Genomic DNA, 112294 nt, shown 5'->3' with positions numbered 1-112294 from the left:
ATGGTCGCCCATCGCGCTTCCGCATTAAAATGACATAGATCAATTCGCGGTCAAACTACAACGCTGCGCCCCAGCTCCGTGCGGTCTGCAAGATCCAGTCGCGATAGAGCGTGAGCGGAGTGGCGCCGGTCAAGCCGCCGCAGCCGGCGGCGCCATTCGGTCCTGTGGACCAGCTGATAAGACCGACAAGCACGGGACCACTCGGCTTGTCCTCGAACACGGGACCGCCGGAATCGCCGGTACAGGCGCCGATTCCGTCGCGAACACCGTTGGTTACGGGATCGACCAGGCGAATTTGAAGCGTGCCGGGCTGCCCTGTCGCAACGAGACCGGCAACGCGCGTGGTGCCGCCGCTCTTGCCGTCGCCGCGCACGGTGACGCCGATACCGGCGATGACGAAGCGGCCGCCGACCTGGATCGGAATATTCGGCGCGCCGACCACGACCGTCGATTTTCCCTTGAGTGGAATATCGAGCTGCAGCAGCGCTACGTCGGCAGTGGCGCGATGCGCCTGCATCGCCTGAATGTTGAAATTTGGGTGGATCGCGACGGAGCGCACATTCAGCAGTTGCGGCGCACCGTCGGTGCCGCGATCGACGATCTTGTAGTCCGCGCCGGGCTGCACGCAATGCGCAACCGTCAGCACGATTTTCGGCGCGATCAGGCTGCCGGTACAGAAATTGCCGCGCGAGCCGACAATGGTGACGACCGCGCGTGCAACGCCATCGGCCTGCGGCGTGCCGCCGCCGACGATGGCGTGAGCGGGGGTGGCGAGCAGAGCGGCAATGATGAGGGCTGCGAGCTTCTTCATGGGAACACGTATTGGAGCGGAGTCGATGCGGGCGCGGATTGCTTCGGACTGGTCCTTGCCGATAACGCATGCTAGCGCTCTTGGAAAGGAATTGACGAGGGCAGGACAGTGGCGATCGAGGCAGTGATCTTTGATTTTGGCGGCGTTTTGACCAGTTCGCCGTTCGAGGCATTCACACGGTTCGAGACGGAGCGCGGATTGCCCGCCGACATCATCCGCCGCACCAACGCTGCCAATCACCTGGAAAACGCCTGGGCCAAGTTCGAGCGGGCCGAGGTCGACATCGACACGTTCGATGCCTTGTTCGCGGAGGAGTCACGCGCACTCGGTGCCGAAGTGCGCGGCCGCGACGTGCTGCCGCTGCTCCAGGGCGACCTGCGCCCCGAGATGGTCGAGGCGCTCAAGCGCATCAAGGCGCAATTCAAGACCGGCTGCATCACCAACAATCTCCCCGCCAACGCCATCGGCAGCATGACCGGACGCTCGCTTTACATTGCCGAAGTGATGGTGCTGTTCGACCACGTCATCGAGTCCGCCAAGATCGGCCTGCGCAAGCCCGATCCGCGAATCTACGGGATGATGGTGGAGACGCTGAAGGTCGATCCGAAGAAGTGCATTTATCTCGACGATCTCGGCGTCAACCTGAAGCCGGCGCGGGAGATGGGCATGACCACGATCAAGGTCACGAGCGGCTCGCAAGCGATCGCGGAGCTCGAGGCGGCGACGGGGTTGAAGCTGAGCTAGCTCGCAAAGACCGTAGGGTGGGCAAAGCGGAAGCGTGCCCACCACAAGCAGATGGTGGGCACGGCGCTTTCGCGCCTTTGCCCACCCTACGAGACCTATTCCGCCGCAGCAGCAATCCGCTCGGGGAACGCAGCAGCCAGCGAAGCTCGATCCGCCTTCAGCACGCCGCGCTCAGTGATCAACCCCGTCACCAGCCGCGCGGGCGTCACGTCGAAGGCATAGTTCGCCACCGGTGATCCCTCCGGCACGATGCGAACCGTTTCCAGCCTTCCATCCGCGGTGCGGCCGGTCATGTCGGTGACTTCCGTGCCGCTGCGCTGCTCGATCGGGATGTCTCGGATGCCGTCATCGACGGCGAAATCGATGGTCGGCGACGGCAGCGCGACGTAGAACGGCACGCCGTTGTCGTGCGCGGCGAGCGCCTTCAAGTATGTGCCGATCTTGTTGCAGACGTCGCCATTGGCGGCGACGCGGTCGGTGCCGACGATGGCGAGATCGACCATGCCGTGCTGCATCAGGTGTCCCCCGGTGTTGTCGGGGATGACCGTGTGCGGCACGCCGTGATGGCCGAGCTCCCACGCCGTGAGCGAGGCGCCCTGGTTGCGCGGGCGGGTCTCGTCGACCCAGACATGGACCTTGATGCCGCGCTCATGCGCGAGATAGATCGGCGCCGTTGCCGTGCCCCAGTCGACGGTCGCGAGCCAGCCGGCATTGCAATGGGTCAGCACGTTGACCACTTCGCCCGGTTTCTTCGCCGCGATCGCCTCGATCAGCTTCAGGCCGTTGCCGGCGATGCCGCGGTTGATCTCGACGTCCTGCTCGACGATCTCGTCGGCGCGCGCATAGGCGGCTTCCGCCCGCTCGGCCGGATCGATTGGCGCGAGCGTCGCACGCATCTCGTCGAGCGCCCATTTCAGATTGATCGCGGTCGGCCGCGCCACGACCAGCGTCTCATAGGCGCGCTTCAGGCCGGCGTCGGAGGCGTTCTCGCGCATCGCGAGCGCCATGCCGTAGGCCGCGGTGGCGCCGATCAGCGGCGCACCGCGCACCAGCATGTCGCGGATGGCGACGGCCGCATCCTCGCACGAGGTCAGCTTCGCAACGACGAACTCATGCGGCAACCGGCGCTGATCGATCGCACCGACCGACCAGCCATCGCGCTCGCGCCAGATGCTGCGGAAATGCTTGCCGTCGACCTTCATGGCATTCTGCCTTTTCGTTCTTCTTGCGTCTCACCCGCGCAGGATGCGCCCGGCCACCGCATCGAGCTTCTTCAGGAGTTCGGGATCGCGCGCCTCGGGTGCGGTGATCAGCGCGGTGTCGAGCGCACGGTCCGAACCGATCGGGCACGGCTCGTGCTCGCGCGGAAAATCCTTTGCGAGCCGCGCCACCAGCGCCTTGGCCTTGTCGGCGTTCGAGTTCAGCACGCGGATGATGTCCTGCACGGTGACGGCGTCGTGATCGGGATGCCAGCAGTCGAAATCCGTCACCATCGCGACGGTGGCATAGCAGATCTCCGCCTCACGGGCGAGTTTCGCTTCCGGCATGTTGGTCATGCCGATCACGGAGTAACCGTGTGTCTTGTAGGTCATGCTCTCCGCATAGGTGGAGAATTGCGGGCCCTCCATGCAGACATAGGTGCCGCCGCGCGCGATCGCGATGCCCTCGGCTTCGGCCGCCGCTGCAAGATGGATGCGCAAGCGCGGCGAGACCGGATGCGCCATCGACACGTGCGCGACACAGCCGCGGCCGAAGAACGAGCTCTCGCGCTTGTAGGTGCGGTCGACGAACTGATCGACGAGAACGAACGTGCCGGGCGGCAGTTCCTCCCTGAAGGAACCGCAGGCCGACAGCGAGATCAGGTCAGTGACGCCGGCGCGCTTCAGCACGTCGATGTTGGCGCGATAGTTGATGTCGGAGGGCGACAACCGGTGGCCCTTGTCGTGCCGCGGCAGGAACACGATCGGCAGGCCCGCGATGGTGCCGCGCCGGAGCGGCGCCGACGGCTCGCCCCAGGGGCTCTTGATCACCTCCTCGTGCGCGCCTTCGAGGCCCGGCAAATCGTAGATGCCGGAGCCGCCGATGATGCCCAATACCGCCTGCGCCATGCCTGCTCCACCCTGTCCGCTACATACGACATGGTTAAGCTATGCCAGTTTTGCGGGGGTTTTGGAACGGGGGTGGTGGGTCGGATGCCGGTGACGTGAGGAGCGGTGGCGCGGGCCTCACACTCGATGTCGTCCCCGCGAAAGCGGGGACCCATAACCACAGGCCGTTGTTTGGCGAAGACTCGCAGTTCGGTACCGCGACCTTCAACGATCGATAGATTCCGCGGTATGGGTCCCTGCGTTCGCAGGGACGACACCGGGAGAGAGTTACGACCTATTAAGCCGCGGCCGCCAGCTTCAGCTGGGTCGCAACCATCCGCTCCAGCGTCTCGACCGACTGGAAATTCTCCGGCGTGATCTCGGCTTGCGGGATGGTGAAGTCGAACTCGGCTTCGACACCCAGCATCAGATTGACCATGTCCATCGAGGTCAGGCCGACGTCGACGAGCTTCGCCTGTGGCGCGACTTCGGCGCTGAGCGAATTCTGCGCGAGAATGCCCCTCACCAGCTTGATGATGCGATTGCGCAATTCGGTGTCGAAGGCCTGCATCGGTAAATTCCCATCTGTCATCAAAGTCGGACCGGTCGCCGGCTACGATGGGCACGGCCAGCCGATCTCGCAATGGGCGTCACCATTACTTCGGGTTTCTTAGTAAACGATGACTCAGATTGTCTGGAATTCGCCCTTCTTCCAGAACCCTAACGCGAGCTTCGAATTTCCGGCGATGCAAACAACCGGACCTTAACTGTCCATTCGGAATTGGGCTTCGTTTACCCTCTATTTCATCGACGAATTTGAATTAAATCCGTAGCCTCGTCTCACAAGCAAAGATGGTCGGGGGATCGCTCTACACGGCGTCGCGAATGATGCCGGCGATCCTGAACGGCAAACCGGAGGCGGACGAGTATGAACGTGCGTGAAGCGGTCCTCACTGTCGACGATACACAAACGAGTTTTCTCGAACAGGGTCCCTCCCTGATCGAGCGCGCTGCCCGGACCGCCGCTGCGGCGGCTGCCGACGCAGACGGCGTCGATCGCGACGCCCGCTTTCCCCATAAAGCGTTCGACGTCGCACGGGAGCAAAAACTGCTCGGCGTCATGATCCCGGTCGAGTTCGGCGGCTTCGGTGCCTCGATCCACGACGTCACCGACATCTGCTACACGCTCGGGCGCGCCTGCGCCTCGACCGCGATGATCTACGCGATGCACACGACAAAGGTCGCTTGCGTGACCAGGCACGGCCACGGCATTCCCTGGATGGAAACCATGATGCGCCGGGTCGCGCGCGACCAGTGGCTGCTCGCCTCCTCCACCACGGAAGGCCAGAACGGCGGCAACGTTCGTTCCAGCGCGGCGGCGGTGGATCACGCCGACGACACCATCTCGCTGGTGCGCGACGCCACAGTGATCTCCTACGGTGCCGAGGCCGACGGTCTCGTCACCATCGCCCGCCGCGCCACCAATGCTGCCGCTTCCGACCAGGTGCTGCTGGCGCTCGCCAAGGACGACTATTCGCTGAAGCAGACCAGGCCTGGGAAACGCTCGGCATGCGCGGCACCTGCTCCACCGGTTTCGAGCTGAAGGTCGATTGCCCCGCCGACCGCGTCTTCCCCGAGGCCTATGACAAGATCCACGCCCAGACCATGACGCCGTTCGCCCATCTGTGCTGGTCGTCGGCCTGGGCCGGCATTGCCGCCGCCGCCGTCACGCGCGCGCAGGCCTTCATCCGCAAGGCGGCCCGTTCGTCCGGCGGGCAGATGCCGCCAGCCGCCGCCCATTTCACCGCTGCGAAGATGTCGCTCGCAAAACTGCGCGCGCTGATCGCGGCCAATATCGATGCCTTTGCCCGCGCCGAGCATGACGAGCGCGCGCTCGGCTCGCTCGACTTCCAATCCTCGATCACGCTGCTCAAGGTGCAGGCCTCCGAGCTCGCGGTCGAGACCGTGATGCACGCGATGCGCACCGCCGGCCTCTCCGGCTACCGTAATGACGGCGAATTCACCATGGGCCGTCACCTGCGCGACGTGCTGTCGTCGCCGATCATGATCAACAACGACCGCATTCTGGCCAACGCCGCGACCTCGACGCTGATGAGCGGCGTGCCGGCAAGCCTTCATGACTGAAACAACAAGAACAATTTTCAGATAGCAGGACACCATCCCATGAACATTGCCGTCCTCCCCAACTCGCCCGAGACCGCGCCTGAAATTGCCGATCCGCTCGATCATCTCGCCGACAAGCTGTTCCACCGCATGGGCTCGGACGGCGTCTATGCGCGCACCGCGCTCTATGAGGGCGTCGTCGAGAAGCTCGCCGCGCTGATCACTCGGCATCGCGAGGCCGGCACCGAAGCGCTGCGCTTCCCGCCGGTGATGAGCCGGGCCCAGCTGGAGAAATCAGGCTATCTCAAGAGCTTTCCGAACCTGCTCGGCTGCGTCTGCGGCCTGCACGGCACCGAACGCGAGATCAACGCCGCGGTGAGCCGCTTCGATGCCGGCGGCGACTGGACCACCTCGCTCTCGCCGGCCGACCTCGTGCTCTCGCCCGCCGCCTGCTATCCGGTCTATCCGATCGCGGCGAGCCGCGGCCAATTGCCAAAGGGCGGCCTGCGCTTCGACGTCGCCGCCGACTGCTTCCGCCGCGAGCCGTCGAAGCATCTCGACCGGCTGCAATCGTTCCGGATGCGCGAATATGTCTGCATCGGCACGCCCGATGACGTCGCCGATTTCCGCGACCGCTGGATGGTGCGCGCGCAGAAGATCGCGACCGACCTCGGCCTGACCTTCCGTGTCGACTATGCCAGCGACCCCTTCTTCGGCCGCGTCGGCCAGATGAAGGCGGTGAGTCAGAAGCAGCAGCAGCTCAAGTTCGAGCTCTTGATCCCGCTGCGCTCGGAAGAGCAGCCGACCGCCTGCATGAGCTTCAACTATCACCGCGAACATTTCGGCACGACCTGGGGCATCCAGGACGCCAATGGCGAGCCCGCTCACACCGGCTGCGTCGCCTTCGGCATGGATCGCCTCGCCGTCGCCATGTTCCACACCCACGGCACCGACCTTTCCGCCTGGCCCGCCAAGGTGCGGGAGATCATGGGCATGCAGTCGCAGATCGCGACTGAAGCCCATGGCGAAGGCTGGCGCTAACTCAACTCACGAGGCCTCCCATTTCCACGGGCAAGACGAGCGTGATCCACACCAAGGTCCGATGCCGCGAGATCACCGAAGCCGACGTCGAGAAGGTCGCAGACCTGTTGACGCGCGGCTTTGTCGGCCGCTCGTACAATTACTGGATCCAGGGCCTGCGCCGGCAGGCCTTCCGGCCTGTGCCGGAGGGCTACCCGCGCTTCGGCTACATGCTCGACAATGACGGTACGCCGGTCGGCGTGCTGCTGCTGATCTACACGACGCGCAAGGTCGGCGAGGAGACCGCCATCCAGTGCAATTTGTCGAGCTGGTATGTCGATCCGGCCTACCGCAACTATGCGCCGCTGCTGACCAAGATCGCGCAGCGGCACAAGGACGTCACCTATCTCAACATCTCGCCGGCGCCGTGGACCTGGCCGATCATCGAGACCCAGGGTTTTCGCGCCTATTGCCGCGGCATCTTCTTTTCCGTGCCGGCGCTGACGCGCGCCCCGCGCTGGAGCAAGATCGAGGTCATCCCGCAGCACGCCAAGGCCATCGAGGGACTTTCCGCCGAGGAGACTGAGCTGTTGACGCGGCATGCGCGCTACAATTGCCTCAGCCTGGTCGTCCGCACGCCGAAGGGAACGTTCCCGTTCATCCTGCAACCAGTGCGCATCCGCCGCGGCTTCATCGCGCCGCCCGCGATGAAGCTGATCTATTGCCGCAGCGCCGCCGAATACGCCGCCTGCGCCGGCCGCATCGGCCGGCTCTTGCTGCGGCTCGGCAAGATCTCGGTCGCGGTCGATGCCAACGGCCCGATCCCCGGCCTCGCCGGCATTTATACCGAGCGGCGCGGCCGCAAATATTTCAAGGGCCCGCACCGCCCGCAGCTCGGCGACCTCACCGACACCGAGCTCGTGCTGTACGGACCGTAGGCCTCTTGTCGTCCCTGCGAACGCAGGGACCCATACCGCGGAATCTATCGGTAAACGCAAGGTCCCAGTAACGCGGCAAAGCCTCTTCACGGCCAGTCTTCGCCAAACGTCTTCCTGTGGTTATGGGTCCCTGCGTTCGCAGGGACGACAGCGGAGTTTGCTGCGCGCTCTCGGGCCAACTCTGGCTTGCAGGCACTTCCGCATTCGCGTGCCGGCACAGACCTTTCCCCATCGCCAGTCACCCTCCGTAAACTACTGCGCTTAAGGGAATTTTCCCGCCTGTTCGCTACCCTCGGCGCCCGAATTACGTTGCGTTAAGTCTATTGCCCGCCGAGACCCGCCGATCCCATGACGTCGACCCGCGACAATGAGCTTGGTGCACGCCGCGAGCAGGGCCCGGAGGCCCTGGTCGGGCTGAGCCAGCTTGCGCTCGATCACATGGAGCAGGGCGTCTGCGTCTACGATGCCGACAACCGGATCGTGCTGGTCAATCAGCGCTACCTCAGCCTGTTCGACATGTCGGCCGACATCGTGCGGGTGGGCGCGAGCTACCGCGAGGTGCTTGCGCACAGCGCGAGGCGCGGCAACTTTCCCGAGGACGAGCTCGACACGCTGTATTCGGCGCGGATCGCGCAGATCGCAGCGGGCAAGCCGTTCCGGACCGAGCAGCGGCTTGCGACCGGCCTCGTCATGTCGCTCGAGCTGAAGCCGCTTCCCGGCGGCGGCTGGATGACGATCTGCGACGACGTCAGCCGCCTTGCCCGGCTCGAAGCGGAATTGCGTGTGCAGACCGAGCGCAGCCAGCACGCGCTCGCCAACATGTCGCACGGCCTCATCATGTATGATGCCGACAGCCGCGTCGTGGTCTGCAACGAACGCTTCCTGAACCTCTACGATCTCGACCCCGAGGTCGTGAAACCGGGCGTCACGCACAGCACGGCGATCGACCATTGGCTGTCGCGCGGCAACCTGCCGGGCATGTCGGCCGGCGAATTCCATGACACCAGGCTGGAGGACGTACGCAGCAGGAAGGCGAAAACCCTGCTGGTGATGCGCTACGACGGGCGGATGGTGCAGGCGGTCTCGCGCTTCCTGCCCGACGGCGGCTGGGTGACCGTGCACGAGGACGTCACCGAGCGGCTGCAATACGAGGAGACGCTGCGGCAGCAGAATTTCATCCTTGATGCCGCGCTTGAGAACATGGCGCACGGGCTCGCCTTCTACGACAGCGACATGCGTCTGCGCGTCTGCAACACCACCTACCGCACCATCTACCGGCTGTCGCCGGAGGAGACCAGACCCGGCACGCATCTCGGCGAACTGATCGAGCGCTCGATAACGAACGGCGCGTTCTCCTCGGAATACAGCCCGCAGCAGATCCTCGAAGCCGCCCGCGCCCGGATCGCCAGCCGCGACTCCTCGCCGATGCGCCGGAGCATGTCGAACGACACCGTGATCTCGGTGCGCTATTGCGCGCTGGCCGAGGGCGGCTTCGTCGCCACCTACGAGGACATCACCGAGCGCGAGCGCGCGGTCGAGGAGCTGAGCGAGCAATACCGCCGCTTCGATGCGGCGCTGAACAACATGAGCCAGGGCCTGTGCATGCTCGATGCCAGCCTGCGCGTCATCGTGTGCAACCGCCGCTACATCGAGATGTACGGCCTCTCCCCGGACGTGGTGAAGCCCGGCGTCTCGATGCGCGAGATCATGGAGCACAGCTGCGACCTCGGCATCCATCCGAATACGACCGGGGCCACGCTCTATGCCGATTATGTCGAGCGGCTGCGGGAAGGCGAGCACACGCTGCACCGTCATTTGAGCGATGGCCGTATCATCAAGCTCAACCACAAGCGGATGGAGCATGGCGGCTGGGTCGTCACCTATGAGGACGTCACCGAGCGCCACAAGGCGCAGGCGCGCGTGGCGCACATGGCGCGGCACGATTCCCTGACTGACCTGCCCAACCGCACGCTGTTCCGCGAGAAGATGGGCGAGGGGCTGAACCAGGTCGCGATCGCCGGCGGCGCGATGGCGGTGCTCTGCTTCGACCTCGACAATTTCAAGACCGTCAACGACCGCCTCGGCCATGCCGCCGGCGATCGGCTGCTGCGCTGGGTCGCAGCGCGACTGAAGGAGAATGTCGGCGAGCACGACACCGTCGCGCGCCTCGGCGGCGACGAATTCGCCGTGCTCCAGCGCGGGCCGCAGCCGGAATCGGCCGAGAAGCTCGCCCGCCACCTGGTCGAGATCATCGGCCATCCGCCGGCGCTGGAAAGCCAGTCGATCCATGTCGGCGTCTCCGTCGGCATCGCGATCGCGCCCGATCACGGCCTGGATGCCGACGAGCTGATGAAATGCGCCGACCTCGCGCTGTACCAGGCCAAGGCCAGAGGCCGCGGCGCCTATCAGCTGTTCGAGCCCGAGATGGAGGAAGAGGCGCGCAGCCGCCACGCGCTGGAGCACGACCTGCGCGGCGCGCTGGAAGGCAACCAATTCCATTTGGTGTTCCAGCCGCAGGTGCGGCTCGACACCACCGAGCTCACCGGCTTCGAGGCGCTGCTGCGCTGGAAACATCCCTCGCGCGGCTTCGTCTCGCCCGCCGAGTTCATTCCGATCGCGGAAGAGAATGGGCTGATCGTCCCGATCGGCGAATGGGTGCTGCGCACGGCCTGCGCCACCGCCGCCTCATGGCCTGATGTCACCGTCGCGGTCAACCTGTCGCCGGTGCAGTTCCGCTCGCGCGGGCTGGTCGCGATGGTCACGAGCGCGCTGGCGGAGGCCGGCCTGCCGCCGCAGCGGCTCGAGCTCGAGGTCACCGAGACCGCCCTGCTCGACGACAGCGAGGCGACCATCGAGATCCTGCATCAGCTCCGTGCGCTGGGCGTCCGCGTCAGCCTCGACGATTTCGGCGTCGGCTATTCCTCGCTGAGTTACCTGCGCAAGTTTCCGTTCGACCGCATCAAGATCGACCGCTCCTTCGTCGGCACGCTCGGCGAAAGCCCGGAGAGCGTCGCCATCGTCCGCACCATCGCCAGCCTCGGCTCCGTGCTCGGCGTCGAGACCACGGCGGAGGGCGTCGAGACCATCGAGCAGCTCGACTTCGTCCGCGAATGCGGCTGTACCGCCGTGCAGGGATATTATTTCGGCAAGCCGTGCCCGGCAGCCGAGGTCGGACGTACCATCGAGACGCTGAACGCAGTTCGCCGCGTGGCGTAACGGCTCCGGCTCCCTCAAATTCCGCCTCTCGGCACACCTCCAAACGACGAATTGTCGCACGCCCCGTTTCCGCCGGGATAGCGGCCTCGACCGCGTGCCCGGTCCGCGCAACGCGCTTTTCTTCTCGCGTGATTTCAGGAACAATCGCCTCACAAGAACGAGAAACGGCGGTCCAGCGAGGCCGCTGCGCGGGAGGAATTTCGATGTCGCGATACGGGCTGAAGACGTTCGCCTTTGCCGCCATGCATGTTGTCGGCGCCTTGCTTGCAACTGCCGCCGGTGCGCAGGACTATCCCAGCAAACCCATCACGCTGATCGTGCCATGGCCGGCCGGCGGCTCCACCGACATCTCGATGCGCGCGATCGCCGACAGCGCCTCGAAAGTGCTGGGGCAGCCGATCGTGATCGACAACAAGGCCGGCGGCGGTGGCACGGTGGGCCCTGCGACCATGGCCGCGGCCGCCAAGCCCGACGGCTACACCATTGCGCAGATTCCGATCACCGTGTTCCGCCTGCCGCTGATGCAGGAGGTGTCGTGGGATCCGGCCAAGGACTTCACCTACATCATCCACCTCACCGGCTATACGTTCGGCGTGACCACGAACGCGGAATCGCAGTTCAAGTCCTGGAAGGACGTCGTCGACTTCGCCAAGGCCAATCCGGGCAAGGTGACCTATGCGACGCCGGGCACCGGCACCTCGCTGCATATCGGCATGGAGCAGATCGCGGCGATGTCCGGCATCAAGCTCACGCAGGTGCCGTTCAAGGGCGGCGCGGAGACCAATGCCGCCGTGCTCGGCCAGCACACCATGCTGCAGGCCGACTCCACCGGTTGGCGGCCGCTGGTCGACGCCGGCAAGCTAAAGCTGCTGATGGTGTGGACCGGCGCACGGTCGCCGAACTATCCCGATGTGCCGACGCTGAAGGAGCTCGGCTATCCCATGGTCTATGATTCCCCGTTCGGCGTTGCCGGACCGAAGGGCATGGATCCCAAGATCGTCGCCAAGCTGCACGATGCCTTCAAGAAGGCGGTCGAGGATCCCGCGGTGATCGCGACGCTCGCGAAATACGACATGGTGCCGAACTACAAGAACACCGAGGACTACAAGAAATTCGTCGTCGAGGTCACGGAGTCCGAGCGCAAGGTGATCGACAGCCTCGGGCTTGCGAAGAAGTAGGACTGAATTGCCACACATGCCGGCGTCATCCTGAGGTGCGAGCCGCGGTTGCGGCTCGCCTCGAAGGATGGATCGTGGCACCGTCGCCCTTCGAGGGCCGTTGAAGAAGCGGCCACCTCAGCGACAACGGCTTCGCCGTTGCGCAGGGGTGACGGTGATCTAGAGGTGCTTCGAATGAGCAACCAAACCAACGTCAAACTCCGCCTCAACAACTCCGAGCTCTGGGGCGGGCTGATCGGGCTTGCGCTCGGCGGCTTCGTGATCTGGCAGGGATTGAAGCTGAAGCTCGGCACCATCAACGATCCCGGCTCCGGCTATGTGCTGTTCTACACGGGCATCCTGATGTGCGTGTTCGCGGGCAGCATCATCATCGCAGCGATCACCGAGGGTGGCCCGACGCTGGCCTCGCGCTGGGAGAATGCGCGCTGGAGCAAGCCGCTGCTCGTCATCGCCTGCCTCACCGCGTTCTCCTTCGCGCTGGAGCCGCTGGGATTTCTGCTATCGTCGATCCCGCTGATGCTGCTGCTACTCCGACTGATCGATCCCGTGCGCTGGACGCTGGCGATCCCGATCGCTGTGCTGGTGCCATCAGGCATGTGGTGGGTGCTCAAGCGGCTGCTGTTGATCCAGCTGCCCTCGGGCCTGTTCGGGATCGGCTGACCCATGGATACGCTTGCCAATGTCGCGCATGGGTTCGGCGTCGCCCTGCTCCCGATCAACCTGCTCTACTGCTTCATCGGCGTCTTCATCGGTACGCTGGTCGGCGTGCTGCCCGGCATCGGGCCGATCTCGGCGATGTCGCTGCTGCTGCCGGTGACGCTGTCGGGCACGCCGGAATCCGGCATCATCATGATGGCCGGCATCTATTACGGCTCGATGTATGGGGGATCGACCACCTCGATCCTGGTCAACATCCCCGGCGAGGCCGCTTCCGTCGTCACCTGCATCGACGGTCACCAGATGGCAAAGCAGGGCCGTGCCGGTCCCGCGCTCGGCATCTCCGCTTTCGGCTCCTTCATTGCAGGCACCTTTGCGCTGATCGCCTTGATGCTCGTGGCACCAAAGCTTGCCAGCATCGCCATCGCGTTCGGCCCGGCCGAGTATTTCAGCCTGATGGTACTCGGCCTCGTGGTGCTCACCTTCCTCACCCAAGGCTCGATGCCGAAGGCACTGCTGATGGCGTGCATCGGCGTCGTGCTCGGACTGATCGGTCTCGACAGCATCACGGCGCAGCCGCGCCTCACCTTCGGCCGCATGGAGCTGATCGACGGCATCGGCCTCGTGCCCGTGGTGATGGGCCTGTTCGGCGTCGCCGAGGTGCTGCTCAACACCGAGCAGGCGATCAAGCGCGACATCATCAACGCCAAGATCACGCAGCTGTTGCCCAACAAGGCCGATTGGCAGGCGAGCACCGGCCCCGTCGCGCGCGGCACGCTGCTCGGCTTCCTGCTCGGCATTCTCCCGGGCGGCGGCGCGGTGGTCGCTTCGTTTGCCTCCTACGCGCTGGAGAAACGGCTGTCGAAAACGCCTGAGCGGTTCGGCCACGGCGCGATCGAGGGCGTCGCGGGTCCGGAATCGGCCAACAACGCGGCGGCCGGCGGCGCGTTCATTCCGCTGATGACGCTCGGCATCCCGCCGAACGTGGTGATGGCGCTGCTGCTCGGGGCCTTCGTCATCCACGGCCTGCAGCCGGGGCCGCTGCTGATCACGCAAAACCCCGGCCTGTTCTGGGGCATCGTGGCCAGCATGTATATCGGCAACGTCATGCTGCTGATCCTGAACCTGCCGATGATCGGCATGTGGGTGCAGCTCCTGAAGCTGCCCTACAACATCCTGTTCCCGCTGATCATCCTGTTCACGATCCTCGGCGTCTACTGCTCCAGCAACAACGTGTTCGACGTCTATGTGATGATCGCGTTCGGCATCATCGGCTATTTCATGCGCAAGCTCGGCTACGAGCCGGCGCCGCTGGTGCTCGCCTTCGTGCTCGGGCCGATGCTGGAGAACAATCTGCGCAAGTCGCTGATCCTGTCGCAGGGCGATCTCTTGACCTTCGTGCAGCGGCCGATCTCGGCGGCCTGCCTCGTGCTGGCGCTGATCCTGTTGATCGCGCCATTGCTGCCATCGCTGCGCAAGAAGCGCGAGCTGGTGGCGCTGGATGAAGGGGTATAAAGGTTTCGTAGGGTGGGCAAGGGCGCGCACGCGCCGTGCCCACCATCTCTCTATGGTGGGCACGCTACGCTTTGCCCACCCTACGGCGCCTGCGCAAGGAGCGCGGTACGGCGCGATCACCCCTCGCCGCTTCCCTCCAGCCGGTCGCGCAGGGCGCCGATCACGCGATGGGCCGTCTCGATCTCCTTCACCGACAATCCATCCGACAGGCCATTGACCCACGGGACCTGCAAGCGGCCGGCGGCATCGTAGATCTGCCTGCCCTTGTCGGTGAGCACCACGAGCTGCGCCCGGCGATGATGCGGGTTGTCTCGAATACGACGAGACCGTCCCGCTCCAGATCGTTGACGATGCGCTGCACGTTCTGGCGATTGGCGCCGAGATTGCGCGCCAGCCAGGCGACCGGCTCAGGCCGCTCGGCATCGACGATCGCCCCGAGAATCTGCCAGCGCGCGCTGGTGAGGCCGAGCGAGGCGACCAGCCGGTCACCTGCGGTCAGGAGCAGGCCGTTGGCCCGGAACAGGTCGAGGATCAGGCCGGTCAGGGCATCGCCTGCCGGGCTCCGCTTGGTCCTGGTCATTTGTAATGATTGCTCCGTATTGACATCATCATGTCAAACTCATATGTCATATCTTGTCGAATTGACATGATAGTACCAAGCTAGACGGAGTGATGCCATGCCCCAGATGCGCCCTCTCGACCCCGCCTTCCCGATCGACCGCCAGATCGCGCTCGATGCCGGCCCCGTGGTGCTGGTCAATCTGTTCACGCTCGATGCCGCGGATGAGCAGAGCTTCCTGACGAGCTGGCAGGACGATGCCGCCTTCATGAAGCGCCAGCCGGGTTTCATCTCGACCCAGCTCCACCGCGCCGTCGGCGACAATCCGACCTATCTCAATTACGCAGTGTGGGAATCCAACGCGCATTTCCGCGCGGCGTTCACCCACCCGGAATTCCGCGCCAAGATCGCGGACTACCCGGCGTCGGCCGTGGCCAGCCCGCATCTGTTCCAGAAGGTCGCGGTAGCGGGGATTTGCGTGGCGTAGCCTGCCACGTCGTCATTGCTACGCTCGCAACGACGTAGGCGAGAGCGGCCCAAAGGCGCAATCGTAGGGTGGGCAAAGGCGCGCTTGCGCCGTGCCCACCATCTCGCCACGAATGCAACAGAAGTCGTGGGCACGCTTCCGCCTTCGCTCTTCGAGCTACGGCGGACAAGTCGCTTTGCCTACCCTACGGCATCTCAACTACGGCATCTCAGCTTGCCGCAGGCAGCGCGCTGTCCGGCGGTGCACCCCATGGGCGGTCGGCTGAGGCGAGGCCGATCAGGCGGCCCTGGATGTAGTCGCAGCCCCAATCGCCCAGCATGTTGGCGGCTTCCTCGTCCTGCACCCATTCGGCGACGGTCTTGATGTCGAGACGGCGGGCGAGGTCGATCAGGGTCTGCACGAAGGCGCGGTCGTCGGCGGAATGGGTGATGTTCTGCACGAAGGCGCCGTCGATTTTCACGATATCGACGCCGAGCTTGCGCAGGTTGCGGAACGAGGTGTAGCCGGCGCCGAAATCGTCGATGGCGATTCGGCTGCCGAAATGCTTGAGCCGGCCGACGAAAGCGCGGACGTCGTCGATGTCCTGGATCGCGACCGTCTCGGTGATCTCGACGATCAGCCGCTCGGCGACGCCGGGATGGGCACGCATCAACGATTCGATTCCGGCCCACCAGTCCGGATCCATCGTGGTATCGGGCGAGATGTTGAGGCTGAGCCGAATATCCGGCGCAGCCGCGAGCTCGGCGACCACGAGCTCGAGCACGCGGTGATCGACCAGGCGGATCAGGCCGAGCCGTTCCGCCACCGGCACGATATCAGGCGCGAGCAGCACCTGGCCGTCGCCCTGATCCATCCGCACCAGGCATTCGTGGAACGCGCGCTCGCGCGAGGTCGCCGCAACCACCGGCTCATAGGCGAGCCTGATCCGACGCTCGTTCAGCGCGGTCACGATCTCGTCGGTGACGCGGATGTTGACGCGGCGCTGCGCGTCGCGCGCGGCATCCGGACGCCACGCCGCGAATGAGCCGGCGCGGCGGCGCTTGGCGGCATCCAGCGTCTCATGGGCGCGGTTGACCGCCTCGTCGGTGTTGCGGGCATAACGCGGCAGGCTGACCGCGCCGATCGAGGCCGTGATCGAGACCGGACCGGATTTGGTCGGCACCACCTCGTCGCGAATGCCGGCAAGGAAACGCTCGGCGGCGACGTTCATGTCGTCGACGGTGCAGTTCTTCAGGATCAGGCCGAACTTGTTGCCGGAGAAGCGCCCGAGCACATCGCCGCCGCGCAGCCGCGCGCGGATGCGCTTGGCGACATCGAGGATCACGGCGTCGGCGACGTCGAAGCCGAAGGCGTCGTTGACGCGGGCGAGATGATCGATGCCCACCAGCATGAAGGCGGCGGTCGAGCGGAAGCGGGTCGTCTCCTCGATCGACTCGGCCAGCGCCGCGATCAGATGCGAGCGGTTCAACTCGCCGGTCAGCGGATCGAGCCGAGCGAGCCTCGTCAGCTCCTCGTCGCGGGCGTGACGCTCATTGTTGATGCGGACGGAGCCGATCGCGCGCGTGGGGCGGCCATCGGGGCCGGCGAACCAGCGGCCGGTCTCCTCGATCCAGACCACGGGATCGGCGGCGCTCATGCGCACACCATACTCGACCCGGTAGGGCGTGCCGTCGGCGCCATGCACCGCGGAGGTCTGGGTCAGCGAGGCGGTCCGCAGCGACTGCGAAGGCTCGATCAACTTGGCGAATTCAGCGCCGGTGGCGAGCCGCTCAGTGGGGATACCGGGGAAGACCGCGCCGACTTGGTCGCCCCAGGCAATGGCGTCACTGGCGATGTCCCAGGCGAACACGGCTTGGCCAAGCGCGGCCAGGATGTCGGAGGCTTGCGGCAATGCGGGGATCAAAATCGCCTCATTTCGGGACAACAGGGGAGTCCGGAGCCAGCACAGGATAGAGCCAGATTCGCCCCCGACCCTAGGCAAAGTTGATAAACAATTTGGAAACCACGTTTCTGCGCGCGGCGGAACCAAATCGGCCCGCGCGGCATAGGCCTTGCGAGTACTGACTCGCACCCGGCGCCAGCGTCCCGAAACGCGACATCTTCGCCGGATCAACGGTGATTGCGATGTTGGGTACTGATCGATCGAACGTGGTGGAAGCCGGCACGGGCACGGCCCTGGTGACGGTTGTGCCCACGCTTGCGTGGGTCCACAAGGCGCCGCTGCCGCGCCCCGATCCGAGCTTCGTCACTCAGCTGATCGCCAATGCCGAGCACCTGCCCCAGACCACACGGCTGCGCCGCGGCTCCTCTGAAGACGCGCGGATGGCTTACGGCAGCAAGCACCCGCTCGGAAGCGTCGCCGCACGCACGCGGCAGGTGGCTTGAGATTCATTTGAAGTGAGACGGCGCTTCTTACCTCTCCCCGCTTGCGGGGAGAGGTCGGATCGCTCTTGCGATCCGGGTGAGGGGCTACAGGTCCCCACGGCTATCTCATCCTTGGAGAGAGGCCCCTCACCCCAACCCTCTCCCCGTAAGAACGGGGCGAGGGAGCACACTGTCGCCGCGGTGCGATGCGAGCAAATCCAGAGAAATCAGCGCGGCGCGTCGGGGGACGACGGCGTGCCGTTGCCCGGCTGCAGATGCGGCGAGGGGATTTCCGGCGAGGGCGGGGTCACCGGCTTCGGCGCGGGATGATCCATCAGCACGGACTCGGCGACCGACTGCGCCGAGGGGCGGGGGGCGGCACGACAGGCGCGGGCTTCGTGGCGCGGGCGCCGGCTCCGAACTTGGGCTCGGACAATTTGGGCTCGGACGGGGGTTCGTCCGCCGGCGCTTCAGCCTGACGCTTGGCCTTACGCGGCGCCGGCACCGTCTCGGCGACATAGGCGACGCGGCGGCGCGTGCGCTGGGCGATGCCGCCGAAGAAATCGGCCATCGCGAGCAGCACCAGCAGGAAAAAAGTGGAGTTGCCGAACTTGGGCCACATCACGAATTCGGCCGCGGCCGCGCCGAACACGATCAGCGACAGCAGATGATCCATCACGAATTTCGAGCCGGGCCGCGCGCCTTTGACCACCTCGAGCAGCAGCAGCACCACGCCGAGCGCGAGCAGGAGATCGGCCAGCGTCACCGGCCAGGTCTCGCCCGTGATCATCGGCACCTTGAACAGCACGTCCGTGAAGGACACGCTCGGCATCAGGAAGGCGATGATGTTGTAGACCGCGAGCGGAATCAGGAGCAGCGGGAAACCGACCATCGGCGAAATGCCTTCTCGATCAAGATATCCAGACAGGACAATGCGGCGGCGAAGCATTGGCTCCGCCGCCGTCACTGTCATATCTCATGGGTTGGCCGAAATCAGGCAGGTCAAATCGTCCTGCCCCAAGAAAGGTCCTGAAACTCAGGACTCTTTCTTCTTCAGGACCTGACGGCCCTTGTACATGCCGGTCTTGAGGTCGAGATGGTGCGGACGACGGAGCTCGCCGGAGTCCTTGTCTTCCACATAGGTCGGCTTCTTGATGGCGTCTGCCGAGCGGCGCATGCCACGGCGCGACGGCGAGGTTTTTCTTCTCGGAACGGCCATTTCAATATCCTCTAGGGATTGGTGTCATCAGGGCATCGTCCGCGAGGGGACGGCTCAGCACCCGCAATACGAGGCGAGCTGAATGCCGATCAAGGCCGCGCTTATAGAGGAAGGCTGGCCGTAAAGCTAGGCTCTTGGGCCGGAAAATATGCCCCAAATGGGCCCGAAATCAGCGATTTTCCCGCCAGCAGGTCACAAGCGAGGTCGCCTGCCCCCTCGCCATATAGGTCGCCGCCAGCCGCCGGACACCCGGGCCGGGGGTCCGGGCGCTGCGTTTGACCGGGTTCGGCAGGATCGAGGCCAGAAGCGCGGCCTCCCGAGGGGAGAGGTTCTCGGCCGATTTGCCGAAGGCATAGGCGCTGGCCGCCTCCACCCCGAACTGGCCCTGGGGGCCGAGTTCGGCGATGTTGAGGTAAATTTCCAGGATCCGCGCCTTGGGCAGGACGAGGTCGATCCACAGCGCCAGCGGGAATTCCAGCGCCTTGCGGACGAAATCCCGGCCCTGCCAGAGGAACAGGTTCTTCGCCACCTGCTGGGTGATGGTGGAGGCGCCCCGGAAAGCGGTGCCGTCCTCCCTGGCGTCGTCGATGGCCTCGCGCAGCGCGCCCCAATCGATGCCGTGATGCTTGCAGAAATGGGCGTCCTCGGCCGCCACCACTGCGCGCGGCAGATAGGGCGACATATCAGCCAGATCGATCCACTCCCGCTGCATCGGCGCGCCGCGCAAGCTGCGCCAGGCCATCAGCGTCGAAACCGGATGGCCAATGCGGTAGAACGGCGTGATCACATAGGGCATGAGAACCACGATCGCGAGCAGCGCCAGCAGGATTTTAACGATGCGCAAATCGACCTTTCCGGCGGAAAACGAAACGCGGCCACGAGCCCGGCATTAAGTCTGTGATAATTCGGGCCTTTTCCAGCACTTTTTACGCCTTCCAAACGATTGACTGGGGCTGGCGCATAAAGGATTGTCCGGCCGAATTTTAGTTCTGGAGCCCTTCTTGATGACCGGCACGTCCCCGTCCGATTTCGCCAAACGTCTGGACAAGACCGCTGATGATACCGAGGCCCTGCTCGGGCGCCTGCTGTCGGACGACATCCTGCACGATGAGATCGCCCGGCCCAAGCGACTGATGGACGCAATGCGCTATTCGAGCCTCAACGGCGGCAAGCGCCTGCGGCCGTTCCTGGTGGTCGAGAGCGCGGCCGTGTTCGGCGTGCCCCGCGAAGCGGCGCTGCTCGCCGGCGCCGCGCTCGAATGCATCCATTGCTATTCGCTGATCCATGACGACCTGCCGGCGATGGACAATTCGGACCTGCGCCGCGGCCGCCCCACCCTGCACAAGAAGACCGATGACGCCACCGCGATCCTCGCTGGCGACGGGCTCCTGACGCTCGCCTTCGACATCATCACCCGCGACGAGATCCATCGCGACGCCAATGTGCGCCTGCTGCTAACGCGCGCGCTGGCGCGCTGCGCCGGCATCGGCGGCATGGTCGGCGGCCAGATCCTCGATCTCGCCGGCGAAGGCCGCTTTGGCGGCAACGAGCCGATCGATGTCGCCCGCATTCAGCAGATGAAGACCGGCGCGCTGCTGCGTTACGGCTGCATCGCCGGCGCGATCCTCGGCCAGGCCTCGCAGAAGGAATATCAGGCGCTCGACGATTACGGCCGCGCGCTCGGCGAAGCCTTCCAGATCGCCGACGACCTGCTCGACGTCGAAGGCGATGCGGCTGCGCTCGGCAAGCCGGCCGGTGCCGATGCCGCGCTCGGCAAGACCACCTTCGTCACCCAGCTCGGCATCGAAGGCGCCAAGCAGCGCGTGCGCGACCTGCTCGCGCGCGCCGACAGCGCGGTGTCGATCTTCGGCGATCGCGCCGCCGTGCTGCAGGCCGCCGCGCGGTTTGTGGCCGAACGGAAGAGCTAAGGTTGGGTTTTCACCTCTCCCGCTTGCGGGAGAGGTCGGATCGCGACAGCCGGATCCGGGCGAGCTCTCTCCTCTTGGGGGGTCTCGCTTGTGGAGACACCCTCTCCCCACCCCTCCCTCGCAAGCGGGAGAGGAAGCGCACCGGCGATGCGGCGACAAGGCGAGTTGATCGAGACGGTCGAAGTCGAAATGGCCACTGACAAGGAAGATCCCGTCCTCGTTCACTTCCGCCAGATGTCGCGGCCGGTGCGGCTGATCTATGCGCGGCCGCGGACCTTCATCTCGCTTGGCGTCGGCATTCTCGTCTGCCTGCTATTGCCGGGTTCGCACCGGCTGGTGACGCGGCTGTTGTTCGGCTGGGATGCCCTGATCGCGGTCTATCTCGTGCTGGTTTACACGATGATGCTCTGCAACGATCACCTGCACATCCGCCGCGCGGCTGCGATGCAGGACGACGGTCGCTTCGTGATCCTGCTGGTGACGGCGATCGGCGCCTTCGCCAGCATTGCCGCAATCGTCTCAGAACTCGGCACGCCGCAGCGCGGCGCCGCCGAGCTGACCGTCGCGATCAGCACCATCGCGCTGTCATGGGCCGCCGTGCACACGACCTTCGCGCTGCATTACGCCCATGATTACTATCGGAACGCCAAGCCGGGCGGTCTGCAGTTTCCGAGCGGCGACAAGGACGTCCACGCCGACTATTGGGACTTCGTCTATTTTTCCTTCGTCATCGGCATGACCGCGCAGGTCTCCGACGTCGGCATCACCGACAAGACCATCCGCCGCACCGCCACCGCGCATGGCATCGTGTCATTCATCTACAACACGGCCTTGCTGGCGCTGACGGTGAACATCGCGGCGAGCGCGATCTCGAACTGATCTGTCATCCCGACGTTCGCCGGGACGACCCAGAGCAGTGTCAGTAGCACACCTCGGCATTGGCATCGTTGCCGGGGCCGCCGCCGCCGCGATATTCGAGGTGGCAGCCGCGGTTGACCGGACGGCATCCGCCGCTGTTGCAGAAGACTTGCCCGCCACCCGAGCGACGGCCGGCGCGGCGCGGCAGCGACTGCCGGCAGCATCCGCACCGCCGGCCTGGCGACGCTGCCGGGCTGGACGCTCATCGCCGTCGTCGCGCTTGGCCGTTGCAGGCTTGGCCGGCTTGGCGGCACGCTGCTTCTCGCATTCGTTGTCGTCGTTGACCGCATAGCCCTCGCGGCAGACGATCTTGGTGCATTTGTCGCCGTCGGCCTTGAAGCCGTGCTCGCAAACCAGCGGGCAGACGCGCGACTGCTTGGCCTTGACGGTACCGAGCGCATCGGTGCTCGCCACCTTCACGTCGAGCTTGGTGCCGGCGTAACGGTTGAACTGCGACAGCGACCGCTGCGAGGACGTATTCCAGTTGCCATCGGCCTGTCCGGAGAAGCAGCCGACGCGGCCGAGTTCGGTCTGCACCGAGCGGGTGAGATCGGCTGGCGTCGCCGCCGGCGTCAGCGAGGCGACATTGGTGCCGGTCGGGCTCGCCGTGCTGGCCGGCGCAGTGTTAGGTGCCGCGACGGCGAGATTGACGCGCTGCTGCTCGGCGGCAGCCGCCTGTTGCTGTGCCTGCTCCTTGGCCTTCTGCGCAGCGAACTGCGCCTGCTCGGCGGCCTTGGCGTCAGCCGCGGCCTTGGCCTGCGCCTCCTTCTGCGCGCCAAGCGCGGCGAGACGATCGCGCTCGGCCTCGGCCTGCTTCGCCTTCTCGGTCGCCGCGGCATGCGCCTGCTCGGCGCCGATTTTCTCGAGCTGCAGCTTGGCAAGGTTCGCATAGAAGCCATCGGGATGCTGGGCGAGAAACGCTTCCCATGCCGCCCTGTTGCCGACCTGGAGTGAGAGCTCATAGTCGCGGCGGATATCGGCTTGCGGATTCGCCACGGGCGCCGTGGGCGCCGCGGCCACCGCCTTGACCGGCACCAGCGGCACGTCCTCGCCGCCGAGCGAGCCGTACACGAACGGCTCCTGCTTGTTGCCGGTCGATTTGAGCACGTCGTCGCGCACGAAGCCGAAGGCGCGGCGGACGTCGAGGCCCGGCGTCGTCAGATGCTTCGACAGCGCCACCGTGAACGGGCTGTTGGCGCCATCGCCGTCCTGCGCGGTGAAACCGGCCTTGGCCGAATAGGCGATCAGCGTGTTGGGGCTGGTCGGCTCGACCTGGGCGAGGCCACGGCCGATGCCGCGCGTCGCGATCGTGCGCTTCATGGTCTTGCCGAACGGATTGTCGCGGCAGGCATCCAGGATCACCAGGCGCAGCTGCTTGGCGGGCTCGACCGCGACCAGGACACGGTCGAGCGACAGCGCCTCGTCGTACACGTCGGTGTCGCGCTCGAGCTTGGCGTCGACAGGGATCAGATAATTCGAGCCTTCGACCTCGATGCCGTGGCCGGCATAATAGACCACGGCGATGTCGGCATCGCGGGTCGCATCCGCAAAGTCGCGCAGCACGCGGCGCGTGTCGAGCGCCGAGAGATCGTGCCTGGACTCGACAACGTCGAATCCGGCTTCCTTCAGCGTCTTCGCCATCACCGAACCGTCACTGACGGGGTTCGCCAGCGAGGGCGCGTGCTGATAGGCCGAGTTGGCGAGCACCAGCGCGACGCGCTTTCCGGCAAAAGCGGGCCCGGCGCCGAACAGTAGCGCGGCGGCGAGCAGAAGCGGGCAAAGTCTGAGCAGATTGCGCATGACACGACTTCCGAAGTTCAGAGGCAGTTCGAGCCCCTTTGGGACCGCTTTAGCAGGACCCGCTGCGGCCGCTTGTGATCGAGGTCACGAAGGCGGCGCCGGCAGTGGGCCGAAAGACCCTTTATGTTTGTCGCGCCAGCGCGGTCGGGGTTCGCCGACAAAGGCCCGCTGGCCCGGTTCCCCTAGGTATCCCCGACGTGCCCCCGATACTGCGGCAGATTGTCCGTAATCTCGTGCCAGGGCGCCTTCGACCCCACGAAGATGTGGGCGGTCGGCCTGATCGAGGGAGCATCGACCAGGGTTCCCATGGCGACATGAACCCATTTCCCCTCGCGCACCCGGGAATAAAGCAGCGAGCCGCAGCACGCGCAGTGGGCGTCATGGGTCAAGTCATCGCCGTAGATCAGGCGCTGGTCCGCGCCTTGGACAAGGCGGAGCTTGTGCTGCTCGATCCCGGCGAACGGCTTGAAGGCCGAACCGGTGGTGCGGCGGCAATTCGAGCAGTGGCAGTTCATCGCATAGGAGAACGCATCCGCCACCTCGAAGCGCACGCTGCGGCAATAGCATTCGCCGGTGAGGATACGAGCGTTCGAATTTTCTGATCCGGTCATGACAATGTCTTCGCGCAAATGGCTGACACACCCATAGCGCATTCTGATGTGTACGACTAAGTTCCTCGCAAGACATCATGCAAAAGGATGACCCATGAGCCAGAACCGTGCGAGCGTCGAAGCCGTCGTGCAATCCTATTTCGACGGGCTCTATGAGGGTGACGCCGAAAAGCTCGGCGCCATCTTCCATCCCTCCGCCGATTTGCGCTGGGTCGAGAAGGGCGAATTGCAGGTGCTGACCGTGCCGGACTGGCTCGACCGCGTGCGCAAGCGCCCTTCCGGCAAGGCCGAAGGCAAGCCGCGTGAGGATTTCATCGTCACCATCGACCGCTCCGACGACAAAACCGCCTTCATCAAGGTCCGCTGCCAGCTGCCGCCGCGCTACTTCACGGACTATCTGGTGGCGATGAAGCTCGCCGACGGCTGGCAGATCGTGTCGAAATCGTATCGGTATGATTTGAGAGAGTGAGGTTAGATGCGCCCCCTTTCCCCGTTCTTACGGGGAGAGGGTTGGGGTGAGGGGCTGCTTCCGCGAACGCAGTGACAGTTGCGCTCGCGGAGAGTGCCCCTCGCCCCGCAAGCGGGGTGAGGCTAAGAAAACGCCCTCGCGCCACACATTCGTCTTTTCGATGGATGAATGCGGAGTTCGTTCGCATAACCCCCGCTCGCACTTCCATTTGAAAGTCCCCCATGCCTCTCGACCGCCGCTCCCTGCTCGCCTCGCTGTGCTGGATCGCCGCCTCTCCTGCGTTCGCCGCGGAGGCGCCGTCTGAGCTCGAATCCTACGAGCGCGAGAGCGGCGGGCGGATCGGGCTTTACGCCGAGAACCTCGCGACCGGCGCCAGGCTCGCCTGGCGCGCCGACGAGAGATTCGTGATGTGCTCGACGTTCAAGGCCTCGCTGGCGGCCTGCGTGCTGGCGCGTGTCGATCGTGGCGACGAGCAGCTTGCGGCGATGATCCCTTACGGCCAGGCCGACCTGCTCGACTACGCGCCGGTCGCCAAGCAAAATCTCGCCGCCGGCAAGATGTCGGTCACTGACATGTGCAAGGCGATCGTCGAACTCAGTGACAACACCTGCGCCAATCTGCTGCTGGCGCGGGTCGGCGGGCCAGCCGCACTCACCGCGTTCTGGCGATCACTCGGCGATGCCACTTCGCGGCTCGACCACAATGAGCCCGAGCTCAATCGCTCGCCGCCCGGCGATCCCCGGGACACCACGACGCCGGCGGCGATGGCCGGCAATCTGAAGCGGCTGATAGTGGGCGAGGCGCTGTCGCCGGCCTCACGCGCGCAGCTCACCGAGTGGATGGTGAACTGCAAGACCGGCGCGAACCGGCTGCGCGGCGGCCTGCCCGCGGGCTGGAAGATCGGCGACAAGACCGGCAACAACGGCAGGGACGCATCCGGCGATATCGCGGTCGTCTGGCCCAAGCCTGACAACAAGCCTGATGCACCGATCCTGATCACGGCCTATACCCAGGGCGGCACGCCGAACGCCGCCCAAATCGAAGCCGCGTTTGCACGCATCGGACGTATGGTGGCCGAACGGCTGGGGTGAGGCGTTGACCTTGCGATTGCTTCCGGGCCAAGACAGGCCATGATCGCAGCGAAGTTCCAGACCTTTCTCATCCTCGGCGCCGACGCGGGCCGGGCAGGCGGCGATGGTCGGCTTGCGCACCGACACCAGCGCACCGGTGAGCAGCCGCTGCCGCTCCTGGAGATCGGCAACCTTGTCGTCGAACGACATTTCGAGCTTCTTCGGATCGCGATGCGCGCCCATGCCCTTGACGTTGCCGCCGGCGCAGAACGCCTCGCCCGCGCCGGTGAGCAGCAGCGCGCCGACGTCAGGGCTTTCGCCACAGGTCCGGATCATCGTGCGCAGCGCCGGCGTCAGCGTGTCCGACAGCGAATTGCGCGCATCCGGCCGGTTCAGCGTGATTACGGCGACGCGGTCGCGGATGACGCAGAGGAGTTCATTGGTGCCGGTGTCGATGGTGGTTTCGCTGCTCATTGTTCCTCCCTGCTCTCGTAGGGTGGGCAAAGCGCAGCGTGCCCACCATTGGTTCTTAAGTTCGAGATCGTGGGCACGGCGCTATGCGCCTTTGCCCACCCTACGGCAGCTTCTTCAAAACTTCTCCACCCAGGGCCGCAGCTCGATCTCCCAGCTCCAGGCGCTGCGCGGTTGCTGCAGCACGCTCCAATAGCTCTCCGCGATCGCATCGGGATCGAGCAGCGAATCCGGCTTGTCGGCCGGCTCGGCGTGCGCTGCACTCCTGATGCCGCCGTCGATGACGAAATGCGCGATGTGGATGCCCTGCGGCGACAATTCGCGCGCCATGCTCTGCGCGAGGCCGCGCAGCGCGAACTTGCCCATCGCGAACGGCGCCGACTGCGCATAGCCCTTGACGCTGGCGGACGCGCCCGTGAACAGGATCGCGCCGTGCTTGTTCGGCAGCATGCGTTTTGCCGCCTGCTGCGCCACCAGGAAGCCGCCATAGGCGCTGACCGCGATCGCGTTCGCGACCTCGGCCGGCACGAGGTCGACGAACGGACCGCGCGAGCGGCCAGAGGCATTGTAGACGACGAGGTCGGGCGTGCCGATCTCGCGTTCGACGAGGCCAAACAGGCGCTCGACCTCGTCGGGCTCGGTCGCGTTGCAGGCATAGGCCTTCGCGCCGGTCTCGGTGCAAAGCGCGCCCAGCTTCTCGACCTTGCGCGCGGCCAGCGCGACGCGAATGCCTTGCGCGGAGAGCAGGCGCGCCAGAGAGGCGCTCAAGCCTTCGCCGGCACCGACGATGAGGGCGATCTTGTATTTCGGATGTTCCATGGGTTGATCTCTCGGAGACGGGGTGCCGCTGATCTATGCATGGTCCACGCGGACAACCAGCCGGGTCAATCACAATTCCGCAGAGCGAATTGCTCCTTCACGGCGATCATGCCTCCCTGACATTTTGCGGCTTTATCCGCCTTTGCGATGGGAGCATGATCGACATCATCCAAAGCGGCAAGCGATAAGAATTGCCGCCGGGCGGAAACGAAGAGGACGATCATGCACAAGCCGGTCACAGCGCAGCCGAAACATGTCGCGGCCGAGCCATCGGGCCTGCTGGCGCCCGATACAACTGGCATGAATTTCTACCGCGCCGATCCTGCCTTGACGGATCTCTTGCGCATCCATCTGCCCGACATGCTATTCCGCCACATCGAGCCGCATCTCGATCGCCTTGGCGGGCTCGCCGGCGGCCATCTCGACGAATGCGCGCGGCTCGCCGACCGGCACACCCCGGTGCTGCACCAGCGCGACAAGTTCGGCTGCGACGTGCAGTGGATCGAATATCACCCGGCCTATCGCGAGCTGGAGAACGCCGCGTTCGGCGAGTTCGGCATCCACGCGCTCTCGATCGCTAAGGGCATCATGGGCTGGCCGGACAAATATCCTGTCGTCGCAAAACACGCCTTCACCTTCCTGTTCAACCAGACCGAATTCGGCATGGGCTGCCCGATCAACGTCACCGACGGCTGCGCCAAGTTGCTCGCCAATTTCGGTGACGATGCGCTGAAAGCGAAATATCTGGACGGCCTGACCTCGACCGATATGAGCAAGCTGACGCAGGGCGGCCAGTTCATGACCGAGAAGGAGGGCGGCTCCGACGTCGGCACGCTGACCACGCGTGCGGTGCAGGAGGGCGACCATTGGCGGCTCTATGGCGAGAAATGGTTCTGCTCGAATGCCGACGCCAAGGTCGTGATGCTGCTGGCGCGCCCGGAAGGCGCGGGCCCCGGCACGCGCGGCGTCGGCCTGTTCCTGATGCCGCGCTTCCTCGACGACGGCTCGCAGAACCATTACCGGATCGTGCGCCTGAAGGACAAGCTCGGCACCCGTTCGATGGCCTCGGGGGAGATCAAGCTCGAAGGCGCGATCGCCTATGCCGTCGGCAAGCTCGACCGCGGTTTCGTACAGATGGCCGAGATGGTGAACTCGTCGCGGCTCTCCAACGGTGTGAAGTCCACCGCGTTGATGCGCCGCGCCTATCATGACGCCATGACGGTGGCGAAGAACCGCGTGGTGTTCGGCAACCGCATCATCGACCTGCCGCTGGGACGGCGGCAGATGCTGAAGATCATGCTGCCGGTCGAGCAGGCGCTGTCGATGAGCTTTCTCACCGCTGACGCGCTCGACCGCGCGGAAGCCGGCAGCCAGGATGCGGCGGCGCTGCTGCGCATCCTGACACCGACATTGAAATTCCGCGCGACGCGCGATGCGCGAAAGGTCTGCGGCGATGCGCTCGAGATGCGCGGCGGCATCGGCTATATCGAGGAGTTCGCCACGCCGCGCCTGTTGCGCGATGCGCATCTCGGCTCGGTCTGGGAGGGGACCGGCAACATCGTCGCCATCGATGCGCTCCGTCGCGCGGTTGGCCGTCACGGTGCCGAATCGGCGCTCGCCGCGGATCTGCACGCGCGGCTCGATGATAGCGCCTCCGTGCCGCGGGCCTGGCGCGACAATTTGCGCGGGCTCACTGATCGTGCGGTCGGCTTCGCGCGCGAGGTCGCGGGCAAGTCGGAGAACGAGGCCGATGCGCGGCGCGCCACCAGCCTGCTCTATCATGTCGCAAGCGCGGTCGCGCTCGCCTGGGAGGCGCACCGCATCCACGCAATGCGCGGCGATGCACGCCGGCTGCTGCTGTCGCGCCTCGTCATCGACCATCGCGTGACGCCAAGCGATCCGTTCCGGCTGACGGAAAATGCGACGCAAGCGAAGATCGCGGCGCTGCTGCTCGGTGACCGCTCAGCCGGCATGAGTGAGGTTGGCGAACTGGTTCTGGCGGCGTAGGCTGCACGCCACGATCAAACAAAAAACGCGATAGGGAGTGCTCGATGAAGGCCGCCGTCCTCTATGAAGTCAACAAGCCTCTGGTGATCGAGGATGTCAGCCTGCCGAAACCCGGTCCGCGTGAGGTCCTGATCCGCACCGCGGTCGCCGGCCTCTGCCACTCCGACCTGCACTTCATGGAAGGCCTCTATCCGCATCCGCTGCCCGCGGTGCTCGGGCACGAGTCCGCCGGCATCGTCGAGCAGGTCGGCTCCGACGTCACCTATGTGAAGCCGGGCGATCACGTCGTCACGTGCCTGTCAGTGTTCTGCGGTACCTGCGACAATTGCACCACGGGCCGCACCGTGCTCTGCACCGACACCACGGTGAAGATGCTGCCGGGCGCGTCCAACCGGATGCAGTGGAACAGGGCGGAGAAGCTGAACCAGTTCCTCAATCTCTCGTCCTTCGCCGAGCAGATGCTGGTGCACGAGAACGCGATCGTCAAAATCAGGAAGGAAATGCCGCTCGATCTCGCCGCGCTGATCGGCTGCGGCGTCATCACCGGCTACGGCGCGGTGGTGAACACGGCGAAGGTGACGGCCGGCGAGACCGTGGCCGTGATCGGCTGCGGCGGCGTCGGCATGGCCGCGATCAACGGCGCGCAGATCGCCGGTGCTGGCCGCATCATCGCCATCGACACCAATCCGGCAAAGCTCCAGCTCGCGACCAAGCTCGGCGCCACCGACATCATCAATCCCGCCGACGGCGACGTCGTGAAGCAGGTGCGCGACCTCACCAATGGCGGCGTGCAACACTCCTTCGAGGTGCTCGGCCGCAAGGAAACCGCCGAGCAGGCCTTCGCCATGCTCGCTTCGGGCGGCACCGCCACCATCGTCGGCATGATCCCGTTCGGCCAGAAGATCGAGCTGCACGGCTTTGACTTCTTGCGCGAGCGCCGGATCCAGGGCTCCTCGATGGGCTCCAACCATTTCCGCGTCGACATGCCACGCCTGGTCGATTTCTATTTGCGCGGCCGGCTGCACCTCGAGGACTGGATCTCCGCCAAGCTGAAGCTCTCCGAGATCAACGAGGGCTTTGCCAACATGAAAGCGGGCAAGACGCTGCGTAGCGTGATCATGTTTGATAACTGAGCAACGGGCATTGTTCGTAGCCCGGATGGAGCGAAGCGCAATCTCCGCGATGACGGGCGGACCTAGTCATCAAACATCTTCGACGGCACGAAACGCCGCATACCGCGACCTCGGCCACCGCTACGGACCTCGAGGGCCGGGCGTGCGGTCCTCCAGCCACGGGCCGACGATCTGCACCCCGATCGGTAAGCCGTCCGGCGCGAAGCCCGTGGGGATTGCGGTCGAGGGCAGGCCTGGGAGCGTCGCGATGCCGGGCCAGGCGAGCTGGTCGGTATAGACGTGCTCCTTGCCGTCGATCTTGATCCGGCGCTGTTCCTGGTCCGGCGAATGGTCGTGCGGATAGGCGGCCGTCGGCATCACCGGGCAGATCACCGCGTCGAAGGTCTTGAAAAGCTCGCGCCATTGCGCGCGCAGCCGGGTGCGGCCGGCATTTGCCGCCACCCAGTCGCGATGGCTCAGCGCGATGCCGCGCAGCCGTTCGGCGGCGAGGCTGTTGTCGATTTCCGGCAGCGCCGCCGCGGCCGCCTTGGCGCCGGCATAGACATCGGGCGCAAAACTCGCGGCAAGGAACGACATCAGCATCCGCATATAGAGTCGCGATGACGCCGCGAAATCCGGCAGCAGCGGGCTGCTGCGCGCGATCTTCACGCCTGATTTGGCGAGATTGTCGGCAAGCGTGTTGATGGTCCCCCGCACGGCCGTGTCGGTCGGCAGCACCGGATCGGTGTCGATCACCAGCACGCGGAAATCCTTGAAAGACGTATGCCGCGCGGGCGGCAATTCGAGCCGGTAGGCGATGCCCGCTTCGATCGGATCGGGGCCGGCCATCACGTCGAGCACGAGTGACAGGTCGGTGGCGCTGCGCGCCATCGGGCCGATCACCGAGAGGTCGCGCTCAAACGGCAGTGGCGGCGCCGGCGGTGCGACATGCCCACGCACCGCAACGAGGTTGAAGGTCGGTTTGTGCGCATAGATGCCGCAATGGAACGCCGGCACGCGCAGCGAGCCACCGATGTCGGAGCCGATCGACAGCGGGCCATAGCCCGCTGCAAGCGCGGCCGACGAACCGCCGGAGGAGCCGCCGGGGGTGCGGCCGAGATCGTAGGGGTTGTTGGTGGTCCCGTAGATGTCGTTGTAGCTCTGCCAGTCGCTGAGCACGACCGGCACATTGGTCTTTCCGAGGACGATGGTGCCGGCGTCCTTTACGCGCGTGACCGGTAGGGCGTCTTCCTTGGCGATGAAATCCTTCTGCGCGGGAATGCCCCAGGTCGTCGGCAGGCCGGCGACGTTGTAGGATTCCTTCACCGTCATGGGCAGGCCGAGGAGCGGCTTGCGCTCGCCGCGTGCTAGCGCGGCGTCCGCCTCGCGCGCGGCGCTGATCGCGCGGTCAAAGTCCCGCACGCAGATCGCGTTGACCTTGCCGTCGTGCCGTTCGATGCGGTTGATTGCGTCCTGCGTGAGCTCGACTGCCGAGACCTTCTTTGCGGTCAACGCGGCCGACAGCTCGACCGCGCTCTTGTAGCTCCATTCCGATTTGGCCAAGGCATGCTCCTGCATTTCACTGACGGGATGATGCGCAGTTTGGCGGAAGGCCGCAACCGCCGTTTGATGGCGATTGATATGTCAGCAGCTGTCATCGCCCGCCCCAGTGCGCAATTGCGCACAAGGCCGGCGATGACACCGAGTGTGACGCGACCTACGCCGCCCCGATCAGGATCCCCACCGCGAGCACGATGGCGCCGCCGAGCACGATCTGGAATACGGCCTGGAGGAACGGCGTGTCCATGTAGCGCGAGCGGATGAAGGCGATCGCCCACAGCTCGAAGAACACGACGACGCAGGCGATCGCGGTTGCGATCCAGAATGCGTTGGCCCAGCTGTCGGGCACGAGATAGGGCGCGGTGTGGCCGAGGCCTCCGAGCGTGGTCATTGCGCCGCAGGTGATGCCGCGCAGCCAGGGCGAGCCGCGCCCCGTCAGCGAGCCGTCATCGGACAGCGCTTCGGCAAAGCCCATGCTGATGCCGGCGCCGATCGAGGCGGCAAGGCCGACCAGAAACGTCTGCCAGTTCTGGTGCGTGGCGAAGGCCGCCGCAAACAGCGGCGCCAGGGTCGAGACCGATCCGTCCATCAGGCCGGCGAGGCCCGGCTGCACATATTGCAGCACGAACATCCGCCGCCGCGTGCGATCTTCCTCGGCGCGCACGTCGGGCTTCAGGATCTCGTCGGTGAGTGCGACTGCGCGGTTCTCGTGGTGCTTCTCTTCCTCGGCGAGATCGCCGAGCAGGCGGCGTACGCCGACATCCTCGGCCTGCTCGGCGGCGCGCGCGTAGAAGCGCTCGGCCTCGAGCTCCATGGTCTCGACTTCTTTCCGGATCGTGTCGAGCGGAAGGTTCTTGGTCAGCCAGATCGGGCGCCGACGCAGAAAGCCTTTGACGTCCTCGCGGCGGATCGGCGGCAGATGCGGGCCGAACCGCTCCTCGTAAAGCTTGAGCAGCCGGTGCCGGTGGCCACGCTCTTCCTCGGCCATCTCCTCGAAGATTTTTGCCGTGTCTGGATAACGCTCGCGCAAATCCTCGGCGAACGTCATGTAGATGCGGCTGTCCTCCTCCTCGGAGGAGATCGCGACCGCAAGCACCTCGCGCTCGGTCAGGTCGGCAAAAGTCTTCACGACGGCCCGTTTCATTAGTTTAGAATAGTTCTAAACTATATAGGGCGCCGTGGTTCCCAGGTCAAATCAGGCCGTGCGGGCCTTTGCGAGGAAGTCGAGCAGCAACCTGCTGACCTCGCCCGGCCGCTCCTGCTGCACCCAATGGCCGGCGCCGTCGACGAGATGGCAGCCGAGCATCCTGGTGCAGCCCCGGCCCTGCATCGCCTCGAACACGCCGGGGCGCTGATAGGTGCCCCAATCCTGCTTGCCGGAGATGAAGCACGACGGCACGTCGATGCTGCGTCCTGAGAACAGCTGCATCTCCTTGTTGAGCATGCCCGACGTGCCATAGCGGTACCATTGCAGCCCGCCCTGGAATCCGGTGCGGCCGTATTCGGCGCTGTAATAAGCAAGGTCGCTGTCCGGCAGCCATCGGTTGGCGGCGATCGCGGCCAGCGAGGGCATCTCTTTCGCGACCGTCTCGGCCATGGTCTCGTTCAGATCCATCACATAGTAGGTCGGCAGTTTCGCCAGTTCATTCGCCGACCACGATTGCAGCGGGTAGGGCTTGTTGTCGGTCCAGTCCGCGCTCTTGTGATGATAATAGGCGCGCAGGAAATCGTGCACACCTTGCGGCGCGTGCTGCATGTCGTCGTTCGCGGGCCGTGTCGAATAGTACCATTGATAGTGCTTGCGCGGCCGTGGCAACGCGGCGAGCCCGCGATGCACGGGATCTTCCACGCCAGGCTTTGCCGGACCATCGACCGTATCGAACGGCAATGTCGGCGCGCCGCCGAACGGCGCACTCATCAGCGTCACCGATCGAAACACGTCGGGCCGGATCAGCGCGCACCACGCTGCGACCGGGCTGCCGAAATCATGCCCGGCAAGATCGACCTGTCTGTAGCCGAACGCCGCCACCAGGGCGAGCACATCGCGCACGAGGTTGAGGAGCGAGAACGGGGTGAGGTCGCCATCATAATCCGCGGTCCACCCTGTCGTGCGGCCATAGCCGCGCTGGTCCGGCGCGAGCACGTGATAACCCTCGGCAGCCAGCGCCGGCATCACCTTGCGCCAGGAGAAGGCAAGCTCGGGGAAGCCGTGCAGCAAGAGGATGCAGGGCCGCTCCTTGGTCTCGAAGCCGGCTTCCAGCACATGCATCCGCAAGCCGTTGATGCCGTCGACATGACGCGAGCGGATTCCGGCGGGGAGAGGGATGTCGGGGAGTGTTGTCATGGCTTTCTCCACCCGGGAGGAATCGTAGGGTGGGCAAAGCGAAGCGTGCCCACCATAAGGAGTGGTGGGCACGGCGCGCGAGGCGTGCGCCTTTGCCCACCCTACGGCATCTCGGCTAAATCACACCGACTCACACACGAACGCATTACCCTTGCGCTTGATCCTCCCCACCGACGGCGAGGGGAAATGCGCGGTGCAGCACAGTGTGTCGGTGTCGCAATAGCGCTCAAGGACGCTGCGGCGCGTCTTCGCCGCGATGGCCTGATCGACGTCGAACTTCATCGACAGCTCCGGATAGAGCGTCTGCAGCGGCGAATGGATGAGGTCACCGGTGAACACCGCATCGTCCTTGCCGCGCCCCATCGCGAATGCGACATGGCCCGGCGTGTGGCCGGGCGTCGGCACGATGCGGACGTGATCGCCGATCTGATGGTCGTTGCCGACGAGCTCGTGGCGTCCCGCCTCGACCACCGGCAGCACGCTGTCGGCGAAGGGCGGCACCTCGGCCTTCGCGTTCTGCTCGGTCCAGTAATCGAACTCCTGTTTGGCGAAGACGTAGCGCGCCTTGGGGAAGGTCGGCACCCAGCGGCCATTCTCCATCCGCGTGTTCCAGCCGACATGATCGACATGCAGATGCGTGCACATCACGAAGTCGATGTCTTCCACCGAGACGCCCGCGGCGCCGAGCGCGCGCATATAGGTGTCGTCGGTCTTCATGTGCCATTTCGGCCGCTGCGGCCGCGACTTGTCGTTGCCGATGCAGCTGTCGATCAGGATGGTGTGGTGCGGTGTCTTCACCACGTAGGACTGGAAGCACAGGATCAACGTGTCCGCATCGTCCAGCGCCTTGGCATGCCGCATCCACGCGCGGTTCTCGGCCAGGACCTCCGCCGTCAGCCCGGGGATGAACTCCAGCGCTGGAAAGAACGGGGATTCCTGCTCGATGACGCGATGGATCGTGAGATCGCCGACCGAATATTTGAGGCTCATGAGAACTCCCGCGGTTACGGCATGATCCGAACCCGGAGGGCCGCGTCAGCGCAAAGTGTGCAGCGGCTCTCCGAAAAGATCATGCTCAAACTACGCCGGAGGCGGCACCGAGATCTTCACGGAGGGCCGCTCCAGCATCTTCTGATGGAAGGCGTCGAGCTTCGGATAGGCCTTGCGCCAGCCGCAATCGGCGAAGCGGAAATCGGCATAGCCGAGCACGCAAACGAGGCCGATCTGCGAAATGTCGAATGGGCCGTTCAAAACCTCGGGCATGTTCTCGAAGCGCGCCATGCCGGTCCAGGCCCGATTCCAGTGGTCGTCGGACCACGCCTGCCATTGCAGGCCCTGCGGCCGCACCATCTTCTCGTAGCGGCACAGCAGCATGGAATCGAGCATGCCGTTGATCAGCGAATGATTGGTCTTGGCCTTCCAGCGCCGCGGGCCGTAATCCGGGATCAGGCTGCCGCCGGCCATCTCGTTGAGATATTCGACGATCACGTAGGAATCCAGGATGACGTCGCCGTCATTGGTGATCAGCACCGGCAGCTTCTTCAGCGGCGTGATGCGCGAATAGTCCTCATTCGCGGTGCCCGGCGCGACGGTTGCGGGCATCAGCTCGATCTTGTCGATCAGCCCAAGCTCGATCGCGGCGATGCGCACCTTGCGGGCGAAGGGCGAGGCGGCGGAGAAGGAGAGTTTCATGGAAAATAACCTCTATCCAGGCACACAGTCCTCATCCTGAGGAGCGCGCCCTCGGCGCGCGTCTCGAAGGATGGATAACGAGGGAGGGTCTCTCGTCACCCGGCGCGAACGCCGGGCGACCGTGCTTGTGGCGCATCCTTCGAGACGCGCGTTGCGCGCTCCTCAGGATGACGGCGGAGGCCCTTACGCCGCGATGATCTCCTGGCGCTGCTCGCCGAGGCCTTCGATGCCGAGCGACACGACGTCGCCGACATTGAGGAAGGTCGGCGGCTTCATGCCGAGGCCGACGCCGGGCGGGGTGCCCGTGGTGATGATGTCGCCGGGCAGCAGCGTCATGAACTGCGAGACATAGGAGACGCACTTGGCCATCGAGAAGATCATGGTCGCGGTCGAGCCGGTCTGGCGGCGCTGGCCGTTGACGTCGAGCCACATCGACAGGTTCTGCACGTCCTTGATCTCGTCCTTGGTGGCGAGCCACGGCCCGAGCGGGCCGAACGTGTCGTGCGACTTGCCCTTGGTCCACTGTCCCAGGCGCTCGGTCTGGAAGTTGCGCTCGGAGACGTCGTTGCAGACGCAATAGCCGGCGACGTAGTTCAGCGCATCGGCTTCCGAGACGTATTTGGCGCGGGTGCCGATGATGGCGGCGATCTCGACCTCCCAGTCGAGCTTGGTCGAGCCGCGCGGCTTCTCGACCGCATCGTTCGGGCCGGACAGCGAGGTGTTGGCCTTCATGAAGATGATCGGCTCGGTCGGGATCGCCGCGCCGGTCTCCTTGGCGTGGTCGCTGTAGTTGAGCCCGATGGCGACGAATTTCGAGATGCCGGTCACCGGCGAGCCGAAGCGCGGCTTGCCGGAGACGGCGGGCAGCGAGGCGGGATCGAGGCCTGCCAGCTTCTTCAGGCTCTCCGGCGAATAGGCATCGCCCGTGAGGTCCTTCAGATGCGCGGACAGGTCGCGCAGCTGGCCGGATTTGTCGATCAGGCCGGGCTTTTCCGCACCCTTTTCGCCATAACGAACAAGCTTCATTCTCGTTTCTCCCTGGAGATGGACCGATCGGTTAAATAGCTTCATGGAACAGGGCGGCGGGAAATTCAACCGCTCAAACAGCGGTGCATTGCAGCCCCTCCTTGCAGGGTGGGCAAAGGCGCGAAGCGCCGTGCCCACGAGCTGTTTCCAATAGCCCGGACAGGTGGGCACGCGAAGCCTGTCATCGGGCGCGCGTTCGCGCGACCCGGTGGCTCTGCCCACCCTACGATTGCAGCGCCTCGAACCTGAACGCATCTCCCTCGCGCTTGATGTGCCCCGCGGAAAAATGCCCGCCGATCACCAGCGTCGGCGTATCGGCAAACCGCCCGAACAATTCGCGCCGCGTTGCGGCCGATTGCGCCTGGTCGGAATCCGCCGTCGAGGACCAATCGAGATGCGCCATCTGGCAGGGATGGTGGGCGACGTCGCCGGTCAGCAGTCCCTGTTCGCCGCCCGACTGGATCAAAATGCTCATATGCCCGGGGCTGTGGCCCGGAGTCGGGATCACGCTGATCTCCTCCGACAGGCGATGATCGCTCGGAATGAGATCGGCTTTGCCGGCATCGACGATCGGCTGCACGGAATCGCCAAACACCGCCGCCTTGTCCGGCTCGGTGGAATGATCGCGCCAGTGCTCGTATTCGGTGCGGCCGAAGACGTAACGCGCGTTCGGGAAGGTCGGCACCCATTTGCCGCCGACCAGCTTCGTATTCCAGCCGACATGATCGACGTGAAGATGCGTGCACAGCACGGTGTCGATGGTCTCAGGCGCAAAGCCCGCTGCCGTCATCGTCTGAAGGAACGGCGTGCTGCGGTTATTCCAGGTCGGGACGCCGCGGCCCTGCTTGTCGTTGCCAAGACCGGTGTCGACCACGATGCGGCGCGTCGGCGTCTCGACCACCAGCGAATGGATCGACATCTTCAGCCGGCCCTCTTCGGTGGCGAAATGCGGGATCAGCCAGGGCAGCTTCCGGATTTCATCATTGCTCGCCAGCGGCAGGATGAAGCGGGTCGAGCCGACCGTCTCCAACTCCACGACCTCAGTGATTCTGACGCTGCCGACCCTCCAGTGCATGCGGTATGCCCCCATTTTCTTGCTTTGGTGCCGAAAGATGCGCATTTTCCGTCACGGAGCGCAATGGATCATCTGTCGTGATGTTGCGTTATCGAGGGGAACCTGGAACCAGCCCAACGATGCGCCCGAGGGGAGCCCATGCCAGAGCTTGCGATTTCCGCCGAGAAGGTCGCCTTCATCATCGAGAAGGCGCGCGAATTCGACGTCAAGGAAGGGGATACCGATCCGGATTCGGGCTCGAATCCGAGCGATGACGATTCGGTTGATGTCCTCGGGGATGACGGCTCCGATCCCGTCGGCAGCGAGCTCGGGAGTTTCATCGCTGCCCTGAACGAGGACGAGCAGGTCGATCTCGTCGCACTGACGTGGCTCGGTCGCGGCGAGGGCACGATCGACGAGTGGGACGATTTGCGCGCCCGCGCCGTGGAGGCGCGGGGCGAATATCGCAGGCCCCGGCACGAGACCGTGCAATATCTGCTCGGCGATCCCATGCTGGGCGATCTGCTCGCGGACGGGCTCGACGAGTTCGGCATCGACTGGACCGACGAGCGTCTCACCGCCGATTCCTCCGATCCCAGCGAGCGCGACGAAGACGAGCCGACGAAGCAGCGGTGATCCGTCTTCGCCTCTCCCCGCTTGCGGGGAGAGGCCGGGATTGCATCGGAGATGCAATCCGGGTGAGGGGGAGTCTCCGCGAGTCCAATCGCTATCGTCTTTGCCGAAGCAGCCCCTCACCCCTCCCCGTAAGAACGGGGAGAGGGAGAGGGCAGATCACAGCGTGCCCGGGAACGCACCGCCATCGAGCAAAATGTTCTGCCCGGTGATGAAGCCGGCCTTGGCGCCGCACAGGAAGGCGCAGGCATAGCCGAACTCGTCGGGCTGGCCGAAGCGCCCCGCGGGATTGAGCTTGGCGCGCTCGGCCAGGATCTGCTCGGCGGAGACGCCGCGCTTGTCGGCTTCGGCCTTGGCGGTGCCGGTCAGGCGATCGGTCTCGAACGGGCCCGGCAACAGGCCGTTGATGGTGACGTTGTTGATCACGGTCTTGCGCGACAGGCCGGCGATGAAGCCGGTGAGACCGGCGCGCGCGCCGTTGGAGAGGCCGAGAATGTCGATCGGCGCCTTCACCGCGGCCGAGGTGATGTTGACGATGCGGCCGAACTTGCGCGCCATCATGCCGTCGACGGTCGCCTTGATCAGCTCGATCGGGGTCAGCATGTTGGCGTCGATCGCCTTGATCCAGTCGTCGCGGGTCCAGTTGCGGAAATCGCCGGGCGGCGGGCCGCCGGCATTGTTGATCAGGATATCGGGCTCGGGGCAGGCCTTCAGCACGGCCTCGCGGCCCGCCGGCGTCGTGATGTCGCCGACGATCTCGGTGACGGTCACATCGGGATAGGCCTTGCGGATCTCGTCGGCCGTCTTCTTCAGCGCTTCGGCGCGCGCGCGGTCAGCGTGACGTGAACGCCGGCGTCCGCCAGCGAGATGGCGCAAGCGCGGCCGAGGCCCTTGCTGGATGCGCAGACGATGGCGCGGCGACCTTTGATCCCAAGATCCACTGTTTCACTCCCGAAAATAGCACGCAGGTTTTGGATGGCCGCTACTCTAGCCAACTGCGGCGCCGCTGATAAGGGAGAGGCCCGCGTCAAAATGCATGGCGCGGGCCGCGGCGATGCAAACGGGCATGATTCGGAAAAGTGCGTAGCGGTTTTCCGAAAAGATCATGCCCAGACAATAAGCTGGAGCGCGATCTTATCGCGCTCTAGATGCGACGCTCCTGCTTGAGGCGGTCGATCGCGTCGGCGGCCTCGGGCGGCAGCGATTTGAATCCCATCTGCCCGGCCGCCGAGAACAGCGGCCGCAGATGCGAGCCGGCGAGGAAGGGCGGCTGGCGGTTGGCCGGCACGATCTGGTCGAACACGAGAACCAGCGTGGTGGCGACGAGGCCGACCCTGACGGCGCCGAGCGCGGCGCCGCCGAGGCGGTCGCCGATGCCGGCCTCGCCAAGGGTGTCGTTCAGCGCGACGCGGCCGATATGGCCGAGCAGCATGCCGACCACCACGAAGATGGCGAAGAACCAGATCCAGTTCTGGAGCAGCGGCGCGTTGGGATTGCCGGCGATCTGCGGCGCGATCATCGGCATCAGCGCCACCGCCATGGGCGCGGCGAGGAGATAGGCCAGGATGGTCATGGCGCTGCGCAGCAGGCCGGTCCGAAAGCCGAGGCCGACGGCCATGGCAAGCGCCGCATAGACCGCGAGATCGAAACTGTTCATCACTGCGAGCCCCTGCCTCAGGTGGAACGAATGAACGCCGAACCGATCATTCCGGTTTCAGATCGTTAAAATCGTCGGTATTGATGGCTCCAAAGCCCAGGGAAATCGCGCAAGGACAACGTCATGTCAGACCTATTCGACGTCAGTAAAGAAACCATCCTCGTAACAGGCGCGAGCCAGGGGCTGGGGCGGCAGTTTGCCCGGGTGCTGGCGGCACATGGCGCGGCGGTCGCGCTCGCGGCGCGACAGACCGACAAGCTGAGGAGTCTCGAGGAGGAGATCCGCGGCAAGGGCGGCCGCGCAGCTGCGATCGCGCTCGACGTCACCGACACCGCATCGATCGCGAAAGCCGTGGATGACGCGGAATCAGCGCTCGGCCCGGTCACGGTGCTGATCAACAATGCCGGCATCGCCATCGAGAAGCTCGCGACCGAGCAGACCGAGGCCGACTGGGACGCGGTGATCGGCGCCAATCTGAAGGGCGCTTATTTCCTCGCGACCGAAATCGCCCGCCGCATGATTGCGCGCAAGCAGGAAGGCAACATCGTCAACATCGCTTCCGTGCTCGGCACCGGCGTGCTCAAGGCGGTCTCGCCCTATGCCATCTCCAAGGCCGGCATCATCCAGGCGACCAAAGCGATGGCGCTGGAGCTCGCGGGGCAAAACATCCGCATCAACGCGCTCGCGCCCGGCTATATCGATACCGAGATGAACCACGCCTTCTGGTCGACGCCCGCCGGCGAGCGCCTCGCCAAACGCATCCCCCAGCGCCGCGTCGGCGCCGAGTCCGATCTCGACGGCGCGATTTTGCTGCTGGCCTCGAAGGCGTCGCGGTACATGACGGGGAGTGTGGTAACGGTGGACGGCGGGTTCTTGCTGAATTGAGCGTGTCTTCGCCTCTCCCCGCGTGCGGGGAGAGGCCGGAATTTGCGAAAGCAAATTCCGGGTAAGGGGAGTTTCCGCGAGTCGAGCTATCACCGTCCTCGTGGAGACACCCCAACCCTCTCCCCGCAAGCGGGAGAGGGAGAAGAGCTACCGCACGTCTCCCCGGATCATATCCGCCGCCTTCTCCCCGATCATGATGGTCGGCGCATTGGTGTTGCCGCCGATCAGCGTCGGCATGATCGAGGCATCGACGACGCGCAAACCTTGCACACCGTGCACCTTCAGCTTCGGATCGACCACGGCCATCGCATCCGTGCCCATCTTGCAGGTGCCCACCGGGTGATAGACGGTGTCGACGCGATTGCGCAGGATCGCGCGGATGTCGTCGTCGGTTCGCACGTCGGATGTGAATATGTCCTTCTTCTGCAACGCGCGCAGCGCCGGTGTCTCCATCAGCCGTCGCGTGGTCTTGAAGCCGGCGACCATCGCCTCGAGATCCCAGTCCTCGCCGAGAAAGTTCGGATCGATCATTGGAGCTGCGAGCGGATCGGCGCTTCTCAGCCAGACGCTGCCGCGGCTCTTCGGTCTGAGCAGGCAGACATGGCATGAGAAGCCTGCCTCCTTGTGCTTCTTGCGGCCGTGATCGTCGAGCATCGCGACGACGAAGTGCAGCTGGATGTCCGGCACGTCGAGATGGGCCTGCGTCTTCAAGAAGCCGCCGCACTCGGCGAAATTGGTGGTCATCAGGCCGCGCCGCTCCCTACGGTACCGCTGGATGGCGCGGAGCAAGGATGGCAGCCGGCCAAGCGAGGAGTGAACGAAGTGCGGATAATCGGAGGCGTAGACGAAGACGAAATCCGGATGGTCCTGCAGATTGCGCCCGACCCCCGGCAGGTGATGGGTGACGCCGATGCCGTGCGCGCGAAGCGCCTCGCCATCGCCGACGCCCGACAGCATCAGCAGCTGCGGCGACTGGAAGGCGCCGGCGGCGAGGATCACCTCGCGCCGGGCGCGCAGCTGCTTCTTTGCTTGCCCTGCACATATTCGATTCCGACCGCGCGCTTGCCCTCGAACAAAATGCGCGTGGCCTGCGCCCCCGTCTCGACGCGCAGATTCGCGCGCTTGTCCATGTGGGGCTGCAGATAGGCGCGCGCCGCGCTCCAGCGCTCGCCATTGTGCTGCGTCACCTGATAGCTGCCGAGCCCTTCATGATCCGCTTCATTGAAGTCGTCGCGGATGCGGAACTGCGCCTCGCGCGCGGCCTGATGGAAGACCTCATGGATCGGATTGTCCGAGCGGAGCCTGTTGACATGCAGCGGGCCACCCTTGCCGTGATACTCGCCGTCGAAATCGCGGTTGTTCTCCGCGCGCTTGAAGTAGGGCAGCACGTCCGCGTACGACCAGCCTGCGTTGCCGAGCTCGGCCCAGTGGTCGTAGTCCCATTTGTGGCCGCGGATGTAGACCATGGCATTGATCGCCGAGGATCCGCCGAGACCCTTGCCGCGCGGCTGATAGCCGATGCGGCCGTTCAATCCCTTCTGCGGCACGGTATCGAAGGCCCAGTTGGCCGCGGGGTAGGGCAAGGCGAGCCCGAACGGCGTGGTGATCCGCCAAGTGTCGTTGCGCCCGCCGGCATCGAGCAACGCCACGGATGTCGCCGCATCCTCCGACAGCCGCCCCGCCACGGCGCAGCCGCCGGAGCCCGCGCCCACGACGACGAAATCGAATATGTCAGTCACCGATGTTTCCCCCTGCGCGCCTTTTTGTAGGCGTCAATCCAGGGCGCGACGAAGTCGCGAACCCGGAATCCATTGGCCCGCTGGTGATGCGGATCGATGGATTCCGGGCTCGCGCAGCACGCGCCCCGGAATGACGGCAGCTTCTCCAGCCGCGCGATCCCGCCGCCATCAGGCGGGGCAGGTCAGCGGGTGGTCCATGGCGTTCCCCCGTTATCTTGTTGCCGCAAGCTGGCCCGTTGTGGAACTTCTGGCAAGAGCGCGCCAAACCGGCCGAAAACCGGCCCACCGCGTTGTCATAAAGTCGAAAAAAACGTCCCGCCGGCCCTTTCCAAAGCCACCCCGCCTTGATACATACGCCCCGCACCCGACGGGCTTTGCCCGGGGTTGCCTTCCAAGGAAGCCTTTGGGACGGACGAGCAAGCCACGCGAACAGCGTCGGCCTTAACCTCACCGTCCCCGGGATTTGCTGAAGGCGCGCAACGGTTTAACGCGGGGTGGAGCAGCCCGGTAGCTCGTCAGGCTCATAACCTGAAGGTCATAGGTTCAAATCCTATCCCCGCAACCACTGATACCGACACTCCCGTAGCCGACGCTGCGGGAGTTTTGGTTTGTGCTACCTTTTCCGCGTTACGCGCAGCAGTCCAGTTCAGTATTGTGCCCAAATCACCGTGGAGGGTGGCGTCGATTTGGCCGCGCTTGGCACCCGGGCGGAGAACGATGCGTTGGATCAGGCCACGAAGAGCCTGGGCGCCTCGGCCCGGTCTTCCGGACGGTTCAAAGCCTCGGTGAGGTGGGCGACCTTCTTAGCGTAGAGTTGCGACGCGCTCGGGAGAACGTCCGGGGTATCCGCAGGGGCTTCGGCGAGCAGGGCAGAAAGCTCGGCTTTGCGAGCCTCCAGCGCGTCCATCGCTGCGATCATCGAATGCTGGAACATGCCCTCCTTGATCGCTTCGACCATTCCGTGGATTTGTTTTTCTACCTTGGCCAGTTCAGCGCGCCAGGCATTGTCGTGGGCCCGCCGCTCGCGGTTCAGCCGGTTCATCTCCTCGGCATAGGCGCGCATTGCTTCTGCGATAACGTCTGGCGCCAGCAACCGGTCCTTCAGCCCGCTTAACACGCGTTGTTCGAGTTCGCTCCGCGCCAAAGTACGGCCGTTCGAACAGGACCCGTTGCTGACATGTGCCGAGCAGACGAAGCGATCGGCTCCGCGCAGCGAACATGGGCCATCGCATAAGCCGCAGAGCACAAGTCCCGAGAACAACGACTTTGGGCGGCGAGCACTGTTAAGTCGTTTGTTCGAATGGTGCTCGCGGACAGCTACTGTCACATTGATGAATCTTTCGGCGATCTCACTTTGCTTGGCTTTCACCAAATCCCAGAGTTCGTCCTCGATTATGCGAAGCTCTGGAACTTTGGTGACGATCCATTCGGCCTCCGGATTGAGACGCGAGATGCGTTTCCCCGTCGAAGGATTCTTAAGGTAATGCAGCCGATTCCAAACGAGGCGTCCCACGTAAAGCTCGTTATTGATGATCCCGGTGCCGCGCTTGACATGGCCTCGGATCGTCGTGTCATTCCACAGCTTGGTCTCAGGGCCGGCTATGCCTTCGGCGTTGAGCTTCACGGCGATCGCTCGCGGGCTGATGCCAGCCGCGAAGTCCCGAAAGATGCGCCGGATTACGGCGGCCTGGGCCGGATCGATCTCTCGGTCTCCTCGGATACGATCTCCGCGCTCATCCAGCCGTTTGATAACGCGGTATCCGTAGCAAAGCCCGCCACCTGACTTTCCACCCTCTACCCGACCTCGCAAGCCACGGTGCGTCTTCGCAGCGAGGTCCTTCAGAAATAGAGCATTCATAGTCCCTTTCAGACCGACGTGAAGCTCAGTGATTTCCCCTTCGGCCAAGGTGACGATCGAAACACCGACAAAGCGCAGTTGCTTGAACAGGGTCGCCACGTCCGCTTGGTCGCGGCTGATCCGATCGAGCGCCTCAGCGAGCACGATATCGAACGCATGGCTCTGAGCATCCTGCAACAGGGCTTGGATGCCCGGACGAAGGATCATGCTCGCACCGGAAATTCCGGCATCCTTGTAAGAATTGGTGATCGTCCATTTTTCGCGCATCGCGCGCTCTTTGCAAATACGAAATTGGTCTTCGATCGAGGTGTCACGTTGATTGTCAGACGAGTATCGGGCATAGAGCGCAGCTCGCGTCATTGACTTGTCCTTGCATTCCACTTGCGCCGGCACATGGCCGTGAAGCAAAAAATATCGAATGAACGCGGCATTTATATGCCGTGCACACCCGGATGGGTTTGATGCAAGGAAAGGCATGTCGCGGCGCTCTGGAGTGAACTAGAAGACGCTGCGCCGTGTGCGTCTTTGCTCATATCTCTGCTGCGTACTCGAGAGATCCAACTACACAATGGCGATGTGCCATGACGCGGCTAGATTGGGGTGGTTTCTTTCTCGGGCGAGGCACAAGGTGATCGACGATCCTTGATATCGTCACGGGCCATTTGTCGTCCGATAAGGCGGGCGAGGCGAAGGATTGCGTGCTCGGAAGGCTTCGCCTGATTGACTGCTTCCGCTTTGGTTGGAAGTCTTAAATTTTCGATTCTCTTGATTTTCAACACCGTGCCTCCGCTGGGGACAGTCAAAACAGAGCTTCCGTGGACTTGGAAGTGCGAGAGGACGTCGAGGCGGTTTTCGGATACATCTGCGTATAAGTGGGCAGCTTGGTCCCCATCGGAGCCGAATCCTCGAACATTGTTTTCGGAAGGCAGGGGTGAGCAGCGCAGACGATCTCTGGGTCACGGGGCATCTACGCGGCGTTTTATCTCTGGCGGCCAAGCGCAACGCGTCGCAAAGGCGCTGCGAAATCGATCCGCTTTCCGGAACGTCATGCACAAGCGTCGACAACTATCACATGAGCTTCGCGCGTCGAATTGGACAACATCAACCAGCCTGATGATAGGAGACCCAAGCCTGTCGGCATCGCCTTCTTGAGATCGAGCCAATCGTCGATCCGATCAGCCCAATGCTGCATAAGCTTTGTGCGCGAGACGAAAAGCGCGAGCGGTCCGTCGCCCCTTTCGAATTTCAGTCGCGCGGCGCGGCAGTCGACGTCGGTCAGATCTGTTTTGGGTTGGTGCCCGCGCCATCGTTCTTGCGGGGCCTTTGCTCGTTCCATCGTTCGAACTAACGAAATTCGCCGCTCGTTAATATCCTGATGCCAACAAAAATACCAACAAACTAGATGGCTGAGCCTAATTTATTTACCAGTGTTTTCAACGAGTCTCGAAATGAAAATGCGGAAAAGAGGAATTAGCGGAGTGGCAGCATTCGGCGATCGCGCTCGCGAACGCCGCCGCTACGAAATGAAGTACAATACCTTGCTAAAACAGCAAAGGTGACCGGATCGGGGCGTACCAGTTCGTCTACGATGTGACAAAGCGTATCCGAGAACAGGAGCGCCCTTCCCGGGCGGAAGAGCAGCTCCGCCAGGGGCAGAAATGGAAGCGATGGGCCGGTTGACCGGCGGCGCCGCCCACGACTTCAATAACCTGTTGACGCCAAGCGTCGGGCCCTCGATGCGTTGCAACGGAGAGGTGTGGGTGGGGAGCGCGAGCAACGGTTGATCGCCGGAGCGATGTAGTCTGCCGAGAGAGCAAAGGCGCTTGTTCAGCGGTTGCTTGCATTCGCACGGCGACAACCACTTCAAGCCAAACCAACACAGGTGGTGACCTGATTAATGGAATGGCCAACCTGATTGCGAGTACATCCGGTCCGCAGGTCAAGGTGTCGGTCGAGATCGAGAAGGCTTTGCCTTCCGCAAGGTCGATGAAAGCCAGCTTGAGATGGCTCTCCTCAATCTTGCAGTTAATGCACGTGATGCGATGCCTGAAGGTGGTACGTTACGCATCACCATCGACGCCCAACACGTTGAGGCAGGGCACCGCACCAATTTGAAGCCCGGACGCTACGTCAGGCTATCTGTTGCGGACAACGGAGTCGGCATGGAGATTCGGTGAAGGCTCGGGCCATCGAGCCATTCTTCTCGACCAAGGGGAATCGGAAAGGGAACGGGTCCCGGTTTATCGATGGCTCACGGCCTTGCATTGCCGTTGGGCAGCGCTCTGACCATTCAGAGCCGCCCAGGGCTGGGTACAAATATAGAGATTTGGCTTCCTTCCACCGACGAGCCCGTGCAGGCGGGGAGCCAGCAACCTGCATCGGTGCCGAACGGTGGTTCTCTTGGAACAGTACTTCTCGTCGATGACGAGCCGCTCGTGCGTGCAGCAGCCGCGGACATGCTAACGGACCCAGGCTATTCGGTTCTCGAAGCTGCTTCGGCGGAAGAGAAAGACCCCAGCTTCAAGGACTAGCGAGCTGGGGCACAAGTCACCTTGTGACCTGGGATCACGAACTCAGGCTATCGGGAAAACTTGGCGCGCCCTCCCTCGTTCCGCACCCAGAATACGGCCCTGGCTCGTCGGGCATAGAGGTATCGATCGGGCCCCTCCGCCAAGTTCCGTTGGCAAGTCAGCTTCCTCGGGCCATCGCAGTCGCTCGCATGGCATGGTCAAGCCTGCCCGAGAGGCGCCTCGGCGACGTCCAGCAGTGCACCGAGGCCTTGCCGCAAGCGGCGCGTGGCGACGTTCTCGGTCGACAGACCAAAAACCACGAGAGTACGTCCGGTCACCGCGTAAGTCTGTCCGAATTCGAATGCAGGCATCTGCGTTTCCGGCTGATTGGTATCGACCAGCCCTAACCAAGTTCTTCCATCCGCGACGGCCGGCAAGGTGAAGTTCACGACATCATAATGCGCATTGTAGACCAGCAGCATGGTCGCGTCCGAGCCGCGGCGCTTGATCCCGGTCTCCTGTGCACGTCCGTCGAGTAGCATGCCAAAGCATCTGGCGTTGGCGTCCTGCCATTGATCTGTGGTCATCTCCTCGCCGGATGGCGAGAGCCATGTGACGTCCTTGACGTCGAGCTCTTCATTGTGGGAGCCCACCAGGAAGCGGCTGCGATAGAGGATCGGGAAGGCCTTGCGCGTAGCGATCAGCTTGCGTGCGAATTCACGAAGGCTGCGGCCGTTTGCCGTGATACCCATCCAATCGAGCCACGTGGTCTCATTGTCCTGTGCATAGGCATTGTTGTTGCCGTTCTGAGTGTGTCCAAATTCGTCACCGGCGAGCAGCATCGGCGTGCCGTGGGACAGCAGCATTGTTGCGAGCAGGTTCCGCTTCTGGCGTTCGCGCAGCGCAGTGATCTCGGGATCGTCGGTCGGACCCTCGGTCCCGCAATTCCAGGAATGATTATTGCTCTGACCGTCGCGATTGTCCTCGCCGTTCGCCTCGTTGTGCTTGTCGTTGTATGACACGAGATCGTTGAGGTTGAAGCCGTCATGGGCGGTGACGAAGTTGACGCTGGCCCAGGGGCGGCGTCCGCGTTTGTTGAAGAGGTCGCCAGAGCCCGACACGCGCTTGGCGAAGTCCGCGATCGATCCTTCGTCGCCCTTCCAGAAGGCGCGGACCGTGTCCCTGAATTTGTCATTCCATTCGGCCCATCCCGGCGGGAACTGTCCGACTTGATAACCGCCCGGGCCGATGTCCCACGGCTCTGCGATCAGCTTGACGCCGGACAGCACCGGATCCTGGCGGCAAGCGTCGAGGAAGCCGCCGCCCTCGTCGAAGCCATAGGGCTCCCGCGCCAGGATGGTGGCGAGGTCGAAGCGAAAGCCGTCGACTCGCATCTCGGTTGCCCAATAGCGCAAGGAATCCGCGACCAGCTGCAGCACACGCGGATGGGACAGGTTCACGGTATTTCCGGTGCCGGTATCGTTGATGTAGTAGCGCTCCTGGTCCGGTAGCAGGCGGTAATAACTGGCGTTGTCGATGCCCTTGAACGAGAGCGTGGGTCCGAGTTCATTGCCTTCCGCGGTGTGATTGTAGACGACGTCCAAGATGACCTCGATGCCGTGGGCGTGGAACTGGTTGACCATTTCCTTGAATTCGTTCGCGAACGGCGTCTTCAGGTAACGCGGCTCCGGGGCGAAGAAGGCGATGGAGTTGTAGCCCCAGTAGTTGCGCAGGCCTTTGTCGACGAGGTAGCTGTCATCGATGAAGGCATGGATCGGCAATAGCTCCGCGCTGGTGATGCCGAGCGAGCGCAAATAGCCGGGGATTTCCGAATGAGCGAGCCCCGAGAAGGTGCCGCGGTCTGCCTCCGGCACTAGCGGGTGCAGCTGGGTAAAGCCCTTCACGTGCATCTCGTAGACGATCGTCCGTTCCCACGGCACTTCGGGCTTGCGCGGCGCGCCCCAGGTGAAGGCGGGATCGATGACGCGACACTTCTGCATCAGCGGCGCGCTATCGCGCTCGTCATAGGAGAGGTCCTTGTCGGCGTGATCGAGCTGGTAGCCGAACAGTTCGGGTCCCCAGCGCAGTTGCCCGACCAGCTGCTTGGCATAGGGATCGAGCAGGAGCTTGTTGGGATTGAAGCGGTGTCCGGCGTCAGGCTCGTAAGGACCGTGGACGCGATAGCCGTAGACGGTGCCGGGACGGGCCGAGGGCAGATAGCCGTGCCAGACCTCGTCGGTAAATTCCGGCAGCTCGATGCGCTCGAGTTCGGTTTCACCCGCGTCGTCGAACAGGCAGAGCTCGACCTTGGTGGCGTGGGCCGAGAATAGCGCGAAGTTGACGCCAAGGCCGTCCCAGGTAGCGCCAAGCGGAAACGGCTTGCCTTCGGTGATCCGCGAGCGGCGCAGACTCGCCGCCGCCCGCGTCAGGGCGTCGTCTGATCGCGCTTCTTGGTCCATGTATGCCCCCGATAAAAATCCGGTTAGGATGTCGGCGCTGATGCGGGTATCTCGGCCGCGGCCTGCTCGATGGCCACAGCTGAGGCGATCACTGCCGCGGGAGGCACGTGAGCCGGCTTGGCCAGCGCGTTGGCCCGCTGTTTGGCGACTTCCTTGCTGATCGCGGCGATCGAATTTCCGATCCGACCAACGATGGCGGTCAGCTCGGCATCGGAAAGGCCAAGACGCTTTCTGACGAGCCGCATCTGAATTCGATTGGTCAGGTCGAGCTTGTTGCGGATGGGCTTCGGGTTAGGGCGGCGCATGGCGGCTACTCCTGTGTCTTGTCGTAACCGCCGCTCGCTGATTCCGTTCCGACACGGACCAAGGATCTCAGCCAGCGGCGGCGGCAGCTATTTCCAAGCCGGCAGAAGGTATCGGCATCCGAATTCCGTTCTTGCTTTCCAGCGTCGCGCGAACGTCCAATTGCGGTGCTTGTCGAAGGGCCGGTAGCCGACGATAGGCGGCCAAATAGTCGCTCGCCATCCGCTCGGCCGTGAAGCGTTGTTCGAACCGCTTGCGGATCGCCGCTCTATCCAATGTGCCGACTGCGTTGGCCGCCGCCACCGCCTCCTTGACAGAGTTCACGACGAACCCGCTCAGGCCGTGGTCGATGATCTCCGGCACCGATCCGTGGGAAAGCGCAACCACGGGCGTGCCGCAAGCCATGGCCTCGATCATGACGAGACCGAAGGGCTCCGGCCAGCAGATTGGAAAGAGCAGCGCGCGCGCATTGCCGAGGAAGTCCGCTTTCTGGAGTTCGTTGATCTCACCGATGAATTCGACATTTGGATGCGCCGCCACCATCGGCGCGATCACTTGATCCCAATAGCGTTGATCTGCAGCATCGATCTTGGCCGCCATTTTCAGGCGAACGCCGGTCCTGGCAGCGATCTCGATGGCCTTATCCGGTCCCTTTTCGGGGGAAATGCGCCCAAGGAACGCAAAATAGTCCCCGGACGGCGCTTGCCGATACGGCAGGATGTTCTCGGGCAGTCCATGAAGCACGGTCCCCAGCCAGTTGACCGGGGGCATTGGGCGGCGTTGTGCGTCCGAAATCGAGACCAGCGGAGGTTCGGGGAAGGCGGAGTAAAACGGCTTCAGATCGGGCAGATCGAGACGTCCATGCAATGTCGTGACGATCCGATCCGCATAGTGCCGCATCAAAGGATAGTGCAGATGATCGATGTGGAAGTGCAGGACATCGAATTCGTTGGCTCGCCTTGCAACTTGGTCCAGCATCATGACGTGGTACGGCGTCATATCCTTCACCGAGGGATCGAGCCTCAGCGCCATTTTGGAGCACGGCACCAGCTCCGCAGATGTGACCGAGTCGCCGCTCGCGAACAGGGTGACGTCATGCCCCTGGCGGACCAGCTCTTCGGTCAAATACGAGACGATGCGCTCGGTGCCTCCGTAGAGCCGTGGCGGGCAGCTCTCCGCAAGCGGAGCGATTTGCGCGATTTTCATGGTCCGTGCTCGATATCTTTCTAGATCGATGATCGGTAAAGATCTGCGTATGATTTGGCCGACTGCCTCCAGCTGAAAGCCTGCGCCATCGCGGCTCTGCGCATCTGGTCGAGCCTGTCCTTCATGCCAAAGGTCGAAAAGGCGCGGCAAAGACTGCGGAGAAAGCCCGAAGCCGACGCCCGATCGAACAGGAAGCCGGTCTCGCCGTCGACGATCGTCTCTGCAAGACCGCCGGTGCGATGGCCGATCGGCAAAGAGCCGAAGCGCTGGGCATACATCTGGCTCAGGCCGCAAGGCTCGAAGCGCGACGCCATCAGCGTGAAATCGCTGCCGGCGAAAATCTTGCGCGCCTCGGCATCGTCAAAGCCAATCTTGACGGCAATCGACTGCGGGGCTCGCGCCTGCGCCTGGAGCAGGGCTTCCTCGAAGCGGGGCTCGCCCTTGCCCGTGACGACGATCTGGCCGCCCGCGTCGACTATGGCTTGTGCGCTGTCGATCACGAGGTCGACACCCTTCTGATGGACAAGGCGCGCGACCAGAGCGAACAGCGGGCCGCGGGAGACCGCGAGGCCGAATTGGTCCCTGACATCGTCGGCGTTTAGAGAGCGCTCGGCCCAGTCGCCGGCTCCGAACGGCTGCAGCAACGACGAGCAGGTCCGCGGGCCCCAACTTTCGTCGATGCCGTTCAGGATGCCGGACAGCTGGTTGCGGTCAGCCCTTTGCTTAAGGAGCCCTTCGAGGCCGCACCCGAATTCCGCGGTCGTGATCTCCCGCGCATAGGTCTGGCTGACCGTTGTCAGGTGCGAGGCATAGACGAGGCCCGCCTTAATGAAGGACAGGCGATTGTAGAATTCGACACCGTCGATGTTGAAGCTGGTCTCGGGAATTCCGAGCGGAGCCAACGAGCTGCTGTCGAAGACCCTCTGATAGGCCAGATTGTGGATCGTGAAGACGGTCGGAATGTGCGCGTAGTGCCATTCGAGATAGCCGGGGATCAGCGCACATTGCCAGTCGTTGGCGTGAACCAGGTCGGCCGACCATTCCTTGTCGACCAATCCCCTGGCGAGCTGGGCGGCGGCATAGGAGAATGTGGCGAACCGTACATTATTGTCGGCCCAATCCGCCCCGCGGCCGTCGGCATAGGGCGTGCCGTCCCGCTCGTTAAGCTCCGGACAGCGCACGACGTAATATGTCACGCCTTCCGTGGTATGGCCGAGATCGACCTCGAAGGCGGGCAGGGCGGCGTAGGACTGGCATCTACCCACGGCCTTGAGGTCACTCATGCCGCGCAAGACCGCCGGATAGCCTGGGATGATGACGCGTACGTCAGCAAAATCGCGTAAGGCACGCGGCAAAGCCGCAGAGACGGCGGCCAGACCGCCTACTTGTATGAAGTCTGATACTTCGGGCGTCGCGAACAGGATCCGCATCGCTATGCCCACCAGCCGCGGGAAAAATTGTGGCCTTTGCCAACCATCTTTTGCATTCCGGGAGCGCTTCCTCAGCAAAGCGCTGTCCCCAAAATCCCGCGACGCAGCAATGGTTCCTAAGGCTGCGGCACGTCCGGGTCTTCAGATCGCCGGCTAAGGCGATCCGCATGAGGCGATGTCGATCCCAAAGTACTATAGGGTCAGCCGCCGGTGTCGATGAGGGGTGCCGATGGGCATCGTTAGATTGGCGGCTTTGCTTCGAGATTCGGCGATCGCATCGAGCGAACTCGTCCGTCATGCTGACAAGCTTGCCGAAGGTTCGTTATCCATTTCGCCCGCATCTACAGACAGAAACGGCCTCAGCTCTGCAAGGGTCTTGGGAGCTGAGGCCGCTTTGGCTCCGGAACGGAGGCGAATCCAACCGACGCCGGTCAGTTATAGGTTGGGTCTCTCCTGTCTTGGGTCCACTCGTGAACATTGCGCCGGCATTGTTCATGCACATGCTTTATGTCCTGTGAACGGAGCAGCGACGATTGATCTTCCAAGACGTTTTGATTGGCCCATATCTCAAGAAGGCTACCGGGCGGAAACGAAGGTTGCCCGCCCGCCGGTTTCCCATCGCGGAACATTTAGCGCCTTATACCGTTCTAAGCGCAAATTTGAGGGAAACAAATGAGCGAAGCTAACAGAACCGAGACAATGGGCGGGGGCGAAGAATTCAATCTCGATCAAGAGGTGGCCGCCTGGCGCAGCAAACGGCTGCGAAGAGCGGCATCAACGATAGGCAAGATCCAGGTCGTTCGTATTTCGAGGCGCGTAGGCGCATTGCATGCGCGAACGGAGCAAGGCGCCAATGGCGTGGCTGTGAAGGCGAAGTGGCGGCCGCGCCAGATGGACAAGCCTGCATTGGCCGTATCTTAAGGCGCGCCGACCTGCCAGCTTAGCAAGAATCGGTTGTCACTTTGAAGACATCCACAGGGCCTCTCTCCCTGCGGACGCCGACCAAGTGACCGAATAGCTCGACTTTTGTGAGCCGTTCTACAACGTCGGGAGGGAGGCGCTCGCCTCGATCAGGCCTTCGCTCTTCAGGTCGTCCCAGAACGAATTCGGGATCTTGGCTTGCAACGAGTTCCAGTCCTCTTCAATCTGGTGAGCACTCCCTGCGCCCACCACTAGCGCGACAGCAACGTCTGCGGCCGCGGAAAACTGTAGGGCCGCGGTCCGAAGATCTACGCCGTAGCGGGCCGCCACCGCCCTGAGCCTGCCGCGCTTTTCAATCGCCTCGGCGGGAATCTTGAAGTTTTCCTTGCCATAGTTATAGCGCGGGCTTCCGGAGATGAACCCGGCGTTGAGCGAGGACCCGATCACGAGCGAGATGTTTCTCTTCCGAACAGCCGGGAGGAGCTCGTTTACGGCGCTGGCGTGATCCATTAGCGAGTACTGTCGAGCGCACAGGCATACGTCGGGGTCGGCATCTTCCATCACCTTGAGGATCGGAAGGGGCGTATTCACGCCGATGCCCAAGGCGCGAATGATTCCTTCGTCGCGCATCTTCGAGAGCGCGGGGAACGCGCCTTTACGGGCGGTCTCATATTGCTCCTCCCAGCCGTTTGGGAAGAAGGCGAAGTCGGGAGAGATGTCGTGCACGAAGGCGATGTCGAGGCTATCGACGCCGAGCCGTTGGAGGCTGTCCTCAATCGAGCGACGCACGCCGTCGGCGGTGTAGTCGAATACGACGTCGTTCGGCGAATCCGACAGAGGATAGATGTCGGCATGCCTGTTGGTCTTCGAGGCTTGAACAGCTTGCCGACTTTCGACGAGAGCAGATATTCATCTCGCTTCTTGGTGTGGAGAAGCCGTCCAAACCGCCGCTCGGCCAGCCCAAACCCGTACCATGTCGAAGTAGCGCACCCCGATCTCCCAGGCCGCTTCGAGCGTGCTGTCCGCGTCTTTGTCGGTGTGCTTGTTGAACTCGTTCCCCAGCGAAACCCCGCCGAGTCCGAGGCGAAAGCGAGGCTCAAAGATCTGCTGTGCGCGATTGGGCATGATGGACTGACCTAGCTAATGGAAATTGGGCGAAAGACCTGCACCGGGCATCGAGCGCGCGACCCTTCCTAAATGTCCTTTGCGCTGTCGCCGCTAGTCACTTCGTACTCGGCACCAGTGACCATATTGGCGGCGTCGGACGCGAGGAATACGGCGGCTGGCGAGATGTCGTCGGGCTGCAGCCAGCCGACCTTGAGCGGCACGGTCGGTGCGCGGTTGTCCCAGGCCTGCTGTGGCGTGGGGGTGCTCGACTTTCTGTCCCTGCTCGCTCATCTGAGGCGCTTCTCGTATCGGGTCAGCGACGTGTCGACGAGACCGGGAATGAGCGCGTTGACAGTAATGTTGTGCTCGCCGAGTTCCATGGCTGCGGACTTCATCAAGCCAAGGATCCCCCATTTGGAGGCCGAGTAGCTGCAGGCGTCTTTAGTGCCGTGCTTGCCTTGCATCAACGAGAGCAGGATGAAACGTCCCTTCTTCCGCGCCACCATTTACGGTGCGAAAACGCGTACGGTATTGGCGGTGCCGTTCAGATTGTTGTCGATGACATCGCGCCAGTCCGAATCCTGCATCTCGAGCAGCGGCAGCCAGCGCTGGATCGCCGCGTTGGCAACGACGATGTCGACCTTGCCGTAGTCCGCTCGACACGGTCCGCGACCTTCCGCAAAGCGCCGATGTCGCGAATATCAGCCTTGATCCCTTCGCTGCGCCTTCCGTATTGCTTGATCATCCGCGCGGTCGCGTCGAGTTCTTCCGGCCTCGCAGGCGCGGCGTTCGAGGCGGGAGAAACCGGCCCCACGATGTCCAAAGTGATCACGTCCGCACCGTTGGCCGCCATCTCCACCGCAATCGCGCGTCCGATGCCTCTTGCGGCTCCGGTGACGACGGCGACCTTTTCCTGCAGCATGGAGCCTCGCCCAGCTCTGATAGGGCCGGCAGTGCGCTCTGTGGGCGGTTCCGGCATCGGCTGTCCTTCAAGCTCTCTCGGGCCATCATCTATCCGTTTTTGAGCCGCAGCGGAGGCAGCGACCGCAAACGCGGTCACTGCGGCGGCCCCCTTCATGAATCCGCGTCGTACATGGTCGGCCATCAACATCTCCCGTGCCGGACGAGCCCAACTGGCGAGCATGAACGCCGTTCCTGAGGCTGCAGCGTTTCGTCCTTGACGCGTCACCGCTCTGAGCTAACAGCCTCGGCAGATGCTCTTGATCTTCTTTTCCAAAGCGATGTCTGCTGGATCGCGCGGCTGCGCGTGGGTTGATTGGCCCGTGCTCCGTTGCTCGGCCGCTGGCGTCACCGAGTGATGGCCGTGTCGCTTGCCTTTAGCCTCTGCAGCATGACCTGTGACGAGCGCTGCTGCGACGATAACGGATATCAAGGCGGGTCCCTTCAACAATTTTTGCAAATCTTCCCCACAGTCTTGTCCGCCCTATTGTTCTCGTGATCGATCTTGGCGTCGCTGTCCTGTTCGTTCGTGGTAGTCGGCTTGCCGATGCCGCCGGCAGGAGCAGTGTTTTGTGCGTTGGCGCCAGGAGAGCCCGATGGCGCCGCCGTTCCGGCCGTATTCGTCCCCGGCGTGGATCCCGTGCTAAGCCCATTGCCATTGCCCGTCTGCTGATTGGGGATTTTGCCGGTAGCCTGGCTATTTGTGTTGGGCCGGTTGTTCGAATTCCCGGTTGCGGCATTGCCGCTCGGTCCTGGGCTTCCGGTCGTTCCTGTCGCGGACGACCTATTTCCGCTCGTACCGGCGGCCGCGTTACCTGCCGACCCCGTGCCCGCAGATGTCGAACCTTTTCCTGCGCCACCTGAAGTGGCGCCGCCGGTACCACCACCAGCGGATCCGCCACCCCCTCCACCTCCACCGCCGCCTCCTTGGGCGAATGCGGCGACTGGAACGAGAACAGCGGCGATGAGAGCAAATCGGGAGAGCTTCATGTTGGTCACTCCTTTTGCGACCAAGCCGTCTCCGGATGTTTCGTTCCTGTGGTCCTCATGTCCAAGAAACCATAGTTCGCCTCGTTTCAGGTCGGATCATCCGCAGCGATGTTTTCGATCACGCAGACCGGTGCTGCGGCTTGATGATCCAGCAAATCATCGGGCGCGTGGCGGCATTAGCCGCGTTGTTTTTTCGATGCGCGACGTCTGGCGCATCGTTGTTGTGCCCAGTGGATTCAGAAGGAACGTTGTGTGTGGCGGCGCTGTCTGGGGATCTGCCTGGCCGGAAATGGTCGGGGGCAGACTGATGCTGCTCCTTTCAAAGCGACCTTGCGGACGCGCACGATCTGCGGTTCCGATTTACGCCATGGCCGAGATGAAGCTGAAGCGAGGGATCCCGCCCAATCCTTCAGACTTGGCATCAGCGCCACCCTCCGCAGAGCGCTGGAAAAGGGAGAGGAGTCCTTGTGAGCGCTAACCTGCACTGCAACGTGTTGGTTGTCTTCCGGCTTCGCATCTCGGAGTTTTTTGAGCTTCTTCTGTGAGTTCTCGTCGGGCTTTTCCGGAATCACCGTCTAGGCATCGGAATAAATTCGCTGATGATTTTGGCGTGATCGGCGATCATCTGGTCGCGAACTCTTTTTCGTCTGGATCGCCTTTTTGTTACGCGATCTTGGCGGCCGATCTCGAGCATATCGCTCATGGCCGCCTCTTTGACGAAGTCCTCTGTCATGAGCGCGATGCCGAGCGCTGGTTTACGCCCGGCCCGTCTTTTCGCCAACCGACTGCGCCCCGGCCGGTCCATTGACGGCCGTGGCGAGCACTATTGCGAGAGTAATCTGTCTGATGCTCCCGCCTCACGCCGCATCCGCATTGACAGCGGAGATTGCCAGCTTTGACAGCGCATCATCGGTTTTCTTCTCTTCCGCCAGCGTCGCATCGAGCAGCTTGACGGCATCCTTGTGCCCCAGCTTGTCGGCCCAGGTTCTTAGCGTACCGTAACGCGAAATCTCGTAATGCTCGACAGCTTGCGCCGCCGCCAATAGGCCGGCATCGAGCGCAGGCGTGTCCTCATATTCCTCCATGACTTCCTTGCCTTCGTCGAGAATGCCTTCGATGGCATCGCACTTCTTGCCGCGGGCCGGCTTGCCGATCAGCTCAAAAATCTGTTCAAGCCGTTCAATCTGACCTTCGGTCTCGTCATGATGCTTTTCGAAGGCGGCGCGCAATTCCTCCGACGAAGCGGCCTTGGCCATTTTCGGCAGCGATTTGTAGATCTGCTTTTCCGCATAATAAATGTCCTTGAGAGTGTCGACGAACAGGCTGCTGAGGTCTTTCTCAGACATGGTTGGTCTCCTGGTGTGTTGAAAAGGCCTCCTTCAACAAAGCACGTGGAGCGGGGTTCCTCGCTGCGCCAGGAGTGCGGTGCGTTGGCTGGATGGCTCAAAGTACCAAAGTGCACAGAGCGAGTTGATTGTTTCGTGCGAGGAACGTCCGTCAATACGCGGGTTTAGGCCTTTGACAGGGCTGTCCTCCTCCCCTGTCACCTTTCCAGGCCCCCGGGGTATCAGCAGCTCCGGGGGCGAGCGCGTGATCTGCCGCACCGGCGCCTTGAATCAGCCGTCGTGGGCAGCCCCGACAGCGTTTCCACTTTCCGGCACCGTCAACCGTACGGCATGGCCCTGCCGCATCGCAAGCGAAGCGGCCGCCACCGCCGCTTCGAATGCAGCTTCCTTCGTCTGGTACGTATTGCGGCTCACGCCGTCATGCTCGACATGCCAAGCGCCGTCGCGCCCTATGATGTCATAGGCTGCCAATCCCATAGCTCTCTCCACTAACCGTCGCGTGTTGCTTTCGACGCCTGAGTGCCGCTGACCGGATCGGAAGCAGGAAACGTTCCCTTGAGACCTTTCTCAAGCTCATCATCCTCCTTCCTGTCCTCTTTCACGCTCTGCTTGGGGTCTTCGGCATGTTTGTCCGGTAGCGCCGGGCTAAATTTCTTAGTCATGTTTAGCTCCCTTCAAGACGCCGAACGCAGGACACCCCTGCGCGTTCCCTCGCGAGGAACAATCCTGCTGCCGCCGCTTTCTCATCGGGACGGAGGAAATCATGTACAGCCTGCGTGAACGACGAATAGTCGCGCCCTCTTCCGAAGCCCGTCAGGCCGAGCCGACGGAAGCGTTCTCGCCCTGCTCATCTTCAGCTTGGCGCTGGCCGCCGTGACCATCGTCGCCATCTGGACCTTCTTCTTTCATCCCTGATGTGCTCGTCGGTCTCAGCAATTCTCACGGCATCCTCATTGCCGACCGCAATGGGGGGCTTCCCCGATGATCGATGAGAGGCGAAGGCATGGGTCGACAAGCGCCCTGGAACGAGAGCAATCCGAAAGAGGGCGAGCAGGAAATCAAAAAAATTGTCCCACAGCGAAGACCCTGCAAAGCGGTCGGCCAAGAAAGCAGGCCGGCCCCATCCGAATCTGGTCGACAACATGCGGGCCGCACGCGGGAAAACGGGCAAGAGAAAACCTCGGACAAGCACGTAAACAAGGCGAGAAAGCGTTGACCGACAAGCTTGGGGCAGCCAATCAACCGCGGTGTCATGGCCCGCTGATCACCGCACAAGGTGTGGTGTTCAACCTTTGGGCGCCTAGCGCGCTATCGATTGAGCTTCTCGAGGTCGGTCAACCGCCGCGCAAGATGCCAAAGGATACGGATGGTTGGTATCAATTGTTCAGTCCGACAGCGCGAGTTGGCTCGCGCTACCAGTTTCGCATTAACGGCGCCCTTGTCGTGCCTGATCCGGCCTCACGATTCCAGCCGGACGACGTGGGCGAGCCGAGCGAAGTCGTCGACATCACTGCCCTACGTGATCACATACTTTATACCGGCCGCCCCTGGGCCGAAGCCGTCATTTACGAGCTTCATGTCGGCACATTTTCGCCGGAGGGCACTTATGCCGGTGTTGAGAGAAAGCTCGATTATCTGCGCGATCTCGGCATCACGGCGATCGAACTCATGCCACTCAATGATGTGCCTGGCCGATACAATTGGGGCTATGACGGCGTTCTGCTCAACGCGCCGAATGCGCGCTATGGGCGGCCTGAAGATTTGAAGCGCTTTCTGCATGCCGCGCACGAGCGTGACATGATGGTCTATCTTGATGTCGTCTATAACCACTTTGGTCCTCAGCTCAACTATTTGCACAGCTACGCAGAGAACTTCTTTACAAAACGCCATTCGACCGGCTGGGGGCCGGCTGTCAATTTGGAAGGCAACGATGGCGTGTTCGTTCGTCAGTTTTTGATCGATAACGCACTGATGTGGCTGCGTGATTATGGCTTCGACGGGCTTCGCTTAGATGCAGTTCATGCCCTGAAAGACGATTCAGCAAAGCACTTTCTCGTCGAACTTGCTGAGACTGTGCGCAGCCGTTTGGTCGGGCGGCACGTTCATCTCATGCTCGAAAACGAAGCCAACCAGGCACACCTTCTTGAGAGGCCACGGGGATGCACAAGGCTCTACAACGCGCAATGGGGCGATGATTTTCACAATGCGCTCCATGTGCTCCTGACCGGCGAAGATGAAGGCTACTACAAGGCATTTGCCGACAAGCCTCTTCAGCACCTTGCGCGTGCGCTCACTGAGGGCTTTGCCTATCAAGGCGAAATTTTTCCACTGCATGACGAACCGCGCGGCGAACCCAGTGCTCATTTGCCACCGGACGCCACCATCTTCTTCGCGCAGAACCATGACCAAATCGGCAACCGCGCTTTGGGTGAACGGTTTACGCAGCTTGTCGGCAAGGAAAAGCTCCGCCAAGCCATGGTGCTTCTGACGCTCAATCCGCACATTCCTCTGCTGTTCATGGGCGAGGAAGCTGCCGCCGCCACGCCTTTCCTTTTCTTTGCGGACTGGACAGGCGAGGCCGCCAATTTGACACGGGAAGGACGCCGTAAGGAGTTTGCGCACTTTCAGGCCTTCTCCACTCCTCAGATGCGGAACCAAATTCCAGATCCTTGCCAGGTCCAGACCTTTGAAGCCTCGCGGCTCGACTGGAATAACATCATGCACGCGCCAATCAGCGCCGAGTTTCGTGCCTTGACAAAGGAACTGCTCGCCATCCGGCGCGAAAAGGTTGTGCCGCTCCTCAAGGCCGGCTTCAAGGCGGCACGCGCCGAACTGCTGGGTGCAAAGCGCAATCCCGGGGGGCTCAACGTGATTTGGCGAAGCGCTAACAACGATTTGTTGCAGATCGTGACCAATTTTTCAGGACAGCCCTTACCGCGCCCGCCGCTCATCGAGGGCGAATACCTATGGGGCTCCGATCCCGCGCGGGGGCATCTCTATTTGCATCCGACCGAAATAATTGTGCGCCGCGGCTTCGACGCCGCAGCTGGTTAAGGCCGAGGTCTCAATTGAAGTGATGAGCGAACAATTGAGCTGATGCGAAAGTGGATGCACGGCGGTTTTTGTATGCGTTGATCCTGTCGCAGGCGGTCAGTTCATAAGCCTTTGTCTTTTCGAGCTCTCATGGAGCCTAGTCATCAGTGATCACCATCGTCTGGACCACCGTGCCCAATCTTAGCTTGTAGCCATATCAACCCCATCCCAAAATCTGCGATAGAGCGGAGGGTGCTCCGGCGAGTCGATGAGACATTGCGACAGAACGATGCCGAAAAACTCCGCCTCGGCGTCCCAATAGGCGCAAACCCCGTAACCGCCTTCCCAACCGAAGCCGCGGCGCGGCTGCCCTCGTACGGGCTTTTGCACTGTCGACCCGCCATAGCCCCAACCACGATTATCCCAAAACCAGGGCTGAACGGTGACCGTGCCTTCACCGCTACCGGCACCTTGTCGCTCATCATGGCGTGGATGGACGCCTCGGACAGAACCTGCCTGCCACTCGGCCCCTTGCCCGAGTTCATCATCATTCGCACGAAGCTGAGATAGTCGTCAGCGGTAGAAACGAGTCCTCCATGACCACCGGGAAACTCCGGTTCACTGGCCCAGAAGCTGCTGGGCCCAGCAGGATTCCACACATCGGCGGCTCCGGCCGCGCGGTTCGGGCGATAACATGGCGGAAACCGGCCCAACTTGTCGGCAGGAACGGGTAAATCCCGTATCCTTCATCCCGAGCGGATCGAAAATTCGCGTGGCCATCACGTCCCCCAACGACTGGTCCGTCACTCGCATGATCAGCGCGCCGAGCACCGTCATGGAGAGATCATATCGCCAGACGTCGCCGGGGTGATCCATGAGAGGCAGGCGCGACAAACGCGCCAACCACTCGTCGAGTGAGAGCATGGGCATTCGGTATGGAACAAGGAAATCGGCCTCCATTAAGGCCGTTTGGATCGGGTAATCGCCGGCCGCCATGATCCACCCAGCCCCCATCCGCATGGTCAGCAGATCGCTGACGAGAATCGGACGCCGTGCTGTCACCGTCTCGTTGATCGGACCACCCAAGGTTTTCACCACGCGACGATTTGCCAGTTCGGGAAGCCAGCGGTCCACCGGTTCGTCCAGGCGCAGCTTTCCTTCATCGACAAGGGCAAGCGTGGTCGCGGCGACCATGGGCTTGGTCGTGGAGGCGATTCGGAAGATGGTGTCCCGCTGCATAGGTCTGCCACCACCGAATTCATGCGTACCAACGGCGTCGACATGGACATCGCGTCCGCGAGGACAAGAGTGACGATGCCCGGTCGGTTCATCGTGGCGACTAAATCCGGCATAGCGTCACGGAGTTGTTGTAAACCGGCCGCATCAACACTTTGATTTTCCATTACGCGCCTCTATCGTTCTTCGCAGGATGGTGCGATGAGATATATTGAGCCGAGTGCAGTATCCCATGCTGGATCTATAGCATGCTGGATCGCTCGACAGCTTAGGCGGCGCCGGGACTTGCCCTCGCTTCAAGCCTGGGCAACGAAGCGTGATATTCATCCACACTGTCCAGGTCGATGAGGGTCTTGCCGCCCATCTTGTACGCTCTAATTCTCTCGTGGGCGATTAGTTCATAAGCCTTCGTCTTCCCGAACCTGCCATAGCGGCAACCATCCTTGAATTCGACCAGTCGACGCCGCTTCCTGTCATCATTGTCAATCATGGTTTCTAAATGTACTTCGGTGATCTTCGCCACGATGGATCAAGCCAAGTTAGCGGATGGCCGTCTCTGTAGCGCGACCTTGGTGTCGACGCGCATAGCAGGATGGCGCTGCTCTTGGGAAAGCGACAAATTTTCTGCTGCTTGTTTCGATATTGTCTAGCCACTGCTCGACCTATACCGCCCTCGGCACCAAGCAAAAGATCTCTGCTGCCGCGGCAAACTCCAGCGCGTTGTAGCGTACAATTCGGACAGACCGGAAGGCAGTCGAGGCCTTCGACGGCAAAACTCAGAACCAGGTGAGTCGGAAATGATATCAATGCCTAGAAGCGGCTGCCTTCGTTCTCTCAAGGCTGAAACAGGGGTTCGATTCCCCTAGGGAGCGCCATTCTTTCCTAACTGCTGCGGTCGCTACGACTACTCGGCTCGGCTTTCTCGTCTGCTACGTCTTCGTGCTACGGGAAGCGATGAAGCCGCGTGTCTCTCACCTGCTCAGGCGCAATGGAATCTACTGGTTCAAGATCGACCTGCCCGACGACCGTGCGGGACAGTCTCTGCCACCTTCGATTCCCCAGGCCATCAAGCAACTTGAAAGCCCCATAAGGGCCGGTCGCCTCAAGACGGCAGTCTGGCTTCGTTGAGAACGACCGTCGAGCGTGAAGCCAAGCAGCGTGTCGGCATTCAGATCGCACAACATTGTTCGACGCGGCGAGAGCGTTCCTGACGGGCAACTATCGGCCGGAACAAACTGTCACGTTGGCAGGTGACGACCAGCTACCTGCAACAATTGGCAATCGGATTGTACAAAATGCTGTTGTCTGGCGCTTCCGAAGTCGGCCAATGCCCCGAAGGCCCTGTGTCCGTCGATGGACTCGATGCCGGGCTTTCAAAGGTCCTGACGATAACCAAGGCGTTTCAGTTGTGGTCGAGCGGGGGCGGGGTGAAGGGGCAAGGACGCCTGCCCCTAACACGATCACCGAAGCTGATGCAGCCCGCCGTCGGTTCATTGAGTTGTTCGGAGACTTGCCCGTAGACCGCATTAACAAGGGGCATGGCCGCGAGTATCGGGACGCAATCAGGCGGATAACCAAAGGTCTTTCGGCAGACATGAAGCAGCTTACCCTGGCCGACCTGCTGCAACGCAATCTGAGCGCCTATGAGCCACGTTCTGCAACGACCATCAACAAATCCCTGACCCTCCTTGGCGCGGTGCTTGCCCGTGCCGAACAGGACGGTCACTTCGACGGGTCGGGATGGCGCAATCCCGCTGCCCGGTTGCCGAGGCCAAGCGATGTCACTACAATCACGGGCCGTGAGTAAGCTCGAAAATACTAAGGTAGCGGGAAGTGATCTCCAGTTCAATCGTCCGCCGAGCCTTTCGGCGCCGCCGAACATGACTCGGCGTATGGCTCCGATGATCCAAACCTTCTCCGTTTGCTGTGGTCGATGCATACGCCAACTTGCCTCGCTAGCTTGATCAGCGCTGCCACCAGGTCGAGCCAGAACTAGGCCACAAGCGGGCGAGCTGGCTTCGATGCTTAGAGGTGGAGTCCTCTCGGATCTGGGCACGATGAGTATGGGTCAGGGGTTCACGTGGGACTCCGGTGATCGCAATTCTCGCAAGCTCGAGGATATCCACTACTCCGCACCTTGAGATGCAAGCTGCTGTAAAGGCGTCATTTCTTGGCGGCTCAAGGAGACACTGCGAAAAAAGCTATGGCGAATAGCTACAAACGGGGGAGTTGCGCTACCTCTGTGGTTCATTGGTGGGTCCGAGCCGCTCAATGCTTAAAAGCTCCAGTCCATTGCGTCTCGTCTGCGTGTTTGTCGGGCCTGGAACCGCCCGGGGTCATTCGTGTTTGTTCGCAATAGAAACGACCCCGCTCGAAGTCGTTCTGACCGCGAAGGGCCTAAGAACCGCGTCCTGCGTACAGAGTGCATGATGGAATATCTGCCCGAACTTCATCGCCTTGAGCATCAGCTCGACTTGGCGCAGCGGGCTGTTCGGCTCATTGCCGATAAAGAGACAGTGGAGCGTCTTGAGGCGTTTGCACAGGATATCGGGGACAGGTTGCGCACACTGCAAGCGGCCGCCCGCGAAGAAGCGATCAGAAAGCGCGCCTACGAGCTGTGGCTGAGCGCTGGGCGGCCCGGGGGTAGGGACCTAGAATTCTGGCTGAGCGCGGAGCGGGAGTTTCTACAGGGCCATAATCTGCCGATCCCCGTTTATCATCGTTGACGTGGGATACATTGTGGAGGCGATCCCCCGAGTTCTATCCAGTCCTGAGTTCGCTCTGGCGATGAATCTACCCGGATGGGCGACGGTAGTGACGGGACTTGGTGCGGGGCCATCGGCATACCGTCGCGTCAGATCCCGTCGCGGCTGTAGGTGAAGGCGAACTCCGATCGTGCTTTCCATCCGAGCTGCAGCGCCATGCTCGAGGGTCGAGTTGCGCGGCCTGAGAATCGAGTTGGCCTCAGCGTTAGGTCGCCGAGTTCGCCGCAGGCCCACGTGATAGCAATCCGCGTTCCCTGATCGGCTGCGACAGAGCCGGCCGATGTTGCAGTCCGGCTGTGGGATCGACTGTTAGCAACATCAATGAAAGAGGCCGCAGCGGCGAACCGCTGCGGCCTGCCGGGTTAAAATGTGTAAGTGAAATATGGGATCCAGCCCCGGCATAAGTAGCCTATCCCGACGATGCCGAGGCGCAATGTTGTCGATGTCACACCTTGGAAAATGTTGCTATACGTCAGGGCTATTGACGGATGGAGAAGAGGGAGAGCCCGCCGGGGCTGGGTACAGCGAGCCCTCAACCTCCACACGCGCGAGCCTACCTCGTACCACGGCAGTCTGCGTCATCGCGTCAGTTTCGTGTCGGAACGATATCAAATTTTGGCGGAAGGGGTGATCACCGCTGATGGCCCAAGCCGATACCCAACACGATGGCTTTCTGACGGAGCGCGCCTTCGGTTCGCTTTGTCATCTTGGATATCTTCGCAACCGGCGTCCGAGCCTTCGAGTGCGCCTTCAATTCTTTAATGTCTTCCTTCGTCCACTCGCGGCGAACAGTTTTCTTGGTTTTCTTTGCCACTCGGCGACTCCATCGGTGTTGAGGTCGTCGTTTAACATATGTCGCGCGGCACGCAAATCTCGGAGCAAAGACTTCAGCCTGTCCTCGAGCTTCGGATCGCGTCAGAGCTCGAGATTGCGGAGCCCGCCAAAACCAAAGCGCTCGGCGGCGCAGCGTCGAGATATTCGGCACGAAATGATTGGCGCACACCTCCAATTTTTGCGGGTCATGAGGGAGGGAGACGCTTGCTTAACTGAAAAGTTACGCCTTCTTGCCAGCCTTGGACCATTGCAGATGTCGCAGCCGCGACTCGAAAAGATACGCGTGCACTCAGCTCATAGCTGCTCGGTTGGCAGTTTCTTCTTTGGAGAAGTCTGCTATGTTGAGGGGCGTTCTTATTGCACTTGTAGCGCTGCTGTTTCTGGCGCTCTGTGATCGATACTGGTCGGGTGGCCGCAATACCGAAGCTGCCTTCGTGCTGGCGAGACAAATCAGGCAATCGTTCGGTGTGTGACCAGAACGCGTTCAGGCGCTCGAAATGAACGAGGCGACTCTCTTACTTCCCTAAACAAGAGGGAATGCTCGGATTGCCGCTCGGGAGGGATGTCTACTGGATTGCGAATTGACATCGCGGAGCACCTGACATGCGTCGCCTGTCTCGCGCGCTTTTACGTTGCTCCGCGCACTCCGCATGCCAGAGCTTCTATCCGACAATAGCCATGTCAAGTAGTCCGCTGTAGGTCATTTGCAGACCTACCGAGCCGGCTAGGCTATAGCCCGCTTGCGAACGGAAGGTCGACGTTCAGGGGGCCTAAGATGAAAGTCAGCCGCTTAGTCGGAACCTGCCACAAACTTTTGAGTTAGCTCCACTCCGCCCTTCGAGCTCCAAGAATGAAAAAAACGACCTTCGGGGACGCCCATAACCTCGAACTACTCATCAACGCGATCGTCGATTACGCCATCTTCATGCTCGATACCAACGGTGCGGTGAGGACCTGGAACAAGGGCGCTGAACGCCTCAAGGGCTATGCTTCTGACGAGATTATAGGAAGGCCGTTTTCAATCTTTTACACGCCCGAAGATCGAGAGAAAGGTCTGCCAAATAGAGCGCTGACTACAGCCGCGGAGACCGGGCGCTTCGCGTCCGAGGGCTGGCGTGTCAGAAAGGATGGCAGTCGTTTCTGGGCACTCGTTGTGCTCGACGCAATTCGCGACGAAAATGGCCGGCTCATCGGTTTTGCGAAGGTCACGCGAGACATCACCGAGCGGCAACAGGCCCATAACGACCTGCTGGAAAGCGAAAGACGCTATCGCCGACTCGTCGAAGCCGTCGTTGACTACGCCATTTTTCAGCTCGATCCCTCTGGCAACATCGCGACCTGGAATCCCGGGGCCGAGCGCATCAAGGGTTATCGGTCGGAAGAGATCATCGGACGACATTTCAGCGCGTTCTACACGCCTGACGATCTTGAAAAAGGCGTGCCGAAACGGGCGCTGGCTGAGGCCGCCGAGAAGGGACGGTTCGAAGCCGAGGGCTGGCGCTTGCGTAAGGACGGCACGCGATTCTGGGCCTCGGTCGTCATCGACCGAATCACCGACGAGCGCGGGGCGATTATCGGCTTTGCGAAGGTCACGCGTGATCTTACCGAACGCAAGCAGGCACAAGACGAACTTCAACGCGTCCAAGAACAGTTGGTTGCCTCGCAGAAGCTCGAAGCGATTGGACAACTGAGCGGGGGCATCGCTCACGATTTCAATAATCTTCTCATGATCGTGCTTGGCAATCTCGAGAATGCGGAGCGAAGCAGCCGCAACATCGGAGGGCCGAACCTCCACCGCGCCCTTGCGAACGCGAAGCGAGGCGCTCAACGGGCCGCAGCGCTGACAAGTCGGTTGCTTGCGTTCTCGCGCCGCCAGGCGCTCGATCCCAAGCCGATCAACCTCAACAGTTTCCTGAATGGCCTTCAGGAGTTTCTCCAGCGCACATTGGGCGAACGCATCGAAGTACAGACGGTCGGCGGCGCCGGCCTTTGGCTGATCGAAGCAGACGTGAACCATTTGGAATCGACGATTGTCAATTTGTCGATCAATGCACGCGACGCGATGCCGATTGGTGGAAAGCTGACTATCGAGGCGGCCAATGTCTCCGCTGACGAAGACTATTCGCGTGCCAATCCGGAGCTCGCGGCCGGCCAATATGTCGTCATCTGCGTGAGTGATACAGGCTCGGGCATGACGGAAGAGGTCCTAAATCGTGCCTTCGAACCCTTCTTCACGACCAAAGAGCCTGGGCATGGAACCGGACTCGGATTGAGCCAGGTCTATGGCTTCGTCAAACAGTCCGGCGGTCATGTGAAGATCTACAGCGAGGTGGGAGAAGGTACGAGCATCAAGATGTATTTCCCCCGCTACGCGGGCAATGAGCAGCCCGCTTCGGATGATGCGGACGAGCTAATCTCGGAAGGCGCCTCTGTAGAGACCATTCTCCTCGTTGAAGATGATCCCGATCTAAGAGTCTATGTTTCGGACGTGCTACGAGAACTCAATTATCGAGTGTTGTCTGCTGGCAGCGCGCAGACTGCCTTGACCATCCTGTTGCAGGAAGATCAGCATGTCGATCTTCTTCTAACCGATGTCGTCATGCCTGGAATCAATGGTCGCGAGCTGGGAAGGCGCGCGCAGCAGATTAGGCCTCATCTGAGAATACTTTACATGACGGGTTATTCGCGCAACGCAGTGGTCCACCAAGGGCGGCTCGATGAGGGCGTGGATCTTCTGGAAAAGCCGATCACTCAGGCGAGGCTGGCGTTGAAGGTACGCGAGATCTTGGATCGAATTTGAAGACAGAGAATGGGTCATAGGCGCAAGCTAGCTTAGGAGAGGTCGACCGCACTCGCGCCGGGAGTCCGTAGTCACTGAATTGGCGGCGCTCAACCTCAGCCGCACATAGGTCCCGCTTCATCAGCCGCATGCAAGGTGAAAGGAGAGACGGCCCCGGTTCTCCAGGCTTTGGGGGGTATGGCCGGGGCCGCTCCGCCAGCTCAGATGGAAGCCAGCCGAACGAACGGCGGCGGGAACTCTCGGTTCCTACTCTCCCAATAAATCTTGGCCCGGCGGCATCAGCTTCACATAGGTGCCGCTTTCGTGCATCCAAAGCCAGCCCCGTTCGATGGCAAAGTCGATGCCCGCGCCAAACTCTGGATGGCCGCGGCTGCCTTTCAAGAGGGCCACGAATAGCGCATTGACCCGCTCAATGTAGATCCGGCCGTGTTAGACGGCCGGCGTGGCGGCGGCGATCTCCACCAGCTTGCGCGCGGCGGTTTCCGGGTCGGCGTAGGAGCGATCATCGACGTGTTTCACAAGTAGAAAGCAAAGTGTGTCGGTCACGCAGAGGCGCGATCAAGAGCGCTGCTTATATCCAAAGGGATACAGACCAGACTGCCGAATCAGCCTAGACCTTGGCATGCCTCGGCGGCGCCCCATTACTGTCGAGGCCTCCAACAGCGGCTCCGGCGGGTTGTGCTGGGGCCGTTTTTTTGACCTACCTTCACTGGCTATTTCGCTTGGTGGCAAGCTGCGGGTTGCTTCCAACGGCTGCTACTGAGGGACTTTGGGCGCCGACGATGACCTACAAGCACGACTACGTGATGCGCGAAAGGCTAGGAGCCGAGTGGACCGCGCCTAGCACGCCGGCTTGATCAGTCCGACGCCGTGCGTGGCAACACGGCAGATTTGAACGAAGTGCCCCTTTCCACCGACGAGAGCACCGTTGTTTGAGCGCATGACCGGGCGCATCGACGAGGACGAAGTTTCCGGAGACAGGCACTCGAGATCAAGCGGGGACCTTCAGAGCATCGAGGCGCTTGCGGAGAAATGCCAGCACCATGATCTCGTCCGGCGTGAGCTTGGCGTACTGGCGCTTGAACTTCCGAGCGATCTTGGCTTCGATCATCCTCACGAGATCACCGGACATGTAGGCGTTCAGGATTTCGGGGTGCACGTAGCACTTGCGGCAGATGGCCGGCGTGTTGCCGAGTTGCTTCGAGACGCTCTCAATCGCAGCGACGACGTTGCGCTTCGCCTCGGCCTGGCTATCGTACTTTTTCAATTCGGCCAGGGCCAACGCCGCCAAAACCGTCCCAGCCCAGGTCCGGAAATCCTTCGCGCTGAAGTCCTCACCGGTGATGTCCTTGATGTAGGCGTTGACGTCGCCGGAATCGACGGTGCGGGGTTGTCCGTCGTCGTCCAGGTACTTGAAGAGCTCGTGTCCGGGGATCTCCACACAGCGCTTCACGATCGCGGCTATTCGCTTGTCCTCGACGCGAAGCTTCCACTGCTTGCCCGACTTGCCCGTGAAGTCGAACCGAAGGACGCCGCGGCCGACCTCGACGTGCTTGCGGCGCATGGTGGTGAGCCCGTAGGATTTGTTTTTCTCGGCATACTCGGCATTGCCGACCCGGATCAAAGTCTTCTCCAGAAGACTGACGATCGTAGCCAGCACCTTCTCGCGGGGCAATCCCTCCCGCTTCATATCGGCGGCGACCCGCTCGCGGAGCGCTGGCAGCGCGGCTGCGAACTGGATGATGTGCTCATACTTGTTCTGGTCGCGGAGCTCGCGCCATTTCGCGTGGTAACGGTACTGCTTGCGGCCCCGCGCATCGAGACCGGTCGCCTGAATATGGCCGTTGGCCGAGGGGCAGATCCACACCGATTCGTAGGCCGGCGGGATGCCGATGGACTTGATGCGTCGGATGATGGCGGCGTCGGTGATGCGCTTTCCGTCCTTGTCGTAGTAGCTGAAGATGGTTCCGGTTCGCTTGCGCGAGTAGCCGGGTGCGGAGTCGCTGACGTACCGAAGCCCTTCCTCTGCGATGGTGGCAGCCACTTCCGCGGTGCGGTCCAGAACCTGTTCTTCGGTGGTGGTTTGTCGGAGCATTGGCCTGACCCTCGGAAGCACCCTGGGATCGAGGCTCCGCTCTTTTTCAAGGGATCAAGATACCGGTTGGTTCCGTTCTGAGCTCCGTGGATACGATTCGCTGGCAGCGCAGGATATCGGGCCTTAAATGAGAGGCGGCCGGTTCCTCCGGCGAAGCGCTGCGCGGTCGGTGGAGACGGGATGGCTCAACTTCAGACAATCGCCACAAAGTTCTCCGACACGCTCTCCCCAACCAGTCTTTGCGAAGGTCGCTATGTCCCAATATTCCCTCGATGCATTGCGTCAGCGCTATGTCATCGAGAAAAGACCGCTCGATGCCAACATCGAGCAGATCTTGCGGGCCGACACCCGCGCCGGAGCCCGCGCCATCCTGGCTTCTATCGATAAACGTCGCTTCGAAAATAGATCGGAAGGACAGCGCCTCCGCAAGATGCTCCGCTTTGAGACCTCTCTCTGGGAAAGCGGCCATCATGCCGTCGCAGGCGTGGACGAGGCCGGAATGAGCCCTCTCGCCGGGCCAGTCTCCGCTGGTGCCGTGATCCTGAAACCTGGCACGCGGATTGTCGGCATCGACGACTCAAAAAAGCTCGATGCCGCGGCTCGCGAAGAACTCGCCAAGGAGATCAAGGAAAAGGCAGTAAGCTGGTGTGTGGCGTTCGTCGAAGTCGAGGAGATCGACGCGATCAATATCTATTGGGCGGGCATCCAGGCTATGCAGCGTGCGGTCCGGGGGCTGGGATTCCCACCTACAACGAAGACCCGCACCGATTGACGGCGCGGCTTCGTGCCATCATCGAGTCCTTGGAGACTACCTCGGACGGGGAGCTGTTCGACTGGTACGTTCTGAGCGACAGCACCGATCCGGACATCTGGGTAGCCGAAGAAAGGGCGATGCTCGCATTGCGTCAGGCAGTCCGGACGCCGAGGCTGTACTATCGTCACCGCGCCGATAACACGGCCCGCAAAGCGGGAACATCTCGGAATGGATCACGCGGTTCGGCGCCGTCTACGACTTCATGATCGTGCTCGATGCCGACAGTCTCATGAGCGGACAGACCATCGTCCGATTGGTCCATGCCATCGAGACCAATCCCACAGCCGGCCTCGTCCAGACGCTTCCCATGGTCGTCAACGCGAGAAGTCTGTTCAGCCGCGTCCAGCAATTCGCTGGCCGTCTGTACGGTCCCCTGATCGCCGCCGGCGTCGCCTGGTGGCATGGCTCCGAAGGCAACTACTGGGGCCACAATGCGATCATCCGGGTCAAAGCGTTCGCCGAAGCGGCCGCGCTGCCGCAGCTTCGCGGACGGAAGCCCTTCGACGGGCACATCCTCAGCCACGATATCGTCGAGGCAGCACTGATGCGGCGGGCCGGATGGGGCATCCACATGCTTCCGACGCTCGGGGGAAGCTACGAGGAGGTGCCGCCGTCGCTGCTCGACTTCGCGGCGCGCGACCGACGCTGGTGTCAGGGCAATTCTCGCGGTCGTGCCCGCACGAGGTCTCCATTGGGTTTCACGCCTGCATTTTTGGTAGGGATCGGAGCCTATCTCACGGCACCGCTGTGGCTGCTGTTCCTGGTGCTGGGGATGCTGATCTCGCTGCAAGCCCGCTTCGTGCGTCCAGAGTATTTTCCGAAGGGTTTCTCGTTGTTTCCGACCTGGCCGGCCCAGGATCCCGTGCTCGCCATCTGGGTGTTCGTCGCCACCATGGGTCTACTGCTGTTGCCGAAGCTGCTGAGCTTGATCCTGCTTTGGATGCAGGGCTCGGAGCGACGCCAATTCGGCGGTGCATTGCAAGCCTCGGCCGGATTTCTCGCAGAGATCATCGTATCCGCGCTGATGGCGCCGGTGATGATGATCTTTCAATCAATCGCCGTGGTCGAAATTCTGGCCGGCCGCGATGCCGGCTGGCAGGCGCAAAGGCGCGACGACGGCACGGTCGAGCGTCGCGAGCTCTATCGGAAGTATGGCATCCCGACCTTGTGCGGCGTCGCGATGGCCGCAAGCGCCTACGCCGTTTCGCTGCCCCTTCTGCTTTGGATGTCGCCGGTCATCGTTGGCCTGCTGTTCGCTGTCCGTATCGGGGCGCCGACGGCCAGGCCCGCGCCCGGCAAATCGTTTGCCACCCCTGAAGATCGAGAGCCGCCTCCCGTCCTGCTCCGGGCCAACGAATTGAGCGCGGCGGCTGAGGTCGGCATCAAACCCGCTCTGGTGGAGCTTCGCGAAGACCCCGAGCTGCTGGCCTTTCACGTCGTTCAGCTGCCGCCTCCTCGCGCCGCCCGGCCCAATACGGTCGATGTCAATCTGGCAGTCGGCCGTGCCAGGGCGGATGTGAGCGAGACTTTCGAGGAGGCCGCCGCGCATTTGTCTTCGCGGGAGGTCTTTTCGATCTTGAACGACGGCTCGGCCCTCTCGACCGTGTTGCAGAAGCCATGAACGCGCACCGAGTGCTTGGCGGACTGCGCTTAGACTCGAGCCACTGAGTTGACCCGAGACAACTTCTCCCGCGATACCCACGTCGGCGCTCTCGCGTCCGAGGTTCGGGAAAATCAAGCAATTATCCTGCCGCGTTCCGGAACCTTGCCATCATTCGCGGGTTCTCGCATGCCGCATATGACGGCGAGGAGAACAAGATGAACAAGCTTCTGCTGACGGCCGCGATGGCGGCTCTGCTTTCGACCGGCGCAATGGCGCAGTCTACGGTCGTCACCACCACCGGCACGGCTCATGCTGCCGCCGTGCGGATCGAGCCGGAATACCGCACGAAAATCCGCACCTACGTGACCGAGCACAAGGTGCGCCCGGTGCAGACCCGCGAGAAGATCGTGGTCGGCCAACCGGTGCCGCGCGAAGTCGAGCTCGAGGCGGTGCCCGCCGATTGGGGTCCTTCGCTCACCAAGTACCGCTATGTCTACTCGGGCGAACGCGTGATGCTAGTCGATCCCTCGACGCGCACGGTCGTCCAGGAGATCGACTGAGTCGTCCCGGCGGGCCGTTGATCGCAGCGGCCCGCCACCCAATCCGGCCCCGCCGAAATCCTCATTCCTTCCTCGCGAGCGGCCGTTCATGCCGATCATCAGATACTTCGTCTTCGTCGGCGCACTGCTACTGGCGCTGCTGTTTGCGGCGGACCGCTACCTGCCGGCTCCTGTAGAGCGCGCGGGGCCGTCCGATCCGGACAGGACCATCATCCGGATCGCCTCGGCGAGGGCTCTTCCGGAGAAGATCGTCTTCGACACGCGGCCTCGCGCCGATGTGCCGATGATCGCGCAGGCCGGTCCAATCTCTGAAGGACCGCAGCACCAAGTGCGCGAAGCCATGGCCGCAATGCCCGCAGCACCTTCCGTGGAGGTCAGGAAAGAAGCGCCGGCTCGCGTCTCCGCAGCGGCCCGGCCGCACCCGAAGCGCTCGGCAAAGCTACAGAGAAGGATACCCGACAGGCGCCTCGCCTTCGAGCGGGCCGATCCATTTGCAGGCGGATGGTGGTGATCGGTGCGGGGAGCGCAAAAAGCTGAAGGCCACCCCTTTTGGGTTGCGGCCTTCGTTGGCTGCGATGGGCCGCTCTCACCAGTACCGATAATGCCGGTGCCAGTGGTGCCGAACGATCGGATAGGAGTCGTGGTAATAAGCGTAGGCCGGGCGGACGACGCGGCGATAGCGATACCCGTAGGAGACAGGCGCCGTGTAGTAGGTGGTGGTGTAGCCCCCACCCCAGCTATACGGCTCATCGTAGTCGTAGGCGTAGGGGCCGCCATAATAGCCGGCACTGTAGTAGCCCGGGCCACCGTAGTAACCGTAACCCGGTCCCCAGCCGTACGCCGAAGAGGCGAGCCCGCCGATCACGGCACCCGCAACCAAACCACCGGCGATGCCTGGCCCCATCCGCCTCGCCAGTGAGCTTCGGCCGGAGCCGTCGTTGCCACAGAGGCCAAGCCGAGGGCGCCGACCATCAGCGCCGACATTGCAATCTTCTTCATCGAGCATCCTTTCACGTGTTCGAGTGCCCCTCAGACAAAAATGGCAATAGTTTCGACTGGCCCCAGCGGCGAGCGGGCAATGGATGCTCGGCGCCGGGGCAGCTTCGCTCGAATGCATCGAGCTTGGACCACAACACGAAGAGGTAGGTTGGGTTCAGTTCTTGGTGCGCCGCCGAAGCGCTCGACGGTGCATACCCGCATGCTTCGCCTTAACAATGTTGAATTCGCCGCAAAGCGTTTCCGCAGTAAGCTACATCTCTTCTCGCGTTGGGGTTCCCATGTTCGATCCGGCCACGACCGCGCTTCTGCGCGCCGTATTCGACGAGGTCTGCGAAGTGGAAGTCGCTACCAACGGCGATACCTCGCCCGAGAGGCTGAAGCAGGTGTGACGCGAGGCTCTCCACGACGCGTCGACGATGTGGCGATAGCCGGAGGAAGGCGGGGGTGAACTTCCAGGTCACGGTGCTCAAGATCCTGGTGAGCTATCCCGACGGATTCGCCGTCATGGCGGACCTCAAACGCGACATGGCAATATTGGCGACGAGCGGGCGCGACTGGGCCGAGCGGACGAAGCGCCTCGCCGCTCGCGTGGCCGTTCTCGACATCTTCTCGCAAGGCTTGATCGAGCGTCTGAAAGGCGGATGGCGCATCACCGAGAAGGGCCGTGCCGTGCTCGAATTCATGGAAGCGAAGCCTGGCGAGATGCGAACGGAGAGCGCTGCGGCCGCAGTGGAGCCCTTCGATACAGCGTCGGCATCCCCGCCTCTGGCCGCCAGGCGCTCAGGCCGAAGCCAACGTCTGCAGCGCCGCCGCGCGGCAGGCGAGCGGGCCCGTGCCAAAGCGTGCTGAACGCGCGGATGATTACGGATGACCGGGAAAATCCGGAAACTTTGCCCAAGGCTTCGAGTTGCCAGCGACTGGATTGGCCGCGGGAGCGTGAAGTTGGTCGACGAAGTCGTTCTGAAGAACGCCACCGAAACAGCCTGGTCTGTCTACCGGGCGCACCACCCCGAGGTCGACCCGCGGGACAGCAGGCGCTGTCTGCTCGAGCGCCATCTCAAAGGAGAGGAGAAGAGCGTGAGAGCGATACCGAAGAACTCGCCGGCTTCGGGATTGCCCACCTGCAGCGATTCTTCCGGGACGAATGTTGAGGACCATTAAAATGCTCGTCGCGCGGGTAGCCCGCGGAAGCACAAGGCCCTCTTGGACGCTGCTCGCAATTTCATTTCTCATCTCCGCGGTTCTCGTGGTCGGCTTGCGCATCGCGTTTGGGGCCTAGCTCGATGAGGATCGCCCAGCTTGCCCCGTTGGCCGAGAGCGTTCCTCCGAAGCTGTACGGTGGCACCGAGCGCGTGATCGCCTGGCTGGTGGACGAGCTCGTCGACTTAGGGCACGACGTCACCCTGTTCGCGAGCGGCGACTCCCGCACGAAGGCCAAGCTCCACGCGGTGTGGCCGCGCGCGTTGCGCCTGGGGCGACGGGGGGTCGACCCGAACGCCGCCTGCTCGCTGCTGATCGAGGCCGTCGCCGAACGTGCGCACGAATTCGACGTCATTCATTCCCACGTCGACTGGCTGCCCTTGCCGGTGCTGAGCCGGACCGGCGTGCCGTTTCTGACGACGACGCACGGCCGGCTCGACCTTCCTGGCTTGTCCGACGTGATCGGGAGGTTCGCCGACGCCCCTTTCGTCTCCATCTCCGACAACCAGCGCCGTCCGCTTCCGGGTGCCAACTGGATCGCGACGATTCAGCACGGATTGCCCAAGGACCTGTTTCGTCCCACCTACGAAGCCGGGTCGTACCTGGCCTTTCTCGGGCGGCTGACGGCGGAGAAGGGGCCGGAAGCCGCGATACGCATCGCCCGCACCGTCCGGATGCCGCTCCGGATCGCGGCCAAGATACCCCGAGCCGAGACGGCCTACTTCAAGAGGAAGCTCGAGCCCGAGATCGACGGCGAGACGATCCAGCTCGTCGGCGAGGTGGATGACGTCCGGAAGCAACATTTCCTCGCCGGGGCCGCCGCCTTGCTGTTTCCGATCGATTGGCCGGAGCCGTTCGGACTCGTCATGATCGAAGCGATGGCGTGCGGGACGCCCGTCATTGCCTACCGCTCCGGATCGGTACCGGAAGTTCTCGAAGACGGTGTCACCGGCTTCATCGTCGATGGCGAGGGGCAGGCGATCCAAGCGGTCAAGGAAGCCGCCCGGCTGGACCGAAGCAGAATCCGCGCCCGCTTCGAGGAGCGTTTCGCGGCCGGCCGGATGGCCAGGCAATACGAAGAAAGCTATCGGGAACTGATCGGGCGCCGACCGCGCCACGGGCGAGTAGCGAGTTGATCGCACCAAGGATTCGAACGAGCTCGTCGTGACGACGGCCCGTTCCGATCCGGGAACGACCGGCAATCACGAGCGTTGGGGCGGGCATCCGAACGGGTGCTGCACTCACGTTAGAGGAGAAAATCCATGAAAAGCATTCTTGCCATCGCTCTGCTGAGCACTGCCGTCGGCGGGGGCGCTGCGTTCGCGCAATCCGCTCAGCCGGCGGACCACGCCGCGCCGGCGGCCACCGCACAGCCGGCCGACAAGATGATGCTGAAAGGCAATTGGCGCGCTTCGAAGCTCATGGGCCTGAACGTCTACAACGAGGCCAACGAAAAGCTCGGCGACATCAACGAACTGCTGGTCGACAAGAGCGGCAAGATCAACGCCGTGGTGATCGGTATCGGAGGCTTCCTCGGGATGGGCGAGCACGACATCGCGGTCTCGATGGACAAGCTGAAGTTCGTCGAAGAGCCGGTCCGGACAAGCTCAACGAGCAACACGACCACCACGCGCGAGACCACTACCGGTGCGGCTTCGACGACCACGACGAACCGCAACACGAACGATTGGGTACCGACCACGCCGTCATGAGCGGCAACAAGGAGCAGCTGAAAGCGCTCCCGCAGTTCAAGTATTCGGACTACAACTGACGGGACCAAGCGTCGGATCGAGGGCCTCCATCGGAGGCCCTTTTTCTTTGGGCTACAATGAATTTGGCCGAAGAAAAACGGCCCCTCCGGGGCGCGGACGGGCCGTTGGTGCGAAAGCCAGTAACTCAGTGCATATGAACCAGGAAATAGCCGACGCCGCCAACAACGAGGACGGCAGGAACGGCCCAAAGAATCAGTACCGGCATTTTCTCCTCCACTGTCAATAGGTCGCGGGCCTCTGTCGGCCCGCGAATGATCGCTTACTGCTCGGTGCAGACCTTGGTGGTCTTGACTGCGGATTCGGCCTCGACCTTGGTCTTGTAGACGCCGTTGCCCACCGCGGTCGTGGTGGTTGTCGTCGGCTTGCTGTCGACCACGGTGCACTTTTTGGTGGTCGCATCGCGCACGATGTAGAACTCGGCGGCGCTGGCGGCCTGGGCGCCGAGCGCGAAAGCGGCGAGCGCACCGCACACGATCAACTTCTTCATGATGTCCTCCTCAGTGTTCGCAAGTAGTCACTGCCAACGGTAATTCGTCGACGAAGTTCCGGTTATTCCCGCCCCCTAAACCGTCGTGCCATTTCGCTACAACAGCAATCATCCGGCGTCCGGAAGAAATTGACCCCGATTGCCAAGTTTTCCCGAAACGGAACCGAGACAGTCCCTTCGGGTTAATCGACGTCCGCTTTTAGGAGGTTTTAGAGATGAACAAGCGTTTATTCTTGGCTACGACCGCTGCTGTTGCGATCGCGACTTCGGCCTTCGCTCAATCTTCGCCGAGCTCGTCGAGCTCCAATTCCACGGCTACCCAGCGTCAGGATTCGTCATCGACCTCGACGCCATCGCCGTCCGCGTCCACCCCGACGAGCAACACGTCGTCCGGATCCTCGCAGACCAGTCCTTCGAACTCCGCGCAGACACAGCCTCTGTCTTCGACGGGACAGTCTGCTGCAGGCCAGTCGTCCAATTCCGGTACTGGCACCACCACGACCTCGAACAATTCGACCAACCAGGCCCAGACCAATCAGCCGTCCAACCAGACGACGACGCCTTCCAACCAAGCGCGGACCAATACTCCATCGAACACGACCAACCAGACGCAGAGCGCCAACCCGCCGGCCTCAAGCACCAACCAGGCGCAGTCGCCGTCGGGTAGCGGTTCGACCAACACGGCCCAGCAGCCGAACAATCAGCAGAACACCGCGGATCGTTCGTCGAACACCAACGTGAACGCGTCGGTGAACATCAACGACCAACAGCGGACCCGCATCAGCGCGTCGATTTCGCACCTGAATGTGCAGCCACTCACCAACGTGAACTTCTCGTTGTCGGTGGGCACGGTCGTCCCTCGCGACGTCCGCCTGCAGCCGCTGCCGGCCGAGGTCGTCGAGATCGTGCCGCAGTACCGCGGCTACAACTTCTTGCTGGTGAAGGACGAGATCGTGATCGTCGAGCCGTCGACCTACAAGATCGTGACGGTCCTGCCGTACTCCGGTCGTTCGACGGCCGCCGCGCCAGAGCGGACGGAGCAGCGCTCAGCGACGTTCACCGACCGCGACCGCGAAGTCGTCCGCAAGCACGCCACGGCGCGCCCAGTCGGGCGCGAGAAGCGCGTGACCACCGGCAATTCGGTCCGGACCGAAATCCGAACCGGCGAGCGCGTGCCCGAGGGCGTGGAGATCGAGGCGTTTCCGGAAGAGGTCTATCGGGATGCTCCGACCCTTCGCGAGTACCGTTACATCAACCGCGACAGCCGCACCTACATCGTCGAGCCCCGTGAGCGTCGCATCATTGAAGAGATCGACTGATCTCGCCAAGGAAGGAGAATCCATGAAGACCATCGCACTGGGACTGTTCGCCGCCTCCCTTCTGGGATCGGCGGCGATCGCCGCCCCGCTCAACCCGACCGCCCTCGGCTCGACCGAGATCTCTTCCAACACGGAGCAGGTCCGGCTTGTCTGCAACGAGTACGGCCGTTGTTTCCGGACCCGCGGCCCGCGCTACGTTCAGCGCTACTATGGCGGCGACGACGGGTACGTGGTTCGCCGCAGCTACGGATACTACGGCGGCCCCGGCTACTACGACCGCGGCTACGGCTACTACGGCGGCGGGCCGAGCATCGGCTTCAGCTTCGGCACCCGAAGCTGGTGAACCGACAGAGGGCCTCTCGAAGAGCGGCCCTTTCGCCGGCAATCGGGGGTGAACCAATGTCCGCTCTTGAACCCGATAGTACAGAAGGAGCAATTGCTGGCGCGACTCGAAGCCCATCCTGGCCTGAGCTGAATTCAGGCGCTGCTCGCGAAGATTGAAACCGCTGCCAAGCCACTGGAGCCACAGGGAACTGCTCTGACGAGCGGCAAATAGCGAGACTCACCCAGGGTTTGAGGGAATGACGATGATGCGATTAGTTGCCAAGTTGACGGCGGGTTGTCTAACCCTCGCCTATGCCGGCTGCGCCGAGGCGCGCTCCTACCCGGTACGCGCCTTCGATGGCGCGTGGCACCTTTGAGATGCGGTCCCGATCTTGCGATCCAAGCTACAATTTCGACGTGAACATCTCGAATGGCAACATTTCTCATCCAAACCTTGTCAGATTTCGGGGGCGCGTATCGAGAACCGGCGCAGTGCGCGCTTCTGTAACGGTTCAGGACAAGCATGCCGCGGGCGCCGGCAGATTGGCACCGACAAGTGGAACGGCTCTTGGAGTGGCTATTCCGGTGCTGCCAGGTGCAGCGGAGTCTGGAGGGCGACCAAGGTCTAGGAGAGTTGTTCCTTCCACCGGAAAAGGACCCTCCGATGCTCCGCTCCGCCTCAAGCACGCCGGCGCGAAGCCTTTTCAATTCGGATAATTGCTAAACGGAAAGACGTTCGTAGCCTATGGCGGGACCGATCCCTGCCCAGGGCCTAGCCGCCGTCAGGCTTCTTGCCTGTGTCCTGTTCCTCGATGGGCAGGCTCGCCTCGAGCTCGGCGATGATGTCCTGGAGCAGCCGCACCGCAAGCGGGTCGGTCGCCTCCGCGTGCAGCCTCCGGTATCGCTGCAGTTCTTCGAGGATCTTCGGCGATGGCGCGGTCATGGTGATAGGCTCCGACCTGTCTACGCCAGAACCCTTCGTCGGTTGCAGCCAGCTTCGAGGAAATTCAGCGCAATCGCCGCTCAGGCGTCGAGCGCAAGCGAAACCTGCACCTCGCATCCCTCTGGAAACGGCCTTCTCATCACGGTCCGCTTCATCTGCGACGCCAGCAGACTGATCAACCGCGTGCCGAGTCCGCTGCTGACTTCGATCGGACAGCCGACGCCGTCGTCCCGCACCGTCACCAGGACGCGCTCGTCCTCGGCGCGCACGTCGACCTCCACGGTGCCGCGGCGCCCCTCCGGAAACGCATACTTGAAGCAGTTCGTCACCAGTTCGTTCACGATCAGCCCGATCGACGCCGCCTGCGAGCTCCGCACCTCGATGTTCTCGCAGCGTACGCCGATCGAGATCGTGCGCACGCCGCGATGGAAATCGGCCAGGCTCCCGCATAAGGCCTCGATGTATGGCGCGAGCGCGATGCGACTGCTGTCGGCAGTGTCGCGCAAGCGATCGTGGACCTTGGCCACCACGTCCACCCGGCTCACCGCGGATGCGATCGCCATTTGAACGGCCGGGTCGGTTGCCGAGCGGGCCTGGAGCCGGAGGACCGAGACGATCGTGGCGAGGTCGTTCCGCGTTCTGTGCGCGAGCTCCTGGAGGAGTACCTCAGTATAGCGTTTCGCCTCGGAGAGCTTGTGCAGCGTGCTCCTGAGGAGCTCGGTGACGGCGGCGATGCAGATGCCCGTCAGAATGAACAGGATAAGCGGGATCGCAGCGGAGGATGATGGCCCCGGGATCAAGTAGGCGGCGGCGAGCGCGGCACTTGCCGCGGTGGCCACGATACCGCTGCCGCGATTGAAGAGGACGGCGGACAGGAAGATAGCCGGTATGAACAGCAGAACAGGGTAGGAGCGCAGCTGATCGTCCAGCATCATCCGGGCGATGAAAGCGATGCCCACCAGACCGAGCGTCAAGGTGTAGCGCACCCAGATCGGAAAGTCCGACCTCGCCGTCAAGAGGCGTTGCAGAAAGGCTTCCATCCCGGAGCAACGTGCCCTCGAGGCTCGATGTTCCGATGAGAAGCCGCTCTTGCTTCGCAGGGTCTACTTGCACCAAGCCGGCCCGATCCAACGACCGCCTTTGATTCGGTCATCCACCAGCCGAGTTGTGCATCGGCTACTACAAAGCCGGTAAAGCCCGGAACGAGGAGGACGGGAACCGAACCCGCTGGGCGGATGCAGCATCAGGCGGCGCGGGCGAGCGAGCGCCGCTTCTGGCGGAGGTAGCGCGTGATTTCCGGCAATGTCATCGCGTTTAGGATCCGGTCGGCAGGGACGCCGCCCTTGCGGGCCATCTCGACGCCCCAGTGCATGTGGTCGAGCTCGGGAATGGAATGCGCGTCCGGATTGATGCTCAGCATGCAGCCAAATTCGAGGGCGGCCTGGTGCCAACGCCAGTCCAGGTCGAGCCGCCATGGGTGGGCGTTGATCTCCACGACAACATCATGCTTGGCGCAGGCCCGCAGCACCTTCTCGACGTCAATTTCGTAGCCCGGCCGCCGCTGAAGCTGCCGCCCGGTCATGTGGCCGATGATGGTCGTGTGAGGATCGGCAATGGCCCGCAGCAGGCGCTGCGTCTGCGCCTTGCGGTCCAGCTTGAAACGGCCGTGGATGCTGGCGACGACGAAGTCGAAGCGCTCCAGCACGTCGTCGGCGTAGTCCAGAGAGCCGTCGGCTAAAATGTCCGACTCGATGCCTTTGAGGATCCGGAAATCCTTGCCGAAGCGCTTGTTTAACCGGTCGGCATGCCGGTGCTGCTGCACGATCTCCTCCACGGTGAGACCGCCGGCGTAGTGCGCAGACTTGGAATGGTCGGCAACCCCGAAATACTCGAATCCGCGCTGGCGCGTCGCCTTCGCCATGGTCTCCAGAGTCTCCGTGCCGTCGGAAGCATCGGTGTGACAGTGAAGGATTCCGCGCAGGTCCTTGTCGGTGACGAGCTTCGGCAGCTTGCCCTTCAGGGCCAGCTCGACCTCGCCGCGCCCCTCTCGCAGCTCCGGATCGATGAAGGGTAGCCCGAGAACCTGGTAGATGACGGCCTCCTCGCCGGCGACCAGTGTGCGGCCCTTGTGCAGGCCGTCAGCGTCCAACCGCATGCCCTTCTCGGCGGCCAAGGCTTGGAGCTGCTCGATGTGAGCGGCGGAGCCAGTGGCGAAGAGAAGAGCGGCGCCGAAGTGCTTGCGGTCCGAGACTGAGATTTGAAGGCCATCGGCTGATGACTTCGGCGTCTTGTCGGTCTTGGCAGCCTCCGCAACGATCGCGAGATCGCCGACGAGTTCGCAGCCACGGCGGAAGTCACCGGCGATCACCACGCGCTTGAGTTCCGGGCGAGACTTGCGGATTGAGTCCTTCGCGTGCGCGAGCAGAGCGGCAGCATGGTGCAGGTGAAGGCGGCCTTCTCCACTTCTGGCGATCGCCAGGTTCTGCAGGATCTTTGCCTGCAGCGCGGCGCCGAGTCCTTTCGCCCTCTTGATGCGGTCGTCCTTGGCAGCGGTCTCCAGTTCGGCGAGGGAGGCGATGCCGAGATTCTTATACAGGCGCAGCACCTTCTCTGGACGAAGGCCGGGCACAGCGAGCATCTCGAGCACGCCCTCGGGAATCTCCTTCCGCAGCTTTTCGAGGCTGGGATGACTGCCCGTCTTGTGAAGCTTGGTGATGATGTCGGCGATAGCATCGCCGACGCCCGGGATCTCAGTAAGGCGATCTTCGGCGATGAGCACGTGCAGAGGAACTGCAAGAGCCCCTAGGCTGTCGGCAGCCCGAGAGTAGGCTTTCGCCCGGTAAGGATTGCCGCCCCGCAAGGCGGAGCCTCCTTCTTGAGGAGATTGTAGATGCGGCCGGCCACTAGCTGCAGATGCTTCATCCTGCCGCGCGGCATCGACCGAGCCTTGCAAAGAGCTCGGAACGCGTAGGCTCGAAAATAATCGAATGCGGCTGACATGATATGGATAAACGCCCACTCTCGGCGATTGTTCGTTCGTCACCGGCGCGCCTGCGGTTTTCGAGAGGCAGTCAAAGGTCTTCGCCGCACCTTCCCCTCGGCGGACTTGGCCCAAGCAGTTTCGGCTCAACCGGCTTGGCGCTCTATCTCGCCGGTAGACCGCGAAGGGCTCTCGGCGCTCATATCGGTCCCATCGGGCCGCCTCGGTCAGGGCCCATCGAGGATCGTCGCCCACAGCGCGCTTCATGACCCTGCTAACCGCCCATCGGTGTCACGCGGAAGCCGCCGCCCGCCCCGCGTCGGTGATGCGGTATTCGATATCTCCGGATGGACGCGGTCGGTTTCCACGAGACCCAGCTCGACCAGCCGCGCTACCGTCTCATGGTCGAACAGCGGTGGGCTGATCCAGGATTCGCCGAGGAGCCTCCTCAGAAAATCGCGTTCCAGATCGGTCAGCTCCATCTCGTCCTCCGCTCTTCCAGAACAAGGCCCTCAGGGCTCAGCCAGGAACGGAGCCATCGTCGTACCGTTGATTCCAGAAGACAATATCATGGAGGTCAACATGACGATGGAAGATCGCGAGACGTTCAGCCTGATCGGAAGCGACAAGGTTGAGGGTACGAACGTGTACGGGGCCGGCGGGGAAAAGGTGGGACATCGAGCGCGTCATGATCGACAAGATCAGTGGCAAGGTGGCCTATGCGGTGGTCAGTTTTGGCGGCCTGCTCGGTATCGGCGACGATCACTATCCGCTGCCTTGGCAGGCGTTGAAATATGACACCAACCTCGGCGGCTACGTCACCGGTATCACCCAGGACCAGCTCCGCGGCGCCCCCAAATACGCCGACGAGGGCAGTTGGAATTGGAACGATCCAGCGACGACGCGCTCGGTGAACGCCTATTACGGTGTGCCAGTGGCCTGATACGGCGCAGTCCGGTGCCTGCCTGGCTGACGGCGGAGGTCGCTCTTCCGACGGACCGCACGCAAGACGGCCCGGCTCCGTCGCCGAGGAGACTTGAAAGTGAGTGATGCTGTTCGTGTTCTGGTCGTGGAGCAATCAAGAGCTGTGCATGATGCAGCTTAACTCCGACGTCGAGCCCGAGAGCAGCGGCTGTTTGACAAACTCGGGCCGTCAGGAGCGTCTCGCCGCGTAGCCGGCGCGTCAAACGGCGCCACCTGCGTTCTGTGGCTCGATTGCACTAGCCGACCCCGAGCCCGGACGGCACGTTGCCCGGCGAGGGGCTGATGGGCGACGCGTACCAGTTGTGTTCGAAGAGCGGTGGCGGCGGGGCGGTCGGTGTCTGTGGGCTCCGCTAAGGAGGCTCTTGCCAAGGGCTGCGCACTCGCCGACTCCGGTGGCGAGGTCCCAATCAAGGACCTTTCCGGAAAGACGGTCGATCCCGAGGCGGTCGCAGAGATCGCTGCTTGGGAATAGAGCCGCGGGACCGAAGGGATGCGCGTCAGGCGGCGTGCTGCCGTCTAGGCCGATCTCTTCGTCGCTTCCGCCAGCGCCGCTTTCGCCACTTCGGCCAGACCGGCGAGCGTCGTATTTCCCGCGACCGCGCTCTCCAGCATTCTGTCGGCGATCCGCCTTCTCAGTTCATGATCGCCGCCGTGGGGGAGCCCCCGGCAAACCTCTTCCAGCACGACGTCGAGATTGGCCTTTGTTCGGTTGTCGAATTTTTTCATGGACGATCTCTGCACAGGTCGGCGGCTGACGTCCGGCGACCGACCTAACCTTAGAGCCGGTGCGTAGGCTGCACCATTAACAAAGGTTGCTTTGCCGCTGTAAAAATGGGGCCACAGACGTTTGCAACGCGGGAGAAGAAGGCGACGACTGCGCAGCCTAATTCTCCTGGCACTCCGGACAAGTGTCGCCGATCCCGTCCAGCACCTCTGTGATCTCGGCGACGCCCGTTCCGGCGAGGTGCCTGACGGCGCATCGAGAGGAACCGAGCTGGCCTCTCCTTATTGGCTTCTCGACCAGAACTTCGAAGGAGGTGCTGCCATGGCCGGATCCGCCCAACTTCGCAATCGCATGGTCGAGGTACAACTTGCCGGCGGCGGCATTCGCGATCGACGCGTTCTGAATGCCATGGCAGAGGTCCCACGGGAACGATTCGTCGAATCCGGCTTCGAGGAATTCGCGTATGAAGATTGTGCGTTGCCGATCGCGAACGCACAGACCATCTCGCAGCCTTATATCGTCGCGTTGATGAGCGAGGCGGCGGAGCTGAAGCCGGCAGACAAGGTGCTCGAGGTCGGCACCGGTTCGGGTTATGCCGCGGCGGTCGCCTCGCAGCTCGCTGGAACGGTTCATACCCGTCGAGCGACATGGGGGGCTGGCGAGGATCGCCGCACAGCGTCTCGCGGCGCTAGGATACGATAACTGCATCGTTCATACTGGTGACGGCACCCGCGGCCTGCCGCAAGAAGTCCCATTCGACGCCATTCTGGTCGCTGCCGGGGGCCCGACCGTACCGGATGTACTCAAGGCACAACTGGCCGTCGGCGGGCGCTCGTCATCCCGGTCGGCGATCTCGAAGGCGAACAGTCGCTGCTGCGGGTCACGCGACAGAGCGAGACGGAATATGCCGAGGAAACCTTCGGCGCCGTCCGCTTCGTGCCCCTGATCGGAGAGCACGGATGGGCCGAGGACGGCACGCGCTCCGCCAGCAATCACGTCCCCGGGCGCACGCGCTTCCGCTCGCTGCCGGAAATGATCGGCGCCGCCATCGAGGCCTTGCCGGACTTCGACGATCCCACCTTCGGGGGCTTTCTGGATCGCTTCGAGCAGTCCCGCGTCGTTCTGCTGGGCGAAGCCAGTCACGGCACCTCGGAGTTCTACCAGGCTCGCGCAGCGATCACCCGGCACCTGATCGAGAAGCATGGCTTCAAGATCGTTGCGGTCGAAGCGGATTGGCCCGACGCCGCGGCCGTCGACCGGTATGTTCATCACCGAACGTCCCGCGGCACGCGCGAGAGGCCCTTCGAGCGCTTCCCGACCTGGATGTGGCGCAATAAAGATGTCGCCGCCTTCGTCGAATGGATGCGCAAACACAATGACGCGAAGCCGGCAAGCGAGCGGGCCGGATTCTACGGCCTCGACATCTACAACATGCGGAGTTCGATCGCAGCCGTTCTCGCCTACCTCAATGAGGTGGATCCCGACGCTGCGGCGGTAGCCCGCGAACGCTACGGATGCCTCACTCCTTGGCAGCGAGAGCCTTCGACCTACGGCCGCGCCGTCTTGACCGAAGGCTATCGGAAATGCGAGGCGAAGATTCTGCGACAGTGCCAAGATATCCTGAAGAAGGAACTGGACTACGCCGCGGACGATCCCGACAGCTTCCTGGACGCCGCCCAGAACGCCCGGCTGATCGCCGCGGCCGAGCGCTACTATCGCATAATGTACTATGGCGGCGCCGAATCCTGGAATCTGCGCGACACGCACATGTTCGAGACCTTGGGCCATATTCTGGACGCGCAAGGCCCCCGATCCAAGGCCGTGGTCTGGGCCCACAACTCCCATATCGGAGACGCCCGCTATACCGAGATGGGCGCCGTCCGTGACGAACTCAACATCGGTCAGCTTTGCCGCGAGAAGTTCGCCGAAGCAGCATCCTTAATTGGATTCGGCACCCACACGGGCACGGTCGCCGCCGCGTCGGACTGGGACGGTGAAATGGAGGTGATGCCGGTGCGGCCTTCCCGGTCGGGCAGCTATGAACGTCTCTTCCACGACGCAGGGTTCGCTATCTGAAAGGTGAGCCGGCCTTCTATGAGACCGTCGCTGAAAGCGGCCGTGTAATCCGAAGGGGCTTTTGCAACAAGTGTGGCAGTCCTATTTCGGCTCACTGGCCTACTAGACCGCAATCGCTGATCATCACTGTCAGTAGCCTCGATGATCCCGCAAAGTTCGAGCCAACTCTGGAAACCTGGGTTTCGCGTGCGGCGCCATGGCATCCTTTCCATTCCAACACCGCCAAGTTCAGCGAAGCGTCCCCTAAGGGGCGTTTCGATCCGTCGTTCCCAGTCATTTGGCGCACTCGCCGATAAGGGACGGAAGTCGTCAACACCACAGCGGGTGCTGCGATCCGGGATCAGGAAAGGACCCAAAACGCGAGAAATGACTGCGGGCTAAGCAGAGATCGTGCTGACTCGCACGATGCCTTGAGGTCACGTGCTCGGCCCACGAGCTGCCTTTTAACGGCTTGGCGTGCTCCTAATCCGGAAGATGCGCCAGGTTGGCCCGGCTGAGACCCGACAGGTTCACTTCAATCTGTCGTTTAACGATGGGAACGAGATCCACGAAGGACAGTAGCGCGTTGCGCGCGGCACGCTTGAAGATACCGCCCCCGGCGCGACTTGTGGGCTCTCCCGGCACCAAGCCCGACGACGACAAGCGCCCGGACAGGTACGGAGTGCGGTGGCAAAGCGGCTGAAACTTCCATCTATCAGATCGTCACGCAGCCAGCAACGCTAGCTCGATCACTCCTTTCTTGGGTCCACGCGTAGCCCGGTCGCCCGGTGCTCGCGGGCACACGCGAGTTCAGGATTGGTTATGAGGTCGGCACATGCGGTAGCTCGATCTCCGTGCCGAGATCCTGTCTGGTGCTGTCTTCGAGATAGAGTTGGCCGACCACCAACATGAGGCCCGCGAAGAACAGCACCAGAGCAACCGTCATGAGGTCGCGATAATCGTCCATCGCTGATCTACCAACCTTGCCAAACTGTCGAATACAGGTCTCAATGCCGTTGGGCAGCTGTGTGCTCTTCGTGAACTGCTTTGACGAACTGCCTTGGTCGTGGCCTTTAACGGACGGGTCATTATCGCGGCTGCCGCGCTCGTGGCAGCCGATAAATCATGCGGCGATGCCGCGCATACCAGACGGAATGCAACAGGAGAGCCAGGTATAGGATCGTCGCCGGCACGCTTAACAAGCCCCCGTGTGACGAGGTTTGCCAGGGCAAGGAGAAGATCCTTCGCTTGCTGCTGCATTCCAATATTGGCAGCAAGGCTCTCAAGGGTGATCGCGCGACCGTCGCCACCGTGACGTTCGAGGAGCTTGAGCAGCCTGCGCTCGAGCTGCTGCGGATCGTTTAAGATTACGTTCTTCATGTATTTCTCCCTGAATCTGGCCACGCGAGCTCGCTCTACCATCAGGCGTCCACCCGCAGTTCGGTGCACGCTGGTAGCTGAGCGAGGAGAGCTCTGCTGACTCGCAGGCGAGTGAACTCAGGCCGTTTGCTGGTTCACGAGCTTCTGGTTGTCGTTGCCGGCTTGGATCGGTATCTGCCGCGGCTTCATAGCTTCGGGGAGTTCACGTACCAGCTCGATCTTGAGCATTCCGTCTTCAAACGAAGCGCGCTTCACTTGCACGTACTCGGCGAGATTAAACTGATGCCGGAATGGACGCACGGAGATACCCTGGTACAAGTATTGGTAGTCTCCCTTATCGGCCTTTCGGCCTTCAACCGTGAGTACGTTTTGCTCCGCAGTAATGGTTATTTCATGCGGCGCAAAGCCGGCTAGCGCGAGGGAGATCTGATAGTGATCCTGGTCGGCCCGCTCAATGTTGTAAGGTGGGTAATTGTGGCCCGTCCATTGGACAGAATCCTCGAGCAGATCAAACACGCGGTCGAAACCAACGGTCGAACGCCACAGGGGGGCAAAATCAAAGGTGGTCATAGCCACATCCTCCACTTGAGCAACATGGTTTATGAGCGCCGGACACCGCATCGGGCGCGTCCGGTGCAGCGCGACCCGCACCGTACTCTTCGAATTAGAACCCACTGGTCAGGTTTCAAGAGGTCCGCCGCCGCTGGTGCAAAGCCTGCTCAATTTCGCTTTTGGCGGCCGCAGGGGAGATACGTCCACGCCCGTGCGAGTGCGGCAGCCATTCCCTCCCGCATACTCGCCCTTGGACGTTGAGATCTACGAGCGGGCCGAACGCGCAGAAGTCAAATTGGCGGTCGACGGCTTACCAGGGGCGCAGCCTCTGCCCAGGCGGACTGCCGCAGTCGAGATCGCCCGACGGGGCTACGTCCGGCTCCGTCAGGACCTCGTTGAAACCAATGCCATGCCAGAGTGTTTGGTGCAGTGCCGCGCCAACCGCCGATTATCCGGTCGGTTCGAGGAAGCTGCTCCCGGGCCCTTTACATCGAGTTTCTGCATGACCAACAAAACTCGCTTCAATGTCGGATATACCATCGCCGCGATTTTCGCGATCTTCTTCATCCAATATCTTATCGCAACGGCTACACAAATCGCCGCCATTCCCTACAGCGAATATCTGCAATTACTGCATCAGGGGAAGATCGATGCGGTCGGCATTTCCGATCGCACCCTGCAGGGCACGCTCAAGGAGCCGCTGCAGGGCGGCCAGAAGAGATTTGTGACCACGCGTGTCGACCAGGACGTGGCGCAGGAACTCGAGAAATACAACGTCCGCTTCACCGGACAAATCGAGAGCACCTTTCTGCGCGACCTGCTCTCGTGGGTGATGCCCGTGCTGCTTTTCTTCGGGCTGTGGTGGTACATCGGCCGTCGCGTGGCCGAAGGTGGCGGCCTTGGCGGCGGACTGATGGCGATCGGCAAGAGCAAGGCCAAAATCTATGTCGAGTCCAACACGGGCATCACCTTTGCCGATGTCGCCGGTGTCGACGAAGCCAAGGATGAGCTTCGCGAGGTCGTCGATTTCCTGAAGAATCCCACTGATTACGGTCGGCTTGGCGGTCGCATGCCGAAAGGTGTGCTGCTGGTTGGTCCGCCCGGCACGGGCAAAACCTTGCTGGCGAAGGCGGTTGCAGGCGAAGCCCGAGTTCCGTTCTTCTCGATATCGGGTTCAGAATTCGTAGAGATGTTTGTTGGTGTCGGCGCAGCACGGGTGCGCGATCTGTTCCAGCAGGCACACGAAAAGGCACCAGCAATTATCTTTATTGACGAGCTCGATGCGCTTGGCCGAGCGCGTGGCATCGGCCCGTTTGCTGGAGGGCACGACGAGAAGGAGCAGACGCTCAACCAACTATTGGTCGAACTCGACGGCTTCGACTCTCGATCGGGGCTGGTCATCCTTGCGGCAACCAACCGGCCTGAAATCCTTGACCCTGCGCTGTTGCGCGCCGGCCGCTTCGATCGTCAGGTCTTGGTCGATCGTCCGGACAAGAAGGGGCGTATCGAGATACTCCAGGTCCATATGAAAAAGGTGCAACTCGCCGGCGACGTCGAGCCGGAGTCGGTTGCAGCTTTGACGCCGGGATTTACCGGCGCCGATCTGGCTAACCTCGTCAATGAGGCCGCACTCCTGGCAACCCGCCGCGGCGCCGAGGCGGTAAGCATGAGCGACTTCAATAACGCGGTGGAGCGCATGGTCGCCGGCCTGGAGAAACGTAACCGGCTGCTCAATCCCAAGGAACGTGAGATCGTCGCTTTTCATGAGATGGGCCACGCGTTGGTCGCGCTTTCCTTGCCTGGTGTCGATCCCGTGCACAAGGTCTCGATTATACCCCGGGGGGTCGGTGCACTCGGCTACACCATTCAGCGGCCGATCGAGGACCGATTTTTGATGACCAGGGAGGAGCTGGAAAACAAAATGGCCGTTCTGCTCGGCGGCCGTGCAGCTGAGCTCATCGTGTTCGGTCATCTATCGACGGGAGCAGCCGACGATCTGCGCCGGGTGACCGACATCGCACGGAGCATGGTGACACGCTATGGGATGTCGGAGAAGCTCGGCAGCGTTGCCTATGACCGCGAGCCCGGCAATTTCCTCGCAAGCCCTGACCAGCCCTATCCAGTTCGCGAGCGTGGCTACGCGGAGGAGACCGCCGCAGCCATCGACCGCGAGGTAAAGGATACTGTAGATCAGGTCTTTCAGCGCACCCAAGGCATACTGAACACGCGGCGTCCGATCCTGGACCGCGCGGCAAAGAAGCTCCTTGAGAAGGAGACGCTGGAGCAGAGCGATATTGACCTGCTGATCCGGGAGATGCCGAAGGAAGGCCTCCGGGCGGTCTAACGGCGCGCTCATTTTCGCGCCCCAGCTGGAGCTGGTCCACCACCGCGTTGAGAATGCCGGAGCAGGTGAAGAACTCCTGATGCTGGTTTTTGGCTCCGCCAAATCGCTGGCAAGATCGACAGGTCTCATCAACGGGTTACTTGAACTCGCCTCGGACAGTTCTAATTCACTGTATAGCCGAACCGAGGTTCGGCGAAGTGGACCATGACAAGGAGACAAGTGCGCAGAGCGCGTAGTAACTTGAGGGAAACGACATGAGAAAGCTTGCTCTTGCAGTCGTCGCGGCGGCAACGCTCCTCATCGGATCGGTTGCGCCGGCTTCGGCCCATTGGCGTCATCATGGCTGGGGCGCCCGGGTATCGGTCCCGGGCTTGCGCTCGGACTGTTCGCTGGAACACTAGCGGCCGCGACCGCACCACCGGTCTATTATGGACCGGTCTATGGCCCGCCCTACTACTACGGCCGCCCGTATCGGGTAGTCCGCTACTATCCGCCGGTTTATCCGTACTGGTACTGGTGATGAAAAGAAGGCCCGGTTCTCGCCGGGCCTTCTTCCGGGGCGCGCGACGATCCAGGCCCAGCGCAAAGAGACCTTGGAGGGTGTTCCTGCCCAGACAGTCGGTTACGCGAAGGAGCTGGCAGCATAAGGTGCCCGCGCAACATTGCAGGCGCGATATACGCCACCCGCCGACCGGGGATTCACAAATTTGAATCCCAACGCGATGATTTTTTGGGATGAAGGCGGCGTTTGCCGACGAAACAGCGGCAGACCGCTCGGTCCCAGCTCGTTTTTCGATCCGGAAAAACCTCCAGGCTGGGGCCGATGTGGTCTGGTCCGGAGGCTCTCGTGAAGAGCTGCGGCAGCGCAGTCCTCCGATTTGGCCCTTTGCACCGCCCGCTCTCTAGCCTCCAGGAGCCTGCTTTTTGATCCCAGGCGTTTGCGCGATCTGTGCCGAGAGAAAATCGGTAAGCAAGCGCACTCGGGCGATGCCCAAACGTTCCGGTACGATCAGCATGTTCAGCGGAACGGAGGGTGGCGAAAATTCGGGAAGCACCACTTCGAGCTTGTTAGCGGCGAGGAGATCCTCGACCAGCCAGAGATGTGCAGGCGCTATCCCACGTCCGGCTACGAGGGCCTCTCTTGCTGCAAGTCCATGATCAACGCGCAAGCGACCCCCGAATGGCACCACATGGCGCCCGCCGCGCTGACCATGCAGTACGAGTAGATCGCTGCCTGCGATATTAGACATCCTGACGCCTTCGTGATCTGCCAAGTCTTGCGGCCGCGCCGCTTGCCGCGTTCGGCTAGATAGCTCGGTGCGGCGACGAGCATTCGGCGGGATTGGCCCAGCGCCTTCAGCTTCATCGAGCTGTCACCAAGTGGCCCAAGCCGGAGGGCAATATCGACGCCTTCCTGCACGAGGTCGATGCGCTCATCCGTGAGGCTGAGATCAACCAGGATGTCCGGATGGCGGTCCTGAAAAGCGAAGATGAAACGGCTGACGTGCAGTACTCCGAAGGCCGCGGTGCACGAGATGCGTACCGTACCCGCTGCCGCGCCGCGTGTGCTTCGCGCTTCCTCGCCGGCCAAATCAACCTGGCGGAGGATCTGGACGCAGTGGCGATAATAGCGCGCCCCCTCTTCAGTCATCGTCACCCGGCGTGTGGTTCTGCTGAGCAGCGGCACGCCGACCGCGTCCTCCAGCTCCCGCAAATGGCGCGTCACCGTTGACTGCCCGACTTCCAGCTCGCGCGCGACCGCGGACAGATTGCCCCGCTCGGCGACCCGGACGAAGCTGCGCATGCGCTCAAGCGTCACTTCTGATTTATCCATTTTTCGGCATAATCATATGCATTACTGACATCTACTAGATCGCCGCCTTGCGCGCCACCTGATCGCCGTCACTTATCAGGAGGTACTGTCATGAAAGTATTGATTGTCTTCGCCCATCCGGAGCCGCGCTCGCTGAACGGCGCGCTGCTAGACGTCGCTGTCAGGGAACTCAAGCGGCTCGGGCACGACGTGCAGGTGTCGAATCTCTGTGCCCAGGGCTGGAAGTCGGAGGTCGGCAGAGGGGACTTTCCGTCGCTGGGGCAAGGTGAACGGCTCAAGCCGGCCGCGGCCTCCAAGCAGGCTTTCGAGGCGGGCACGTTGACCAGCGACGTGAAAGCCGAGATCGAAAAGCTGTTATGGGCGGATGTCCTGATTCTGCAGTTTCCGCTGTGGTGGTTTTCGATGCCGGCGATCCTCAAGGGCTGGGTCGACCGGGTGTTCGCCTACGGGTTCGCGTATGGGGTCGGCGAACACAGCGACAAGCGGTGGGGCGATCGCTATGGCGACGGGACTTTGAAGGGCAAGCGCGCGATGCTGGTCGTGACTGCCGGTGGATGGGAGGAGCACTATTCAGATCGCGGCGTCAACGGGGCGATCGACGACCTGCTGTTCCCCATCAATCACGGCATTCTCTACTATCCCGGCTATGAAGTCCTTCCGCCCTTCGTGGTCTATCGCGTGGACCGGCTGGACGACGCCGGTTTTGCGCCTATTGCCGAAGAATTGCGTGAGCGGATGCGCGCGCTCGCGACCACCACGCCCATTCCGTACCGGCGACAGAATGGTGGCGATTACCTGATCCCGAGCATGCATCTCCGCGCCGGGCTAGAGGCTCCCGGCACAAGCGGATTCGCACTTCACCTCGATCGCGGAGGTCATAGCGAGCAGGAGAGTAGGCCCCAAGCGTCGGGCTCGTCCCTCGCCTCGGGCCGCGGCAGCTTGGCTTCCGACGAATTGGCTAGCTGATACGGGAACAACCCATTGGGTTCGCAGTTCTTTTGGCGCCGCCGGCCTGAGTGCCGTTGGGCGCCTCAGGGTCCAGCTAAGCCAGGCGACACGGCGGCTCGTACCATTTTGCTCCATGGAGGATATGGATATGAAAGCTACCTGTGTCATCGCTTGGCAGTCGATCAGTCCCACTCACCTCGGTGGGTCCCCGTGGCTGCGTCTTCCCTCTGGCCGCCCGTTAGAGCTCAAGAGCGGCGATGGCTTCTGAGGGAGGGCAAGTCATGTCAATCAAGTCAGCGCTGCCTGCCATCCATTCGGAAGCCGGGTTGTCCCGGTATCTGCAAGAGATCCGTAGCTTCCCGCTGCTCGATGCATCCGAAGAAGTGATGTATGCAAGGCGTCTTCGGGATTCTGGGGATCGCGAAGCTGCCTACCGTCTGGTGACGAGCCATCTGCGATTGGCCGCCAAGATCGCGCTGAAATATCGGCGCTATGGATTGCCCATCGCCGACCTCATCTCGGAAGCCAACGTCGGATTGATGCTGGCCGTCAAGCGGTTCGACCCTGAGAAGGGATTTCGCCTTGCGACCTATGCCGCTTGGTGGATCAAGGCGTCCGTGCAGGAGTTCGTCCTGAGATCGTGGTCGCTCGTCAAGCTCGGCACAACTGCAGCGCAAAAAAAGCTGTTCTTCAACCTTCGAAAGTTGAAGAGACGCCTTGGTGCGCCGGACGATGGCGAGCTTTCGCCGGAGCAGGTGAAGCAGATCTCTGAACATCTTCAGGTTAGGGAAACCGACGTCGTCGAGATGAACGGGCGGATCCGTGGCGATATGACGCTGAACGTTCAGCTCAGTGACGAAGAAAGCGAGCAATGGCAAGACAGGCTCGCCGATTCAGCTCCTGATCCTGAAACCCAGCTTGTGGAGACCGGAGACCGTGAACGGCAGAAGGCTGCACTCTCGGAGGCGCTGAGTGCGCTCTCTCCTCGAGAACGCACCATCGTCGAAGCCCGTTACATGGCGGAAGAGCAAAGTACGCTTGACGATCTTGCCAATACCTTCGGGATTTCTCGTGAGCGTATCCGCCAGATCGAGCAGCGTGCGTTGAGGCGCATCAAGACGATGATGTGCGGACGCCTTCCGGATCTTGAGGCTGCTTCAGCAAGCGCATACTAGAAGCAGAACACTAAAGACCGCTGGCCGGCTGCTGATCGATGGATCAGCAGCCGGTGCAGATATCAGGCACGATGGCTTCCGCCGAGAATTCACGGCCCTTGCCGCCCTCGGACCTTGTTCTTGCGGGCTTGCCGCGCGGCTGGCCGCTTTGATTGCTGACAAACTGCTTAACCGCGGCGTCGGAGCTTCGCACTGCTCGCGACGAATCCGCTTCTTTCGCCTGCAGCGAAACCACCATCCCGAGTAGAACAGCAAGTACCAATAAAGTCCGCATCTCTGGTTATCCTCCTTTCGAAGATGCTCCAATTTGCTGCGCAGAGCTTGCTCCGCAGCCGAGAAGACATCTCGGTTTGATGATCTCAGTTTTCAACTGCGGCGAGCGATTCTGGACGCTTGGAAAGGCTCTCCGGGTGCATGCCGCGAGCGATAGTGACGAGCCCGCCTGCGTCGCAAAAATTTCCCTCCTTCCCCTTGAAAGTAGATCCCTCGCTCCTAGGTGCTTTTTCGCCCGGGGGCCGTTACGGACCCGGATTTTGGACATCGCTGAACCTACCCAAGGAGGATGTGCATGCATTTCCGCCCCCTTGCACGATCGCGTGCTCGTGCGACGTCTCGACGCCGAAGAGAAGACCGCCGGCGGTATCATCATTCCAGACACAGCAAAGGAGAAGCCGCAGCAGGGCGAGATTGTCGCCACTGGCCCAGGCACACGCAATGAACAGGGCCAGCTCGTTCAACTCGACGTCAAGCCCGGTGACCGTGTCCTGTTCGGCAAGTGGTCCGGTACAGAGGTCAAGATCGACGGCGAGGAATTCCTGATCATGAAGGAAAGCGACCTTCTGGGTGTCATCGACAAGGCAGGCACCGTCAAGAAGGCAGCATAGCGCGCTTACAGTCATAGAGGAAAGGAGAGATCAAAATGGCTGCTAAGGACGTGAAGTTCGCAACCGAGGCCCGAGAGCGCATGCTGCGGGGCGTCGACACACTGGCAAACGCGGTGAAGGTCACACTCGGTCCGAAGGGGCGCAACGTCGTGATCGAGAAATCGTTCGGTGCGCCGCGCATCACCAAAGATGGCGTGACCGTCGCCAAAGAGATCGAACTGGAGGACAAGTTCGAGAACATGGGTGCGCAGATGGTGCGCGAGGTCGCCTCGAAGACGAGCGATGCCGCCGGTGACGGCACCACAACGGCGACCGTGCTTGCCCAGGCCATCTTCAAGGAAGGCAGCAAGTCCGTCGCCGCCGGCATGAACCCGATGGACCTGAAGCGGGGCATTGATCTGGCTGTCGAGGCCATCGTCACCGATCTGAAATCCCACGCCAAGAAAATCACCGCCAATGACGAGATCGCCCAGGTCGGCACAATCTCCGCCAATGGTGATACCGAGATCGGCCGCTTCCTGGCCGACGCCATGAACAAGGTCGGTAATGAAGGCGTGATCACCGTCGAGGAGGCCAAGAGCCTGCACACCGAGCTCGAAGTGGTCGAGGGCATGCAGTTCGACCGCGGCTACATCTCGCCCTACTTCGTCACGAACCCCGAGAAGATGCGCGTCGAACTCGAGGATCCCTACGTTCTGATTCACGAGAAGAAGCTGTCCGGCTTGCAGACCATGCTGCCGCTGTTGGAGCAGGTCGTCCAGTCCGGTAAGCCGCTCCTGATCATCGCGGAGGACATCGAAGGTGAAGCGCTTGCGACATTGGTCGTCAACAGACTGCGCGGCGGACTGAAGGTCGCGGCCGTCAAGGCGCCGGGCTTCGGCGACCGTCGCAAGGCCATGCTGGAGGACATCGCGATCCTGACCGGCGGCAATGTCATCAGCGAGGACCTCGGCATCAAGCTGGAAAAGGTCACAGTGAAGATGCTCGGGCGCGCCAAGAAGGTGGTCATCGATAAGGACAATACCACCATCGTCGGAGGCGCGGGCGCCAAGAAGGATATCGAGGCGCGCGCCCAGCAAATCAGGCTCCAAATCGAGGAAACGACATCCGACTACGATCGCGAAAAGCTGCAAGAGCGCCTCGCCAAGCTTGCCGGAGGCGTCGCGGTGATCCGTGTCGGAGGTGCGACGGAGGTCGAAGTCAAGGAACGCAAAGACCGTGTTGACGATGCGATGCATGCTACGCGCGCGGCGGTGGAGGAAGGCATTCTCCCCGGAGGCGGGGTAGCCCTTTTGCGTGCCCTCAAAGCGCTTGACGGCATCAAGACCGCCGACGCGGACCAGAAGGCAGGCATTGACATTGTTCGCCGCGCCATCCAGGTGCCGGCTCGGCAGATCGTGCAGAACGCCGGCGAGGATGGTTCATTGGTCGTCGGCAAGCTCCTGGAGCACCAGAGCTACAATTGGGGCTTCAACGCGGCGACTGGCGAGTACGAGGACTTGGTGAAAGCCGGTGTGATCGATCCCGCCAAGGTCGTCCGCACCGCCTTGCAGGACGCCGCGTCGGTCGCATCGCTGCTGATCACGACTGAGGCACTCGTGGCCGAGAAGCCGAAGAAGGCTGAACCAACTCCGGCCGCTCCCGCCATGGACTTCTGAACGAGAGAGCCCGGCCGATCAAGGCCGGGCTCCACCGATGAGAGGAGAGAAGACCGCTTCCAAAGATGGAGTGTCCCATGAACAAGTCTAATCGTCGTCGGCTCAGGATGAGGCAGGACGCGATCCACTGGTTCATGTTCTACCTGAGCTTTGTCACCATTGCCTGGATCTGTTTTCGAACGATGGGAGGAGTATAGATGCTGAGCCATCACCATACGTTCTCCGCCCGGACGGAGACCAACCGCAATCTGCGGCGACGGCTGCTCGCTCTAGTATTGGGCAGCGCAATGTCCCTGACCGCCTACGGTGCTTACGGCGTGGAAAGCCCGCGGGGAGCCGAGGCCACACAGGGTGCGTTCGCTGGACTGCCACTGCCGCCAATCCCGTATCTCGACACGATGCCGTGGCTGAAGTGGCAGCCTGCGGCGGCAACGATGAAGATCGACATCTTGCTGCCGCCGACCTCCGCGCCGACGGGTATTTGGCCGCAGCCGACGCCCTATCCCGCCGGACTGGCGGCAGCAAGCTGAATGTCAGTGAGCGGCCCGCGAAGGCCGCTCACTACCTTATGCAAGGTCATCGAGAGCGAGCGACAATCATGCTTGACGCGAATTCGGCGTAGGTATTCCGTGCGCGGGAGCTCCGATGCAGCCTCAAGCACAGCAGTCGAGCTTGGCGTCCGCGACTTCCTCATCCGAGGCTGTCAGAAGGTGATCGGTCACTACGAGCGCCTGCTCTCAACTGCAAGGAGCGAGCAAGAGCACCAGCTCTATCAAGCCCGGATTGAGCGAGAGGAGCGAGTGATGGATGTCCTACGCCAGGCCGCTCACCCGGATCGCTTGGCCGCGTAGTCGCTGAGCCACCAGGCGAGCCTCGTGCAGAAAAATGCGCATGACCCTCTTGAATTCACGAGCGTCAATTCTAGTTCGTTTCTCGACCGCAACTGCGGTGTGTCGAGCGCCAGGCCGGGCTCGGCACGAGGCGCTGGACCGGGGTGTTCGACGATAATCGAAACTCCGATCCTGCCTTGCTTCGTATCCATATTGCTCTTTGGAGGACTTGGCTATGAGGACACTTGATTTCGCACCACTTTGGCGCACCACGGTCGGCTTCGATCATCTGGCTGACCTCGTCGACGGCATGTCGCGCCAGCCGACGGAGGACAACTACCCGCCGTACAATATCGAGCGGTCCGGCGAGGACCACTATCGAATCACGCTGGCGGTGGCAGGCTTCGGCGCCAACGATATCTCCGTGACGGCCGAACAGAATGCTCTCACGATCGAGGGCAGGAAGTCCGATGGTGCTGCGCGCGAGTATCTGTATCAAGGTATTTCGGCGCGACCGTTCCGGAGAGTCTTCAGTCTGGCCGACTACGTTCAGGTGAAGCAGGCATCCTTCCAGGACGGCCTCTTGGTCATTGATCTCGTTCGAGAGATTCCAGAAGCGATGAAGCCGCGCAAGATCCAGATCGGAAGTGGAGCTGCTACTTCATCGCAGATTGATCACAAAAAGGCCGCTTAGTAGCCTCGATCCATGGACGGGCGATTCTCAACGGAGCTCTCTCTGTCCTATCTCATCTCAACATGGGTGGCGACACCGACTGCGCCGCCACCCAAATCGCGAGCACCATCCCTTGGAAAGGAGTGAATAGGGAGGCGAGCCATGACTAACGTAAACATCGACGGCGGTGGGCTTCACCCATTCTTCCACCCCGCCGCTCACTACGTTTCTCCGGCGGAAGTCCTGAACGACAAGGAGCTCTCGACGCCTGAGAAGCGGATCATCCTGTCCTCGTGGGCGTCGGACATGTACGCCGTGGAATCCTGTCCCGTCCTGCGGGAGGTCCCCGGAACGGACCACACTGTGAAGTTGGCCGACATACTGGCAGCGTTGCGGCAGCTCGACGGAGACGGCGATGATGATCCGCCCCGTGGCGGTGGCGTCCCCATGCGGCTGCGGCGGCCCTGGGCCGCCGCACAGCGGAGGTCCCTGCGATGATCACAGACGCTGTCCTGGGCATCGTGCTGCTCGGCCATGCCGCGGCGTTCTGGGCAATTCCGATCGTAGCATTGCGTAGCATTGCAATGGGCGATTTTGCCGCTGCCTGGTGATCCCATGCAAGGGTGATTGAAATGTCAGGACAACGAACAATATTGGCGTGGCTTCTGTTTGTTGTGCTCTCCGCGTCTCATCCGGCAGTAGCTCAAGTGCCGGACCTGAAGACGGGTGGTTCTGTGCCAACATTGGCGCCGGTGGTTCGACAGGTGACGCCCGCTGTTGTGAATATTTCCGTGCAAGGCCGTGTCCGTGAGGACAATCCGCTCTATCGGGACCCGTTCTTTCGTGAGTTTTTCGACATTCCCAAGCAGGTCGAAAAGGAAATTAATTCGACCGGTTCGGGAGTCATCGTCGATGCCAAGCGCGGCTATGTGTTGACCAATAATCACGTTGTCGAAGGCGCTTCAGTCGTTCAGATAACGACCAAGGATGGCCGGCAGCTATCTGCGAAGGTAATCGGGCGCGACGCGCCGACTGACGTCGCAGTGCTGCAGATCCCAAACCCTGCCGGCCTTCAGGGGCTTCCTTTCGCCGACAGTGATGCGCTTGAAGTCGGGGATTTCGTGCTTGCGATCGGAAATCCCTTCGGACTCGGCCAGACCGTTACGTCCGGGCTCGTCAGTGCGCTGGGTCGGACTGGCTTGAGCAAGGAAGGCTACGAGGACTTCATCCAGACCGACGCTGCGATCAATCCGGGAAATTCCGGCGGCGCATTGGTGAATCTTCGTGGCGAGTTGGTCGGCATTAACTCTGCGATCATTTCGCCCGGCGGAGGGAATGTCGGGATCGGCTTTGCAATTCCCGCGAATATGGCCCGGCTCGTTATGGAGCAGATCGTAGATAGAGGATACGTTGAGCGTGGCCGCATTGGCGTTTCACTGCGCGAGATCCAACCGTCGACGAATCCTCGCCGCAACGAAGGGGCAGTGATCGCGGAGGTCGCGCCAGACTCTCCGGCTGAAAAGGCGGGCTTGCGCAAGGACGATATCGTGGTCATGGCAGATGACCGTCCGATCCGCACCGCGTCACAACTTCGGAACAAAATTGGCCTTGCACGCATCGGTCAGGATGTGAAGCTTACCATCGTGCGGGGCGGCCAAACCAGTTCCGCAGTCGTGAAAGTAGCTCCGCCCGTCCAGGCAAGCAGCACATCCACTCGTCTGTTGCGTTGATGCAAACGGGTTCAAGACAACGGCTTCGCACCGACGGGTATCTGCCGGTCATGCAAGACCATTTGCTATTAAGACTATTCTTCTGCCCTTAGGGAAGCCATCTAACTTGCTCAATCTTGTAACTCTTCTCGCCTCCTGGAGTCTCGACGGCTACGACTGCGCCTTGGGACCTGCTTATCAACGCCCGTGCGAGAGGTGAGCTGACTGAAATTTTGCCTCTGGCCGCATCAGCCTCCGGGGACGCGAAGATCGGCAATTGAGTACTCCACCTGTAGGCGCAAGGGAGCACATCCTTGTTGTGGACGATGACGCCAGCGTGCTCGAAACGACCCGGAGCATGCTTGACGATCTCGGGTACCAGGCGATCGCGGCTGACAATCTGGATGCTGCGCTGGCAACCCTTTCGCATCAAGCCATCGATTTGGCGATTATCGACCTCGCGATGCCTGGCGTCTCAGGGCTGGACGTCGGGCTTGAACTTCAACGGCAGCAGCCCGGCCTGCCGGTCGTGTACTGCAGCGGCTATCCAGATCTCATCGAAGAAACCGGCAAACGTATGAACGGCAGTATGCTCCTCAGCAAGCCCTTTTCCTCGCGGGAACTCTCAGCTAAGATCGAAGCGATGCTACACACAAAAGCCAGCCAATAGTCTGCTCAAGCCGGGCGCATGCGAACGCAACTTAGCTCCGCTCGCTCTCAGTCGAGACCGGTCCGCACCATCGCGCGAGCCAACTCAAGTTCGCTGATCGCTTGGCGCAGCGATCGACGGGCTCCGTCCTTATCCCCATTCGCACAGGCCACTTTCAATTCCTTGATGTGCTGAGCCGCGATCTCCGCATGTGCAACGACATCCGAAGCGCCTGCAAAACTGGATTTCCGCTTTGTGTCCATGGTCGGGCACATCCCCCGGGACGGTTGCTCTAGTAGAAGCACGACGGGAGCGGAGGCCGCTCCCGTCGATTTTGTCATTTCGAGTTGATCGCGATGCGCTTTACCTTGGATTCTGCTTGCGGCAGCTTTGGCATAGTGACAGTCAGCACGCCGTTCTTGAACGCAGCAGAGATCTTGTCCTGGTCCACGTCCTCGATCGGGATGCGCCGCTCAAATCTGCCGTAGTACCGCTCGCTGAACCGGCGATCCTTGTCTTCCGTCTCAGTCTTCTTCTCTCCCTTGATCGAGAGAACCCCGTTGGCGAGTTCGATCTGGACGTCTTTCTCGTCGAGACCTGGCAACTCCGCCGTGACTTTCACGTCCTTGTCACTCTCGTCGACCTCGATGCTCGGCCAATTCATCGACTGCTCGAGAAAGCGGCTGCCAAATGGCGCGACATCGAAGCCGCGGAAGACATCGTCGAATAGCCGGTTCATCTCCCGGTGCAGGGTTAGAACCGGATTGTAGTTGTCGGAGCGACGGGTGGTCAGATCACCACCGCGGCCCCAGGGGATCAGATCAGTGATAGCCATAGAGCTTCTCCTTTTCTTTTGGTCCAAAGCTTCGCGACGCCGCGAAGCCACGCCGCAAAAATCGATTCCACGCAGGCGGTGTCATGCCGCTTGCTTGTTCTCACCTTGGTGGTGATCATCACGTGTGCCGATCGCAATCTGGCGCGGCTTCATCGCCTCGGGAACCTCCTGAACCAGATCGATCTTAAGCATGCCATTCTCGAACGAGGCGCCCTTCACTTGCACGTACTCGGCCAGATTGAAGGTCCGTCGGAACGGGCGCGAAGAGATGCCTTGATAGAGATATTGATGGCTGCCCTTTTCGGCCTTGCGACCCTCGACGGTCAGCGTGTTCTGCTCGGCGGTGATGGAGACCTCGTCAGGCGTGAAGCCGGCAAGAGCCAGCGAGATTTGGTAGTGGTCCTCACAGACACGTTCGATGTCGTAGGGCGGGTAATTGTCCCCGCCGGTCCATCGGCCGGAGTCGTCCTCGAGAAGGTCAAACAGACGATCGAACCCGATCGTCGATCGCCACAGGGGGGCAAGATCAAGCGTGGTCATAGCCATATCCTCCTTTGAGCAACATGGATAAGAGCACCTCGGACACCTGCCGGGTGCCCGCTGACCGGGCCCTGTACCAGGCGCCCGATCGTGCCGTGCAATTGCTGCGCGGCTACCCATGAAATTAGAAGGGTGTCGTATCGTTTCAAGGCCTTCCAGGCACTTGCGAAAATTGCGGTGTCGCACCCATGTCTTTGTTGGGTCCGGCTGAGACGAATCTGGAAGGGGTTCCTATCGTCCTGCTGCGCCTCGGCCGGTCCCTCGAACCTTACCTGAAGTGAGAGTGACCATGGCCCAAGCAGCGCCCCACGATGTGATCGAGCCAGCGCTTCTGGAATCCTTTCCTGCGAGTGATCCGCCGTGCTTCGCCGCGCTCGGTGTCAACATCGGATCTCCTAGCCGGTTTGGTATCTCGCGCGCGGAGCCCCTTGAGCTTAGCCCCCGGCCCTCGGCTGCAGGGCGGGCGGGGCGGAAGGTGACCGCCGCTGATCGCCCTGCTGACGGACAGCCATTCTCAAGCCGACGTTCCATTATAGCAGCGGCTGCTGCCTTCGCGGAACGGTTTGAGGTTCATAGCGCTGCCGCGCGCCGGCATGGCCATGCTGGCGGCGCCCAGGCCTAATGTTGGACGAGTAATGTCCCGAATTGGAAATGCGGAGGACCGAATGAATATCGCGTGTCGGAAAATTCGCACCTTCGATTGGGCCATTCGCAAGATTGGCGCCGGCGACTAGTGGCGCAGGAACGCAGCTGAGGGACTTCTGACCAGGGGGACACGGCCCACTGTGCATTGGCGGTGGGCAAGACATCGCCGCGATTTTCGAACGGATGTAGATTGCCGCTGACATACCATGAGAAATCATTAGACAACATTGATGGTGAACGTCGACTGCAGGCGACATCTTTCAAATGGCGGCAGGTCAGCTCAAGCGCTTTGATGTCGACGGTCCGCCGATCCGCGGTCTATCCGCCAATCCGGCATCTATCGCCGAAGGTTCGCCTCTTCATCGATGCGGGCGGTCTGTCGCTCATGTCGAACGTCGCGCGGCTGCAGTCGAGATTAGTAAGATCTGCTGTGGGTTGGCACCGACGGCGCCATCATTCGTGGGTCACCTGCTCGATTCCGTTGTTCGGATATCAAAATTCGCCGCGGCGCGTTGGCTTGGCGATACCAGCAAAAATACCAGCAGAGTGGACCGCTGCAGTTGGCTTTTGCTTGGATTTTCAACTCATCGCGACCGTTTTTCGAGGAAGTGCGGAATCGAACCAGCGGCTTAAGTTATTGTTATCATTAATATTTCTTTCCGTGGTGCCCCTGGCCGGAATCGAACCAGCACTCCTTGCGGAACTCGATTTTGAGTCGAGCGCGTCTACCAGTTCCGCCACAGGGGCCCTCGGTCGGCCCCTCCAGGGAGGGCGTCGCGAAGCCGGCGGACTATAGCCATGGACAAAGCGAGGTCAACCCGCGCCAAAGTGATCCCGGCCGTTCTCGACAGCCGCATGGGCCGGGGTTACAGCCTTCAAACGCGACCCATCGAGAAGAGGCTGCCGTGACGACCCAGAGTGCCGCAATAGCTGCGTTCAGGCAGAACAGCGCCGGTCCCGCGCTGACCGCCTCGGTGCTGGTCACCTTGATCGCGACGGCGACCATCGCAGGCGCCTGGTTCTTCCAGCTCGTGCTGGAAATCCTGCCCTGTCCGCTGTGCCTGGAGCAGCGCTACGCCTACTACCTCGCGATCCCGCTGGCGCGCTGACGGCGCTTGGCGGCGCGGAGCCGGAGCGGTGCGCCGCGGCCGCTGCTGCTCGCGGGGCTCGCCATTCTCGCGCTGGCGACGCTCGCCAATGCCGGGCTCGCCACCTACCACTCCGGCGTCGAATGGGGATTTTGGCAGGGACCGACCGACTGCTCCGGTCCGGTGGTCAATCTCGGCAGCGCCGCCGATCTGCTGTCGAAGCTCGACACCGTGAAGGTGGTGCGCTGCGACGAAGTGCAGTGGCGTTTCCTCGGCCTTTCGCTCGCCGGCTACAACGTGCTGATCTCGCTCTTGATGGCTGCGATCGCCGCATGGGGATTTGTGCGGACGGCGACGCGCGCGTAGCCGCCGTAGTCATAGCTGCCGTAGGGTGGGCAAAGCGAAGCGTGCCCACGATCTCCCAGCGATACGGAGTAAAATGGTGGGCACGGCGCTAACGCGCCTTTGCCCACCCTACGAGAGCTGTGCTCCGCTACGTGAGCTGTGCCCCGTCAATCATCCACATCGTCCTGCGTGCGGCCGAACAGGTGCACGATGCCCGGGGTCGCGATCGTGACGAACACGAAGCGCGAGAGGTGATGGGCGCCGACGAAGATCGGGTCGATGTGCAGGGTGAGCGCCAGCGCCAGCATCGCGTCCATCGCGCCCGGCGCGAAGGCGACGACGACGTCCGAGAACTTCACCTGCGTGGTGAGCGCGACGATGCCGACGAAGATCGCGGAGACGGCGATCGCGACGGCAAACGAGCCGAGCGCCGCGTTGATGTGGCCGGCCAGCGTCTTGATCCGCATCCGCGCGAAGCGGCTGCCGATCAGCGCGCCGATGCCGATCAGCGCCACCCCGCGCACCCAGTTCGGCAGGCCGCCCTCGACCCAGCCCGCGCCATGCAGCACGCTGGAGGCGATCATCGCGCCGAACATCCAGCTCGCCGGAAACTTGATCAGCCGCAACAAAAGCGCGGCGGCCAGCGAGGCTGCGACCAGCTCAACGAGGTCGAGCGGCGAGGCGATCGTCGTCGTCAGTGTCGGTGCGGCGGAGGGCGCGACGCCCGCGATCGCCAGCACCATCGGCAGTGCCGCGGTGAGGATGATGACGCGCATGGTCTGCACCACGGCGATGCCCGGCAGGTCGGCGCCGCGCTCGACCGCCAAAATCGTGATCTGCGACAGCGCGCCGGGGCTGCCGGCGAGGAAGGCCGAGGTGCGGTCCCAGCCATGGATGCGCTGGAGGTAATAACTCGAGCCGAAGGTCGAGCAGAAGGTGGCGAGCGCGAGCAGACCGATGGTGAAGGGATAGGCACTGACCTGCTGGATCAGATGGCGCGAGACCACGGAGCCGAGCGAGATGCCGAGCAGCACGAGGACCGTTTGGGTCAGGATCGGCGGCAGGGACAGCTGGCGGCCGGCGATCGCCGCGATGCCGACCGCGATCATCGAGCCCGAGATCAGCCCGCCGGGAAGGCCGGCGAGCAGAAACACGAGGCCGCCGGCGGTGCCGATGACGAGCGTCTCCACCGTGCTCAAGAGCTTGGCACGGCTCGGCCATTCGAACGGCAGGGAGGTGGTGATTTGCTTCACGCCACCTTATCGCAAATCAGCGGGAGGCGCACAATTGCAGGCTCGTCATGCCGCAATGCGCGCGTCTCCCACCGGTGTTCGCGAGCCGTATTGTGACGGATTTACTTCTTGTCGGCGGCGGGGGCGGCGGTGCCGGCCTTCGCGGTCTTGATGCATTCGGAGCGGAATTTCTTGCGCTCCTTGCCGTGCAGGCCCTTGGCGTCGGCCTGCTTGGAGCATTCCAGCGACTCGGCCGAGTGCTCCTTCGGCGCCTTCTTGTCGGTGGTGGTGGCTTCGGCTTTGGCGGCCGGCGCGGCGGTCTGTGCGAACGCGGTGCCGGAAGCGAGCAGGGAGGCGAGAGCGACGACGGCGAGGCGGGTCGTGAAGGTCATGGTGTTGCACTCTTCTTGCGAGAATGGCGAAGGGCTGCGAACGTCGGCTCGTGTTGCTGAACGCGACATGAATAATTTGAACGGCGTCATCACTATATTTTGGCGGCCGGCGCCATCGCTTCCTTGTCGCAAGCGGGCGGCACGCTAGGATAGCAATGTTCGTTTCGCTTCCCCAGGGAACGACCAAGGGAAGACCAAGGAGGAGATCCAGGGATGACCAATCAATCGAAATTTCTGTGTGCGATTGCGGTGTCGGGCTTTGCCGTTCTGGCGGCGGGCGCGCCGGCGCAGGCGCTGACCTCGCAGGAGTGCAGCGCGAAATATCAGGCCGCCAAGAAGGACGGCTCGCTCGGCACCATGAAGTGGAATGACTTCCGCAAGGCCCAGTGCGGCGCGGACGCGACCCCCCGCCGCCGCGCCGACCGGCGCCCGCCGCTCCCGCCGAGCCGAAGCAGGCGAAGAAGGAAGCCGCTCCCGCCGCGCCGACCCTGCCGGCGGGACCTGCGATCTATCCGAATGCGGTCGATCCGAAATACTCCAAGGAGACCGCCGGCAAGGCGCGCCTGCACACCTGCGTCGACCAGTACAATGCCAACAAGGCCACCAACGGCAATGGCGGCATGAAGTGGATCGAGAAGGGCGGCGGCTATTACAGCGAATGCAACAAGAAGCTGAAGGGCGCCGCCTGAGCTTCGAATTGATGCGATGGCCGGAGCAACGCTCCGGCCATTTTGCTTGGGCCTTCTGCCGCGCCTAATCGAGCAGCTTCTCCGCCGATTTCGCCACCAGCTGCGACCGCTTGCGCGGGCCGCGCTCGACGAACAAGAGGCTCTGGCCGAAGATGAAGCAGTAGAACAGGAAGGCCTGCGCCTCGGCCTCTTCAGTCGCAAGGCCGGTCGCGCGATAGAGCTCGGCGACGTGCTTCAGCCGCACCGCATCGACGCTCGCCACCGCCGCCGCCGCATTCTCGTCCGAGCGGGCCCATTGCCGGATCGCGAGCTCGATCGCCATGCCCTCCGGATTGACCCGCTCCGAATAGAGCTGGATCACCGCCTTCAGCCGCTCGCGCGGCGCCTCGCCGTCGAGGCTGGTCTGCTGCGCGATCGAGGCTGCGCGTCCCTCGCGCCAGCGTTCCAGCATGAGATCGAGCAGCGCGGCGCGATCGGCGAAGCGGCGGTAGAAGCCGCCCTTGGTGACGCCGAGATTCTTGGCGAGCACCTCGACCCTGACACCCTCGACCCCCGAGCGGGCGAGCTCGGCAAACCCTGCCTCGACCCAGACGTCGCCCTTGCCATCGCTCATGAAATCAGCCTCACCGGTTCTTGATACGGTGCCGTATTGCTAACGCGACGGAGCCCTGATACGCTACCGTATCAATCAGCCAAAAAGGCGGAAAGAAAACGGGCAGGGAGACATTGCGATGGAGCAGGAGGCGACCTATCGCGGCACGGTGTATCCGTGGCAATGCGACCACGTCGGCCACATGAACATCATGTGGTATGTCGGCAAGTTCGACGAGGCCAACTGGAATCTGTTCGCCCGTCTCGGGCTGACGCCGAGCTACCTGCGCTCCTCCGGCCGCGGCATGGCCGCCGTGCAGCAGAACATCACCTACAAGCGCGAGCTGCTCGCCGGCGACATCGTCGAGATCCGCAGCCACTTGCTCGAGGTCCGCGACAAGTCGATCCGCTTCCGGCATGACATGACGAATGCCGAGACCGGCGAGATCGCCGCAACTTGCGAGATCACGGGTGTGCACATGGACCGCCGCCAGCGCAAATCAGCGCCGTTCGAGGATGTGATCCGCGAGGTCGCATTGCGGCATCTCGCCGAGCCGGCCGAGGTCTGAGCCATGACCGCATTCGAGCCGAGAAATCCGGGCTATCGCGCAGCGACCATTGCCATGTTCGAGGGCCAGCCGGCGATGCACACGCTCGGCATCGCGATCGTACGTCTCGCGCCGGGCGAGGTCGAGCTGGCAATGCTGCACGCGCCGGCTTTGACGCAGCAGAACGGTTTTATCCATGCCGGCATCCTCACCGCGGGCCTCGACAATGCCTGCGGCGTTGCCGCCTTCACCCTGATGCCGTCCGAGGCGGATATCCTGACCGTCGAGTTCAAGACCACGCTGCTCGCGCCCGCCCGCGGTACGCGCTTCGTCTTCAAGGCCGAGGTGGTCAAGCCCGGCCGCACGCTGACCTTCTGCGAGGCCAAAGCCTTTGCCGAGCACGAGGGCAAGACCACGCTGATCGCCACCATGACCGGGACCTTGATGGCGATGCTGCCGCGCGTGGCGGCCTAAAGAGCGATGAGATCAGGATGAATCGTCATCGCGCTTTAGGTAATTGTTTGAGCATGATCTTTACGTAAAACCGCTGCGCACTTTTCCGGATCATGCTCTAGTGCCGGACACGATTTGCGCATGGCGCGGCGATGACATCGCGCCCGCGGCGTTCTATATGACCCGTAACAATTCCCGGTCCCGGGGCGTATTGTTGCGGGATGGGACCGAAACGGGACGAGATATGACTGGATTTGGCAAGAAGGGCCTCGTGGCGACGCGGCGCACCGCGTTGACGCTGATCGGGGCGGGCGCCCTTGCAGCGGGCGGGATCACCTCGGCGCTGGCGGCTGCCGACGATGACGAGGTCCTGACCGAAACCAAGGTGCTGCGCGATCCCGAGACGCCGGTCGCCGGCAATCCCGACGGCAACATCACCATCGTCGAATGGTCCGACTACAATTGTCCCTATTGCCGCAAGCTCGAGCCCGAGCTGCGCCAGGTGGTCCAGGACGACGGCAAGGTGCGACTGGTGATGAAGGACTGGCCGATCCTCGGGCCGGTCTCGGTCACCGCGGCGCGTATCGCGCTCGCGGCGAAATTCCAGGACAAGTATCACAAGGCGCATGACGCCATGATGGGCGTCAGCTCCCGCCTGACCGAGCCGCGCATCAACGAGCTGCTGGCCGCCGCCGGCGTCGACATGGACCGCCTCAAGCGCGATCTCACCGACCACGCCAAGGACATCGACGCCATCCTCAAGCGCAACAACGAGCAGGCGGAAGCTTTCGGTTTCCGCGGCACGCCGTCGTTCATCGTCGGCAAGTACCGCGTGCCCGGCGTGCTTAGCATGAACGAGTTCGAGCAGGTCATTGCCGACGCCCGCAAGGCCAAGATGAACTGAGCCGGCGTATCGATCGCAGCCAACGCAAAGGCGCCGCCGCGGACCCGCGACGGCGCCTTGTTCATATTTGGAAGGTCGAGATGACTTCGCCGAAACTACTTCGACGAGATTCGGACCCAGTCCTTGTGCGCGCGATCACGCAGCGCGTCCCAATCGGCCTTCGCGACGTCCCAGTTCACGATGGTGCGGTTGGTGGCCGCGACCTCGCCGTTGGCGACCGAGGACGTCTGCATGGAGTCATAGGCATAGACGCCGCACGCGAGCAGCAGCGCGCCCAGGATCATTCCAAAAAAAGTCTGCATTTTGCGAACCTCCGGTGACGGGCGATAACGTCGGCCCGGAGTGATGGTTCCGCGGCGATGCGGCGCATGTAAGGAGAGATCGTTCATCCTCCATTCAGCCACTCCACCAGCTCCGCATTGATCTCGCGCGGATAGGTGTGGCTGAGATCATCGATCTCGCGATAGCTGACATGGGCGCCCGCCGCCGAGAGCGCAGCTTGCGTCTGGCGGGCCGTCTGCACCGGAAACATCCAGTCGAGCTTGCCGTGGGTGATGAAGATGGGCAAGCCTTGCAGGCGCGCGGCATCCGCCATCTCCGCCATCAGCGGATGGAACGTCGCTGACACCGGCGCGAGATGCGTGAAGGGCGAAGCGCCATCGAGGCCGGTGACGTAGCAGAAGGTGCCGCCGTCGCTCATGCCGGTCAGCAGCAGGCGCGAGGCATCGATGCTCCAGCGGCTGCGTACGGTCTCGAGGATGCGCATCAGGTTCGGCGTGTCGGAATCGTCGCCCATCAGCGCCCAGGTCGGGCCGGTCGCGGTCGGTGCCACCAGGATCGCGCCGAGGCTGCGCGCGTCGCGCAGCCAGCTCCAGAGAAAACCGCGGCCGTTGCCGCTGCCGCCATGCAGCGCCATCACCAGCGGTATGGCCCGATCAGGCGTGCAGTATTCGGGCACATAGACCGAGAAGCCGCCGCGGCTGCCGGGCTCGTTATGATCGTGGAAGATGCCGATGTCGTCGCCCGCGCCGCCTTCGAGCCGCGACAGCAGATCGCCATTCTCGCGATTGGCGGTGTTGAGGAAGAAGCTGCTCACCGGCGGAAACTGCGCCGCCAGCGGATACAGCGCCTCCAGCGCGCGCGGGACGTGGCGCAGCGCGCGGAAGACCGCGACGAGATCGCCATTGCCACGCTCGACATCGCGGATTCCGGCAAAGGCGGCGAGCGTCTCGTTGCAGGCGCGATCGAGCCGCTCGCGCAGCCCGGCGAACTGCTCGGGCCATTCTCCGATCGCACCGTGTGCCGTTTGCAGCGCCTCGTCCGGCGTGCCGATCGCATTCATCACCGACGCGAAGGCCGGCGGATGCAAATGCCGCTGGAAGAAGCCGAGTGCTTCAAGCGCATTGAGCAGCGGCGGCAGCGCGGCCACGATGTCGTCGATCACGGCCTCGCTCATCAAAGCGCCCTCAAGCGTGGGATCAATGCAGCTTCGGCGCCTTCAGGAGCTTGAAGCGGTCGGTCGAGGTCACGGTGACGTCGAAGGTGACGCCTTCATGATGCACGGTGAGCGGTACATCGACGCCGGCGGCGCCGAGCGCCCACATCTTCTTGTAGAAGCCGGTCTGGCTCCTGACCTTCTCGCCGTCGACGCGAGGATGACGTCACCGGTCTTGAGCTCGGCGCGCGCGGCCGGGCCGTTGGCGGAGATCCCGATCACCACCACGCGGTTGTCGATCTCGGTCGAGTAGAGCCCGAGCCACGGCCGTGCCGGTTTGTTGACACGGCCGAACTTGCGTAAGTCCTCGAGGATCGGTTTCAAGAGATCGATCGGAACGATCATATTGACGTGCTCGGCCTTGCCCTCGCGCTCGCGTTCGAGCTGGAGCGAGCCGATGCCGATCAATTCGCCGCGCTCGTTGAGCAGCGCCGTGCCGCCCCAGTTCGGGTGCGCGGGATAGGTGAAGACGGCCTCGTCCAGCAGATATTCCCAATAGCCGGCGAATTCCTGCTTGGCGACGATCTGACTGGCGACCGAGCGCGTGCGCCCGCCGGCGCCGCCGACCAC

100 protein-coding genes, 2 tRNA genes and 17 pseudogenes (1 of these 119 only partly in view) are annotated in these 112294 nt (G+C 62.5%); 54 read left to right on the top strand and 65 right to left on the bottom strand.

From position 1 onward, the window contains the following. Positions 1 to 55 precede the first annotated feature (55 nt). The gene (locus tag FOM02_RS02765) at positions 56 to 811 is read right to left on the bottom strand and encodes a S1 family peptidase (protein ID WP_027563241.1); all 756 of its coding nucleotides are present in this window, start codon (positions 809 to 811) and stop codon (positions 56 to 58) included. A gap of 108 nt (positions 812 to 919) precedes the next feature. Between FOM02_RS02765 and FOM02_RS02760 the strand changes: the two genes are divergently transcribed. Next, positions 920 to 1555 carry an HAD-IA family hydrolase gene (locus tag FOM02_RS02760; RefSeq protein ID WP_027563242.1) on the top strand — a complete coding sequence of 212 codons (636 nt, stop codon included), beginning with the start codon at positions 920 to 922 and terminating at the stop codon, positions 1553 to 1555. 95 nt (positions 1556 to 1650) lie between these two features. Here the strand turns inward: FOM02_RS02760 and mtnA are convergent, their stop codons facing one another. The 3 genes from mtnA to FOM02_RS02745 form a co-directional block, all read right to left on the bottom strand. Beyond that, the gene (mtnA, locus tag FOM02_RS02755; RefSeq protein ID WP_027563243.1) at positions 1651 to 2757 is read right to left on the bottom strand and encodes an S-methyl-5-thioribose-1-phosphate isomerase; all 1107 of its coding nucleotides are present in this window, start codon (positions 2755 to 2757) and stop codon (positions 1651 to 1653) included. Positions 2758 to 2787: 30 nt separating this feature from the next. Further along, entirely contained in the window at positions 2788 to 3663 is an 876-nt protein-coding gene (locus FOM02_RS02750; protein ID WP_027563244.1) for an S-methyl-5'-thioadenosine phosphorylase, read from the bottom strand. 277 nt (positions 3664 to 3940) lie between these two features. Beyond that, positions 3941 to 4213, bottom strand: a complete 273-nt coding sequence (locus FOM02_RS02745) for a phosphopantetheine-binding protein (protein WP_027563245.1) — start codon at positions 4211 to 4213, stop codon at positions 3941 to 3943. 357 nt (positions 4214 to 4570) lie between these two features. On the opposite strand from FOM02_RS02745, the pseudogene FOM02_RS02740 reads away from it, so the two are divergent. From FOM02_RS02740 to FOM02_RS02710, 7 genes and pseudogenes are all read left to right on the top strand, one after another. Beyond that, positions 4571 to 5787: pseudogene (locus FOM02_RS02740) on the top strand (acyl-CoA dehydrogenase family protein). Between the two features lie 39 nt (positions 5788 to 5826). Next, on the top strand, positions 5827 to 6807 hold the full coding sequence (locus FOM02_RS02735) for an amino acid--[acyl-carrier-protein] ligase (protein ID WP_027563247.1): 981 nt from the start codon (positions 5827 to 5829) through the stop codon (positions 6805 to 6807). 41 nt (positions 6808 to 6848) lie between these two features. Then, on the top strand, positions 6849 to 7724 hold the full coding sequence (locus FOM02_RS02730) for a hypothetical protein (protein WP_027563248.1): 876 nt from the start codon (positions 6849 to 6851) through the stop codon (positions 7722 to 7724). 348 nt (positions 7725 to 8072) lie between these two features. Then, the gene (locus FOM02_RS02725) at positions 8073 to 10940 is read left to right on the top strand and encodes a PAS-domain containing protein (RefSeq protein WP_027563249.1); all 2868 of its coding nucleotides are present in this window, start codon (positions 8073 to 8075) and stop codon (positions 10938 to 10940) included. Positions 10941 to 11143: 203 nt separating this feature from the next. Continuing rightward, positions 11144 to 12118 carry a tripartite tricarboxylate transporter substrate binding protein gene (locus FOM02_RS02720; protein ID WP_027563250.1) on the top strand — a complete coding sequence of 325 codons (975 nt, stop codon included), beginning with the start codon at positions 11144 to 11146 and terminating at the stop codon, positions 12116 to 12118. Between the two features lie 174 nt (positions 12119 to 12292). Continuing rightward, complete coding sequence (locus FOM02_RS02715) at positions 12293 to 12778, top strand: tripartite tricarboxylate transporter TctB family protein (protein WP_027563251.1); 486 nt, start codon at positions 12293 to 12295, stop codon at positions 12776 to 12778. Positions 12779 to 12781: 3 nt separating this feature from the next. Then, positions 12782 to 14290, top strand: a complete 1509-nt coding sequence (locus FOM02_RS02710) for a tripartite tricarboxylate transporter permease (protein ID WP_027563252.1) — start codon at positions 12782 to 12784, stop codon at positions 14288 to 14290. Positions 14291 to 14406: 116 nt separating this feature from the next. Here the strand turns inward: FOM02_RS02710 and FOM02_RS02705 are convergent. Continuing rightward, positions 14407 to 14870: pseudogene (locus FOM02_RS02705) on the bottom strand (MarR family winged helix-turn-helix transcriptional regulator). 97 nt (positions 14871 to 14967) lie between these two features. Between FOM02_RS02705 and FOM02_RS02700 the strand changes: the two are divergent. Further along, positions 14968 to 15336 (top strand): antibiotic biosynthesis monooxygenase family protein, encoded by a 369-nt coding sequence (locus FOM02_RS02700; RefSeq protein ID WP_027563254.1) that lies wholly within the window; start codon positions 14968 to 14970, stop codon positions 15334 to 15336. Positions 15337 to 15544: 208 nt separating this feature from the next. Here FOM02_RS02700 and FOM02_RS02695 read toward each other — a convergent pair whose 3' ends face one another. Continuing rightward, entirely contained in the window at positions 15545 to 17239 is a 1695-nt protein-coding gene (locus FOM02_RS02695) for a bifunctional diguanylate cyclase/phosphodiesterase (protein ID WP_027563255.1), read from the bottom strand. 221 nt (positions 17240 to 17460) lie between these two features. Here FOM02_RS02695 and FOM02_RS02690 point away from each other — a divergent pair, with 221 nt between their 5' ends. Continuing rightward, complete coding sequence (locus tag FOM02_RS02690; protein WP_027563256.1) at positions 17461 to 17721, top strand: hypothetical protein; 261 nt, start codon at positions 17461 to 17463, stop codon at positions 17719 to 17721. A 206-nt stretch (positions 17722 to 17927) separates the two neighbouring features. On the opposite strand, the pseudogene FOM02_RS02685 reads toward FOM02_RS02690, so the two are convergent. From FOM02_RS02685 to mtgA, 3 genes and pseudogenes are all read right to left on the bottom strand, one after another. Beyond that, positions 17928 to 18592, bottom strand: a pseudogene (locus tag FOM02_RS02685) (hypothetical protein). 144 nt (positions 18593 to 18736) lie between these two features. Beyond that, the gene (gene rpmF, locus FOM02_RS02680) at positions 18737 to 18919 is read right to left on the bottom strand and encodes a 50S ribosomal protein L32 (RefSeq protein ID WP_007598106.1); all 183 of its coding nucleotides are present in this window, start codon (positions 18917 to 18919) and stop codon (positions 18737 to 18739) included. 169 nt (positions 18920 to 19088) lie between these two features. Further along, positions 19089 to 19763 carry a monofunctional biosynthetic peptidoglycan transglycosylase gene (gene mtgA, locus FOM02_RS02675; protein WP_027563258.1) on the bottom strand — a complete coding sequence of 225 codons (675 nt, stop codon included), beginning with the start codon at positions 19761 to 19763 and terminating at the stop codon, positions 19089 to 19091. Positions 19764 to 19923: 160 nt separating this feature from the next. Between mtgA and FOM02_RS02670 the strand changes: the two genes are divergently transcribed. Together FOM02_RS02670 and FOM02_RS02665 are read left to right on the top strand one after the other, a co-directional pair. Further along, positions 19924 to 20847 carry a polyprenyl synthetase family protein gene (locus tag FOM02_RS02670; protein WP_027563259.1) on the top strand — a complete coding sequence of 308 codons (924 nt, stop codon included), beginning with the start codon at positions 19924 to 19926 and terminating at the stop codon, positions 20845 to 20847. 189 nt (positions 20848 to 21036) lie between these two features. Beyond that, positions 21037 to 21726: a DUF1345 domain-containing protein gene (locus tag FOM02_RS02665; protein ID WP_027563260.1), complete on the top strand. Its 690-nt coding sequence runs from the start codon at positions 21037 to 21039 to the stop codon at positions 21724 to 21726. 40 nt (positions 21727 to 21766) lie between these two features. On the opposite strand, the pseudogene FOM02_RS02660 reads toward FOM02_RS02665, so the two are convergent. Both FOM02_RS02660 and FOM02_RS02655 read right to left on the bottom strand, forming a co-directional pair. Continuing rightward, positions 21767 to 23565, bottom strand: a pseudogene (locus tag FOM02_RS02660) (caspase family protein). Between the two features lie 182 nt (positions 23566 to 23747). Continuing rightward, positions 23748 to 24176: a GFA family protein gene (locus FOM02_RS02655; protein ID WP_027563262.1), complete on the bottom strand. Its 429-nt coding sequence runs from the start codon at positions 24174 to 24176 to the stop codon at positions 23748 to 23750. A gap of 94 nt (positions 24177 to 24270) precedes the next feature. Here FOM02_RS02655 and FOM02_RS02650 point away from each other — a divergent pair, with 94 nt between their 5' ends. Both FOM02_RS02650 and bla read left to right on the top strand, forming a co-directional pair. Continuing rightward, positions 24271 to 24645, top strand: a complete 375-nt coding sequence (locus FOM02_RS02650; protein WP_027563263.1) for a nuclear transport factor 2 family protein — start codon at positions 24271 to 24273, stop codon at positions 24643 to 24645. Between the two features lie 221 nt (positions 24646 to 24866). Continuing rightward, positions 24867 to 25736 (top strand): class A beta-lactamase, encoded by an 870-nt coding sequence (gene bla / locus FOM02_RS02645; RefSeq protein ID WP_027563264.1) that lies wholly within the window; start codon positions 24867 to 24869, stop codon positions 25734 to 25736. Positions 25737 to 25811: 75 nt separating this feature from the next. On the opposite strand, the pseudogene FOM02_RS02640 reads toward bla, so the two are convergent. After that, positions 25812 to 26189, bottom strand: a pseudogene (locus tag FOM02_RS02640) (enoyl-CoA hydratase-related protein); the annotation flags it as partial. 114 nt (positions 26190 to 26303) lie between these two features. Beyond that, positions 26304 to 27005: an SDR family NAD(P)-dependent oxidoreductase gene (locus tag FOM02_RS02635; protein WP_027562054.1), complete on the bottom strand. Its 702-nt coding sequence runs from the start codon at positions 27003 to 27005 to the stop codon at positions 26304 to 26306. Between the two features lie 222 nt (positions 27006 to 27227). Between FOM02_RS02635 and FOM02_RS02630 the strand changes: the two genes are divergently transcribed. After that, positions 27228 to 29012, top strand: coding sequence for an acyl-CoA dehydrogenase family protein (locus FOM02_RS02630; RefSeq protein ID WP_027562055.1), 1785 nt, complete (start codon positions 27228 to 27230; stop codon positions 29010 to 29012). 44 nt (positions 29013 to 29056) lie between these two features. After that, the gene (locus FOM02_RS02625) at positions 29057 to 30145 is read left to right on the top strand and encodes a Zn-dependent alcohol dehydrogenase (RefSeq protein WP_027562056.1); all 1089 of its coding nucleotides are present in this window, start codon (positions 29057 to 29059) and stop codon (positions 30143 to 30145) included. A 120-nt stretch (positions 30146 to 30265) separates the two neighbouring features. Here FOM02_RS02625 and FOM02_RS02620 read toward each other — a convergent pair whose 3' ends face one another. The 7 genes from FOM02_RS02620 to FOM02_RS02590 all read right to left on the bottom strand — a co-directional run bounded on the left by FOM02_RS02620 (position 30266) and on the right by FOM02_RS02590 (position 37821). Next, a complete protein-coding gene (locus FOM02_RS02620) occupies positions 30266 to 31687 on the bottom strand; it encodes an amidase (RefSeq protein ID WP_265441438.1) in 1422 nt (473 codons plus the stop codon). Between the two features lie 154 nt (positions 31688 to 31841). Beyond that, positions 31842 to 32813, bottom strand: coding sequence for an iron exporter MbfA (gene mbfA / locus FOM02_RS02615; protein WP_027562058.1), 972 nt, complete (start codon positions 32811 to 32813; stop codon positions 31842 to 31844). Between the two features lie 66 nt (positions 32814 to 32879). Beyond that, positions 32880 to 34028 carry an alpha/beta hydrolase gene (locus tag FOM02_RS02610; RefSeq protein WP_027562059.1) on the bottom strand — a complete coding sequence of 383 codons (1149 nt, stop codon included), beginning with the start codon at positions 34026 to 34028 and terminating at the stop codon, positions 32880 to 32882. A 120-nt stretch (positions 34029 to 34148) separates the two neighbouring features. Then, entirely contained in the window at positions 34149 to 35018 is an 870-nt protein-coding gene (locus FOM02_RS02605; RefSeq protein ID WP_027562060.1) for an MBL fold metallo-hydrolase, read from the bottom strand. Between the two features lie 90 nt (positions 35019 to 35108). Further along, positions 35109 to 35720, bottom strand: coding sequence for a glutathione S-transferase family protein (locus FOM02_RS02600; RefSeq protein ID WP_027562061.1), 612 nt, complete (start codon positions 35718 to 35720; stop codon positions 35109 to 35111). A 183-nt stretch (positions 35721 to 35903) separates the two neighbouring features. Next, positions 35904 to 36746, bottom strand: a complete 843-nt coding sequence (locus FOM02_RS02595) for a fumarylacetoacetate hydrolase family protein (protein ID WP_027562062.1) — start codon at positions 36744 to 36746, stop codon at positions 35904 to 35906. A gap of 223 nt (positions 36747 to 36969) precedes the next feature. Further along, a complete protein-coding gene (locus tag FOM02_RS02590; protein WP_027562063.1) occupies positions 36970 to 37821 on the bottom strand; it encodes an MBL fold metallo-hydrolase in 852 nt (283 codons plus the stop codon). A 138-nt stretch (positions 37822 to 37959) separates the two neighbouring features. On the opposite strand from FOM02_RS02590, the gene FOM02_RS02585 reads away from it, so the two are divergent. Then, a complete protein-coding gene (locus FOM02_RS02585) occupies positions 37960 to 38436 on the top strand; it encodes a DUF3775 domain-containing protein (protein ID WP_027562064.1) in 477 nt (158 codons plus the stop codon). Positions 38437 to 38592: 156 nt separating this feature from the next. Here FOM02_RS02585 and FOM02_RS02580 read toward each other — a convergent pair. Together FOM02_RS02580 and FOM02_RS02575 are read right to left on the bottom strand one after the other, a co-directional pair. Beyond that, positions 38593 to 39374, bottom strand: a pseudogene (locus FOM02_RS02580) (SDR family oxidoreductase). Between the two features lie 203 nt (positions 39375 to 39577). After that, positions 39578 to 40090, bottom strand: a complete 513-nt coding sequence (locus FOM02_RS02575; RefSeq protein WP_027562066.1) for a CvpA family protein — start codon at positions 40088 to 40090, stop codon at positions 39578 to 39580. A gap of 123 nt (positions 40091 to 40213) precedes the next feature. On the opposite strand from FOM02_RS02575, the gene FOM02_RS02570 reads away from it, so the two are divergent. Continuing rightward, a complete protein-coding gene (locus tag FOM02_RS02570; protein WP_027562067.1) occupies positions 40214 to 40975 on the top strand; it encodes an SDR family oxidoreductase in 762 nt (253 codons plus the stop codon). 147 nt (positions 40976 to 41122) lie between these two features. On the opposite strand, the pseudogene FOM02_RS02565 reads toward FOM02_RS02570, so the two are convergent. Next, positions 41123 to 42714, bottom strand: a pseudogene (locus FOM02_RS02565) (GMC family oxidoreductase). Positions 42715 to 43202: 488 nt separating this feature from the next. Between FOM02_RS02565 and FOM02_RS02560 the strand changes: the two are divergent. Continuing rightward, positions 43203 to 43279: transfer RNA gene (locus FOM02_RS02560), tRNA-Met, on the top strand. A gap of 162 nt (positions 43280 to 43441) precedes the next feature. Here FOM02_RS02560 and FOM02_RS02555 read toward each other — a convergent pair. Next, positions 43442 to 44932 (bottom strand): recombinase family protein, encoded by a 1491-nt coding sequence (locus tag FOM02_RS02555; protein WP_265441437.1) that lies wholly within the window; start codon positions 44930 to 44932, stop codon positions 43442 to 43444. Positions 44933 to 46575: 1643 nt separating this feature from the next. Between FOM02_RS02555 and FOM02_RS02550 the strand changes: the two genes are divergently transcribed. After that, positions 46576 to 46749 (top strand): hypothetical protein, encoded by a 174-nt coding sequence (locus FOM02_RS02550; protein WP_322596949.1) that lies wholly within the window; start codon positions 46576 to 46578, stop codon positions 46747 to 46749. Between the two features lie 551 nt (positions 46750 to 47300). On the opposite strand, the gene glgX is transcribed toward FOM02_RS02550, so the two are convergent. The 4 genes from glgX to glgA form a co-directional block, all read right to left on the bottom strand. After that, a complete protein-coding gene (glgX, locus tag FOM02_RS02545) occupies positions 47301 to 49541 on the bottom strand; it encodes a glycogen debranching protein GlgX (protein ID WP_027562073.1) in 2241 nt (746 codons plus the stop codon). 23 nt (positions 49542 to 49564) lie between these two features. Then, positions 49565 to 49846, bottom strand: coding sequence for a DUF3606 domain-containing protein (locus FOM02_RS02540; protein ID WP_027562074.1), 282 nt, complete (start codon positions 49844 to 49846; stop codon positions 49565 to 49567). 67 nt (positions 49847 to 49913) lie between these two features. Next, positions 49914 to 51050 (bottom strand): glycosyltransferase family 4 protein, encoded by a 1137-nt coding sequence (locus FOM02_RS02535; protein WP_084334640.1) that lies wholly within the window; start codon positions 51048 to 51050, stop codon positions 49914 to 49916. A 20-nt stretch (positions 51051 to 51070) separates the two neighbouring features. Beyond that, a complete protein-coding gene (gene glgA / locus FOM02_RS02530; RefSeq protein WP_027562075.1) occupies positions 51071 to 52480 on the bottom strand; it encodes a glycogen synthase GlgA in 1410 nt (469 codons plus the stop codon). A 672-nt stretch (positions 52481 to 53152) separates the two neighbouring features. On the opposite strand from glgA, the gene FOM02_RS02525 reads away from it, so the two are divergent. Continuing rightward, positions 53153 to 53401 (top strand): hypothetical protein, encoded by a 249-nt coding sequence (locus tag FOM02_RS02525; protein ID WP_027562076.1) that lies wholly within the window; start codon positions 53153 to 53155, stop codon positions 53399 to 53401. A 117-nt stretch (positions 53402 to 53518) separates the two neighbouring features. Here the strand turns inward: FOM02_RS02525 and FOM02_RS02520 are convergent, their stop codons facing one another. The 8 genes and pseudogenes from FOM02_RS02520 to FOM02_RS02485 form a co-directional block, all read right to left on the bottom strand. Further along, entirely contained in the window at positions 53519 to 54238 is a 720-nt protein-coding gene (locus FOM02_RS02520) for an aldo/keto reductase (RefSeq protein ID WP_265442287.1), read from the bottom strand. Between the two features lie 356 nt (positions 54239 to 54594). Further along, positions 54595 to 54729 (bottom strand): hypothetical protein, encoded by a 135-nt coding sequence (locus FOM02_RS02515; RefSeq protein ID WP_265441436.1) that lies wholly within the window; start codon positions 54727 to 54729, stop codon positions 54595 to 54597. Between the two features lie 66 nt (positions 54730 to 54795). Next, a pseudogene (locus FOM02_RS02510) lies at positions 54796 to 55110 on the bottom strand (SDR family NAD(P)-dependent oxidoreductase). Beyond that, on the bottom strand, positions 55053 to 55613 hold the full coding sequence (locus FOM02_RS02505; RefSeq protein ID WP_265441435.1) for an SDR family NAD(P)-dependent oxidoreductase: 561 nt from the start codon (positions 55611 to 55613) through the stop codon (positions 55053 to 55055). The pseudogene FOM02_RS02510 and the gene FOM02_RS02505 overlap by 58 nt, the downstream one beginning before the upstream one ends. 1413 nt (positions 55614 to 57026) lie before the next feature. Continuing rightward, a complete protein-coding gene (locus FOM02_RS02500; RefSeq protein ID WP_156950907.1) occupies positions 57027 to 57191 on the bottom strand; it encodes a hypothetical protein in 165 nt (54 codons plus the stop codon). A gap of 124 nt (positions 57192 to 57315) precedes the next feature. Further along, positions 57316 to 57804, bottom strand: coding sequence for a ferritin-like domain-containing protein (locus FOM02_RS02495; RefSeq protein ID WP_027562078.1), 489 nt, complete (start codon positions 57802 to 57804; stop codon positions 57316 to 57318). 270 nt (positions 57805 to 58074) lie between these two features. Next, the gene (locus FOM02_RS02490; protein ID WP_027562079.1) at positions 58075 to 58281 is read right to left on the bottom strand and encodes a DUF2188 domain-containing protein; all 207 of its coding nucleotides are present in this window, start codon (positions 58279 to 58281) and stop codon (positions 58075 to 58077) included. 11 nt (positions 58282 to 58292) lie between these two features. Beyond that, the gene (locus tag FOM02_RS02485) at positions 58293 to 58466 is read right to left on the bottom strand and encodes a hypothetical protein (protein WP_167336546.1); all 174 of its coding nucleotides are present in this window, start codon (positions 58464 to 58466) and stop codon (positions 58293 to 58295) included. A gap of 550 nt (positions 58467 to 59016) precedes the next feature. On the opposite strand from FOM02_RS02485, the gene treZ reads away from it, so the two are divergent. Next, complete coding sequence (gene treZ, locus FOM02_RS02480) at positions 59017 to 60858, top strand: malto-oligosyltrehalose trehalohydrolase (protein ID WP_051378313.1); 1842 nt, start codon at positions 59017 to 59019, stop codon at positions 60856 to 60858. 597 nt (positions 60859 to 61455) lie between these two features. Here the strand turns inward: treZ and FOM02_RS02475 are convergent. Together FOM02_RS02475 and FOM02_RS02470 are read right to left on the bottom strand one after the other, a co-directional pair. Beyond that, positions 61456 to 62124: pseudogene (locus FOM02_RS02475) on the bottom strand (serine hydrolase domain-containing protein); the annotation flags it as partial. Between the two features lie 217 nt (positions 62125 to 62341). Further along, positions 62342 to 62596, bottom strand: coding sequence for a hypothetical protein (locus tag FOM02_RS02470; protein ID WP_231164158.1), 255 nt, complete (start codon positions 62594 to 62596; stop codon positions 62342 to 62344). Between the two features lie 1071 nt (positions 62597 to 63667). Here FOM02_RS02470 and FOM02_RS02465 point away from each other — a divergent pair. Both FOM02_RS02465 and FOM02_RS02460 read left to right on the top strand, forming a co-directional pair. Then, a complete protein-coding gene (locus FOM02_RS02465; protein WP_141263361.1) occupies positions 63668 to 63880 on the top strand; it encodes a hypothetical protein in 213 nt (70 codons plus the stop codon). Between the two features lie 619 nt (positions 63881 to 64499). Beyond that, positions 64500 to 64799 (top strand): DUF2934 domain-containing protein, encoded by a 300-nt coding sequence (locus FOM02_RS02460; protein ID WP_051378319.1) that lies wholly within the window; start codon positions 64500 to 64502, stop codon positions 64797 to 64799. 670 nt (positions 64800 to 65469) lie between these two features. On the opposite strand, the gene FOM02_RS02455 is transcribed toward FOM02_RS02460, so the two are convergent. Further along, complete coding sequence (locus FOM02_RS02455) at positions 65470 to 65652, bottom strand: hypothetical protein (RefSeq protein ID WP_028146503.1); 183 nt, start codon at positions 65650 to 65652, stop codon at positions 65470 to 65472. A gap of 870 nt (positions 65653 to 66522) precedes the next feature. Between FOM02_RS02455 and FOM02_RS02450 the strand changes: the two genes are divergently transcribed. Further along, complete coding sequence (locus tag FOM02_RS02450) at positions 66523 to 68472, top strand: hybrid sensor histidine kinase/response regulator (RefSeq protein WP_027562083.1); 1950 nt, start codon at positions 66523 to 66525, stop codon at positions 68470 to 68472. Positions 68473 to 68718: 246 nt separating this feature from the next. On the opposite strand, the gene FOM02_RS46735 is transcribed toward FOM02_RS02450, so the two are convergent. Together FOM02_RS46735 and FOM02_RS02440 are read right to left on the bottom strand one after the other, a co-directional pair. Next, complete coding sequence (locus FOM02_RS46735; protein WP_322596948.1) at positions 68719 to 68862, bottom strand: hypothetical protein; 144 nt, start codon at positions 68860 to 68862, stop codon at positions 68719 to 68721. Between the two features lie 601 nt (positions 68863 to 69463). Further along, positions 69464 to 70567 (bottom strand): DNA topoisomerase IB, encoded by a 1104-nt coding sequence (locus tag FOM02_RS02440; RefSeq protein WP_027562084.1) that lies wholly within the window; start codon positions 70565 to 70567, stop codon positions 69464 to 69466. Positions 70568 to 70820: 253 nt separating this feature from the next. Here FOM02_RS02440 and FOM02_RS02435 point away from each other — a divergent pair. From FOM02_RS02435 to FOM02_RS02420, 4 genes and pseudogenes are all read left to right on the top strand, one after another. Then, a pseudogene (locus FOM02_RS02435) lies at positions 70821 to 71315 on the top strand (ribonuclease HII); the annotation flags it as partial. Positions 71316 to 71583: 268 nt separating this feature from the next. Further along, positions 71584 to 73002 (top strand): glucans biosynthesis glucosyltransferase MdoH, encoded by a 1419-nt coding sequence (gene mdoH / locus FOM02_RS02430; protein WP_231164157.1) that lies wholly within the window; start codon positions 71584 to 71586, stop codon positions 73000 to 73002. A 197-nt stretch (positions 73003 to 73199) separates the two neighbouring features. Beyond that, positions 73200 to 73544 carry a DUF1236 domain-containing protein gene (locus tag FOM02_RS02425; RefSeq protein WP_027562085.1) on the top strand — a complete coding sequence of 115 codons (345 nt, stop codon included), beginning with the start codon at positions 73200 to 73202 and terminating at the stop codon, positions 73542 to 73544. An 88-nt stretch (positions 73545 to 73632) separates the two neighbouring features. Further along, positions 73633 to 74055: a hypothetical protein gene (locus tag FOM02_RS02420; protein WP_035730658.1), complete on the top strand. Its 423-nt coding sequence runs from the start codon at positions 73633 to 73635 to the stop codon at positions 74053 to 74055. 75 nt (positions 74056 to 74130) lie between these two features. On the opposite strand, the gene FOM02_RS02415 is transcribed toward FOM02_RS02420, so the two are convergent. After that, positions 74131 to 74550: a hypothetical protein gene (locus tag FOM02_RS02415; RefSeq protein ID WP_231164156.1), complete on the bottom strand. Its 420-nt coding sequence runs from the start codon at positions 74548 to 74550 to the stop codon at positions 74131 to 74133. A gap of 437 nt (positions 74551 to 74987) precedes the next feature. On the opposite strand from FOM02_RS02415, the gene FOM02_RS02410 reads away from it, so the two are divergent. The 3 genes and pseudogenes from FOM02_RS02410 (at position 74988) to FOM02_RS02400 (ending at position 77514) form a co-directional block, all read left to right on the top strand. Then, the gene (locus tag FOM02_RS02410) at positions 74988 to 75392 is read left to right on the top strand and encodes a hypothetical protein (protein ID WP_027562086.1); all 405 of its coding nucleotides are present in this window, start codon (positions 74988 to 74990) and stop codon (positions 75390 to 75392) included. A gap of 434 nt (positions 75393 to 75826) precedes the next feature. After that, positions 75827 to 76879 (top strand): glycosyltransferase family 4 protein, encoded by a 1053-nt coding sequence (locus FOM02_RS02405; RefSeq protein ID WP_027562087.1) that lies wholly within the window; start codon positions 75827 to 75829, stop codon positions 76877 to 76879. 126 nt (positions 76880 to 77005) lie between these two features. Beyond that, a pseudogene (locus FOM02_RS02400) lies at positions 77006 to 77514 on the top strand (PRC-barrel domain-containing protein). A gap of 260 nt (positions 77515 to 77774) precedes the next feature. Here FOM02_RS02400 and FOM02_RS02395 read toward each other — a convergent pair. Beyond that, positions 77775 to 78002, bottom strand: a complete 228-nt coding sequence (locus tag FOM02_RS02395; RefSeq protein WP_027562089.1) for a hypothetical protein — start codon at positions 78000 to 78002, stop codon at positions 77775 to 77777. A gap of 325 nt (positions 78003 to 78327) precedes the next feature. Then, entirely contained in the window at positions 78328 to 78537 is a 210-nt protein-coding gene (locus FOM02_RS46730) for a hypothetical protein (protein ID WP_322596947.1), read from the bottom strand. A gap of 214 nt (positions 78538 to 78751) precedes the next feature. Here FOM02_RS46730 and FOM02_RS46725 point away from each other — a divergent pair, with 214 nt between their 5' ends. Then, positions 78752 to 79321, top strand: a complete 570-nt coding sequence (locus FOM02_RS46725) for a DUF1236 domain-containing protein (protein ID WP_322596946.1) — start codon at positions 78752 to 78754, stop codon at positions 79319 to 79321. A gap of 22 nt (positions 79322 to 79343) precedes the next feature. Next, positions 79344 to 79664, top strand: coding sequence for a hypothetical protein (locus FOM02_RS02385; RefSeq protein WP_027562091.1), 321 nt, complete (start codon positions 79344 to 79346; stop codon positions 79662 to 79664). 753 nt (positions 79665 to 80417) lie between these two features. On the opposite strand, the gene FOM02_RS02380 is transcribed toward FOM02_RS02385, so the two are convergent. The 4 genes from FOM02_RS02380 to FOM02_RS02365 form a co-directional block, all read right to left on the bottom strand. After that, positions 80418 to 80588 carry a hypothetical protein gene (locus FOM02_RS02380; RefSeq protein WP_167336547.1) on the bottom strand — a complete coding sequence of 57 codons (171 nt, stop codon included), beginning with the start codon at positions 80586 to 80588 and terminating at the stop codon, positions 80418 to 80420. A gap of 80 nt (positions 80589 to 80668) precedes the next feature. Next, positions 80669 to 81628: a sensor histidine kinase gene (locus FOM02_RS02375; protein WP_265441434.1), complete on the bottom strand. Its 960-nt coding sequence runs from the start codon at positions 81626 to 81628 to the stop codon at positions 80669 to 80671. Between the two features lie 203 nt (positions 81629 to 81831). Next, positions 81832 to 83448, bottom strand: coding sequence for a DNA polymerase/3'-5' exonuclease PolX (locus FOM02_RS02370; RefSeq protein WP_084334646.1), 1617 nt, complete (start codon positions 83446 to 83448; stop codon positions 81832 to 81834). Positions 83449 to 83831: 383 nt separating this feature from the next. Beyond that, complete coding sequence (locus FOM02_RS02365; protein WP_231164155.1) at positions 83832 to 84050, bottom strand: hypothetical protein; 219 nt, start codon at positions 84048 to 84050, stop codon at positions 83832 to 83834. A gap of 100 nt (positions 84051 to 84150) precedes the next feature. On the opposite strand from FOM02_RS02365, the pseudogene FOM02_RS02360 reads away from it, so the two are divergent. Then, positions 84151 to 84511 (top strand): annotated as a pseudogene (locus FOM02_RS02360) (PRC-barrel domain-containing protein). Between the two features lie 106 nt (positions 84512 to 84617). Next, entirely contained in the window at positions 84618 to 84743 is a 126-nt protein-coding gene (locus FOM02_RS02355; protein ID WP_265441433.1) for a hypothetical protein, read from the top strand. A 325-nt stretch (positions 84744 to 85068) separates the two neighbouring features. On the opposite strand, the gene FOM02_RS02350 is transcribed toward FOM02_RS02355, so the two are convergent. Continuing rightward, a complete protein-coding gene (locus tag FOM02_RS02350) occupies positions 85069 to 85278 on the bottom strand; it encodes a hypothetical protein (RefSeq protein WP_051378324.1) in 210 nt (69 codons plus the stop codon). Positions 85279 to 85597: 319 nt separating this feature from the next. Here FOM02_RS02350 and FOM02_RS02345 point away from each other — a divergent pair. Then, a pseudogene (locus tag FOM02_RS02345) lies at positions 85598 to 87340 on the top strand (protein-L-isoaspartate(D-aspartate) O-methyltransferase); the annotation flags it as partial. Positions 87341 to 87348: 8 nt separating this feature from the next. Continuing rightward, positions 87349 to 87648, top strand: coding sequence for a GFA family protein (locus FOM02_RS47045; protein ID WP_084334654.1), 300 nt, complete (start codon positions 87349 to 87351; stop codon positions 87646 to 87648). A gap of 503 nt (positions 87649 to 88151) precedes the next feature. Here FOM02_RS47045 and FOM02_RS02340 read toward each other — a convergent pair. The 3 genes from FOM02_RS02340 to FOM02_RS02330 form a co-directional block, all read right to left on the bottom strand. Beyond that, positions 88152 to 88298, bottom strand: coding sequence for a hypothetical protein (locus tag FOM02_RS02340; protein WP_156950908.1), 147 nt, complete (start codon positions 88296 to 88298; stop codon positions 88152 to 88154). After that, positions 88274 to 88711, bottom strand: coding sequence for a hypothetical protein (locus FOM02_RS02335; RefSeq protein WP_141263363.1), 438 nt, complete (start codon positions 88709 to 88711; stop codon positions 88274 to 88276). Before FOM02_RS02335 ends, FOM02_RS02340 begins: the two co-directional genes overlap by 25 nt. 117 nt (positions 88712 to 88828) lie before the next feature. Further along, positions 88829 to 89281, bottom strand: coding sequence for an Hsp20 family protein (locus FOM02_RS02330; RefSeq protein ID WP_027562095.1), 453 nt, complete (start codon positions 89279 to 89281; stop codon positions 88829 to 88831). A gap of 484 nt (positions 89282 to 89765) precedes the next feature. Between FOM02_RS02330 and ftsH the strand changes: the two genes are divergently transcribed. Together ftsH and FOM02_RS02320 are read left to right on the top strand one after the other, a co-directional pair. Then, positions 89766 to 91607, top strand: a complete 1842-nt coding sequence (gene ftsH / locus FOM02_RS02325) for an ATP-dependent zinc metalloprotease FtsH (RefSeq protein WP_265441432.1) — start codon at positions 89766 to 89768, stop codon at positions 91605 to 91607. A gap of 328 nt (positions 91608 to 91935) precedes the next feature. Further along, on the top strand, positions 91936 to 92127 hold the full coding sequence (locus tag FOM02_RS02320) for a hypothetical protein (RefSeq protein ID WP_265441431.1): 192 nt from the start codon (positions 91936 to 91938) through the stop codon (positions 92125 to 92127). Between the two features lie 382 nt (positions 92128 to 92509). Here the strand turns inward: FOM02_RS02320 and FOM02_RS02315 are convergent. Continuing rightward, a pseudogene (locus tag FOM02_RS02315) lies at positions 92510 to 93441 on the bottom strand (LysR family transcriptional regulator). Between the two features lie 90 nt (positions 93442 to 93531). Between FOM02_RS02315 and FOM02_RS02310 the strand changes: the two are divergent. Further along, complete coding sequence (locus FOM02_RS02310; RefSeq protein WP_027562098.1) at positions 93532 to 94407, top strand: NAD(P)H-dependent oxidoreductase; 876 nt, start codon at positions 93532 to 93534, stop codon at positions 94405 to 94407. 263 nt (positions 94408 to 94670) lie between these two features. Next, a complete protein-coding gene (gene rpoH / locus FOM02_RS02305; protein WP_035730662.1) occupies positions 94671 to 95564 on the top strand; it encodes an RNA polymerase sigma factor RpoH in 894 nt (297 codons plus the stop codon). 43 nt (positions 95565 to 95607) lie between these two features. On the opposite strand, the gene FOM02_RS02300 is transcribed toward rpoH, so the two are convergent. Next, on the bottom strand, positions 95608 to 95838 hold the full coding sequence (locus FOM02_RS02300; RefSeq protein WP_141263365.1) for a hypothetical protein: 231 nt from the start codon (positions 95836 to 95838) through the stop codon (positions 95608 to 95610). A 259-nt stretch (positions 95839 to 96097) separates the two neighbouring features. Here FOM02_RS02300 and groES point away from each other — a divergent pair, with 259 nt between their 5' ends. The 6 genes from groES (at position 96098) to FOM02_RS02270 (ending at position 101339) form a co-directional block, all read left to right on the top strand. After that, entirely contained in the window at positions 96098 to 96448 is a 351-nt protein-coding gene (groES, locus tag FOM02_RS02295) for a co-chaperone GroES (protein ID WP_283808075.1), read from the top strand. A gap of 35 nt (positions 96449 to 96483) precedes the next feature. After that, entirely contained in the window at positions 96484 to 98106 is a 1623-nt protein-coding gene (groL, locus tag FOM02_RS02290) for a chaperonin GroEL (RefSeq protein ID WP_027562102.1), read from the top strand. Between the two features lie 197 nt (positions 98107 to 98303). Then, positions 98304 to 98636 (top strand): hypothetical protein, encoded by a 333-nt coding sequence (locus tag FOM02_RS02285; protein WP_051378326.1) that lies wholly within the window; start codon positions 98304 to 98306, stop codon positions 98634 to 98636. A gap of 535 nt (positions 98637 to 99171) precedes the next feature. Then, positions 99172 to 99630, top strand: coding sequence for an Hsp20 family protein (locus FOM02_RS02280; RefSeq protein WP_027562103.1), 459 nt, complete (start codon positions 99172 to 99174; stop codon positions 99628 to 99630). Between the two features lie 141 nt (positions 99631 to 99771). Continuing rightward, a complete protein-coding gene (locus FOM02_RS02275; protein ID WP_027562104.1) occupies positions 99772 to 100107 on the top strand; it encodes a hypothetical protein in 336 nt (111 codons plus the stop codon). Positions 100108 to 100241: 134 nt separating this feature from the next. Next, positions 100242 to 101339, top strand: a complete 1098-nt coding sequence (locus FOM02_RS02270) for a trypsin-like peptidase domain-containing protein (protein WP_265441430.1) — start codon at positions 100242 to 100244, stop codon at positions 101337 to 101339. Between the two features lie 88 nt (positions 101340 to 101427). Here FOM02_RS02270 and FOM02_RS02265 read toward each other — a convergent pair whose 3' ends face one another. Beyond that, positions 101428 to 101748, bottom strand: a complete 321-nt coding sequence (locus FOM02_RS02265) for a GreA/GreB family elongation factor (protein ID WP_265441429.1) — start codon at positions 101746 to 101748, stop codon at positions 101428 to 101430. Between FOM02_RS02265 and FOM02_RS02260 the strand changes: the two genes are divergently transcribed. After that, positions 101638 to 101988, top strand: a complete 351-nt coding sequence (locus FOM02_RS02260) for a response regulator (protein WP_265441428.1) — start codon at positions 101638 to 101640, stop codon at positions 101986 to 101988. The two genes, FOM02_RS02265 and FOM02_RS02260, sit on opposite strands and share 111 nt — an antisense overlap. Positions 101989 to 102035: 47 nt before the next feature. Here FOM02_RS02260 and FOM02_RS02255 read toward each other — a convergent pair whose 3' ends face one another. The 4 genes from FOM02_RS02255 to FOM02_RS02240 all read right to left on the bottom strand — a co-directional run bounded on the left by FOM02_RS02255 (position 102036) and on the right by FOM02_RS02240 (position 104734). Then, positions 102036 to 102230, bottom strand: coding sequence for a hypothetical protein (locus tag FOM02_RS02255; RefSeq protein WP_027562110.1), 195 nt, complete (start codon positions 102228 to 102230; stop codon positions 102036 to 102038). A 74-nt stretch (positions 102231 to 102304) separates the two neighbouring features. After that, positions 102305 to 102802 (bottom strand): Hsp20/alpha crystallin family protein, encoded by a 498-nt coding sequence (locus tag FOM02_RS02250; protein WP_027562111.1) that lies wholly within the window; start codon positions 102800 to 102802, stop codon positions 102305 to 102307. An 81-nt stretch (positions 102803 to 102883) separates the two neighbouring features. Then, positions 102884 to 103342 carry an Hsp20 family protein gene (locus FOM02_RS02245; protein ID WP_027562112.1) on the bottom strand — a complete coding sequence of 153 codons (459 nt, stop codon included), beginning with the start codon at positions 103340 to 103342 and terminating at the stop codon, positions 102884 to 102886. Between the two features lie 1307 nt (positions 103343 to 104649). Then, positions 104650 to 104734 (bottom strand) — tRNA-Leu (locus tag FOM02_RS02240). A 158-nt stretch (positions 104735 to 104892) separates the two neighbouring features. Here FOM02_RS02240 and FOM02_RS02235 point away from each other — a divergent pair. After that, positions 104893 to 105441 (top strand): annotated as a pseudogene (locus tag FOM02_RS02235) (disulfide bond formation protein B). 146 nt (positions 105442 to 105587) lie between these two features. Here the strand turns inward: FOM02_RS02235 and FOM02_RS02230 are convergent. Both FOM02_RS02230 and FOM02_RS02225 read right to left on the bottom strand, forming a co-directional pair. Then, positions 105588 to 106673 (bottom strand): AbrB family transcriptional regulator, encoded by a 1086-nt coding sequence (locus FOM02_RS02230; RefSeq protein ID WP_027562114.1) that lies wholly within the window; start codon positions 106671 to 106673, stop codon positions 105588 to 105590. A gap of 101 nt (positions 106674 to 106774) precedes the next feature. Continuing rightward, positions 106775 to 107044 carry a PsiF family protein gene (locus FOM02_RS02225; RefSeq protein ID WP_027562115.1) on the bottom strand — a complete coding sequence of 90 codons (270 nt, stop codon included), beginning with the start codon at positions 107042 to 107044 and terminating at the stop codon, positions 106775 to 106777. A gap of 213 nt (positions 107045 to 107257) precedes the next feature. On the opposite strand from FOM02_RS02225, the pseudogene FOM02_RS02220 reads away from it, so the two are divergent. Further along, positions 107258 to 107733: pseudogene (locus tag FOM02_RS02220) on the top strand (hypothetical protein). A gap of 64 nt (positions 107734 to 107797) precedes the next feature. Here FOM02_RS02220 and FOM02_RS02215 read toward each other — a convergent pair. Next, complete coding sequence (locus FOM02_RS02215; protein ID WP_265441427.1) at positions 107798 to 108346, bottom strand: TetR/AcrR family transcriptional regulator; 549 nt, start codon at positions 108344 to 108346, stop codon at positions 107798 to 107800. Between the two features lie 118 nt (positions 108347 to 108464). Here FOM02_RS02215 and FOM02_RS02210 point away from each other — a divergent pair, with 118 nt between their 5' ends. The 3 genes from FOM02_RS02210 (at position 108465) to FOM02_RS02200 (ending at position 110229) form a co-directional block, all read left to right on the top strand. Further along, positions 108465 to 108893: an acyl-CoA thioesterase gene (locus tag FOM02_RS02210; RefSeq protein ID WP_027562118.1), complete on the top strand. Its 429-nt coding sequence runs from the start codon at positions 108465 to 108467 to the stop codon at positions 108891 to 108893. Positions 108894 to 108896: 3 nt separating this feature from the next. Next, a complete protein-coding gene (locus FOM02_RS02205; protein WP_265441426.1) occupies positions 108897 to 109346 on the top strand; it encodes a PaaI family thioesterase in 450 nt (149 codons plus the stop codon). A gap of 223 nt (positions 109347 to 109569) precedes the next feature. After that, positions 109570 to 110229, top strand: coding sequence for a DsbA family protein (locus FOM02_RS02200; RefSeq protein ID WP_027562120.1), 660 nt, complete (start codon positions 109570 to 109572; stop codon positions 110227 to 110229). Positions 110230 to 110324: 95 nt separating this feature from the next. On the opposite strand, the gene FOM02_RS02195 is transcribed toward FOM02_RS02200, so the two are convergent. The 3 genes and pseudogenes from FOM02_RS02195 to FOM02_RS02185 form a co-directional block, all read right to left on the bottom strand. Then, positions 110325 to 110531: a hypothetical protein gene (locus FOM02_RS02195; protein WP_027562121.1), complete on the bottom strand. Its 207-nt coding sequence runs from the start codon at positions 110529 to 110531 to the stop codon at positions 110325 to 110327. 83 nt (positions 110532 to 110614) lie between these two features. Beyond that, entirely contained in the window at positions 110615 to 111685 is a 1071-nt protein-coding gene (locus tag FOM02_RS02190; protein ID WP_265441425.1) for a phospholipase, read from the bottom strand. A 22-nt stretch (positions 111686 to 111707) separates the two neighbouring features. Further along, positions 111708 to 112294: pseudogene (locus FOM02_RS02185) on the bottom strand (S1C family serine protease) (it continues 384 nt past the right edge of the window).

Source organism: Bradyrhizobium sp. SEMIA, from assembly GCF_014844175.1.
In the GTDB taxonomy this organism is placed as follows: Bacteria; Pseudomonadota; Alphaproteobacteria; order Rhizobiales; family Xanthobacteraceae; genus Bradyrhizobium; species Bradyrhizobium arachidis.
Note: the sequence above shows the minus strand (reverse complement) of the source record. Positions and strands in the feature narration are given on the sequence as shown.

What these genes read in the sequence shown, in the direction of transcription:
- FOM02_RS02690 (WP_027563256.1), top strand. Translation starts at nt 17,461, where the DNA reads ATGTTGGGTACTGATCGATCGAACGTGGTGGAAGCCGGCACGGGCACG.
- FOM02_RS02745 (WP_027563245.1), bottom strand. Translation starts at nt 4,213, where the DNA reads ATGCAGGCCTTCGACACCGAATTGCGCAATCGCATCATCAAGCTGGTG.
- FOM02_RS02330 (WP_027562095.1), bottom strand. Translation starts at nt 89,281, where the DNA reads ATGACCACCTTTGATTTTGCCCCCCTGTGGCGTTCGACCGTTGGTTTC.
- FOM02_RS02340 (WP_156950908.1), bottom strand. Translation starts at nt 88,298, where the DNA reads ATGGACGATTATCGCGACCTCATGACGGTTGCTCTGGTGCTGTTCTTC.
- FOM02_RS02490 (WP_027562079.1), bottom strand. Translation starts at nt 58,281, where the DNA reads ATGGGATTGGCAGCCTATGACATCATAGGGCGCGACGGCGCTTGGCAT.
- FOM02_RS02605 (WP_027562060.1), bottom strand. Translation starts at nt 35,018, where the DNA reads ATGAGCCTCAAATATTCGGTCGGCGATCTCACGATCCATCGCGTCATC.
- FOM02_RS02415 (WP_231164156.1), bottom strand. Translation starts at nt 74,550, where the DNA reads ATGCTCGATGAAGAAGATTGCAATGTCGGCGCTGATGGTCGGCGCCCT.
- FOM02_RS02575 (WP_027562066.1), bottom strand. Translation starts at nt 40,090, where the DNA reads ATGAACAGTTTCGATCTCGCGGTCTATGCGGCGCTTGCCATGGCCGTC.
- FOM02_RS02450 (WP_027562083.1), top strand. Translation starts at nt 66,523, where the DNA reads ATGAAAAAAACGACCTTCGGGGACGCCCATAACCTCGAACTACTCATC.
- FOM02_RS02465 (WP_141263361.1), top strand. Translation starts at nt 63,668, where the DNA reads ATGAAGCAGCTTACCCTGGCCGACCTGCTGCAACGCAATCTGAGCGCC.
- FOM02_RS02310 (WP_027562098.1), top strand. Translation starts at nt 93,532, where the DNA reads ATGAAAGTATTGATTGTCTTCGCCCATCCGGAGCCGCGCTCGCTGAAC.
- FOM02_RS02420 (WP_035730658.1), top strand. Translation starts at nt 73,633, where the DNA reads ATGCCGATCATCAGATACTTCGTCTTCGTCGGCGCACTGCTACTGGCG.
- FOM02_RS02725 (WP_027563249.1), top strand. Translation starts at nt 8,073, where the DNA reads ATGACGTCGACCCGCGACAATGAGCTTGGTGCACGCCGCGAGCAGGGC.
- FOM02_RS02395 (WP_027562089.1), bottom strand. Translation starts at nt 78,002, where the DNA reads ATGAAGAAGTTGATCGTGTGCGGTGCGCTCGCCGCTTTCGCGCTCGGC.
- FOM02_RS02215 (WP_265441427.1), bottom strand. Translation starts at nt 108,346, where the DNA reads ATGAGCGATGGCAAGGGCGACGTCTGGGTCGAGGCAGGGTTTGCCGAG.
- FOM02_RS02200 (WP_027562120.1), top strand. Translation starts at nt 109,570, where the DNA reads ATGACTGGATTTGGCAAGAAGGGCCTCGTGGCGACGCGGCGCACCGCG.
- FOM02_RS02245 (WP_027562112.1), bottom strand. Translation starts at nt 103,342, where the DNA reads ATGACCACGCTTGATCTTGCCCCCCTGTGGCGATCGACGATCGGGTTC.
- FOM02_RS02585 (WP_027562064.1), top strand. Translation starts at nt 37,960, where the DNA reads ATGCCAGAGCTTGCGATTTCCGCCGAGAAGGTCGCCTTCATCATCGAG.
- FOM02_RS02700 (WP_027563254.1), top strand. Translation starts at nt 14,968, where the DNA reads ATGCCCCAGATGCGCCCTCTCGACCCCGCCTTCCCGATCGACCGCCAG.
- FOM02_RS02715 (WP_027563251.1), top strand. Translation starts at nt 12,293, where the DNA reads ATGAGCAACCAAACCAACGTCAAACTCCGCCTCAACAACTCCGAGCTC.
- FOM02_RS02195 (WP_027562121.1), bottom strand. Translation starts at nt 110,531, where the DNA reads ATGCAGACTTTTTTTGGAATGATCCTGGGCGCGCTGCTGCTCGCGTGC.
- FOM02_RS02440 (WP_027562084.1), bottom strand. Translation starts at nt 70,567, where the DNA reads ATGCTCCGACAAACCACCACCGAAGAACAGGTTCTGGACCGCACCGCG.
- groL (WP_027562102.1), top strand. Translation starts at nt 96,484, where the DNA reads ATGGCTGCTAAGGACGTGAAGTTCGCAACCGAGGCCCGAGAGCGCATG.
- FOM02_RS02750 (WP_027563244.1), bottom strand. Translation starts at nt 3,663, where the DNA reads ATGGCGCAGGCGGTATTGGGCATCATCGGCGGCTCCGGCATCTACGAT.
- FOM02_RS02635 (WP_027562054.1), bottom strand. Translation starts at nt 27,005, where the DNA reads ATGGAACATCCGAAATACAAGATCGCCCTCATCGTCGGTGCCGGCGAA.
- FOM02_RS02375 (WP_265441434.1), bottom strand. Translation starts at nt 81,628, where the DNA reads ATGGAAGCCTTTCTGCAACGCCTCTTGACGGCGAGGTCGGACTTTCCG.
- rpoH (WP_035730662.1), top strand. Translation starts at nt 94,671, where the DNA reads ATGTCAATCAAGTCAGCGCTGCCTGCCATCCATTCGGAAGCCGGGTTG.
- FOM02_RS02265 (WP_265441429.1), bottom strand. Translation starts at nt 101,748, where the DNA reads ATGCGAAAGGGTTGCCAGCGCAGCATCCAGATTGTCAGCCGCGATCGC.
- FOM02_RS02210 (WP_027562118.1), top strand. Translation starts at nt 108,465, where the DNA reads ATGGAGCAGGAGGCGACCTATCGCGGCACGGTGTATCCGTGGCAATGC.
- FOM02_RS02765 (WP_027563241.1), bottom strand. Translation starts at nt 811, where the DNA reads ATGAAGAAGCTCGCAGCCCTCATCATTGCCGCTCTGCTCGCCACCCCC.
- FOM02_RS02225 (WP_027562115.1), bottom strand. Translation starts at nt 107,044, where the DNA reads ATGACCTTCACGACCCGCCTCGCCGTCGTCGCTCTCGCCTCCCTGCTC.
- rpmF (WP_007598106.1), bottom strand. Translation starts at nt 18,919, where the DNA reads ATGGCCGTTCCGAGAAGAAAAACCTCGCCGTCGCGCCGTGGCATGCGC.
- FOM02_RS02365 (WP_231164155.1), bottom strand. Translation starts at nt 84,050, where the DNA reads ATGGAGCTGACCGATCTGGAACGCGATTTTCTGAGGAGGCTCCTCGGC.
- FOM02_RS02600 (WP_027562061.1), bottom strand. Translation starts at nt 35,720, where the DNA reads ATGAAACTCTCCTTCTCCGCCGCCTCGCCCTTCGCCCGCAAGGTGCGC.
- FOM02_RS02590 (WP_027562063.1), bottom strand. Translation starts at nt 37,821, where the DNA reads ATGCACTGGAGGGTCGGCAGCGTCAGAATCACTGAGGTCGTGGAGTTG.
- glgA (WP_027562075.1), bottom strand. Translation starts at nt 52,480, where the DNA reads ATGCGGATCCTGTTCGCGACGCCCGAAGTATCAGACTTCATACAAGTA.
- mdoH (WP_231164157.1), top strand. Translation starts at nt 71,584, where the DNA reads ATGATCGTGCTCGATGCCGACAGTCTCATGAGCGGACAGACCATCGTC.
- FOM02_RS02385 (WP_027562091.1), top strand. Translation starts at nt 79,344, where the DNA reads ATGAAGACCATCGCACTGGGACTGTTCGCCGCCTCCCTTCTGGGATCG.
- FOM02_RS02495 (WP_027562078.1), bottom strand. Translation starts at nt 57,804, where the DNA reads ATGTCTGAGAAAGACCTCAGCAGCCTGTTCGTCGACACTCTCAAGGAC.
- FOM02_RS02555 (WP_265441437.1), bottom strand. Translation starts at nt 44,932, where the DNA reads ATGACGCGAGCTGCGCTCTATGCCCGATACTCGTCTGACAATCAACGT.
- FOM02_RS02190 (WP_265441425.1), bottom strand. Translation starts at nt 111,685, where the DNA reads ATGAGCGAGGCCGTGATCGACGACATCGTGGCCGCGCTGCCGCCGCTG.
- FOM02_RS02350 (WP_051378324.1), bottom strand. Translation starts at nt 85,278, where the DNA reads ATGAAAAAATTCGACAACCGAACAAAGGCCAATCTCGACGTCGTGCTG.
- FOM02_RS02275 (WP_027562104.1), top strand. Translation starts at nt 99,772, where the DNA reads ATGACTAACGTAAACATCGACGGCGGTGGGCTTCACCCATTCTTCCAC.
- FOM02_RS02425 (WP_027562085.1), top strand. Translation starts at nt 73,200, where the DNA reads ATGAACAAGCTTCTGCTGACGGCCGCGATGGCGGCTCTGCTTTCGACC.
- FOM02_RS02630 (WP_027562055.1), top strand. Translation starts at nt 27,228, where the DNA reads ATGCACAAGCCGGTCACAGCGCAGCCGAAACATGTCGCGGCCGAGCCA.
- FOM02_RS02650 (WP_027563263.1), top strand. Translation starts at nt 24,271, where the DNA reads ATGAGCCAGAACCGTGCGAGCGTCGAAGCCGTCGTGCAATCCTATTTC.
- FOM02_RS02380 (WP_167336547.1), bottom strand. Translation starts at nt 80,588, where the DNA reads ATGACCGCGCCATCGCCGAAGATCCTCGAAGAACTGCAGCGATACCGG.
- FOM02_RS02595 (WP_027562062.1), bottom strand. Translation starts at nt 36,746, where the DNA reads ATGAAGCTTGTTCGTTATGGCGAAAAGGGTGCGGAAAAGCCCGGCCTG.
- FOM02_RS02625 (WP_027562056.1), top strand. Translation starts at nt 29,057, where the DNA reads ATGAAGGCCGCCGTCCTCTATGAAGTCAACAAGCCTCTGGTGATCGAG.
- glgX (WP_027562073.1), bottom strand. Translation starts at nt 49,541, where the DNA reads ATGGACCAAGAAGCGCGATCAGACGACGCCCTGACGCGGGCGGCGGCG.
- FOM02_RS02570 (WP_027562067.1), top strand. Translation starts at nt 40,214, where the DNA reads ATGTCAGACCTATTCGACGTCAGTAAAGAAACCATCCTCGTAACAGGC.
- FOM02_RS02460 (WP_051378319.1), top strand. Translation starts at nt 64,500, where the DNA reads ATGATGGAATATCTGCCCGAACTTCATCGCCTTGAGCATCAGCTCGAC.
- FOM02_RS02270 (WP_265441430.1), top strand. Translation starts at nt 100,242, where the DNA reads ATGTCAGGACAACGAACAATATTGGCGTGGCTTCTGTTTGTTGTGCTC.
- FOM02_RS02250 (WP_027562111.1), bottom strand. Translation starts at nt 102,802, where the DNA reads ATGGCTATCACTGATCTGATCCCCTGGGGCCGCGGTGGTGATCTGACC.
- FOM02_RS02485 (WP_167336546.1), bottom strand. Translation starts at nt 58,466, where the DNA reads ATGACTAAGAAATTTAGCCCGGCGCTACCGGACAAACATGCCGAAGAC.
- FOM02_RS02505 (WP_265441435.1), bottom strand. Translation starts at nt 55,613, where the DNA reads ATGGCCGACCATGTACGACGCGGATTCATGAAGGGGGCCGCCGCAGTG.
- FOM02_RS02720 (WP_027563250.1), top strand. Translation starts at nt 11,144, where the DNA reads ATGTCGCGATACGGGCTGAAGACGTTCGCCTTTGCCGCCATGCATGTT.
- FOM02_RS02300 (WP_141263365.1), bottom strand. Translation starts at nt 95,838, where the DNA reads ATGCGGACTTTATTGGTACTTGCTGTTCTACTCGGGATGGTGGTTTCG.
- FOM02_RS02665 (WP_027563260.1), top strand. Translation starts at nt 21,037, where the DNA reads ATGGCCACTGACAAGGAAGATCCCGTCCTCGTTCACTTCCGCCAGATG.
- bla (WP_027563264.1), top strand. Translation starts at nt 24,867, where the DNA reads ATGCCTCTCGACCGCCGCTCCCTGCTCGCCTCGCTGTGCTGGATCGCC.
- FOM02_RS02655 (WP_027563262.1), bottom strand. Translation starts at nt 24,176, where the DNA reads ATGACCGGATCAGAAAATTCGAACGCTCGTATCCTCACCGGCGAATGC.
- ftsH (WP_265441432.1), top strand. Translation starts at nt 89,766, where the DNA reads ATGACCAACAAAACTCGCTTCAATGTCGGATATACCATCGCCGCGATT.
- FOM02_RS02710 (WP_027563252.1), top strand. Translation starts at nt 12,782, where the DNA reads ATGGATACGCTTGCCAATGTCGCGCATGGGTTCGGCGTCGCCCTGCTC.
- FOM02_RS02550 (WP_322596949.1), top strand. Translation starts at nt 46,576, where the DNA reads ATGGCTCTCCTCAATCTTGCAGTTAATGCACGTGATGCGATGCCTGAA.
- FOM02_RS02355 (WP_265441433.1), top strand. Translation starts at nt 84,618, where the DNA reads ATGCTGTTCGTGTTCTGGTCGTGGAGCAATCAAGAGCTGTGCATGATG.
- FOM02_RS02405 (WP_027562087.1), top strand. Translation starts at nt 75,827, where the DNA reads ATGAGGATCGCCCAGCTTGCCCCGTTGGCCGAGAGCGTTCCTCCGAAG.
- FOM02_RS02255 (WP_027562110.1), bottom strand. Translation starts at nt 102,230, where the DNA reads ATGGACACAAAGCGGAAATCCAGTTTTGCAGGCGCTTCGGATGTCGTT.
- mtnA (WP_027563243.1), bottom strand. Translation starts at nt 2,757, where the DNA reads ATGAAGGTCGACGGCAAGCATTTCCGCAGCATCTGGCGCGAGCGCGAT.
- FOM02_RS02335 (WP_141263363.1), bottom strand. Translation starts at nt 88,711, where the DNA reads ATGAAGAACGTAATCTTAAACGATCCGCAGCAGCTCGAGCGCAGGCTG.
- FOM02_RS02525 (WP_027562076.1), top strand. Translation starts at nt 53,153, where the DNA reads ATGAGCGAAGCTAACAGAACCGAGACAATGGGCGGGGGCGAAGAATTC.
- FOM02_RS02535 (WP_084334640.1), bottom strand. Translation starts at nt 51,050, where the DNA reads ATGAAAATCGCGCAAATCGCTCCGCTTGCGGAGAGCTGCCCGCCACGG.
- FOM02_RS02610 (WP_027562059.1), bottom strand. Translation starts at nt 34,028, where the DNA reads ATGACAACACTCCCCGACATCCCTCTCCCCGCCGGAATCCGCTCGCGT.
- FOM02_RS02670 (WP_027563259.1), top strand. Translation starts at nt 19,924, where the DNA reads ATGACCGGCACGTCCCCGTCCGATTTCGCCAAACGTCTGGACAAGACC.
- FOM02_RS02280 (WP_027562103.1), top strand. Translation starts at nt 99,172, where the DNA reads ATGAGGACACTTGATTTCGCACCACTTTGGCGCACCACGGTCGGCTTC.
- FOM02_RS02205 (WP_265441426.1), top strand. Translation starts at nt 108,897, where the DNA reads ATGACCGCATTCGAGCCGAGAAATCCGGGCTATCGCGCAGCGACCATT.
- FOM02_RS02500 (WP_156950907.1), bottom strand. Translation starts at nt 57,191, where the DNA reads ATGACAGAGGACTTCGTCAAAGAGGCGGCCATGAGCGATATGCTCGAG.
- FOM02_RS02540 (WP_027562074.1), bottom strand. Translation starts at nt 49,846, where the DNA reads ATGCGCCGCCCTAACCCGAAGCCCATCCGCAACAAGCTCGACCTGACC.
- FOM02_RS02285 (WP_051378326.1), top strand. Translation starts at nt 98,304, where the DNA reads ATGCTGAGCCATCACCATACGTTCTCCGCCCGGACGGAGACCAACCGC.
- FOM02_RS02735 (WP_027563247.1), top strand. Translation starts at nt 5,827, where the DNA reads ATGAACATTGCCGTCCTCCCCAACTCGCCCGAGACCGCGCCTGAAATT.